This window comes from Burkholderia catarinensis (assembly GCF_001883705.2).
In the GTDB taxonomy this organism is placed as follows: domain Bacteria; phylum Pseudomonadota; class Gammaproteobacteria; order Burkholderiales; family Burkholderiaceae; genus Burkholderia; species Burkholderia catarinensis.
The window spans coordinates 338,426-453,768 of the sequence record NZ_MDEQ02000002.1; the positions used below are offsets into that span (position 1 = coordinate 338,426).

The following is a 115,343-nucleotide window of genomic DNA, read 5'->3' on the forward strand; positions in this document are numbered from 1 at the left end:
CAGCTTCGAGAATGCAGCGATACGCGCCCGACATGATGCGCGGCGCCTTCACCTGCGCACGCGGGCAGGTATCCATCACCGCGTCGGCCTGGCGGAAGTGCTCGAGCGCGCGCTCGACGAGCGTCGCGCATACGCGCGGCAGCGCCGGATCGCGTGCGATCGTCGCCGGATCGGTGATCGCGATGCCTTCGCGCGCGAGCAGCTCGCGCGGCAGGTAGCAACGGTTGATCGCCGCGTCATCGTCGATGTCGCGCAGGATGTTCGTCAGTTGCAGCGCGCGGCCGAGGTGGTGCGACAACTTGATCCCTTCGGCTTCCGGCATCCCGAAAATCCTCACCGACAGCCGGCCGGCCGCGCTCGCCACGCGATCGCAGAAGAGGTCGAGCGTCGGCTCGTCGGGCGCGCAGATATCCTCGACCGCGTCCATCGCCATCCCGTCGATCATCGCGTGGAAATCGTCGCGCTGCAGGTTGAACGCGCGGATCTCGCGGTCGAGCGCGGCCAGGTGGCGCGGCGGGCGGCCCGCGAAACACGCGTCGATGTCCGCGCGCCAGCGATCGAGGCCCGCGGTGCGCTCGGCGCGCGGCAGGTCGCTGTCGGCGATGTCGTCGACCGCGCGGCAAAACGCGTAGACCTGGAACATCGCGTCGCGCTGCACCGCCGGCAGGATGCGCATCGCAAGATAGAAAGAACTGCCCGATGTGACGGCAGCGGCGTCGGTTTCTGGTTCGTCCACGACGGAATGGGAAACGGCCAAGACGAGCTCCACGGAGACACCCACGCGGGGCGATTGAAGAAGCCATGCCCGGCTGGGATGGTCAGGGTGTCGATGCGTGCGAGATATGCGAACGATCGACGCAGACAGGCACAAATTACCGGCCGGAAGCCGGAATTGGGCGAAAGTATAGCAATCTTTGAAGTTCGATGGAGCACACGCGCTGCGCCCGGCGAGGCAGGCGGCGCGCGGCGCGGGCGGCGCGTCAGCCGTAGACGATGTCGCGCTGCAGGTCGAGCGCAATGAGCCCCATATCGCGGGTGAGCTGCATCATCGAGCGGCGTTCGAGGCGCGAGCCCATGAAGCTCGTCACGCGGCCGTCGGGCTCCGCGGTGAACTGGAATACCGCGCCGCCCGTGCCGAACCACGCGCCCGGCACGTCGGGCGATTCCTGCCAGTCGATCTGCTCGAACACGCGCGCGATGCCCGCGCGCACCAGGTCGCCCGGGCCGATCGGCGGCGCGATATCGCCCAGGTCGTCGAGCGAATAGGGGCCGGGTTTGTCCGGCTTCCGGTAGAAGAGATAGTCGACGTTCATGGGGCGCAATCGCGGGCAAAGCGACAAATTAGCGCGCTTCGGCTCAAATTCATATCGGATCCGAACGAAATGTGGCCAGCACGAGACAAGAGGGACGGGGCGCGGCCGGCCACGCAATCGCACCGCGCGTTCGCGTTCGGATGCGCGCGGGTTCGTCTAAGATGACATCTTTCTCGAAAAAAAACACGGACATCATGGAGACGAACGTAACCGCCACCCCGCAGTCCGGCCATCCCGTTTTCGTGCTCGTGCACGGCGCCTGGCACGGCGCGTGGTGCTACGCGCACGTCGCGGCCGCGCTGGCCGCGCGCGGCTACCTGTCGATTGCGCGCGACCTGCCCGCGCACGGCATCAATGCCCGCTTTCCTGCGTCCTACCTCGAACGGCCGCTGGACAAGGATGCCTTCGGCGCCGAACCGTCGCCGGTCGCGAACACGACGCTCGACGACTATGCGTCGCAGGTGATGCAGGCCGTCGACGACGCGTATGCGCTCGGCCGCGGCAAGGTCGTGCTCGTCGGGCACAGCATGGGCGGCCTCGCGATCACGGCGGCCGCCGAGCGCGCGCCGGAAAAGATCGCGAAGATCGTCTATCTCGCCGCATTCATGCCCGCGTCGGGCGTGCCGGGCCTCGACTACGTGCGTGCGCCGGAGAACCAGGGCGATCTGCTCGGGCCGCTGATGCTGGCGAGCCCGCGCGTCACCGGTGCGCTGCGCATCGATCCCCGCAGCGGCGACACCGCGTATCGCGAGATGGCAAAGCGCGCGCTGTATGACGACGTGCCGCAGGCCGACTTCGACGCCGTTGCGAACCTGATGACCTGCGACGTGCCGGCCGCGCCGTTCGCGACCGCGATCCCGACGACCGCCGCACGCTGGGGCGCGATCGACCGTCACTACATCAAGTGCCTGCAGGATCGCGTGATCCTGCCCGCGCTGCAGCAGCGCTTCATCGACGAAGCCGACGCATTCGCGCCCGGCAATCCGACCCACGTCCACCAGCTCGACAGCAGCCATTCGCCGTTCGTGTCGCAGCCGGCCGTGCTGGCCGGTGTACTGGCCGACATCGCGAAAAGCTGAGCACGGCACGCGCGGGGCGAACCCGCTCCGCGCGATGCGGGGCGCGCGCCTACGCGTATGCGACCGAGCGGTCGCGCCCGAGCCGCTTCGCGCGATAGAGCGCGGCGTCGGCCTCACTGACGAGCACGTCGGAGGTCGGCGCGCCCGCCTTCGCGCACGCGCCGCCGACGCTCGCCGTCACCGGCACGCTGACGCCCTCGGCATCGACCGGCATGCTGCCGATCGCGGCGCGCACCTTGTCGGCCACCAGCATCGCCTCGTCGAGATTCGTGCACGGCAGCAGCAGCGCGAATTCCTCGCCGCCAAAGCGGCCGAACGTATCCTGCGCGCGCACGATCGACGCGACGCGGCGCGCCGTCTCGCGCAGCACCGCGTCGCCGGCCGCATGCCCGAAGCGGTCGTTGATCGTCTTGAAGTGGTCGAGGTCGAACAGCAGCACCGACATGTCGCCGCCGTAGCGTTGCCAGCGCGAGAACTCGTCGCCGAGCCGCGCCTCGAAGAAGCGCCGGTTCGCGATGCCGGTCAGCCCGTCGAGATTCGCGTGTTCGCGCAGCTTCGCCACCGCTTCCTCGCGCTCGCGCTGCATCACGCTCACATGCGTGACGTCCGAGATCGTCACGCACACGGCCTCGACGTCGCGGCCGCGCGTCAGTGGCATGAACGTGCAGTCCTGCTGCATGTAGTCGACGCCGCCGGTGATCGGCCGGTCGTGCTCGAAGCGGAACAGGTAGGGCCGCTGCTCCCACGAACTGAACGCGAAGCTGCCGAGCTGGAACACGCTCTCGAGCTTGCGCGACAGCCACGCGTGCGGCAGGTCCGGAAAGCGGTCGAACAGGTTGCGGCCGATCACGTCGGCGGCCGGGATGCCGCTGTGGTCCTGCATGAAGCGGTTCCACATCAGCACGGTCATCGAACGGTCGAGCACGAACAGGCCGAAGCCCACCCGCTCGATCACGAGGTCGCTCAGCGACGGGGTGGCGGCCGTCATAGCGCGGACAGCAACGCGTCGAGCGCGTCGCCCATCAGCCGGAGCGAATCCTCGGCCATCAGCATCACGAAGTGAGCCCGGAACGTGTGGTCCTCGAGCCCGAAGTTCACCTCGAGGAGCAAGGCAACGTTCCATGCCAGCTCGGTCGGCTGGAATACGTCGTCGAACGACACGTTCGCGCCGAGCAGCCCCGGCGGAAAGAACACGGGCTTGCGGCCGAGCTCGTCGAGGATCGACGCGACGCAGGCGCCCATCAGCACGTTTGCAACGTCGAACACGACTTCGTCCGGCGTCGCCATCCCGCCGTATACGCCGTCGCCGAACGTGCGGTCGACGACCGACATGAGCCGCGCGACGCTCGCGGTGCGACACAGCACGATCGCCTCGCCCTTGATGTCGGAGCGGAAGCCCTGGCGCACGGCGGTCACGTTGTCGTGAATGCCCGTCATCTCGCGCAGCGCATCGCCCGCGTCGGCCGCTTTCACGACGCGCACGCGCGGCACCGACAACTCGATGAAGCGCCCGAGCAACAACGCAAGCCGCGCGGCGGCGCGGCCCATTGCAAGGTTGGCGATCTCCTGCAACGCGTCGCGTTGCTCCGCCGTGAACACCGATTCAGGCATACAACCCATACTCCTTGAGAATGGGCAGCAATGCCTCCGACGTCACGGGCTTGGCAACGAATGCGATCGCCCCCAATTCGCGCACGCGTGCTTGCGCCTGCGGCTGGATATCGGCGGATACCACGATCACGAACGTGTTCAGATCTTCGTGGCGCAGTGTCTCCAGGACCTGATATCCGCTCATGTCGGGCATCGTCAGGTCCAGAAACATCACGGAAGCTTTGCCGTCACGATAGAGCGCCAAGGCCTCGCGACCATTCGCTGCATACGCGACGTCAACGTCCCAACCTCCCGGCAGCGCCTTTGTCAGAAGTTTGCGAGCGAGCAGCGAATCGTCGGCAATTACAATCGGCAAAGGCATGGGGCGATGCGGTATACGGAATGGTCTCTCTCGCGTTAACGACCGCGCGGCGCGATTCTTTAGGCTGCCATGCGTTCGTGCGCGGGCAACCGCCTTGCGGCCGAGCGCGGGCGTCGCGAGCAGGTGCGCGACGCACCGTGCGGCGAACGCCGGCGGGCGCATATATCTGTCATAGGGAAAGCAAGGCGCGATTCTCTGAGTAAACCGGGGGCGATGCAACTCGCCATTTTCACCATTTCGAACAAAATTGGTCCGATCACGCGTCATTCCGAAAACAGGCGCAACCATTTCCGAGATAAGCACGCAAAATTTTTCCTTGTGTACGTTTGCGCTGCCGGATTCGTCGCGTTTTCAATCTGACAATTTCTCCTTGCCGGAATCGATACGATCGCGTGCGCGCGGGGCCGCGCGGCGGCCGTCGCAACTCGTTTATGATGGCAGGCACCTCCGCTTCACCCGCTGCTTCGATGACGTCCAACCGGCCTGCCGACTCCCACGCTCCCGCCCCCGCTCCCGCCGACGACTGGCAGGACGACGGCAGCTACGCGTCCGGCGCGCCCGAGCACGATTTCGCGGTCCGCCGCGTGACGCTGATCGTGCTGCTCGTCGCGGCAATCGTGCTGCCGTGCATCTACGTGATGGTGATGGCGTACAACGACCTGACGACGCGCGAGGCCGCCGCGAGCGACGTGACGATGCGCACGGTGCGCGTCGCCGAGGAGCACGCGCTCAAGGTGTTCGACCTGAGCGAAACGCTCGATGCGCGCATCGTCGACCTCGTGCAGGACATGGACGACGCGACCGTGCGCAGCAAGGAATCCGACATCCACGAAGCGCTGAACACGATCGGCGGCGGCTATCCGCAGGTGGCCGCCGTGTCGATCTTCGGCGCGAGCGGGATGCTGCTCGCCAACAGCCTCTACTATCCGGCGCCCTATGCGTCGATCGCGAACCGCGACGACTTCGCCGGCATCCGCGACGGCAGGGTCATCGAACACATCTCGCGGCTGATGATGGGGCCGCTCAAGCTCGAGAACATTCCCGTGTTCAACACGGGCGTCGCGCGGCGTCATAGCGACGGGTCGTTCGCCGGCATGGTGTCGATCGCGCTGAAGTCGTCGTATTTCAACGCGTTCTACCGCGACCTGCTCGGCGGCGCGAGCACGCCGATGACGATGGCGCTCGCGCGTTCGGACGGCGCGGTGATCGCGTCGTATCCGCCGCCGCCGTCGCTCGCGCACACCGATCGCTCGGCCACGTTCGGCGACGCGCGCAACGATCCGCGCGCCGGCATCGTGCGCGTGCGCCACGACGGCGCGAGCAGCGAGATCGTCGCGTTTCGCCAGGTCGGCAGCTATCCCGTCTACGTGACGTGCGCGTACCGCACGTCGGCGATCTGGCATGAATGGTACGAACACCTGAGCGTGCTGTTCATCTCGATGTTCGCGCCGTCGGTCGCGCTGTGGTCCGTGATCTGGCTGTCGCTCAAGCGGCTGAAGGCGGAAGAGGAGGCGTGGGACCGCTGGCAGGCCGAAGCGTCGATGCGTCGCTCGATCGAATCGGCGTACCGGCAGTCGCGCAAGATGCAGGCGCTCGGCAACCTCGTCGGCAGCGTCGCGCACGACTTCAACAACCTGCTGATGATCATCTCGAGCAACGTGCAGATCGCGCGGCGGCGCGGAGTCCTGCATCTCGACAAGGAGCTCGGCGCGATCGAACGCGCGCTGAAGAACGGGCAGTCGCTCACGCGCCAGCTCCTCGGCGTCGCGCGCAAGCAGCCGCTGCACAACGAGACGATCGACGTCGGGCAATGGGTCGGCACGTGCCGCGAACTGCTGAAGACGTCGCTCGGTTCGAAATCGTCGCTGGTCGTCGCGATCGAGCCCGGCGTCTGGCCGATCCGCGTCGACGTCGCGGAACTCGAGCTCGCGGTGATCAACCTCGCGGTCAACGCGCGCGACGCGATGCCCGTCGGCGGCCGCTTCACGGTCGGCGCGCGCAATGTGACGCTGCGCCGCGAGGACGGCTTTCCGCTGACCGGCGATTTCGTGCAGATCTCGCTCGACGACACGGGTTCGGGCATGGCGCCCGACGTGCTCGCGCGCGCGTTCGAACCGCTGTTCACGACGAAGTCGCAGGGGATGGGGACGGGGCTCGGCCTGCCCCAGGTGTTCGCGTTCTGCGAACGCTCGGGCGGCCTCGCGACGATCGACAGCGCGGTGGGCGCCGGCACGTCGGTGCGCCTCTACCTGCCGCGCGCGCGCGCCGAGGATGTCGTCGCGCGGCCGCCGGCCGTCGTGCACGACGCGGGCGCGCTCGGCGGCCTGCACGTGCTGCTCGTCGAGGACAACAGCGAAGTCGCGGCCGGCACGGAAGCGCTGCTGTCGCTGCTCGGGCACCGCGTGACCTATGCACCCACCGCCGACGACGCGTTGCGCCTGATCGAAGGGGCGGCCGCGAACGACGCGTTCGACCTCGTGATTTCGGATATCCACATGCCGGGCCGCCTGAACGGCATCGACCTCGCCGAAGCGGTCGAGAAGCGGCCGGGGAAGCTGCCCGTGATTCTCGTCACGGGTTACGCGGAGGAGCTCGACCGCACGCGCACCGTCAACGTCCGCGTGCTGTCGAAGCCGTTCGACATCGCGCTGCTCGACGAGATCCTGCTGGGCGTCCGCGAAGCGCGCGACGCGCGGCACGCCGGCACGTGACCCGCTGCGTGCGGGCCGGCGCCGGCTGCGTAAACGGGCGTGACGATCAGGCCGAAATCAGCAGGCGCACCCAGCCCGCGTAGCGATCGACGAAGCCCTGCAGGAACTTGCGGGTGTCCTCGCTGACGATCTGGCCCTGGTCGTCGATGCGCGCCGGGTCGTGCTTGATGAACATCTCGGGCTGCCCGAGCGTCTTCACGTCGAGGTACGCGAGCACGTTGCGCAGGTGCTGCTGCGCGAGCGCGGTGCCCGTGGCGCCCGGCGACGTGCCGAGCACCGCGCCCGGCTTGCCCGACCACGAGTTGGAACCCCACGGGCGCGAGCCCCAGTCGAGCGCATTCTTCAGCACGCCCGGAATCGACCGGTTGTACTCGGGCGTGACGAACAGCAACGCGTCGGCGGCCTCGATCGACTGCTTGAAGCGCTTCGCGACTTCCGGGAAATCCGCGTCATAGTCCTGGCTGTACAGCGGCAGTTCGCCGATCTCGACGAATTCGAACGAAAAATCGTTGGGGGCGAGCGAGATCACGGCGTGCGCGAGCGCGCGGTTCCACGAAGCGCGGCGCAGGCTGCCGACGACGACCGCAATACGATAGGACATGGCATTCTCCTTCCGGTGTGTGAGGAATCGGATCGATTGCTTCCGAACAGGCGACAAAGGTCTGTTTATAGGCAAGCCAGCCCGCGAACCGCCCCACGGGGCCGGCCGGCCGACTTTCCACAAGGTTTTCCACAGAAATTGTGGATAACTCGACCGTTATGTTCTGACGTTACAAATTGCCCGCCGCGCGTCGCCGCCGACGCGCGAGCCGGGTTTCGGCAAGCATAGCGCAGCGCGCCGGCCGGTTTCGTGAATTCGTGACGGAACATCGTTGCAGGCCGGCACCGCGCCCAGTAAGCTGCTGGCACCGCGACGCGCCCGCTCCGTGACGCCAAGCGCGATTGCTTCGAGACACCGCAACCCAGACATGCCGTCCACCTACGACGACCCCGCCTATCTCACGCAACTGCGGCGCGACCTGCTGCGCTTCGCGCGACTCCAGCTCCGCGATACCGACGCGGCCGAAGACGCCGTGCAGGAAGCGCTGGCCGCCGCATGGTCGCACTCGGGCGATTTCGCGGGGCTGTCGGCCCACAAGACCTGGGTGTTCGGCATCCTGCGCAACAAGCTGATCGATGTGCTGCGCGCGCGGCAGCGGACGGTGAGCCTGTCCGCGCTCGATGCGGAACTCGACGGCGAATCCGTGCTCGATCGCGAGCTGTTCAAGGAAAACGGGCACTGGGCCGCGCATGCGAAGCCGCGACCGTGGCCGCGGCCCGAGACGCTGTTGCAGCAGCAGCAATTTTGGACGCTGTTCCAGGCCTGCCTCGATCACCTCCCGGAACAGATCGGACGCGTATTCATGATGCGCGAATTCCTCGATGTCGAGATTTCGGACATCTGCAGCGAATTGACGCTGACGACGAATCATTGCAGTGTGCTGCTGTATCGGGCGCGCACGCGCCTGCGAACCTGCCTGAGCGAAAAAGGACTGACGACCGAAGATGCTGCCGGGGAAATGTACTGACGTGACGCGACTGCTGTCGGATGCGCTCGACCGGCATCTGACACTGCACGAGCGCCTGCAGGTGCGCGTGCACCTGCCGACCTGCAGCGGATGCAGAGCCTATCGCGGGCAGATTTCGCTGTTGCGGACGGCCGCGAAGGCGGCGGCGGGGCGGGTGCCGGACGATGACGGCGCTGCGCCCGGGGAAGGCTAGCCTCGGCTCGCGTTGCCGCTATCACCGCGGCGGTGAGTGATGTGCTGCCCGGCGAACGCGTCGACTTCGAATACCAATGCGTGCGCCGGGTTGATGCAATAAGAAAAATACGCGGGGCAATAATTATTCGAACAGCGCCTGCACCGATTCGGGCGGCCGACCGATGGCGGCCTTGCCGCGATACACGACGATCGGGCGCTGCAGCAGAACCGGATGAGCGGCAATCGCCGCATAGGCCTGCGCATCGGTCAGATCCCCACGGGCCAGATCCAGCGTCTTGTACGGTTCCTCGCCGTCGCGCAGCATGTCGCGAACCGGACGGCCGAGCTGCCGATGCAGCGTTTCCAATTCGTCGACCGTCGGCGGCGTCTTCAGGTACTCGACGACATTCAACGGCGTGCCAGCGGTATTCAGCGACTCGACCAACGCAAGCGTCTCGCGCGACTTCGAGCATCGGGGGTTGTGGTAGATCGTGATCATCATTCAGGCCTGGATAGTTGAGCCCTGTATTGTAGCCAGTCCGCATCGGGGGGTTCGGGCGCGGCGGTCGATGCGAGATCGGGTGCGAATCGATGCTTCGCAGTAGCAGGGGGATGAGGCTGAGAGGGGAGTGCCGTCGGAGATGCGCTTCAAGGAAGCGACGCGTTTATGCGCATAAAGTTGGAGAGGACTCTATCGCGGGAGGAGGAATCAGGCTCTCCGAGCCAAGGCATCACGACGGACGCCTTTGCGGCAAGAGACCCAGCCGATAGCGTGGCAAGTCGATTGGTTTATGCGCATAAAGCCTGCGATCGTTGGGGGAGGTGCCCCGGGATTCATGGCGCAGCGAGATGCCGACACGCGATGACAACATAACGCCGGGGCGATCGCTGCGTTGATATGCGCCGATATGCCACCTCGCCGGTGCATCACTGCGTACCGAATTCAGGCGAGGCCGGCACGTAATCCTCCACCGCTCGCCGCCCATCGTCCTCGGTTTATGCGCATAAACGTGGCGCCCGGACAGCCCGTTGCGCCGAGACACGCGGGTCCGGTCGCACACCTCGAAGTTGCGCATCTGTCCAGCGCATACAGATCACAACCCATGCTCGGAAATGCCCGGCTGTCTAGCCGTGCGGCGAACCTGCCTCGGTCTCCGCAGAGTTTATGCGCACAAACTCTGCGGCCTCGATGTACGATGGCGCCCAATCCAGCGAAAGGGCAGCGCATCGCGATATCGCAGCAGCCCCACGGCTCACACCGGCGATGCGGCTCGTGACGACACAACCATCAAGTCGCTCCTCGACATCACGCAGCAGGCATCCACCACACCATCAAGCCGCCGATCTCCACCGGCTCGTTTATGCGCATAAACCGATAGCCGAATGGCTAGCGCGTAGTTGTCGAACGACAATTTCATTGAAATATAAATATCGTCCTGTAGAATTCCAACGACCAAAATAGGAGTGAAAATTGGCCGCGGAAATCATTGCAGTCACTCAACAAAAAGGTGGCGTCGGCAAAAGCACGATTGCCATGCACCTCGGCGCCGCGTTCCACGAAAAAGGGAAGCGCATCCTCGTCATCGACGCCGACCGTCAAAACACGCTGGTTCACTGGTCGAGCGCATCCGGCGACAGCGACAACGGCATTCCGTTTCCGGTCGTCAATCTTGCTGAAGCCGACGGCCAGATCCATCGCGAGATCAAGAAATTCATCAACGACTACGACATCATCGTCGTGGACTGCCCGCCGTCGATCACCGAGAAGGTATCCGGCGTCGTCCTGCTGGCCGCATCGATTGCCGTGATCCCGACTTCATCGTCGCCGGCCGATTACTGGTCGAGCGTCGGGCTGGTCAAGCTGATCCAGCAGGCGCAGGTCATGAACGAAGACCTCCGCGCCGTCTTCCTGCTGAACAAGACCGAAGAGAAGCGCATGCTGACCCGCGAGCTCAAGCGCGCGCTCGAGGAACTCGGCTTCCCGTTGCTGAAAACGCAGATCCCGACCCGGGAAGCGTACAAGCAGGCGATGGCGCTCGGTCAGACCGTGCTGCAGATGAACGATCGTGGCGGCAAGCTGGCCGCTGCCGAAATTCGCGCATGCGCCGACGAAATCGTCGCCATGCTGCCCTGACTTTATGCGCACAAAGGAGTCACATGAAACCTTCCCAATTTGCCAAAGGATTCCAAGCGCGCCCGGATATCACGACGAGCGAGAAGCGCACCGCGCTGGATCGGCTCAATGCGATTGACGGCATCGTCAAGTCCGAGACACCCACCCCGGCGCCGACCAAATCCGCGAAGAAAGACATCGCGCCGCCGCCCGCACCGGAATTCACGCTCGATCCGTCGATCGACGAATCGCCGCAGTATCGCGCGTGGCGCCTCGAGAACCGCTATGCGCCGGGGCAGGTGATCGAGTTGTCGCTGAAGGCGATCAAGCACAGCCCGTTCAATCCGCGGCACTTCTATCTGAAGTCGTCGATTGCCGAGCTCGCGGTCAACCTCGCGAAGCAGGGGCAGCAGCAGGCGATCCACGTGATTCCCGATTACGACAACCCGGGCACGTATTTCGTGAGCGATGGTGGCCGCCGCGTGCGGGCGCTGAAGGAAGCGAACAAGGAAACGGTCAAGGCGATCGTGATCGACGTGCCGATCGGTATCCAGAGCTACAAGCTCGGCTACGACCTCAACGTCCAGCGCGATTCGCAGACGGTGTTCGACAATGCCGTCGTGTGGCGCCGCTTCCTTGACGACAAGCATTTCCAGAGCCAGAAGGAGCTCTCCGAACACCTCGGCCTCGACGAGTCGACGGTGGCCGTCGCACTGTCGATCGGCAAGCTGCCGGAAGCGATCATGCAGGAAATGGTCGTGCGTCCCGATCGCTTCGGTTCGAACATGGCGTATCAGGTCGGCCGCTATCACAATGCGCGCGGCACCGAGGCCACGCTGCGGCTGATCAACAAGATCGTGTCGGACGATCTCAGCACGCGCCAGGTATCGGACATCGTCAAGGGCCGCGTCGCGGCGCAGGAAACGCCAAAGGTCGCGGGCCGTCAGCGCTATGCGCAGCGTCTCGAGATCAAGCTCGGCGGCAAGTCGGTCGGCGACCTGAAGTCGTATGGCGAAGACCGCATCGAATTGCGTCTGCGCGGCCTCCCGAAGGACAAGCGCGACGCGATCCTCGAGCAGCTCGAGCGGATGCTGTTGTCGGAGTGATGGGAGCGGCCGGCAGGGCCTGGTGAGGACGCCGGGCCCGCCCGACTGAGGGGCGGGGGCCGGCGGCGGCCCGTCAGCGGGCCTGAGCGGGCCTCAGGCGGCCCGCGACTGGTTCAGCGTGAACGACAGCAGGTCGCCGTCCGTCGGCTCGCCCCAGGTCTTCTGGGCCAGCCAGTCGAAAAAGGCCGTCTCGGCCAGCTTGGAATCGAGGCCGCGCTTGCGCCAGTCGTCGCGCAGATGCGTGCCCATCGTCGGCAGTGCCTCCGACTCGAACGACTCGCGCGCCACATCGCGCTCTGCGTCGCCCTGCTCTTCGTACAGCACCTTCGCTTCCTTGCGGCGGAACGCCGCGAACTCGCTCAGCAGACGCGCCTTCAGATCGTCCGGCTGGGCTGCCGCAACCTTCGCGGACGGCGTGCCGGCAGGCAGCGCGTCGACCGACTCGACCGGGGGCGCATAACCCTTCTTCAGTGCATCCTTGAACAACGCCGGCGCACTGCGCACCGGCGGCAGCGTCGTGCTGCGCATCCGCTGCTCGGTCATCTGCAGCGCGGCACGAATCCGGTTCTCCTCGCTGTCCGCATAGAGCGTCTGCGCTTCCTTCAGCGGGATCCCGAGCTTCACCATCCGGTCGACCAGCGTGCTGTCGAACACGTTCGGGTGTTCGTCGAGCGCGAGCATCGGCTGCTTGCGCTCGGTCACGCGGAACTGGATCTCCGCGACCCGGCGCCCTTCACGGTGCTCGATCAGCTCGACGAAGATGTTGGTGACCGCGTTGACCTCCGCGATCGCGGGACGCAGATAGTCGCGCTTGAAGTACTTGTACTCGCGCTTCGCCTCGTCGCCGGCTTCCGTGTCGGGCGTGCCCGACAGGATCGGCCGCCACCATTCCCACGGCTCGCGCATCGTCAGGTGGCTCGGGTTCGTCAGATAGCGCACGCAGATTTCGTACAGCGCCAGACCGGCGCTGCTGCGCAACTGGCTCTGGAACTGCAGGCTCAGGCGCGCATACTGGACCGGGTCGAGCAGCTTCTTCTTGATCTTCGGCGCGAACGAGAATTCGACCCACACGCGGCGGGTTGTCGGATCCTCGAGAATTTCCGCGTCGGCGATCAGCGTCGAGATCCCCCACTTGCGGCCCGGCTTCTGGCTCGACGTCCCCGTGCTCCATTCGACCTGCACCGACACCATGCGGCGCAGGTGTTCCTTCACCAGCGCGGTGTCGTTCGAATCGAAGGCGGAGTTGGCGACGATATCCGACAGCAGCGCGCGATACGTATCGCCCGAGTCGTCGGCCTGCTGCGCCACGGCCAGCAGGACATTGAACAGCTTGCGAGTGAGGAGCGTGATCTTGCCGCTCTTCGGCTGAATTGCGATCGCCTCGACGGCCTTACGCAATTCGGCTGAACTGGCACTCACCACATCCACATCGGTTTTCTTGGCGCGCTTCGTCGTGGCCATACGTCGGGTCGGAGGAGAAGTTTTCCGGAAGGATAGCGCCTGCGGTGATGTGCGTCCAGAACGACATGCTCACCATAGCCGGTGAAGCGCGCGTGCAAAACGGTACTCACCCCAGCGGCTCCCGAAAACGCTCACCGGTCCGGAATTGCAGCGTTCCGGACTCTTCCAGACGTGCCGCGGGATGCGCCGATTCACAGAATTTCACCTGTGCATGACACGTGCGAAACTCGCTCCCGTATCGGCTCACCTTTCGATTTGTCGTAATTTTGCGACTGCGCAGCCGTGAGTCCGGCACAGGGTCGCGATCGCACCTCGCCGCGCCTCCCCCGTCGCCCCGCATCGGCCTGTATGCATGTACAGGCACGGCTCGCCGGGAGATCGCGATCGGGTCCGGTCTCAGGAAAGACACCTTCGAAACCGGCCTGCGTAACCCGATCGAGCCTGCTTTGCCAGCCCGGGCGCGCATTGTACAGCGCACAAACCGTGTCAGGTCCCGAAAATACTCACCTTGAGCACAGCTTGTTCATTCGTTCGAATGCCGAAGAATGCCCGACGCGCGCGGGATTGACTGCCAGCACCTCCCGAAAAACCTCACCTTATTGAAAAAAGGCGGCACAGCAACGGGCACGGGAATGGCTCCCGAAAAACCTCACCGTAACTGCCGCGGTATCAAAAATCTCAATGCCTTCCGATACTTACGTCCGGAAAGCATTTGGCTGTGCCCTGCAGGCTGCCCCCGAAAAACCTCACCTTTCGACGGGGATCCCTCATACGACGACCCTGTGTCAGCCCCCGAAAAATCTCACCTGTGCCAAAAAGGGGCACAGCAAAAACGAGTTTTCTTCCAGTCCTGGCGGGCTTTTCGGCGAATTCGGCCGCTCACAGGTCCCGAAAAGCCTCACCTTTGACTATTTCTTAAGCAAAGACCATTCCCGAAAACTCTCACCTGTGACCGGCATCACAGCCTGTGATCCATGCCCCGAAAAAGCTCACCTCAACGGGATCTGGGCAGGAAAACCCCGATTTCCCTCCCGAAAAGCCTCACCTTTGGGGCACCACAGGCCCCCGAGAGCACTTTTGCTGTGCAAAATGGCGTTCGTTTCCCGGAAAGCCTCACACCAAATTCCCTTGGAGTCCCGTGAAACCTCACCTTTCGCCCAAACTGCTTAAAAGATGGGCAGAATCGGGGCGCGAAGACGGTCCCGCAAATTCTCACCTATGTCTGCACAGGCAGAAAACTGTGCAGTCAGGCACTGCGCGGGTTCTGTGGCTGTGAGGCCCCGAAAAACCTCACCTTTGGGAAATCTCGTGTTTCACTGTGCTCCCGAATCCGCTCACGACCTTTCCTGCAACGGCTCACGCTGCTCCCTGAACCCCATCACGTCAGCTCCCGCAGAAGATCACCTTGGCTCCCGTAAAACTTCACCTTGTCGGCCGGAAAGCCTTGTTCCATAAGGCTGTGCCGTGGCGTTAACGTTTTTAACTAAGGGTTCAAGGGTGTTTACTTCTAATACTCTCAAGACATCGGTTGACGAGTTTTCCACAGACACCCCAAACCCTGAACACCCACAGGCAATCGGATCGTTTGGCATGTGAAACAAATGCCGGATTTCGGGACCTGCTGGAAAATGCTTGTACTACAAGGACTTGGCTGATTTTCTTCGCTTTGTTTCACGGAATCCCGGACCACCTTCGGCCGGATTGGCTCACAGCCCCGATTTCTGTGCAAAGCGACGTAAATTCACCACGCCTCTTCGAAATAGGTATCAAGAAATACGTATTTCGTTATGATTGCCACATTTCAATGCCTGTGAGCTCTGTCATGACCCTGGACGAAATGCGCCAAGTCATTCGGGATGAACTGGAATCGCTGCGTGCAAACGGTGCACGGCGCCAGGAATTGTCGCTGCATGCGTGCAAGCGCCTGTTCTTCGATCTCGGCATCCGGCCGTCGGCCGCCAACGTCCGCGATCTCACCCAAACCGGCAGCGCCAGCGACATCCCGAAAGACATCGACCACTTCTGGGAGCGCATCCGTTCCGCCTCCAAAGTCAGGCTCGACGGCGCGGCGATCCCGAAGGCCGTCGAGGAAAAGGCCGGTGCGTTGCTCGGTGCACTCTATGAAGAGGCGTTGAAAGCGGCGCGCGATAGTCTCGACGGCGACCGCGAGCAAGCTCGCGCCGGCATTGCCGACGCCGAACAACGGTTGCGCGACGCAATCGTCCGCCAGGAGACGCTCGAAGGCGCGCTCGCTCGCGGCGAAGCGAGAAACGAACAATTGCAGGCCCGCGTGACCGAGCTCGAGGTTCAGCTCGCGTCACAAACGACGCACGGTTCGGCAAGCGAAGCGACGTTGCTCACCACAGTCGCGCGACTGGAGAAGGAGCTGGCCGCGGCCGCCGGTCGCATCGACGCCGAACAGGCGCAGAACGCCACGCTGCGCGACCGCATCGACGCGCTGCAAGCCGAACTGCAGCAGCGCACCGAGCACTACGCGCAGCAGATCAAGGACGCGGTGGCCGAAGCCGAACGCCGCGTCAAGCCGATGCTGGTCGAGCTGGACTCGTTGCGGAGCATGGCGTCGACTTATCAAAGCGGTTTGCGCGACGTTCAGCGCAAGGAATTCGATTTCCTGCAGCAATTGAGTTCGTCCAAGGCTCGCGCCGACCGGCTCGAAGAACAGTTGCGTACCCAGAGCGATGAACTGGAACGTGCGACGCGCGACGTGAGTTCGCTGCGCGCGAGCCGCGGAATGAATCCGGAAATTGCCGAGCTGATCCGGCGCCTGGCCGATGCCGGGCAACTGGATGCGGAAGCGTTTTCCGCGATCGGTACCTCGCTGGATCACGAGACCCCGGTGCCGACTCAGTGCCCGCATTGCGATGGCGAGCCGGAACTGTCACACGATGAAGAGGGTTTTGAAGTGGTGTGCCCCGAGTGCGAGCATGCTTCGGGCGCATGGCCGTCCCGATTCGAAGCCGTCGCGCGCTTTGCGCACACGTGACCCAGGAATTGGCAGCACCGCACAGGTGAGACGATCCGGGGAGCTTGAGGTGAGGTTTTTCGGGAGCTGTGAAACGGTGAGGCTGCGCCACGCAAGGCCGCTCACGGATCGCTTCGCGTGAGCGGCCGCTTCAGGATCAGTGAGTTTCGTCACTGTCGGACGCGTCACCGTCGGCCAGGCCATCGCGCCAGTTTTTCCATGCGCGATGCAGGCGGTTCGACGAGATCGGCCGCATGAAGCCCAGCCATTTGCCGACCCGTTCGGGTGGCGCGTCGTGTTCGAACAGTTCGGCCGCGTAGGTATTGCGCAGCGTTTGCGGGCTCGCGCGCGCGGTGCGCGACGACGTGAGCCCGGCCGATTCGACGATCGCGTCGATGGCGCGCAGCATCGTCGCCTTGTGCATCGGCCGCCCGGCATGCGATGCCGGGAACACGAGCTCCCCCGGAATTTCCTGGCGCTTGCGCTCCGTGAGCCAGGCTTCGAGCAGCGCGATCGCGAACGATGCCAGATGGGTTTCGCGCGCGTAATCCGGATGCGTCGACTGAATCTGCAGCGACGTGCCGCTCGTGTTGATGCAACTAATCGTAAGCGCGCGTGCTTCACCGGTTTTAATGCCCGCACCCAGGAACGCGGCGACGAGCGCGCGGTCGCGCCGCTCTTTCCAGTACGCGGAACCCGATACGCCGATCGGCGAAAACAGATAGGCGAGCAACGTGGCGCGCTCGGCCGGCGTCAGGAAACCGGTCGGTTCGTTGTCGCGTGCCTTGCGCCAGTTCGCTTCGCCATCCTGAGCAATGAAACGGGCCGGGTTGGTCGATGCGTATTCGGTGCGCCGAATGTGGTCGAGCACGCGTTCGATCAGCCGCAGATAGCGCATTCGCTGGGTTTTCCGGATCGGTAACTCGCCGACGAAGTTCGCGATGGTTGCGGTATCGACCGTGGCCAGATTTTTCTGATGAGCACGCATCCACGTGAGAAACGCGCCCCATTGCGCACGATAGACGTCGGCCGACGAGCGGCGATAGTCCTGCATGGCGAGCCACGCGTCGAATGCGGCTTCGGGCGAGACGATCCAGTCGGATGCGCCGCGGTCGAACAGATCCTTTTCTTCCGGGCGCGCCGGGGTGTCGGGAAGGGACATGTTATTTATTCCGTTAGTTGCGTATATGGTAGCCCTTTCCGCAACGTCTCGGGCATCAAGAGGCTGGACGAGCCGCCATGTGCGGCGGCCAGGGCCGGCAGTCAGTCGCCCCACGCCTTGGACGGACGGTGAGCGCGCTCGCGAGGCGTCGTGTCATGCGACGTTGCCGCCGCTTCGTACGCGAGAACCGCGAACGAAAAGACGGCAGGCAGCGCATTCGAGCGCCCGAAGTCGATCGGATCGTCCGTTTCGGGAAACGTCATGTCCGACGGCCGTTCGAACAATAGACGCATGCCGGCCTCGTGCCGGCTGGCAAAGCCGAGATCGGCGAGTGCTTCGGCTTCGATCGCGTGCAGCAGGCGCCACGTCAGCGGGACGCGCTGACGGATGTAGCGCCCGGCAACATGGCGAACGATCAACTCGAGGTCGTGCGCGGCAGCCTTGAAGCTGAGCGCGGCCAAATCTTGTTCTTCTGTCATTGCAGGCTCCTGTCGACCGGAGCGGGCGCCTCGGTGCGCCCGCTCCGGCCCGTGCATGGCGGAATGTCCGTATACTGTACAAACATACAGTGTTTTCCGCAACTGGCCCCGCACCTGTCCGTTTGGCCGGCTATACGCGCCGTCAGCGGTGTATCACGATCAGCAGTGCCCGCGCCTCGGCCTTGCCGGGATTGCGGATTGCGTGCGGCTCGTCGGCCGGGTAGCGCGCGGTGTCGCCGGCCTTCAGGCGCCGGCTTGCCGCCGCGGCTTCGATCTCCATCGCACCGTGCAGCACGGTCAGGTGCTCGCGCGTGCCGGGTTCGTGCGCGTTCGAGACCAGTGCGCCGCCGCCCGGCAGCGTCAGCTCGTACCACTCGAACTTGCCGGCGAGGTCGATCGGGCCCCATACGCGCAACTGGTACCGGCCGTCGTGGCCGGCAAGCGTCGGAATGTCGTGCGGGCCGTCCACGCGGATCGTCTCGGGCGCCTTCGGCTGCGAGAACAGCTCGTCGAGCGTGATGCCGAGCGCGTTCGTCAGCCGCCACGCGACGGCGATCGTCGGGTTGGCCTTGTCGCGTTCGATCTCGGAGAGCATCGATTTCGATACGCCGGCCGCGCGCGACAGGTCGTCGAGCGTCAGCTTGCGCTCGTTGCGCAGCCGCTGGATTTGCTCGCCGACACGCGGCGGTGTCGCGGCCGGCGGTTGCGGTGCGGCGCCGGCAGCCGTGCGCCGCGATCCGGAGGAACTTGCCATTTGGATTCCGTTCGCTTAGAGTTGTTCGGTATTTCGAATTATAGTTCGGAATATCGGATAAATGCGGTCAACCGAACGACCGACTATAACAGTAGCAGGCCGTTGCGCCGCCGCCACGAGCGGGGCGCTGCGGAATGCGAATCCCTGTCAGGAGCTTTGCGATGCGTGATGCCTTTCTCGCCCAGGTGCGCGGGACGCTCGACCAGATCCGCGCGGACGGTTTTTACAAGACCGAGCGCGAGATCGCGAGTCCCCAGGCGGCGGCCGTGCGGCTCGCCGGCGGTGCCGGCGTGCTCAATTTCTGCGCGAACAACTATCTGGGTCTGGCGAACGATCCGCGCCTGATCGATGCGGCGAAGGCCGGCCTCGACCAGGATGGCTTCGGCATGGCATCGGTGCGTTTCATCTGCGGCACGCAAACCGTGCACAAGCAACTGGAAAGCGCGCTGGCCGCGTTTCTCGGCACCGAGGACAGCATTCTCTATTCGAGCTGCTTCGACGCGAACGGCGGGTTGTTCGAGACGCTGCTCGACGAGAACGACGCGGTGATCAGCGACGAACTGAACCACGCGAGCATCATCGACGGCATCCGCCTGTGCAAGGCGAAGCGCTTCCGCTACCGGAACAACGACCTGTCCGACCTCGAGGCGAAGCTCAAGGAAGCCGATGCGGCAGGCGCGCGCCACAAGCTGATCGCGACCGACGGCGTGTTTTCGATGGACGGCATCATCGCCGACCTGAAGGGCATCTGCGATCTCGCCGAGCGCTACGGCGCGCTCGTGATGGTCGACGATTCGCACGCGGTCGGCTTCATCGGCGCGCACGGCCGCGGCACGCCCGAGCACTGCGGCGTCGAAGGCCGCGTCGACATCATTACCGGCACGCTCGGCAAGGCACTCGGCGGCGCATCGGGCGGCTATGTCGCCGCGCGTCGCGAGGTGATCGAACTGCTGCGCCAGCGCTCGCGTCCGTATCTGTTTTCGAACACGCTCACGCCGAGCATCGCCGCGGCATCGCTGAAGGTGCTGGAATTGCTCGGCAGCGACGAAGGCGCGAAGCTGCGCGAGCGCGTGCGCGAGAACGGCGCGCGTTTCCGCGAGCAGATGACCGATGCCGGCTTCACGCTCGTGCCCGGCGCCCATCCGATCATCCCGGTGATGCTTGGCGACGCGCAGCTCGCGACGAACATGGCCGACCAGCTGCTCGGCGAAGGCGTGTACGTGATCGGTTTCTCGTTCCCCGTCGTGCCGCGCGGACGTGCGCGCATCCGCACGCAGATGAGCGCCGCACATACGCCAGAACAGATCGACCAGACGGTCGCCGCGTTCGTGCGCGTCGGCAAGTCGCTCGGCATCATCTGACGGAGGCGCGACCATGAAAGCACTGGCAAAGCTCGAACGCGGCCCCGGCCTCACGCTTACGCGCGTGAAGCGTCCCGAGGTCGGACACAACGACGTGCTGATCAAGATCCGCCGCACGGCGATCTGCGGCACCGACATCCATATCTGGAAGTGGGACGACTGGGCGCAGAAGACGATCCCCGTGCCGATGCACGTCGGTCACGAATATGTCGGCGAGATCGTCGAGATGGGGCAGGAAGTGCGCGGCTTCGCGATCGGCGATCGCGTGTCCGGCGAAGGTCACATCACGTGCGGTTTCTGCCGCAACTGTCGCGCGGGGCGCCGGCATCTGTGCCGCAACACGGTCGGCGTCGGCGTGAACCGCGAAGGCGCGTTCGCCGAGTATCTGGCGATTCCGGCGTTCAACGCGTTCAAGATTCCGCCCGAGATCTCCGACGATCTCGCGTCGATCTTCGATCCGTTCGGCAACGCGACGCACACGGCGCTGTCGTTCAACCTCGTCGGCGAAGACGTGCTGATCACCGGCGCGGGCCCGATCGGCATCATGGCCGTCGCGATCGCGAAGCACGTCGGCGCGCGCAATGTCGTCATCACCGACATCAACGACTACCGGCTGGAGCTCGCGCGCAAGATGGGCGCGACGCGCGCGGTCAACGTCGCACGCGAGTCGCTGCGCGACGTGATGGCCGACCTGCACATGACCGAAGGCTTCGACGTCGGTCTCGAGATGTCGGGTGTGCCGAGCGCGTTCACGAGCATGCTCGAGGCGATGAACCACGGCGGCAAGGTCGCGCTGCTCGGCATTCCGCCCGCGCAGACGGCGATCGACTGGAACCAGGTGATCTTCAAGGGGCTCGAGATCAAGGGCATCTACGGTCGCGAGATGTTCGAGACCTGGTACAAGATGGTCGCGATGCTGCAAAGCGGCCTCGACCTGTCGCCGATCATCACGCATCGCTTTGCGGCCGACGATTACGAGCAAGGCTTCGCCGCGATGCTGTCCGGCGAAAGCGGCAAGGTGATTCTCGACTGGACGGCCTGAGTGCCGCAGGGGCAGCGCGGCGTGTTCGCCGCCTGCCCCGCTTTCGCTTACCTCTGCGTTTTCGAGGCCGGAACGCGCGAATCCGGGCTTAAGGTGAGATTATTCGGGAGCTGTGTTTGCGCGCTCGATCGCGGCACGATCGCGCATCGGTGACTTGCAATCGCATGTTCGCTTCACCTGTCGGCAGCCGCGTCGCTTCCCCGCATCACGCCATTCGGCACCTGCTGTTCCCCTTCCATACACCTCCATGCTTCGCTTGCCGCGCGATCGTTCGCTGCACGCCGGATGCGATGCCGCGCCGAACCGGGACTTCAACCGTGAGTCCGCGAGCGTCGTTGCGACTCACTCATGCGCGATGCAATCGGCATCGACCGGTGCGCAGGCCGCTACTTGATTCGGTCACCGTTCAACCCTCGCGGTTCGAGCTGAAGACTCAACACGACGAGCCACCGTTTCGGGCACTGCGGCGCAACGTCGACCGCATCGCCGTGCGGGCCGGGAACCGTGACGAACCCGTGTTGCGCCGCGTACCGATATGCGCGTAACGCATCCGCCTGCAGCCAGAAGCTGACGAGCGCGCACGTCACGAAGCGGAACAGCAGCAACGTCGCCGCGTCCGGCGCGAAACCGGCCGCGACCAGCAGGCTTTCGAACGCGAACGTCAGTGCGTGCGCAACCGCGATCGTGATGAGCGTCAGCTTGATCACGCCGCGCAGCCGCAGCGCCGCACGCACGCGTGCATGCCGGACGTCGAGCCGTGCGCGATCGTCGCCGTCATCGCGCTTCGGCACCTCGTGTTTCATGACGCCGTACCGGCTTGCCGCGCGACGTCGATCTGCATCGTGTCGCAGACACGCATGCGGTCGTTCGCGAGGCTGACGGCTTTGCACAGGATCGTGCTGTCGTAGTTGTGTCCCGGAAAGCGCATCACGTCGACCGGCTGGAATCCTTCGCGGCGATAGAAGTCGACGAGCCGGACCGCCGTGTACGGCGCGTCGAGCGCGAGATGCGTCGCGCCGCGCGCGGCGGCCCGCCGTTGCGCGAACGCGAGCAGCGAGCGGCCGATGCCGCGATCCTGCCAGACAGGGTCGACGGCCAGTTGGCCGAGCGTCGCGACGCGCCGGCTGCGATACGGATCGCAGCGGGAATCGGGATCGTGCGACAGCATCGTCATCGTCGCGACCAGATGCGCGTTGCCGAGCGCGACGAAGCACTCGCTGGCGAGCACGCGTTCGCGCGTCGCCGATACCGGCTGATCGACGCACGGGCAGTTGAAGCCCAACGCGCCGAGCGGCGCGAACGCGCGATGCAGCAGCGCGGTCAGCGCGTCGTACGAATCGCTGCGCGGGTCGAAGCGCCGCACGACGACGCGGCCGTCGAGCCGCTTCGCATAAGCCGCATAGGCGCGCGCGGGGCGCGCGGATTCCGGTCGCTGCATGATGTCCTTTCGCCCAGACAGGGTGACCGAAGTGTAGTGAGCGTCGCGCATCCGCTTCAAGAAAAAATGTCGTAAACGCGGCGGGCCGCGTCGCGCGGCCAGGCCGCGATTCAGCCCTCTCGCCGGCAGGGCTTTTTCACGCGGGTGTTGACGATGGAGAACGATCGTTCTACCGTAAACCCATGAACACACATCACGACCCCTCCGGCGAACCTGGCGTTCGCGACCGGCTGCTCGATGCGGCCGAAGCGCTGATCTATTCGGGCGGCATCCATGCAACGGGCGTCGATGCGATCGTCAAGCGATCCGGCGCGGCACGGAAGAGCTTTTATTCGCATTTCGAATCGAAAGAGGCGCTGGTGGTAGCCGCGCTCGAACGTCGCGACGAGCGCTGGATGCGCTGGTTCGTCGACGCAACGCAGGCGCGCGGCAACGCGCCGCGCGTACAGTTGCTCGGCATGTTCGATGTGCTGCGCGACTGGTTCGGGCAGCCGGACTTTCACGGCTGCGCGTTCCTGAACGCGTCGGGCGAGATACCCGACGCCGACGATCCCGTGCGCGTCGTCGCGCGCATGCACAAGGCGCGCCTGCTGGCATTCGTGCGCGAGCGGCTCGACGCGTATGCCGCCGAAACGGGAATCGAGCGCCGCGGGCTCGCGCGCATCGCGCGTCAGTGGCTCGTGCTGATCGACGGCGCGATCGGCGTGGCGCTCGTCAGCGGCGATGCAAACGCCGCGCGCGATGCGCGCGCGACGGCCGAACTGCTGCTCGATACCGTATCGCGGTAGCCGACGCAGCGAATCCGAACCGGCTGCGTTCGTTCGCAGCCAGAACCCAGAAAGGAGCAACCCCATGTCCGCTTCCCCCGAAGTCCGCCCGCCCGTTCCGCCCTTTACGCTCGAGACGGCGCGCCAGAAGGTGCGCGCCGCCGAGGACGCGTGGAATACGCGCGACCCGCAACGCGTGTCGCTCGCCTATACGCCGCAAAGCCGATGGCGCAATCGCGCCGAATTCGTGACCGGCCGCGACGAGATCGTCGGGCTGCTGCAGCGGAAATGGACGCGCGAGCTCGACTATCGGCTGATCAAGGAGCTGTGGGCGTTCGGCGGCAATCGCATCGCGGTGCGCTTTGCGTACGAATGGCATGACGACGCCGGCAACTGGTTCCGTTCATACGGCAACGAAAACTGGGAGTTCGACGAGAACGGCCTGATGGCGCATCGTCACGCGTGCATCAATGATCTGCCGATTCACGAGAAAGATCGTCTCTATCACTGGCCGCTCGGCCGCCGTCCGGACGATCATCCCGAGCTGTCCGACCTCGGGCTGTGATGTCGCGTCCGTTCTGCGGATCGGCGAACGCATCAACCGGGTTCGACGGTGAGGAAATTCGGGAGCCGATGCGCTGAAGGTGAGATTTTTCGGGACGAGGTGAAATGTCGCGTCGGACTGTGTGCTTCGAGCAGATTGACGCGGCATCGCACCGGGTAAAGCGGACATGTCGCGCACATCGGCATCGCGTGATGCACGGATCGACGTGCAGCGGTGTGCTTCACCGCGCGATGCATCTCACCGATCGCACCGGTTCGACCGTGCGTTGACGATCGGTGTGCATGAACGTGATGTGCAACTCACCGATCGGATCGATTTCAACGAGAGACGGCGCAAACAGTGCGCGTTGCGATGTGTCGTTGCTCACCGCTCGACTTCACACGCATGCATCGGAACCTGCACGGGTGCGCAAACGCATCGCGTGTTGCTCACCGCCTGATGCTTCGTGAAGCGCTGCCCGGCGCGGACATCCGCGCCGGGCCTGATCGTCAGCCCGCAATCCGTGCGGCGATCGCCTCGCCCACTTCCTGCGTCCCCGCGTTGCCGCCGAGATCGCGCGTATGCGGCCCCGTGCGCAGCACGTTCTCGATCGCGGCGACGATCACGTCGTGCGCTTCGCGTTCGCGGCCCGCGCCGTTGCCGAGGAAGTCGAGCATCATCGCCGCCGACCAGATCATCGCGACCGGATTCGCGATGGACTGCCCCGCGATGTCGGGCGCGGAGCCGTGCACGGGTTCGAACAGCGACGGAAACGTGCGGTCGGGGTTCAGGTTCGCCGACGGCGCGATGCCGATCGTGCCCGTACAGGCCGGCCCGAGATCCGACAGGATGTCGCCGAACAGGTTCGACGCGACGACGACGTCGAAGCGATCCGGCTGCAGTACGAAGCGCGCGCACAGGATGTCGATGTGCTGCTTGTCGACGGCGATTTCGGGATAGCGTTCGGCCATCTCGGCCGCGCGCGCGTCCCACCACGGCATGCTGATCGCGATGCCGTTGCTCTTCGTCGCGACGGTAAGGCGCTTCGCGCGCCGCTGCGCGAGCTCGAACGCGAATTTCAGTACGCGCTCGGTGCCGTGACGCGTGAAGATCGACTGCTGCATCACGACTTCGCGCTCGGTGCCTTCGAACATCGTGCCGCCGACCGACGAATATTCGCCCTCGGTGTTCTCGCGCACGATCATGAAATCGATGTCGCCCGCGTGGCGGCCGGCGAGCGGCGACGGCACGCCGTCGAACAGGCGCGCGGGCCGCAGGTTGATGTACTGGTCGAACTCGCGGCGGAATTTCAGCAGCGAGCCCCACAGCGAAATGTGATCGGGCACCGTGGCGGGCCAGCCGACCGCGCCGAACAGGATCGCGTCCATGCCCGACAACTGCGCCTTCCAGTCGTCCGGCATCATCTTGCCGTGCTGCGCGTAGTAGTCGCAGCTCGCCCAGTCGATCCGGACGAAGTCGAAGCGGATGCCGAAGCGCGCGGTCACCGCGTCGAGCGCGCGCAGGCCCTCGGGCATCACTTCACGGCCGATGCCGTCGCCGGGGATCACGGCAATTCTGTAAGTCCTGTCGGTCATGCAAAGCTCCTTGGCTGGTCGACCGGCTGCCGGGGGAGGCAGCGGTCCGTCACGTCATTCTATTTATTTCCATATGGATTAAAATCACGCGAAAGGTTAATCGACTTTCCACGAATCGTGAACAAATCGCCGAACCTCGACGACCTGCGCGTGTTCAGCCTGGTCGTCCGTCTGACAAGCTTCAGCGCGGCCGCCGAGCAGCTCGCGGTGTCGCCCGCGTATGTCAGCAAGCGCATCGCGCTGCTCGAGGCGCAGCTCGGCACGCGCCTGCTGCATCGCTCGACGCGCCGCGTGACGGTCACGGAAGCCGGCGAACGCGTGTTCGCGCACGCCGAGAAGATTCTCGACGACGTCGATCATCTCGTCGAGGACGTGTCGACCACGCGCACGGTGCCGCGCGGCACGCTGCGCATTTCGAGCAGCTTCGGCTTCGGCCGGCATGTCGTCGCGCCGGCGCTGCTCGACTTCACCACGCGCTATCCGCAACTGAACGTGCGGCTCGATCTGTTCGACCGGCTCGTCGACGTCGCGGGCGAAGGCTACGACCTCGACGTGCGCATCGGCGACGAGATCGCCGATCGCCTGATCGCGCGCCGCCTCGCCGCCAACTACCGCGTGCTGTGCGCCTCGCCCGACTATCTCGCACGACGCGGCGCGCCGCGCTCGCTCGCGGATCTCGCGTCGCACGACTGTCTTGCCATCAAGGAGCGCGACCACCCGCTCGGCGTCTGGCGACTGAACGTGCGCGGCGAAACGGCGACGGTGAAGGTTGGCGGCGCGCTGTCGACGAACCACGGCGAGGTGGCCGTGCAATGGGCGCTGGCCGGGCGCGGGATCGTGTTGCGCTCGATCTGGGAAGCCGGGCCGCTGATCGAACGCGGCGCGCTGTGTCGCGTGCTGCCGGACGCGATCCAGCCCGCGAACATCTGGGCCGTTTATCCGGAACGCGTCGCGGCGTCGGCGAAGGTGCGCGTGTGCGTGGATTTCCTGGCGGAGACGCTGGCCGGTTTGAATGCGGCGGCGGGCGACGACACGGCCTGAGAACGGCTAAAGGTGAGGTTTTACGGGGGCATGTGCAGACACCGAAGTGTCGCCGGCCGCGACGTCGATTCGCGTGGCCGGCAGGCCTTCGACGGTGCCTGCGCACGACTCATGACTCATGCCGCGTTCGACGCACCGAGCATCAGGTCGAGATTCTGCACCGCTGCGCCGGATGCCCCTTTGCCGAGATTGTCGAACACGGCGGACAGGAGCACCTGACCGTGATCGGCATTGACGAACACGCCGAGCCGCAAGTCGTTGGTGCCGTTCAGCGCCTGCGGGTCGAGATGCGCGATCGCTTGCGTGTCCGCGAGCGGCGTGACGTCGACGTGGCGTGCGTCGGCGTAATGGTGCGCGAGACACGCATGCAGCCGCTCACCGGTCACGCCGGCCGGGAGAAGGCGCAACTCGATCGGCACGGTCAGCACGATGCCCTGGCGATAGGCGCCGTAAGCCGGCACGAACAACGGACGATGCGCGAGACCGGCATGCAGCTGGATCTCGGGCACATGCTTGTGCGCGAGCGCGAGGCCGTAGATCTGTAGGGGTTTCGCGTGCGACGCGCCGTTCGATTCGAATTCGTCGATGGCGGTCCGCCCGCCGCCCGAGTAACCGGAGACTGCGTGGATGCTCACCGGGTAGTCGCGCGGCAGCAGGCCGGCCTGTTGCAGTGGGCGCAGCAGGCCGATCGCGCCGGTCGGGTAGCAGCCCGGATTGGTGACGCGCCGCGCATGCGCGATTTTCCGCGCGTGCCCATCGGCCATCTCGGGAAAGCCGTAGACCCAATCCGGCTGCGTGCGATGGGCCGAACTCGCGTCGATCACGCGCACCGCCGGATTGCGGATGAAGCTGACCGCTTCGCGTGCGGGCGCATCGGGCAGGCACAGAATCGCGATATCGGCTGCGTTGATCGCCTCGGCGCGCCGCACGGGATCCTTGCGCTCGGCATCCGGCAGCGTGACGAGCCGCAAGTCGGTGCGATCGCGCAGGCGCTCGTGGATCTGCAATCCGGTCGTGCCTTGATCGCCGTCGATATAGACAGTCGGGTGGCTCATGATGGTCGCGTTCCTTGCGTTCGGTCGTCGGGAAAACCGTATCGTCCATCGAACGCCTAGAATAGGAAAAGTTGAATTTGCTGACTGCCAGATTCAGTTTTCTTGAACGAGGGGGAGAGGATGCGGGAGATCAGCCTGGACCGTCTGCGCACGCTGGTCGCAATCGCGGACCACGGGTCGTTTGTCGCGGCGGCGCAACTGCTTCATCTCGCGCCGCCGACCGTCAGTCTTCACATCGCCGAACTGGAAAGCCGCATCGGCGCGCCGTTGCTGTCCCGCACGCGCGGCAACGTGCGGCCGTCGAGCATCGGTGTAGTGCTGGTGGAGCGGGCGCGCCGTCTGCTGGCCGAGGTCGAATCCACGCTGGACGATGTGCAGCGGCAGGTGCAGGGACTGACCGGGCGCGTGCGCCTCGGCGCATCGACCGGGGCGATCGCGCACTTGTTGCCGCAGGCGGTGGCCCGGCTGCGCGAACAGCATCCCGAAATCGATGTGCAGATCGCGGTGCTCACGTCGCAAGACACGCTGGCGCGCATCGCGCAGGGCACGCTCGACGTCGGGCTGGTCGCGCTGCCGCAGACGGCGGTCGCGGGGCTTTCGATCCGCGCATGGCGGCGCGATCCGGTGATGGCCTTTCTGCCCGCGGACTGGCGGCTCCCGGCTCGCGTGACGCCGGCCTATCTGGCCGCCCGTCCGCTGATTCTCAACGATGCGACCACCCGCCTGTCACGGCTCACGACGGAATGGTTCGCGCTCGGCGGCCACCGGCCCGAGCCGCGGATCGAACTCAACTACAACGATGCGATCAAGAGCCTGGTCGCCGCGGGTTACGGCGCGACGCTGCTGCCGCACGAAGCGGGCGCGCCGCTGCCGGATGCGCGCGTCGTCATGCGCGCGCTGCGTCCGGCGTTGTGGCGGGAACTGGGGATTGCCCATCGGGCGGGGCCGGTCGAGCGTGCGACGCAGCACGTGCTCGATGCGTTGTGGGCGCTTGGGGCGCGATAGCGCGCCGGCTTGCGGGAGACTCGGCGGCGGTGCGTGCCGGACGCGCATGCGCATCCGCGGCACGTCTTTTCAGAGCCGGTTGTCCTTCGCGAGCATCAGCACGCGCACCCAGCGCTGCGCATCGCGCTTGTCCATCATCGGCAGCTTCCATTCGCCGCGCGCGGCGTCGCGCACGCGCACGACCAGATGCCAGCGGCCGCCGATCGGCGCGGCCTCGCAGCCGTCGAGCTGCGACAGCGTATAGCGGCCGTCCGCGCCGTCGTGCGACAGCCACAGCAGCCCTTGCGTCGCGGACACGCGCAGCTCGCCCCACGCGCGATGCACGATGTGGGTCCAGCCTTCTTCCTTCGTGTTCGGTGCGATGTCGCGGCGGCGCTTGATCCACCATGCGACCAGCGCGATCAGGATCGCGGCGGCGAGCACGGCGGCCGCGATCGCGACCGGCTGGCCGAACTGCGCGGCGATGACGTGAAACAGGTGAACCGCGCCCCATCCGGCGGCGATGAGCGCGAACAGTGCGATGAAAATCGGCATGTCGAATCGGAGAAGAGGACGGACCGGCGCATGTCGCGCACCGGCCCGTTGCACACGGTATTACCGGCGGCGGTGAATGTCGTGCGTGACGAAGCCCGCATCGTTGACGGGCAGCGCGAGGCCGTCCTTCACTGCGAGCGTCTTGCGGATGTCGTCGAGACCCGCGGACCAGTGGTCGCGCATCGTCGACAGACCGAACTGATAGTCCTTGTAGTGATGCTCGTACGCCTTCTGCTGGTAAATCAGGTGCTGGATGTTGTACTTCTTCCCGCTCGACATCGCGTCGGCCTCGACGCACCACGGGTCGTTCTTGCGCTGCTCTTCCGGCACCTGTTCGAGCACGTGGCGCAGCACGTTGCGGTAGCGCTGTTCGCGTTGCAGCGTGTCGGTGACGAAACGCGTGCGGCTCGAATACTGCACGTCCTTCGTGCGCTCGGCGACGTCGGCCATCGTGCGCGGCAGCGGCCCGCGCGCGCTCCACAGATCGACCTGGAACGCGAGCGTGTCGCGGCGCGGCCGTGCGCGGAGCACTTCCATCAGCGGCGTGTTCGACACGACACCGCCGTCCCAGTAATACTCGCCGTCGATCTCGACGGGCGGGAACGCGGGCGGCAGCGCACCGGACGCCATGAAATGCTCGGGCGCGAGACGGATGCGCGAGTTGTCGAAGTACACGAAGTTGCCGGTGCCGACGTTGACCGCGCCGACCGACACGCGGGTTTCGCCCGAATTGATGCGGTCGAAATCGCACAGCTTCAGCAGTGTCGTGCGCAGTTGCGACGTGTCGTACCAGCTGATCTTCTCCGGATGATCGGACACGCCCGGCATCGGCGGCGGGAAGCGCGGCACGAAGAAGCCCTGCTGGCCCTGCATCATCGCGCTCGCGGCCTGCGACGCGGTGAAGAACGTGCGGATCTGGTCGATGCTGTTGAACAGCGCGAATTCGAATGCGGCCGGAACCGTCGGGAAGAACGCCGGCTGGCAGATCGTTTCCCAGAACTCGCGCAGCCGCGCGACGCGATGCTCGGGCGCATTGCCCGCGATCAGCGCGGTGTTGAGCGCGCCGATCGAGATGCCCGCGATCCAGTCGAGCGGAACGCCCGCTTCGTGCAGCCCTTCGAACACGCCGGCCTGGTACGCGCCAAGCGCGCCGCCGCCCTGCAGGACGAGCGCGATGGTCTCGTACGGCAGCGTGCGCGCGGCGGCCGGCGCGCCGGCTTCGTGATGCAGGTCCGCCGCATCGACGGCCTGCTTTTCTGTTCGGGCGTGCGGTTTCATCAGTTGCTCCGAGAAATCCCGCCGTTGATGGCGGAGGCGAACGGAGTGACGTCGACAGACGGCACTCCATCTCGAGAATAATCGGTGGTGCGGGAATCGCCTCCCGTCAGGGAGGCGGGGAAGTTACTGCATGAACCAGCCGTGGCTGACGATGAACGATTGGCCCGTGAGCGCGGCGCTCGGGAACGCCGACAGGAACAGCACCGTCTGCGCGACGTCCTGCACCGTCGTGAACACGCCGTCGACCGTGTTGCCGAGCATCACCTTCTTGATCACTTCCTCTTCGCTGATCCCGAGCTCCTTCGCCTGCTCCGGAATCTGCTTGTCCACCAGCGGCGTGCGCACGAAGCCCGGACACACGACGTGCGAGCGCACGTTGTGCTTCGCACCTTCCTTCGCCAGCACGCGTGCCAAACCGAGCAGGCCGTGCTTGGCCGTCACGTACGCCGACTTCAGCGGCGACGCTTCGTGGGAGTGCACCGAACCCATGTAGATCACGACGCCGCCGCGATCGTCCTTGTACATGTGCTTGAGCGCGGCCTTGGTCGTCAGGAACGCCCCGTCGACGTGGATCGCCTGCATCTTCTTCCAGTCGGAGAACGAGTAGTTCTCGATCGGGTTGACGATCTGGATGCCCGCGTTCGACACGAGGATGTCGACCGAGCCGAACGCTTCGGCCACCTTGTCGATGCCGCTGTTCACGGCTTCCTCGTTCGTCACGTCCATCGCGACGCCGATCGCCTTGCCGCCTGCCTTGTTGATCTCGTCGGCGACCGCGTTCGCGCCGTCCTGGTTCAGGTCGGCGATCGCAACAGCCGCGCCCGCCTTGGCGAGCTCGAGTGCGATTTCCTTGCCGATGCCGCTCGCGGCGCCCGTGACGACTGCGGTCTTGCCATTCAGGTTGCTCATGTTCGAATTCCCGTGGTGAAAGGATTGACAGGGAGAAAGGACTGCGGACGTGTTACTGAGCCAGGTAATCGTAGACGACTTCGCCGAGGCCCAGCGTCAAATCCGCGACGATGTGACGGGCTTCGACGATTTCGAGCACGGGCAGGTCGGCCACCGGCGCGAGCGCGTGCGGCGCCAGCTCGAGCGATGCGGGGCCCGTCCACGCGCCCTTCATCTTGATGTCCTGCATGTAGTAGCGCACCAGTTCGCAGACGCGCGCGGTGCCGTCGACATGCGGAATGATCTTCAGCAGGAAATTGGGGCCGGCGAGACGCTTGGTCTGCTCGTCGATGTCGAGTTCCTTGTGCTTGTAGCCCATCGTGCCGGTGGCGACGCGCACCTTGCCGTAGTCGAGCGTGCCGAGGAGGTGGTCGGTGTTCACGTGCAGCGTGGGCGACGCGAGCTTCTTCGGGAAGCCCCACAGCTCGCGGCCGCCGGCGATCGGCGGGTGATCGTCGAGATACATCGCGAGCGTATAGCCGCCGGCCTGGCCGTTGTATTCGACCGGAATCACCTGGCCGCTCTCGGTGTAGTCGCCGAAGCCGGTGGAATCCGCCATGCGGATGAACTCGTAATGCACGAGCGGCTCGGTGATTTGCAGGGGTTCGGGAACGATTTCGCGCAGACGATCCGGATCGGTGCGGTAGGTGATGATCAGAAACTCACGATCGACGAAACGGTACGGGCCCATCGGGAAGGCAGGGCTGGTCAACGGCATCGCAAACGCTTTCGATCGGACATCGCTCGGTTTCATGCGGACTCCTTGTTGTTGATCGCTTCGTGGATGAGTGCTCTAAGCCCGTAATCCTATGCCTGTGCGTTGCCGTTGTGCGATGCCGCATATGGAATTAATTGTTGCCGATTTCGCACAATTTGCGGCGTGAATATTGAGACGAACGATGCAAACGGCCTGAATGGCACCCGGCGGCCCAATGGTCGCACACGTCGGTGACGCCATGATGTGAAAAAGGTGAGTCTTTACGGGAGGCGGGGTGAGCCTTTACGGGAGACAGTCGCGCGAGAGTATGACAATTGTGTGAACTTGCGTCGCGGCGCAGGTTCTAAGTGCGTTCGCCGCAGCGGGCTTCGTCCCGTGTGGCAGCCGCATTAAGCATCGCTTAAGCGGGTGCGCCCTAGCATCGTTCGTATCCGGCCGGGCAACCGGCCGACTTTTTACGCCCCACGCAACCGGATTCATGCAGAACCTCAATCTCACCCTCTTTTCCGCCCTCAACGCCGGGGTTGCACCGCAGCCGGGCGTGGCCCGCCTCGCGATCTTCGCCGCCGACTGGCTCGTCTATGCGCTGCCCGCAATGCTGCTGCTGACCTGGATCTTCGGCGCGCGCCCGACGCGGCGCCAGGCGATCGAAGCCGGCGTCGGCGTGTGCGTGGCGCTCGCGCTCGCACAGGTGCTCGGACATTTCTGGTTCTCGCCGCGCCCGTTCATGGCCGGCGTCGGCACGCAACTGATTCCGCATGCGCCGGACAGCTCGTTTCCGAGCGATCACATGACGTTCGCGTGGAGCATGGCCGTCGGGCTGATGCTCGGCGGCACGACCCGGCTCACCGGGGTCGTGACGGCCGCGATGGCCGTGGCGATTGCGTGGGGCCGTGTGTATGCGGGCGTGCACTGGCCGTTCGACATGGCGGGCGGCGTGCTGGTCGGCACGGCAGGCGCGCTGGCCGCGCACCTGTACGGGCAACGCGTGACCGCGCTGCTCGAACGGTTCGGCGATTCGGTGCACGCTGTCGTGATGGGGCGCCGGCACGCGCCGTAAGCGGAAGGAAACCGGGCAGGACGCCGTCAGCCGGGCGTCTTGGCCGATTCGGCCGATTCGGCCGATGCGGACGGGCCGCCGCCCGCATCGTGCAGTTCGGGCGTATCGGCCGGGCGCTGCGCGGCGTCGCGCTCAAGGGCGCTTTCCTTCAGGATCGCGCACATCGCGATGAACAGTGCGAGCCCCACTGCGGCGAGGCCGCAATAGCCGGCGATCTTCAGGTTGCGAAGGAAAGGCGAAGCGTGGCTTTCTTTTGTCATGACCGGGCGCTCCTGGGCGGGCTGCGGCGGCTGTCGCCCGACAGCGGCGTCGCAGACACAGATATATACCAGCCGCGATGCCGCTGCCAAGCCCGTCGGTGCGCCGGCGCCACGGTTGCGTCGCCCGTCGGTGAGCCGGGTGCTCGTATGCCGGGGGCCCGTATGCCGGATGCCCGTACGCGTCAGTCTTCCAGCGTTTCGTGAACGGCCGCCGCGCCGCGCTTCCAGTAAGCCGCCGCGCGGATGCGCGACTTGTCGACGCCGCGCTCGCCGGTCAGGTGCTGGCGTACCGCGCGCATCGACAGCGCTTCGCCGGCCGCCCACACGTAGCCGTCGCCGGACGGCGGTAGCGGCAGGTCGCGGACCGCGTTCAACAGCACATCGCCTTCAGCCGCGTCGGCTTCCGCGCGGAAGCGCCAGATTTCATGCACGTCGGCGCGCGTATCGAACGAGATCTGCGCGGTGCGATCCGCGACTTCGAGCACGACCGCCGCGCGCGCACCGGCCGGCAATTCCTCGAGACGCCGTGCGACGGCCGGCAGTGCCGTATCGTCGCCGATCAGCAGATGCCAGTCGAAACCGGTCGGGATGACGAACGAACCGCGCGGGCCGCCGATGCCGAGCCATTGGCCGACGCGAGCCTGTGCGGCCCACTGCGACGCGGGGCCCGGATGGTTCAGCACGAATTCCAGATCGAGCTCGCCGGCGGCGCGGTCGAAGCGGCGCGGCGTGAAGTCGCGCGCGACCGGCTTCGGTTCGCCTTCCGAAAACTCGGGGCCGTTTGCGCCGAGCGTCGGCATTGCTGGCCGTTCGGCGCCGGGTGGCGGGAAAAACACCTTTACGTGATCGTCGAACGACGCGGATTCGAAATCCGCGAGATCGGGGCCGCCGAGCGTGACGCGCAGCAGGTGCGGCGTCACGGCGTGCACGCGCAGGACCTGCAGCAGGCGGAACTTGAGGGTGTGGCGCACGCGGGTCACGGTGCGCTCGGATGTGTTCTGCATCAATCCGTTCTCCTTATGTTTAGACGGGACGGCGCGGATCACGCGCCGGCGCCGCCTTCGATTTCGGCCGTCGCGCGGCGCATGATGGCCGCGATGCGCCGCTGTTCGTCGGCATCGGCGGCGCTCTTGTGCAGCAGCGCCCGCTTGAGTGCCAGGCGCGCCTCGACGAACTCCGGCAGCCAGCCGGCCTGCGCTTCGTCCTGCGTTTCGTTGCCCGCCGATTCCCCGGCGAACGCGCGACGCATGAACTCCATCTTGCGCGCGAGGTGCGTGAGGCGGGCGAACAGCGTGTCGACGCGTTCGCGCTGCGCGTCGAGGTGTGCGCGGCCGGCGTCGGTCAGCGCATAGCGCTTGCGGTTGCCTTCCGCCTGCGATGCGACGAAGCCGACTTCCTCGAGATACGTGAGCGCCGGATACACCATGCCGGGGCTCGGGCTGTAGAAACCGTTCGAACGCGTGTCGAGTGCCTTGATCAGTTCGTAGCCGTGGCTCGGCTGCTCGGCGACCAGCGCGAGCAGCAGCAACTGGAGATCGTCGGAGCTGAACTGGCGGCCGCGCGGCATGCCGTCGTCGCCGAAATCGCCAAAGCCGCCGCGTCCGCCCCGGCCGCCGAACGGGCCGCCACCGCCAAACGGATCGTGGCCGCGCCGGTGGCGGCCGATCGCGTACCAGAGACCGGCAAACCAGTCAGGGCCGGCATGCGCACTAGGCCCGTCGCATCGGGCATGGCCGCGGAAGTGGTTGTGTCGCATGATCGTGTCCTATATATGTCGTAAAACATATCTAAAGATATATATCGAAAGATAGGTCGTCAAGGAGAATTATTGGGGGCGGGATGGGGGCGCGTGCTTGTGCTGGACTGTATTCCGGGGCGACGCCAAAGGCTTCGTGCGACCCGAAACGGCCGGTCAAGCTAGCGCGATCTCGACGGTCGCTTCCGAACTCAATCGGACACACTCTTGCGCCAACGTCGTCGCGGCCTCTCGGCCGTTACGGATGTTCGCTTGATCACAATTGCGCGTCCGCTTCCGGACTCTGGCCGTCTCCTGTTCAGACAGACCATGCGGCCTGCTTGAACGACACCATGCTCGGACAGATAGAACTTCTTCAGAAGCTGGCGCCATGTCCGGAAATTTGTTCACTGAAGCGACCGTGTGACGTATCGATCGTCGATGCTGGCCCTTTCGGCGATCTATACGCTGACCTTAGCGCCGGCTATTTTTTCCGCTCGAGCAAATTGGAGGGCGATTTTCGAGCGAAGGGAGACTTGGGGGTTTACGCGATATGGCGCGAAAAAAGAAAAAATTGGCATGAAAACTAAAATCGGTTTCCCGGGTTGCCATATAGTTTCCAGCAACGGCTCGACGCGCTTTCCATCGACCTTCGACAGTCGCGGATCGCGTGACTACATACCGCCGGGCCGCGTTCGAACACAACTCGCACCGAAGAGGAGCACGAGACATGCAATTCCTAGACGATTCCCTGTTGCCGGAAAACCAGGAAAAATTGGTCATCCAGGTGGCACCCTATGGGCCGCAATGGATTCCCGGCGATTCGGACGATATCCCTCTGACGATGGACGAGCAGGTTCAGAAAGCCGTCGACTGCTACAACGCCGGGGCGACCGTGTTGCACGTCCACGTGCGCGAAGCCGACGGCAAGGGTAGCAAGCGCCTGTCGATGTTCAACGAGATGCTTGTGCGGTTGCGCGAAGCGGTGCCGAAAATGGTGCTGCAGGTCGGCGGTTCGATCTCGTTCGCGCCGGAAAACGACGGTCAGGCTGCCAAGTGGCTCAGCGACGATACGCGGCACATGCTTGCCAATCTGGATCCGAAGCCGGACCAGGTGACGGTCGCGATCAACACCACGCAGATGAACCTGATGGAGTTGATGAGAGAAGAGGACTACGCAGGAACCTCACTTTCCGATCCGGCCATGCAGGCTGCGTATCGTGACATGATTGTTCCTTCCAATCCGTCGTGGCACGAAGAGCACATCCGGCGGCTGGTTGCCAACGGCATTCAGCCGCATTTCATGCTTGGTGGCATGGCGAGCCTGGAAACTGTCGAGCGCATGATTCGCTCGGGTGTCTACAAGGGGCCGCTGATTCTGAACTATGTGGCGATCGGTGGCGGTGCATCCGGCCTGCACCCGGCGGACATGCTCGAGTTCGTGCGCCGTACGCCGGATGGTGCCGTGTTGACGATCGAGTCGTTGAACCGCAACGTGGTGCCGATGACCACCATGGCCATCGCGCTTGGACTGCACGTTCGTGTCGGTATCGAGGACACGCTGAATGGTCCGGACGGCAAGCGTGCGACGTCGGTGCAGCAAATCGAGAAGATGGTTCGCATCGCTCGTGAATTGAACCGCGAAATTGCCACTGGCGAAGACGCTCACCGCATCTACCAGACCGGCAAGTTCTGGAGCAGCACGGACGAAACCTTGCGGAAGCTCGGCATGGCGCCTAATCGCGCCCCCGGCGTGAAAAGCGTGCCATTGCGCGCCGCATAAAGGTGTGGGGCGCGGCAAGCGCCCCGCCCGGAACGCGCTGCCGATCAGGCATGCACAGCTCGACAGTCGCTCTGAAGTAACCGAACAAAGAGGAGACACGGGGCGCCCCAAGGGGCAGCCCCGGCAGTCGTATCGACTGCATCGACGTATTGGCAAATATCAAAGAGGCATCGACTTGCGCGAATGTCCTTATGCCGGAGACATCAATGAGCTTGTATCCAACCGAACATCAGGCCGCGGATCGTGACGATTACCTCGTCAGCCGTCCTCGTGCGTGGTTCGCGTTCGCAATGACGTTCGCGCTGATGTTGTTTGATTACATCGACCGCCAGGTCGTCGTTTCTCTGTTCCCCCACTTGAAGCTGGCTTGGAATTTATCCGACAAACAGCTTGGTGCGCTCGTTTCGGTCATATCGATTGTCGTCGCGCTGGGCGGCTTACCTGTAGCGTTGCTGGCGGACCGCGTCAGCCGGGTCAAAAGCATTTTCCTGATGGCTTCGCTTTGGAGTCTCGCGTCGATTTCGTGCATGTTCGCGCGCAACTACGGTGAGATGTTCGCCGCACGCGCGCTCGTCGGCGTCGGCGAAACGGGCTACGGTTCGGTGGGGGGCGCGCTACTCGCCAGCCTGTTTCCCCGGCGCTTGCGCGCAACGCTTCAGGGCGGTCTGTTGGCCGCTGCGTCGCTGGGTTCCGTGCTTGGGGTGTTGTTGGGCGCGGAAGTCGCAAAGTACTGGGGATGGCGCGCGGCATTCGGCGTTGTGGGCGTGCCGGGTCTCGTACTTGCGCTGCTGTATCTGCTGGTCCCGGATTACAAGACCGTCGCGCTGACGCCTCATTCGGGCCAAGCACGTCCGGCGGCATTGGCCACCGTCCGTCAGGTCGCTGGAACGCTCCTCGGCTCGGCGACGATCTGGTGGACGTGTCTGGGTGCGGCTTTTCAATTGATCGTCGTGTCGACCATCTGGTCCTGGCTGCCGAGCTATTTCATGCGATTCCATTCGGCCGCGCCCGATCGGGCGGCACGGGAGGCCGCGCTGGTCGTGCTTTGCGGTGCAATCGGAGGGATTCTGTGGGGCAATCTTGCGGATCGCCTCGGTACTCGTGGGCATACCAGGAAGCTCGTCATGGTGGCGTCGCTTGCCGTGGTGACGTTCGTGGTCTTCCTGATTGCTTTCACGGTGGCGGCGTCGTCGCCGCATCAATTCCTGCTCGTCGCGTTCGGCGGATTTCTGATGACCTGCACGCTGGCGCCGTCGGCGGGCGTGATCTACGACGTCGTCCACCCGGGTGTTCGTGCGACCGGCGCGTCGATTCTGTCGCTGTTCCAGAATCTCTTCGGCCTTGCCGTCGGCCCGATTCTGGGCGGTTTGTTTTCCGATATGTGGGGCCTGCAGACCGCACTCGCGATCATGCCGGCGTTCGGCATTGTCGCAGCGTTGTGTTTCTTGCGAGCACGGCGCACCTACGAATCCGATATGGCTCGGGTCGTCGGGGTTCACCTGGATGCGGTCGCGCCCCCTGTATCGCCCACTGCGGTATCGGCTTGATCGATGCTCACGGGTTGACCAAACGTGTCGAATTTCGGCTTCCATTCTGGACTGGCGATGAATCACTTCAGCACTCAAATTCAGTCGGCTTCACCGAACGCTTTGACGACGGACCAGCCTGCCTGGCTGCCCTCCGCCGAGACGATCGATTCGGCGCGCATCACGGAGTTCATGCAATGGCTCTTCGTCGAGCGCAACTTGTCTTTCGGCAACTACGCCGAGCTTTGGCGCTGGTCGGTCGACCATGTCGACACGTTCTGGTCTGCCCTGTGGGATTGGGCGGACATCATTTCAGTCGAGCCGCGCGGCGACGCGTTGGTCGACACCGCAATGCCGGGCGCGAAGTGGTTCCCCGGTGTACGGATGAATTACGTCGAGCAAGTGTTTCGGCATGCTGATCAGACCTCGCCCGCGATTTCGTTTCGCAACGAGTCGGGTGATCAGCGCGACCTGAGCTGGGACGAGCTGGAGCAGCAAGTCGCTGCGCTTGCGGCTACCTTGAGGCGACTGGGCGTGGAGCGTGGCGATCGCGTTGCCGCTTTCATGCCCAATACGCCCGAGACGATCGTGGCGTTCCTTGCGACGGTCAGCGTTGGCGCGATCTGGTCGGCGTGCGCGCCAGACATGGGGCAGCTTGCCGTTCTGGACCGTTTCCGCCAGATTGAACCCAAGGTCATGATCGCGGTCGACGGCTATCGGTACGGCGGCAAGTCGTACGACCGGCGCGAATTGCTGCATGCATTGCTTGGCGAACTGCCGAGCGTGGAGCATGTCGTCCTGGTGCCGAATCTCGATCCGCATGCTCGCGCCGCTTCCTTCGTGCATGGCGTTGACTGGGCGGACGCAATCGCAGGTGATGCACCGCTACTGGCCGATGATGTTCCGTTCGATCATCCGCTCTGGATCGTTTATTCATCGGGCACGACGGGCTTGCCCAAACCGATCGTCCATTCGCATGGCGGGATTGTGCTCGAGCATGTGAAGCTGACGACGCTCCATCTCGACCTGCGTCCGGGTGATCGATTTCATTGGAATGCGAGCACCGGATGGATCATGTGGAACCTTCAGGTTGGTGGGCTGCTGGCCGGCGCGACCGCATGCCTTTATGACGGCAACCCCGGCTACCCCGATATGAACGCGCTGTGGCGTTTCGTCGGCGACGCACGGATCAACTTCTTCGGCGCCGGCGCCGCGTACTTCCAGAGCTGCGTCAAGGCTGGCGTGGAGCCGCGTGATGTCACCGATCTTTCGCATCTGCGCGCTGTGGGGTCCACCGGGTCTCCGTTGTCGCCGGAAGGCTACCGATGGATTCTCGATCATGTCGGAGACGTGTGGATCAACGCGATTTCCGGGGGCACCGACTTCGCCGGTTGTTTCGTTGCCGGCGTGCCGACGTTGCCGGTATACCTCGGTGAAATGCAGTGCCGCTGCCTGGGTGCCCGTGTAGAGGCTTTCGACGACACAGGCAAAGCACTGATCGACGAGGTCGGAGAATTGGTCTGCACCGCGCCGATGCCGTCCATGCCGCTTTATTTCTGGAACGACGAGGGTCATCGACGCTACCACGACAGCTACTTCGACACATACCCCGGCATCTGGCGTCACGGCGACTGGGTGCGCATCACGCCGCGTGGTGGCGCAATTATCTACGGCCGCTCCGATGCAACGATCAATCGATACGGTATCCGAATGGGGACGAGCGAGCTTTACCGCGCGGTAGAAGATTTGCCTGAGGTGCTGGACAGCATGGTCGTCGATCTCGAATACCTCGGGCGCGAGTCCTATATGCCTTTGTTTGTGGTGTTGCGCCCGGGCGTGGAACTGAGTCCGGAATTGACCGCGACGATCCGTGATCGGATCAAGGCAGCGCTATCCGCACGGCATGTACCGAACGAAGTGCTTCAGGTGCCCTCCATTCCTCGCACGATGTCCGGCAAGAAGATGGAGTTGCCGATCAAGAAGCTGCTGTTGGGGCATCCGATCGAGAAGGTAGCGAACCCCGACACGATGGCGAATCCGGAGAGCCTGGCCTGGTTCCGCGAGTTCGCGCCGGGCTGCGTAGAGCGATTCGGTGATGCTCACAAGCTCTCGTCACCCCAATAGTGCCCGCAATCGGTGAAGCGCCCCGTCGACTTCGATGGCGTTCGAAATTCTGCTGGAGACTGTAAGCCATGTCACGTTGTATCCCAATCGCACCTGTTGACGAACTGCGTCCAGGGCAGCGAAAGCTCGTCTTTGTCGATGGAGCCAGCATCGTCGTCTTCAACGTCGATGGAGAGGTCTTGGCGGTCGACAATTCGTGTCCGCACAACGGTGCGTCGCTGGCCAGCGGCCAACTGGAGGGGCTCGTGCTGCGCTGTCCTGCACACGGAATGCGCTTCGATTTGCGCGAGGGTATCGAGTCGAAAGCGTCGGGACTTTGTCCGAAGAAATTTCCTGTTCAGGAGCAGGACGGACAGTTCGTGATGCTCGTCGGCGAACCGTCTCGAACGGCTTGAAACACGATCCGGCCATTCGATAGCCAAGACATATCCCGCGCAAGGTGGAGACACACATGCAAGACAATCTGGTGGCCGCGACGCCGTCGGCCTACAACTACCCGCTTCTGATCAAGCAGTTGCTGCTCAATGCCCGAAGCCTCCATGGCGACCAGGAGATCACGTATCGTGGTGAATTGCGCTACCGCTTCCGCGACTTCGATCGTCGTCTTTGCCGGCTCGCGTCGGCACTGACGTCGCTCGACGTTCGACACGGGTCGACCGTCGCGGTCATGGACTGGGACAGTCATCGCTATCTCGAGAGTTATTTCGCGATTCCGATGATGGGAGCGACGCTCTTCACGGTGAACGTGCGGCTGTCGCCTCAACAAATCCTTTACACGTTGAACGATTCGGAAGCGGAAGTCGTGCTCGTTCATGCGGATTTTGTCGAGATGCTGTCCCGGATTTGGGGAGAGCTGCGGTTCGTACGCCGCGTGATTGTTCTGGCAGACGGCCAGCCGATGCCGAAGACCGACCTGCCGGTTGCAGGCGAATATGAGGCCTTGCTGGAGCGGGCGTCGCCGGAGTTCGTATTCGGGGAGTTCGACGAGAACACGAAGGCCGCGGTTTTTTATACGACGGGAACGACCGGGGATCCGAAAGGAGTCAGCTATAGCCACCGGAACATCGTCATGCATGCGATGTCGACCGCGATGAGCTTGTGCGCGCCGCGCGACGGGCAGCGGCTGCATCGCGAAGATGTCTACATGCCGATCACGCCGATGTTTCACGTCCTCGCATGGGGGATGCCATACATCGCGATCATGCTGGGGCTCAAGACCGTCCTGCCCGGCCGCTATGTACCGGAGGTGTTGCTCCGATTGCGCGAAACGGAGAAAGTCACATTCTCTCATTGCGTGCCGACGATCCTCCAGATGCTTCTGCAGGCCGCTCCGGAAGGCAACAGCGCACTGTCGGGGTGGAAGCTCATCATCGGCGGTTCTGCGCTGTCGCCCTCGCTTTGCGATGCGGCGATGGCGCGCGGCATCGACGTCTTCACCGGGTATGGCATGTCGGAAACAGGCCCGATCGTCGCGCTCGCGCAATTGCTGCCGGGGTTCGCATCGCGCAATCGGGACGACACGGCCGCCAATTACCACAAGGAATTGCAGATGCGCTGTTCGACCGGGCGCCCTGTTGCGATGGTCGACTTTCGCGTCGTCGACGAAAACATGAACGACGTGCCGCGCGACGGCAAGAGTCCTGGGGAGATCATTCTTCGCGCGCCTTTCCTGACGGGCGGCTACAACAACAAGCCGGATGCGTCAGAGGCGTTGTGGGCGGGGGGCTATCTCCACACGCAGGATATTGCGGTGATGCATCCGGATGGATTCGTGCAGATCGTGGACCGTATCAAGGACGTGATCAAGACCGGCGGCGAATGGGTGTCGTCGATCGACGTGGAGCGCTTGATTTCGCTCGTGCCGGGCGTCGTCGAGTGCGCGGTGATCGGTGTGCCCGACGTGAAATGGGGCGAGCGGCCGATGGCGCTCGTGGTAAGAGGAGCCGACCGCGAAGTGAGCGCGCCCGTCGTCCGCGAACACCTGATGAAGCACGTCGAGACGAATCGGATCAGTCGTTACGCTGTTCCGGAAGAGAGCCGCATCGTCTTTGTCGAAGAAATACCGAAAACGAGTGTGGGCAAGATCGACAAGAAGCGCTTGCGCCAGATGGCTGCGTAGCCGCCGCTTCTACGTGCAGTGCTCGTTTCGCCACGATTTCGGCGCCATGCCAAATCGCTTCGTGAACCATTGAGTGAAGGACGCGTGTCTCGTGTAGCCGAGCAGCGCGGCAACGCGTCCGATCGAATACCGCCGGTTGCTCATATAGCGAATCGCGAGATCATGCCGCACTTCTTCGATCAGATCGGAGAACGTCGTGTTCGTTTCGGCCAGGTGTCGCTGCAGAGAGCGCACGCTCATATGCAACTGGCGGGCGACGTGCTCGATGTCCGCCTGCTCGACGGGTAGCAGCAAATAGATCGTGTTGCGAACTTCCGCGTCGATGGTCGGAGAACCTTCCACGTCGACGGATTTCGCCAATCCCTCCGCATATCTGACCAGTTCCGGATCCGCCATCGGATTGGGTTGATCCAGATCGCTATCGAGGCAAATCAACCCGTTGAAGTCGCTGCCGAACATCACCGGGCAGCCGAAGTAATGCCGGTGATCGCGCAGGTCCGGCGGTGCCGGATGCGTGAAGTGGACACTGATCGGCTTCCAGTTCGGGCCGAGAATTGCCGCGCAGGTTCGTGTCAGCACACCGATCGCAAGCTCGACCGTTTGCCGTGGCCATTCACCCGTGTCGCACAGAATCTGCTCGCCGATCACAACCCTCGATCCGGTCGTTTCGAAGTAGAGCCCGAGCGCGTCATTCAGCAAGTGACGATATTGCAGCATCGCGAGGAGCACCTCGCGAAGCGTGCGCTTGTGCGCCAGCAGCAGACCGATGACCCCGAAATCGAATGCTGTGCGTGCCTTCGCCATCTGGATGCCGAAAGACAGGCAGCCGGACTCGGATGCGGAAGTCTCGAGCAGTTTGCAAACCGCCAGGAACGAGATGCGTTGTTCCCGGTTCATCAGCATCGCCGGATCGAGCCCGAACTTGCGCAACAGGTCGTGCGCGGGTAGCCCGTGTCGCAGCGCAACCTGGATGTAATGCGTCAACGCGGCTGCCCGGGCCTTGGGTTCATTTGCTGTCACTTCACTGCGCTGAGCGGTTGCCATCGCGGGGCCTCGGGGTTTATACGAACTGGCGCGAAAAATGAAGAAAACGGCGCCAAAACTAAAATCGACTTTACGGGTTGCCATATAGTAGCCAACAACAGTTCGTCGCGCATCCGCTCGGTAAATCAAGACCTTGAGCAAGGCGATCGGCCCAGGCAGGGCCACGATGCACGACCCCCACTACAGATGCCATTCATGGAGAAGTTCACATGCCACATGCAATCCGTCTTTACGAAATCGGCGGTCCGGAAGTCCTCAAGCTCGAAGAGGTCGAGGTCGGCGAACCGGGGCCGGGACAAGCCCGCGTCCGGCATAGCCACATCGCCGTCAACTTCATCGACATCTATCACCGCACGGGCTACTACCCGCTGCAGCTACCGAACGGTCTGGGTTCGGATGCAGTCGGTGTCGTCGAGGCGGTCGGACCCGACGTGACCGATATCAAGGTCGGTGATCGCGTCGGCTACCTGATGGGCCCGCAGGGCGCCTATTCCGACGTTCGCGTGATGCCTGCCGGGGTCTTGATTCCGCTGCCCGACGGCATCTCCGATCGAACCGCGGCGACGCTCATCATGAAGGGCATGACGGCTCAATACCTGTTTCGTCAGGTCTATCCGTTGAAGGGCGGCGAAACGATTCTGTATCACGCCGCTGCCGGCGGCGTTGGGCTGATCGCCTGCCAGTGGGCGCGTGCGCTCGGCGTAACGATGATCGGCACCGTCAGCAGCGATGAAAAGGCGGAGATTGCCAAGGAGAACGGCTGTACGCATACGATCGTCACGTCGCGCGAAAACATTGCCGAGCGTGTGCGCGAGCTGACGGACGGAAAGGGCGTGCCGGTCGTTTTCGACTCCATCGGAAAAGACACGCTACAGGCATCGCTCGACAGCCTGCAGGTGCGCGGCACGCTCGTCAGTAATGGCACGAGTTCCGGACCGGTCCATATCGATGCGTTGGCGCGCGCGCTGAAAGGTTCGATCTGGTTCACGCGTCCGGCGATGGTGCACTACGCGACTCCGCGGTCGCACATGCTGTCGATGGCAAAGGAACTGTTCGATCTCGTGCTCGAAGGAAAAATCAAGAGCGAGCCGAAACAGACCTTCGCGCTGGCGGATGCCGCCGACGCGCATCGCATGCTCGAGTCGCGGAAGACGACTGGCGCCACCGTGCTGGTGCCATGACTTCGGCATAGTTCCGCGCGAGTCCGAAGGGGCTTCTCATGCACGTCATTGCGAGACGTTGCAGCGGAGGCACCCTTGCAGCGCGACTGCACGACGATGGCGTTTGAAATTACAACGAGGAGCGCACGGCGCCGTGCTCCGAAGAAGATTCAGGAGACTTTGTGTTATGCATATCGAGCAACTGACCTATGCGTTGGGCGCTGAACTGACGGGCGTGAAGTTGGCAGATGCGATTCACGATGACGGTCTGTTCGGGGAGATTCGCGAGGCGCTGCTTAAGTATCGCGTGCTCTTTCTGAGAGACCAGGATCTCGCCAGCGCGGAGCATGTGGCCTTCGCGCAGCGATTCGGCGACCTCGAGGGCCATCCGGTCGCGGGTAGCGACCCCGAGCATCCGGGCCTTGTCCGAATCTACAAGACGCCGGATCAACGACCGGACCGCTACGAAAATGCATGGCATTCCGATGCCACGTGGCGGGAAGCGCCGCCCTTCGGCGCGGTGCTCAGGTGTGTCGAATGTCCCCCGATCGGTGGCGACACAATGTGGGCAAACATGGCGCTTGCCTACGAAAAGCTGCCTGACCCTATCAAGGACAAGATTGCGAATCTGCGTGCTCGTCACAGCATCGAGGCCACCTTCGGCGCGTCGATGCCGATGGAGAACCGTCTGGCGCTAAAGGCGCAGTATCCGGACGCCGAGCATCCGGTCGTGCGTACGCATCCGGAAACGGGCGAGAAGGTGTTGTACGTGAACGTATTCACCACGCACTTCACCAATTTCCACACCGCGGAGCATGTTCGATATGGGCAGGATGCGAACCCAGGAGGCGCGGATCTCCTTCGCTACCTGATCAGTCAGGCGTATATCCCGGAGTATCAGGTCCGGTGGCGGTGGAAGCCGAAAAGCGTTGCGATCTGGGATAACAGCGCGACGCAGCACTACGCGGTGATGGATTACCCGCCGTGCTATCGAAAGATGGATCGTGCCGGAATCATCGGCACCAAGCCCTATTGAATGCTCGCGGGCGCTTCGTGGAACCCGACTCTACGTTGCTGGCAAGCGCCCGTTTCGAATCAATTTTCGCCGATCGGCGAGCGCACCGAGAACCTGCCGGATGGAACCGACAATCGTCATCGTACCCGGGCTGCGTGATCATGTGACCGAACATTGGCAAACGCTGCTGGAAGCAAAGTTGAGCAATTCGATTTCGGTCGAACCGCTCGAGACCGACAAGCTCAGCTGCGCGGCGCGCGTCGCCGCGCTCGACGCGACACTCGCCCGCGTCGACGGCCCCGTCATTCTGGTTGCGCATAGCGCTGGCGTCATGATTACCGTGCATTGGGCGAACAAGCATCGACGGGAGATCCTTGGTGCGCTGCTTGCCACGCCGCCCGATCTCGAGACGCCACTGCCGCACGGGCATGTCTCGCGCGAGATTCTGGAGCAGAACGGTTGGCTGCCGATTCCGCGTAAAACGCTACCGTTTCCGAGCGTTATCGCCGCGAGCCGCAACGATCCACTGGCGACCTTCGATCGCGTCGCCGAGTTTGCCGTCGATTGGGGAAGCCGTCTGGTCGACCTCGGAAACGTCGGTCATTTGAATCCGGCGGCCGGATTCGGCGAATGGCCGATGGCGGAAGAGCTGATCCACGCATTGCGCTGATCCCTGCCACTTCAAGTAAGGAGACAATCGTGCAATTTCTCGATGATTCGCTGCTGCCTGAAAATCAGGAACCCTTAGTTATTCAGGTAGCGCCATATGGGCCGCAATTTCTTCCGGGCGATTCCGACGACATCCCCGTCAGCATGGACGAGCAGGTTCAGAAGGCGGTGGATTGCTACAACGCCGGGGCGACCGTGCTGCACGTACACGTGCGCGAAGCCGATGGAAAGGGAAGCAAGCGGCTGTCGATGTTCAACGAGCTGCTCACCCGGTTGCGCGACGCGGTACCCAAGATGATCCTGCAAGTCGGCGGCTCCATTTCGTTCGCACCGGAAGACTCCGGGCAGGCGGCGAAATGGCTGTCGGATGACGCGCGGCACATGTTGGCCGCGCTCGACCCCAAGCCGGACCAGGTGACGATCGTTGTCAACAACGCCACGATGAACGTCACCGAGCTTCATCCCAAGGAAGAATTCGCGGGAACCTCCCTCGCTGAGCCGGCCTACTTCGAGGCTTATCGCAACATGTCGTACGAGGCCGGACCGCTGTTCGTCGAGGAGCACCTCAAGCGGCTGCAGGCCGCACGCATTCAGCCGCACTTCATGATCGGCCAGATCGCCAAGCTGGAATCGATCGAGCGCCTGATCCGGCGGGGCATTTACAAGGGACCGCTGGTGGTGAACTGGGTGCAGCTCGGCGGCGGATCCGAGGGGCCGAATCCGCGGAACATGCTGGAAATGATCAATCGCCTGCCGGATAACGCGGTATTCACGGTCGAATCTTTCATGCGCTACGTTCATCCGTTGACGACGATGGCGATTGCGATGGGATTCCACGTGCGCTGCGGCATCGAAGACACGCTGTGGGGACGCAAGGGCGAAAGGATGACATCGGTGCAGCAGGTAGAACGCATGGCGAACATGTCGCGCAGCTTGTATCGCGAAGTAGCCGATGCGGACGAGGCACGGCGCATTTACCGGATCGGCGAATGGTACGAGTCCACCGACGAGACGCTCATGAAGGTCGGCTATCTCCCGAACCGGAAGAGCGGCGTGCTTGGGCAGCCGTCGTGGGTCGCATAGCAATCCGAAGCGTCGTGACTCTGGGTGACTCGATACGCCCGTAGTCTGACGCTGGTCGCTGAAAGGCCGCCGTCTTGCAATGGATGTACGAGCAATGAGTGTGTCGTCCGGGATCCGCGATCCCGGTTCGTTTGGAGGTCGGTCGATATCAGATCGGGGTAACCCGACAATCACAATAAGTAGCGGAGACGTCGATGAAACTGAAATGGAGCGGTGGGGCAGTTCTCGCGGTATTCGCGTGTGCGGCGCACGCGCAGTCGTCAGTTACGCTGTACGGTGTGATCGATTCCGGCTTGCTGTATCAAAGTACGTCAGCGGCGTCGTTCGCCCCGACTGCACGTAACAATGGACACGTGTTCGCGTTCAAGGATGCCGGTATCTATTCGAGCATCTGGGGCATGAAGGGTACGGAGGACATCGGCGGTGGCTACAAAGTGAACTTTCGGCTGCAGGGTGTGTTTAACAGCGGCACTGGAAAACTCGGACTCTCGGACACGACGGGCGGTACCTCCGTATTCAATCAGCAGACGACGATCGGTATCTCCGGCCCGTTCGGCTCGTTCGATGCCGGACGCCAGTTCACGCCAATGATCTATGCGATGGCCGAAACCGACGCGCGCAATGCGCAGTATTTCGGCAGCATCCTGACTGCGTGGCTTGGTATGAACCAGGTCGCCGGCTGGCCGGGCACGAACTCGAATGTGCCGATCGGTGCGCTGTATGACAGCAATGCACTCGTCTATCAATCGCCCAAGTTCTACGGCGCGTCAGTTGCGCTCGAATATGCGCCGGGCGGGGTTGCGGGGCAGATCCAGGGCGGCACACGAGAGTCGGCGGTGCTCAAGTATTCGAACTACGGGCTCAATCTCGCGGCGGTGTACTACAACGCCCACGACACGAACGCGGCAGCGGCGACTCCGACTGGCCTCGACAACAACCGCTTCTATTACCTGGGCGCGAAATACACGTTCCGCGGGTTGTCGGTGTCGGCGTCGTATGCGATCGGCAAGAATCCGTCAAACACCAAACTCGCGGACTACGAAATGATCTCGGGTGGTCTCGGCTGCCAGTTCACGCCGTACTTTCGGATCACATCCGGGTACTACTATCTGAAGGATCGCAACAACGGCGCGAACCATTCCAGCGAATACGCGGCGGGTGCCGAGTACAGCCTGTCGAAACGCACGATGGTGTATGCGCAGGTCGGTTACGTCGCGAACCGCGGCACGATGAACCAGACGATCACGTATGGCCAGCCAGTCGCGCCGGGTGTGTCGACGACGGCCGCGATGATCGGCATGCGGCATAGCTTCTGACGAAGCAAAGAGGAAATTTGAAGACGAAACGGAGAACGACGATGAAGACGATGAACGGCATCAGGGCGGTACTCTGCATCGTGATCGCGGCGGTGACGAGTGACGTGTCGGCGCAGGCGAGCGCGCCTGTCGAGGCATCGGCGAATACGTCGGGCGGCGCAGCGGTCGCCGCGTCCGGCGGAACATCGGCAAAAGCCTTGCGGCAGGCCAACCGCGCGCTGCGGCGCAAAGTATACGCGGCGCTCGCGCAGCACAAGGAGATCGACGCGGGCAGCATCAGCGTTACCGCGAAAGGCGGCGCAGTCACGCTGAACGGTACGGTGGCCGAAGCGTCACAGATTGAAACGGTCGGCAATGTCGCGAAGAGCGTCGCCGGCGTAACATCGGTGACTAATAAAGTTGCGATCCAGCGTCCGTTAGGGCAATAACAAGAATGTCAACGCGTGCCAATCTCAGCCGGGGTTAGTTGTACTGGCTTATTGGCTGCGAAGGGAATTGCAAGTTTGCTTGTTGTTTTTCTTGGGGCAACCCGCTTTGTGGGTTGCCCCGCCGTACTGTTCTTGAAGCGCCACATTTTCGAGCGAAACATGTCGCCGGCACCGGCAGAGGTCATCCTGATCAGACGACGGCAGATGGTCACGGGCAATATGATGGTGCGCCTGAAATCGTCATACTATTAATGTTCGAAATCCTTCTCCGGAGCTTTCTGCAATGTCATCGCGCATCGACGTTCACTTCTTCCGCATCCTTGCGGACAGCTACCACCGGCTGCTCGACAAGTCGCTCGTTCCTGCCGGGATGGGCACGTCCGAAGCTGCGACATGGCTGTACGAGGAAGCACCTTTCGGGATTCTCGCGCACGATGTAGCGGTAGATCCCGTGTTCGTCTACGGCAACAAGCGCGCGCAAGCCATTTTCGGATATGACTGGGATGACCTGACCGCACTGCCTTCACGGTTCTCGGCGGAGCCGATGGAGCGAAGTGAACGCCAGTTGTTTCTCGAGCAAGTCGCGCGAGACGGCTTCGTGTCGGGATATCGCGGAATACGTATCACCAAGTCCGGCACACGCTTCTGGATCGATCACGCGACGGTGTGGCAACTCACGGATCCGGCCGGGAATCACTGCGGTCAGGCAGCGATGATCCCGGAGGTGCGCGCCATTGGGTAGTTTCCGCAAACCTGACGCGTGCCCCGAAATCGGGACCAGATAACGAATTCGTAATCAACGGCTCACCTTCTGGAAAGTGCCCGCCCCCGAGAATGGAGTCGCACTCTTCATCGCACTGGATGGAGAGCGAAGCACCCAAACCTCTCCCGGATTCGGTCATATCCCTCCAACAGGTGAATATCATGAAGACTCTGATTCGTGCAGTACTGATCTCGTGCGCATTGAGCGCTCCCATCATTGCTTTTGCACAAACCGCCGGCGGTCCTCTCACGCGTGCAGACGTGCGTGCCGACCTCGTGCGTGTCGAAAGTGCCGGGTATCGTCCGGTCGGCAGCGATCCGTACTATCCGGATGACATCCAGGCGGCGGAGGCCAAGGTCGCCGCGCAAAAACCGGACGCGCGGCCTGCGCAGTCAAATGCGAGTGCGCACGCGTTCAACGGCCGCGGCGCATCGGTGTCGTTCGCGTCGAACGATGCAGCGGGCCTCTTTGAACACCATTGAACGGGCCGATGACACTGGAACGGACGGAACGCGTGGTGCGTTCCGTCAGACTGCGTAGTACTTCCATCGAAAGCCATTCTCTCGAGTTTCACCTGATCGGAACATCTTTCGCGAACTATCGCATGGTAACGCCGTGCTTTCTGAACATCGGTGGTTCCCGATCGAGCTGTTCTGCAGTCTTGTAGTCGAAGGCTGGCAACGGCTCATTGCTATACCAGAAGAGCGTGCTCTGCATGTTCCCGGAGATATCATTCGCCGCTCGGATGATCCGGAGCGCTTCCCGAAGGTACTTTTGCACACTTTCGGAACCGGCAAGGCGGCTCACCGTATTGCGATGAACATGGGCCAGCCGCGCGAGCGTTTGCATATCGATATGCAAGGCCGCTGCGAAGCGTCGTGCCGAAACGATAGGCGCCGCGCTCTCCGGATCCCTGAGGGACGCCATGAACTGTTCGAAACCGCTGGGTGGCGGGGAGTCGTAGGCGATGTCACCTTTTTTGCGAACCTACAACTGCTTGCGGCGAGAATTCCTGCCCGTGCGTTCCGTCAATGTCGGCGGCGGGTCGATCCCGGCGACCGGCCGGCCGGTGCCGGATCCGGTGTTGCGGTCATTCAATTGATTGATCGTGACGCACGGCTGTGCCGACACGCATGCGCTTGCCGACGATCTCGCGAAACATTCGCAGTGGCGCTGCAGGATTTCGGAATAAGTTAAGTAATGTCGATTTTAAAAACATCGGCGAACATTGTTCAAATTACAGAAACGATTTAATTTTAATTTTCGGCCGATCAAACAAAATTTCCGCGGCAGCAAAGGTCGTTGAGTCCACCCCGTCATTCAATGTCGTCATGCCCGGATAACGCATGTCGGGCGGTAGTTTGACGGCGATGAAGAATTTCGACCCTTTATTTGCGACCCGAAGATCCATCGAAAATGTAAAGCATTGCAATATAAAATCCCGGGCCGGGTATTCCGGTTGCGGTGCGTGATTTTATTTGGCAGGATTTTCATCAGGTTGTCCGATTTTAAAACAACAAAGCGCTCGACAATTCAATTTATCGAAATAACGCGCGGCGCCTGGGCAACGATTGGAAAGGAAGCTGACCAGAAAACAGGTAACGAGGCGGCGAACAGTCGGCACCGTTCGCGATCATTGAATCACTCGCTTGCCCGGCGGCGTCGATGCGCCGCTCGAGCGATCCGGGCGAATCCGACACGGGGCAGTCATGGCGATACTCAAGAACGATTCTTCCGGAGAAGCATGCCTGCTCCGCGCGTATCACGTGTTCGGCCGCGACGACGCGCGCTGCGACACGGTCATCCGGGATGGGTCGGTGTCCCGTGTCCATGCCCATATCCGCTGGGTCGGCGGGCTCTGGGAGCTCCACGATCACAGCAGCAACGGCACGTCGGTATCGGGCGTCGCGTTGCGCGACGGCGAGCACGCGGTGCTGCAGCAAGGCGACGTGATCCGGTTCGGCAGGGCGGGCATTGCGCCCTGGCGTGTCGAGACGCTCGACGATCCGGCCGATACGCTGTGGCCGATACGAGGCGCCGCGGCCCCGATCGTGCTCGCGCCGCGCCAGATCCTGCCTGCCCCTGCCGCGCAGCCGGTCACGATCGTTCGTTCGCCGGCCGGCGAATGGCTGTGCGACGACACGTTGCCGCCGCGCGCGCTCCATGACGGCGATGAAGTGTCGACCGGCGACTTCGCGTGGCGCCTCGCACTCGTGCGCAACGGCTCGACGGTGATGCTCGCCGCACCCGCCGATCCGGCCGCGCCGGCGCAATTGCTCGAATTCTTCGTCAGCCGGAACGAGGAGCACGTGCGCATGCTGCTGCATGTCCGCGGCGGCGTGGTCGACCTCGGCGAGCGGGCCCATCACTACAGCCTCGTCACGCTCGCCCGCGCACGCTCGGCCGACATGCAGGCCGGCTACGACGCCGCCACGCAAGGGTGGATCGAACTCGACCGGCTGGCGCGCATGCTCGGCATCGATACGTCCCATGTCAACGTGCAGATTCACCGCGCGCGGAGCCAGTTCGCGGCCCTGCCGGGGCTGGGCGCGAGCCAGCTCGTCGAGCGCCGGCGCGGCAGCGTCCGCTTCGGCGATTTTCCGTTCCGCATCATGCGCGGCGAGCACCTCGAATGCCAGTCGGTGCCGGCCGCCGGGCCGCGTATCGGCGTGCAGCGTGCGGCGCCGGGCCCGGCTGTCCATTGCTCGTGAACGCGCGAGAACCGGCCGTGTTGCCGACCGCATTGCGCGCGCCCGCCGGGCCGCACGCCGTTGAACCGCGGCAGCACGCCGTGCCTTTCGCCGAGCTTGCCGGCAAACGGCATTACCGGCTCGGCGCGCTGCTCGGCGAAGGCGGCAACGGCGTGGTGTTTCGCGCGACCTGCGACGAGACGGGGCAAGACGTCGCGATCAAGCTGATGCGGGACGATGCCGCGCTGAGCGCGGCGGAGCGCGTGCGCCGGCGTGCGCGCTTCCGGCGCGAGACGAGCCTGTGCGAGGCGCTGCGGCATCCGAATATCGTGGCGCTGCTGGATCAGGGGGAGGCGCCCGACGGGCGGCTGTTCGCCGTATTCGAACTGGTGCAGGGCCGGACCCTGCGCGACCGGCTCGCGGCGGAGGGGCCGCTGTCGGCCGTCGACACCGGGCGGCTGATGACGGAGGTGCTCGACGCGCTCGCGGCCGCCCATCGGCGCGGCATCGTGCATCGGGACCTGACGCCGCAGAACATCGTGATCACGATCGCCGATGACGGGCCGCACGCGAAGCTCCTCGATTTCGGCATCGGTGCGTTGCTGCCCGGTACCGAAGACATCGCGTGCCAGACCGCGACGCTGGCGACCGAGGTGCTCGGCTCGCCACCCTACTGCGCGCCGGAGCAATTGCGCAACGAGCCGCCGACGCCCGCAAGCGACCTGTATGCGTGGGGCCTGATCGTGATCGAATGCCTGACGGGCGATGTCGTCATGCAAGGCGCAAGCGTGGCCGACATCCTCTATCAGCAACTGAGTCCCGTCGATGTCGCGCTCCCGCCGTCGATCGCGTCGCATCCGCTCGGCGCGGTACTGCGGCACGCGCTGAACAAGAATCCGCAGCAGCGTGCCGCGTCGGCCGACGCGCTCGCGTCGCAGTTTCGTGCGCTCAACTTCGCCGCGCTCGTCGGCCAGTTCGATGCCGGTCGCGCGAGCCGGCAGACGCGTCAGCGCCCGCTTGCACCGCACGGCGAGACGATTGCCGCGGTCGGCGAGTACCGGCAGATCACCACGCTGTGCTGTTGCGTGACGATCGCCGGAGAGGGCCGGCAACGCCATGCCGGAACCGAGCACGGCAATGCGCTCGACGGCTACGAGGAGCAGTGGCTGACGAAGTGTGCCGATATCGCCGTCGGTTATGGCGCGCACGCAGGCGGGCGGCTCGGCGACACGCTGCTGTTCCATTTCGGCCTGCAAGGCGATATCGACCGGCCCGCGCGGCGCGCGGTGCGGGCGGCGCTCGACATGGTGCGGGAAGCCGGGCGCGCGCGGCTGCCGGTGCCGGCGGCGGCCGGCGCCCGCTTCGTCGGAGCAGGAGAAAGCTGGCGGGTCGAAGTGGCCGCCGCGATTCATGTCGGGCAGGTTCTCGCGCATGCGTCGCACATGTCGGGCGTATCGACGCCAGCCGCGGCGTCCCGGCTGCTGCGGCTGGCCGGGCCCGGACAGATTCTGATCAGCGACGATGCGCGGCTCGCGCTCGAACGGCATGCCGATTCCCGGCCGACCGCGTTGCGGCTGGCGCGGGCGGGCCTCATGCCGCAGCCGGTTCATGAATTGCTCGGCGAGCGGCACGCCGATACGCCGTTCGATTCGCTGGACGCCGGCATGCGCACGCCCATGGTCGGCCGCACGCGCGAACTCGACGCGCTGCTGCGCGCGTGGCGGGAAACGCAAGGGCGCCATCGTCGCGCGATGCGCGGCGAGCCTGCGCCGCACGGTGTGCCGCGGCTCGTCGTCGGCGACGCGGGGCTCGGCAAGTCGCGGCTCGTCCACGAGCTGTGCGAGGCCGTCCGGGCCCGGGGCCACGCCTTCGCGCATGGCGGGTGCCTGCCCGAGCGGGAGAACCACGCGCTGTTTCCGGTCCTGCGGTTCATCGGCGCGCATTGGCATATCGATGCCGATAGCCCGCCCGGCGTCGCGCTCGCGGCGATCGACGCGATGATCGCGCCGCTCGACTGCGATCATGCGGCAGCCCGTGTCGCGCTCGCGACCTGGCTGGGGCTGCCCTGCGATGCGAAGGGACTCCTGTGGTCGAGCGTGCGTGAGCAGCACGCGCTGTTCGACGTCCTCGAGCAACTGATCGTGTCGCTCGGCAACGGCGCTCCGGTGCTGCTCGTGATCGAGGACGTTCAGTGGATCGATCGCTCGACCGAGGACTTTCTCGCGTATCTGCAGCGCTCGCCGCGCGCAGCGGCACTGTGCATCGTGCTCACGTCGCGCCCCGACAAGCTCGCTCGCTGGCGCGGCGCGACCGACCGCGTGGTGCTGCGCCGCCTGCCGCGCGACGACGCGCAGCGCCTGATGTCGGCGCACCTGGGCCAGGGTGCGTTCGATCCGGCGTGGCTCGACCAGCTTGCCGATCGCACGGCGGGTATCCCGCTGTTTATCGAGGCCGTCGCGCGCGAGTTGACGATGAGCGGCGCGGACGGTTCGCACGCAGGGCCGTGGGCAACGGACCCTTATCCGCTTCCGCTCAGCCTCGGCGGCATGCTTGGTCTTGCGTTCGACCGGATCGACGGCGCGCGCGACACCGCGCAGCTCGCCGCGACCATCGGGCTCGAGGTGGATGCACAACTGCTCGCCGACGCATCGCCGCACGATCGGGCCACGCTCGACGCGCATCTGCGGCTGCTGCTCGAAGAGCGGATCGTGTATGCGCAATATCGGCGCGATCGCGTGTTCTATTCGTTCCGCCATGCGCTGATTCGCGACGCCGCGTATGAATCGATGCCGCCGGCCGTGCGGCGCGGCAACCATGCGCGCGTCGGCCGTGCGCTGGTCGCGCAAGCCGATCGCGGCGCCGGTGCGCATGCGTTCGGCGTCGCCGGGCACTTCGCGCGCGCAGGCGCTTGCGCGGACGCGATCGCCCACGGCATCGACGCGGCGCGGCGCGCACTCGAACGTTCCCGGTACGACGATGCGATCCGCTACGGGCAGGCCGTTTTCGACTGGCTCGGCACCGCCGACTATGCGCAGCGCGAGCACGACAGTGCGCGCATCCGCGCCACGTTGACGCACGCGACGATGGCGCGATTCGGCTGGGCGGATCCGCAGGTGCGCGAGCATGCGGAGCAACTGCTGCGGCAAATGCAGACGCTCGACGATCCGGAACTCGAGATCAGCGCGTTATGGACGTTGTCGACCTACTTTCACGTCGCAGGCGATCGTTCCACCGTGCGCGGGATCGGCCTGCGGCTCGACGCGCTCGCGACCGAGCGCGGCGATGCCGGCGTTCAGGTCGCGGCGGACGCGATGCGCGGCATGAGCCTGTGGGTCGACGGCCACTATGCGCGCGCCCGTGCCGAGTTCGACGCGGTGCTGGCCGGCTATGACGTGCGACGCGACGCGGGCCACCGGCGCATCCTGGGGCTCGATACGCGCGCATGGACGATGGCGTCGCTCGCGAGCGTGCGCTGGTGCATGGACGACGACCCGCAGGCCTCGCTCGCGATGGCGCGCGAAGCCGTGTATTGCGCGACGTGCCTCGACCATCTGCCGACGCTCGGCGTCACGATGATGTACCTCGCACGCATGTACCAGCTCGCGGGCGATCGCGACGCGGCGCGATCGTTGTCGGCAGCGATTCTCCGCCTGTCGGAGGCGCACCGGCTGCGCGCGGTCGGGCACTACGCCGCGATCATCCATGCGTGGACGCAAGGGGATCGCGCGGGCGTCGTCGCGCATCTCGACGCGCAGCGGCAGTCGGGCGGCCTGCTCGGGCTGACCTACTACGCGTCGCTGCTTGCCGAGCTGGATGCCGAGCGCGGCGACTACGACGCCGCGCTCGCGCAGATCCGGGAGTGTCTCGCATGGTGCGAGTCGACCGGGGAACGGTATTACGAAGCCCAGTTGTTGCTGAAGCAGTGCGAGTACCTGCGCCGGGCCGATCCGCGCTGCGGCGGCGTGGCCGCGCTGGACGCGTGCCGGCGCGCAGTCGAAATTGCAACGACGGCGGGCATGGGCCGGATCGCCAGGCTCGCCGAAGCGACGTTGCAGTCGTTGCCGTAAGTGGTTCCATTCGTCAATCAGGAGAGCATACCGATGAGCAAGGATCTTCGATTACCGACGTACGAACAGTTTCTCGAATACCGGGCAACCGTCATTCGGGCGATCGCCCTCGCGTGGCATTCCCCGGAGTTTCTCGACGAGCTCGAGGCCGATCCGGTCCACGCATTGCGCGAGCATTTCGACTATCACTTTCCATTCAAGCTCGACCTGAAGGTGCAGATCAAATCGTCGGCGTGGACGCCGACCGTCAACGGCGACTGGACGGCCGGCCAGAAAAACAAGCTCACGCTGTATTTGCCGCCCGCACCGGCGGACGAGAAGCAATTCGCGCAGGCGCTGGCCGCTTACAACGCAAACCACATCACCATCATGGAATGACCTCAGGGAAACCGACATGGCACAGGACAACGCTAATCCGACGCTCGAATCGATGCTGGAGTTTCAGAAGGTCTATCTGCGTGCGATCGCGCTTTCATGGCGGGACCCGGCGTTCAAGCGCGAACTGCTGGACAAGCCGCTGGATACGCTCGCGAAATACTTCGGTTACCAGTGTCCGTGGATCCTCGACATCGAGATCGCGAAGACGCACGGCGATCATGGCTGGACCAGCGACGGGAATGGCGGCGGGAGCTGGAACCTGCCGCGCAACGTGATGACGGTCGGCATACCGGAGCAGCCGACGAACCTGGACGAGGAGGCCGTTGCGCTCGCGGCCTACTGCGACGCAGGGCCGAGCTACCTGTTCACCTGCTGCTGACCTGGCGCGGCCGAGCCGCGCCCCATCGCGCGACCCGGGCCGGTTGCCCGGGTCGCGCGATGTCTGTTGATCCTCCGCACGGAATCCGACGATGCTTGATGACCTTTCGCGCGTGTTGCGCTTCAAACCGCATTTGCTCGTGCTCGATGCGGGGCCCGAGACCCTGTTCGTCGTCGACGAATTCAAGCGCGCGATGCTGTCCGGCGCGATCTTCGTGCGGATCGCCGCCTGCCTGCGGGCGCGGATGACGATCGCCGAGATCGTGACATCGCTTGCCGGCACGTTTGGAGAATGGGATGTGCTCGCGCGGCTCGATCACCTGGTGCGTCGCGGGTACGTGCGCGCCGACTCGCCGCACGACGACGATGCCGCGCGCGGCTTCTTCGAGCGCGCCGGGCTCGACGGTGACGCGGCTTGCGCGCGCGTCGTTCAACTGCGCGTCGCGGTCGAGGCGTTCGGCGCCGACGATGCGGCGCTCAGGCGCGCGCTCGACACGGCCGGCATCGATGTCGTGCCGGACGCCGAACTGACCGTCGCGATCGCCGATACGCACGACCGCGACGATCTCGCCGCGTGCGCCGCCCGCGTGGCGGCGCGCGGCGGGGCATTGCTCCTTGTGGCGGCCGGTGGCGTGCAGACGCTGATCGGGCCGTTGCTGGCCGGCGGCGGCGCGCTGGCCGACGCGCCGTGCATCGAATGTGTGCGCTACTGGATTCGCATCAACCGGCCTGTCGAGGCGCTGCTTGCGCGCCATCACGGCAGCGACGCGACGCGTCTGCCGCCGGCCACCTCGCGCGCCGGGGCAGCAGCGGCGGCGGCGCTCGTGGCGGCGACGGTCGAGCAGATCGCGGTCAACCGCACGGTAGCGGAACGGTCGCAAACGTATATCGTGGCGCAGCGCATCGACACGTTGGCCGCCGAACGGCACCGCGTGCTCAAGCGTCCGCAATGCCCGTGCTGCGGCAATCCCGCGTGGATGCGCGAGCAGGCGGCGCGGGCGCCGCGACTCGCCGGGCAGGTGCCGTTGGCGCGCGCCGACGGCGGCTACCGTACCGCCGATCCGCAACAGGTGTTCGAGCGTCACGCGCATCTGATATCGCCGGTCAGCGGCGCGGTCGCGTATCTGCACCCGATGCCGAAGCGACACGCGGGCCTGCGCAAGGTCTATGCGTCGGGCTTTCTCGTGTGCCCGGCCGCCGTACCGGGCAGCAACCGGTTCGACAGGATCTGCTCCGGCAAAGGCCGCACCGACGAGCAAGCCCGCGTGAGCGCGCTATGCGAAGCGCTCGAACGATACAGCAGCGTGTATCAGGGCGACGAGGCGACGTTGACCGGCAGCATGGAAAGCCTGCTCGCCGATCCGGCTTGCGATGCCGAGCCCATCCACGTGAACGATCTTCAGCAGTTCAGCGAACGGCAATTCGACGCACGCGATGCGATCAACGCGTTGACCCGCGATGTCCGCAAGCAGGTGCCGGCGCGCTTCACGTCGCGCGACGTCATCGACTGGACGCCTGCATGGTCGCTCGTGAGCGGCAGGCGCCGCCTCGTGCCGCTGAGCTACTGCTATGCGGAAACGCTCGACAGTGCGCAGGCGCCGGCCGCATGCGTGCACAACCCCAACGGCTGCGCGGCGGGTTCGAGTGTCGACGAGGCGATTTTGCAGGGCATGCTCGAATTGATCGAGCGCGATGCGGTCGCAATCTGGTGGTACAACCGGATTGCTCGCCCCGGCATCGATCTCGCGAGTTTCGACGATCCGTATTTCGATGCGCTCGTGCGTGAATACGCGACGTTCGGGTGGCGTGTGTGGGCGCTCGACATCACCACCGATCTCGGGGTGCCGACCGTGGCCGCGCTGGCGGAAAATCCGCAGGACGGGCGTTTCTCGATCGGCTTCGGCTGTCATCCGGACGGCCGGATCGCGGTGCAGCGGGCACTGACCGAAGTCAACCAGTTGCTCGATATCGCCGCGGATGCGCCGCATCCGTGGGACCGCGACAAGCTTTCGGCAACCGGATTCCTGTATCCGGCGGCGGGCGTGCGCGCAACGACGCGCTCGACGTGGCAGCCGGTCGATGCCGCGTCGTTGCCGGCGGCGCTCGCGCATTGCACCGGGCGCATCGCGGCGGCCGGCATGGACGTGCTCGTCGTCGACAAGACGCGGCCCGACATCGGCTTGTCCGTGGTGCAGGTCATCGCGCCGGGGCTGTGCCATTTCTGGCCGCGGTTTGGCGCGCGACGGTTGTATTCGGTTCCGGTTGAACGGGGTTGGCGTGCGCAGCCGTGCGACGAAACGGAGCTGAATCCGGCGCTGCTGTTTCTGTGACATGACCGCGGGCGCGTCCATGGCGGCTGAACGCGCCGGGCGGACCGATTCGACCCGCCCGGTACCACCGGGCCCCTCGTGCGGATCATGCCCCGGCCATGTCGAGGTGCCCGTTCGGGATCACTGGCTGGTGATGGTGAGGTACGCATCCCAGCTGACGTAGCCCTTCAGTTGCGCGTGCCGGTCGTAAATGGCGGCGACGAACGAATACGTTTCGTTGTTGCCAGGGCGGAGCACGGTCGCTTGCGCGTAGTAGTCCGCACGCGGTTCTTCCTTCACCTGGTTGTTGCCGGGCCAGCCGGGCGCCGGATAAGGCTCGGTGGTGTTGGCGGTGAGGTACGTAACGTTGCTCAGCAGATTGGCGGTCTTCGGAATGAAGTTATGCAGGAAGCACTTGTAGTCGGCCGTGTCGGTGAGCGACACGGTACGCCAGTGGATCACGTCGTCGACCTCGGCCTTGATCCGCAGATTGTTGCCTCCTTCGCCCTGGTTCGATCCCTGCGTCGTGCCCTGGCTGTAGCCGTACGCCGCATTCGCCAGCGTGGTGATCATGTAGACGGTATCGGGATTGTTCCCGAGCGACGTCGGCTGGCCCGAATTCTGGCTGAGCGAGTTGTTGTTCCTCTTCAGGATTTCAAAGACATCGAACGCGGTCAGCACATCGATGATTTTGAAGGTACTCAAGATATGAGACATGGCAGTTCCTTTCGGGTGAGAACGTAAAAAATGAATCGGGCAGCGGCGCGTGCGGTTGTCGAGCCGCTTGAGGAGTGCGTCCGCGCTCAGTTGAAAATCGTGATCGACGGGTCCCACTGGAAGTAGCCCACCAGCTCGCCGCGGTGCTGGTACACGGCGACGACGAACGTATAGGTCGCCGTTCCCGTGCGTCGCGCGGTGGCGTGCCAGTAGAAATCCGAGCCTGGCCGTTCCTTCACGCCGTTGGTCGGCCAGCCCGGCGCGGGATCGGGCTCGCTCGGGTAGGTATGCTCGAACTTCGGGGGGTACAGCGGCGGGTCATCCGCAGTCGTGGTGGCGATGATCTTGAACGTGTGAATGAAGCACTTGTAGTCCGCCACGTCGGTCAGCGAAATCGTGCGCCACCGGACGACGTCGTTGACCTCGGCGCGCATGCTCAAATTGCTGCCGGCCTGGCCGGAAATGACATTCCGGTCCGTGGTGATCATGTAGACCTCGTCGTAGCCGTTGAACGGCAACAGGGTCGGTGTGCTCGGATCCTTGCTGAGTTGATTGCCCGGCCTTTGATAGCCCAGGATTTTTTCCACGTCGAACGCGGTCAGGACGTCGACGATGTTGTAGCTACTCAAGATTTGAGACATTGCAACTCCTTTCACACTTTATCGTTGGCGAAACACGCTGCTGAGTGATGACGCTCGTGGCGCCTGCACCTCTCCCATCCTGCGAAGCAGTGCCCACGGAGAAATCGGGCGCGCGGAAGAGTATCGACAGCGTACGAAGGTTTGGTCTACGAATCGATTACACGTGGTTACAGTGCGCGTGTGACTCAGCGTGCGGTGCGTGACGGTGCCGATGCAGGACAACCGTGTCGCGGCCGTACGTCATCCGAGGTTTGACGATTCGGTGCACTGCCGCCAGAAATCCGCTGCCGGCCACCGCTGTTCGAGGCTGTAGAAGTGATGCCGCATCTGCAGGTAGTGCCGGTATTGCGCTTGCACCATCCGCGAGAACGCGTCCAGCGCATCAGGATCGCCGCCCATCCGTTTCCGGATCGCCTCCGCCGCCGCGACGCCATGCGATAGCGACTTGATGATGCCTTGAGCCGTGATGGGATCGTAGGCCGCCGCCGCATCGCCGATTGCCAGCCAGTGATCGCCGTACAGCCGGTCGAGATGATGGGACGGCGCGGGATACGATTTCAGGCGCAGATCCAGCAGATCCAGGCCCAGGTCGCACACGAGCTGCCAGGTGCGCCGTGCGGCCCGCAGCATGCGATGCCAGGGCTCCGGCTGATGCAGCCGCATCGTCCGGACTGCCTGCGCATGCGTGGCGAACATGACGACGACCGTATTGCCGGGCACGGACGCGAGATACCACCAGCCATGCTCGACCGCCTCGAGGTGGGTCAGCATCGAAGCAGGCGCGCCGGCGTCCGGCCGCGCAAGCCTTGCCGCAATGCAGATCAGCGGATTCGAATCGAGCCGTGTCGCGCCGCGCTGCCGGGCAAATACCGAGCGTGCGCCGCTGGCGTCCACGACGAAATCCGCCCGGACCCGCGACGCGACATGTGCCGCGCGTCCCAGGCTCAACGTGTACCCGGACGGGTCGCCCGGCCCGGATGCCAGAAGCGCGTGCCCGGTCAGCAATTCCGCACCCGCGGCGCGCGCTTGCGACGCGAGGAAGGCGTCGAACCTGCGCCGGTCGAGATGCCAGCCATGCCCGTGCGGGCTCAGCACGGAATCGTTATAGCCGCGCTTGTCGCTGCCCCAGTACGAGCAGCTGCCGTAGCAGGGCTCGTGCGCCTGCGCGACGAAGGCTTCGTCGATGCCGAGGCGCCGGAACAGTATCCGGCTCTCCGGCGGAATGCTCTCGCCGATCCGTGCGTCGGCATAGGAACCGGCTTCGACGACCAGGACGTCGGTGATGCCGGCCCTTGCCAACGCCAGCGCGCAACTGCTGCCCGCCGGCCCGCCGCCGATCACCGCGACCCGGTAGCGGGCCTGGCCGGGCGCGGGCGGATCCGGTCGTTCGACGGTCGGCATCTGCGTGACCCATTCGGCGCGCATCTCGCGACCTCAGCCGTTATCGGGCGGCAGGAGCGGGTCAGTCACGGTGTTGGGCCACGGTTGAACGAGGTTGCTGTAGTCCCGCTTGAAGAGGCTTTGCACTTCGAGATAGTAGTTCGGCGGGTAACTGCTGTCGTACCGGTCGATCGCCACCCCCTGGATGACGAAGCCGATCTTGTCCCAGTTGAGCAGGAAATCGGGGCGATTCTGATAGCGCCCGACATTCATGGGCGGCGAGTTGAATATCCGGGTCGAATCCTGCTGAATGGCGGCCGTGCCTTCCCCGCGTAACGAGTAACGCTGCACGGGCAACTCGCCGTGGTTCGCGACCAGGTCGTCGTAGGTGTAGACGGCCACCGGCCGCTGTGCGGGCCAGGACCAGTACAAGGTCGTGTTCACGCCGCTATAGACGTTGCTGCCGTCCGGCTTGATCTCGGCGCCCGGATTGGGCGAGGGCAGGTGCGTCGCACAGGAGTTGTAGTCGGTGTGCCACGGAATCGACATGAACTTGCACAGGTCGCCCGGCTCCACCTTGGCGTCGCGCCGCGGGAAATAACCGACACCGAGGAACGGCTGGTTTGCGCTGGCGGTCGTGTAGTCGAGCTTGCGCATGTTGATGCGGAAAGGGCCGACCACCGGGCCGACCGCGTGATCGGCCGACCAGCTCGGGTTGTACAGATTGGGATCGCGGACGATGAACGTCAGGTCGATGCCGGGGCTGAGACGCCCGCCGAGGCAGTTCGAGAGCACGATCCTGTCGAGCGCCTCGCCGGGGCCGTACGACGCCGGCGTGGCTTGCTCGGACATGCCGTTCGCCCATTGCTGGAGGAAAAAGTACTGTGAGTCGGTCAGGGTCAGGAAGCTGCTCTGGTTGTCGCCCAGCGCGAGCGGCATCAGCGGCGAGCCGACCGTCGACGACGGCGAATTCGGATGCGGACTCCGAATGAACGACATGATGTTGAAAGGCGGCTTGGCGGCCGTCAGCTTGTCGATATTCTCGTGGCTCTTCATTGCCTTGGCCGGCAAATTGGTATTCCACATCTGCAAGGACGCCGCGCGCAGGATCGGCAGGATGTGCTCGTCGAACGACGGCCGGAAGTCCTGCCGGTAAGCGAGGCGGTTGTGGATATCGGGGCGCAGCTGGAATGTCTCGATCCAGGTGGTCAGGATCTCGTCCCACAGCGTCACGACGTTTCTCGTCTGCGGCGCGTATGACGGATCGGTCGAGACCACCCACGCGCTGCTGTCTGCGGCGCGCACGGAGTCGTCGCTGAAAACGATCCACGCGGTCACCGGGCCGTCGCCGGTGTCGTCGAGCCAGTTGTCGTTGTCGACATCCTGCCCCAGGGCGGCGTCGGCGGTCGCGCGGCCGTTGGCGTCGAACCCGCACGCAAGGCCGAATGCGCCCAGCACGAGCAGGCGCCCGTTCGGCTCCGTGGTCATCGCGCCGAGCGTGGTGATCGGCGTGCTTCCCGATGTGGGCGGCAAGCTCACCACGTTCGACGCGGGAAACGAGATCGGATAACGCGGCACGTCGACCACGTCGCCGGAGGACGAGCCATAGCTCGCCCGCGTGTTCTTGTCGAACTCGACGGTTCCTCTCGCCGATGCCTTGATCGCGCGCGGCCCCGCATCGATGACGAGCTTTTGCAGTCGCGTCGTGTTCGAAGGATCGGACGACGACGCGAAACCCGCGTTGCGGATCGGCGGATGCTTGTCGTTCTCGTAGGCGGGCAGTCCCGCGGGCGTTGACTCCAGCACCCAGCAGTTGGCCTTCTTGTTGGCGAGGTGCACGGTCCACACGATGTCCTTCACGACCTTGCCGTCCACCGACGAGCCGATCACGACTTCGGTGCCCGACCCGGACGGATAGCGGGTCAACGCCGCGTCGTCGTACTGATAGATCCTGAAGCGCGCGGCTTGCCGCTTGAGGCGCCCCTGGGCATCGCGCAGGTCGCTGCTGGTGATGGGCGTATTTTCCGTGCCCGGCTTGATCGGCAGCCCTCCCGTGAGGGCTTGCCCAGCGATCGGCAGCCCGGCCGAGGTCTCCGGCGCAATGTAGTACTCCTGGCTGCTACCGACACGCGCGAATCCGATAGCGGGATGGATGCGTAACTTCGTGTTTGACATGACGGGCCTCTGGAAGCTCGATGGCGGTCGTGCAGGACGTCGCCGTCCTGCACGGATGGACTGAAGCGGAGCCGCGCCGGCGCTATCGCTGGATCTGCGGGTTGTTCATGTACTTGCGCAGCAGGATGTGACTGGTGCTAATGTCCTTGCCCGGCAGCGTCAGCGTCAGGTCGTTGGTGTCGGTGACGGCCATCGAGTTGTGGCAACTGAAGCATTGATGCTTCGAGACCTGGTTCTGCGTGAAGGTCTCGATGACCGAGTTCGACAGCATCTGCGTGCCGCGGACGGGGCCGGAATCGAAGTTCGGGCTCCAGTCGGGGTGGAACGGCTCAAGCGGATCCTTGATCCAGACCGCGCCGACTTCCCTGTAGTACTGCCAGATGGAATGGCGCTTCGCCAGGCGGGCCAGGATGTCGCTGTTGAGTTGCTCGATGTTGGGTTGGTTTGTGTCGACGTCTGCCCCGCCGTACTGGTATTGCCGGCACACCTGCGTGATCGGGCTCAGTATCTGGGTCTGCTCGTCGATCGTCACCCGAGACGCATTGTTGACGTTGCAATCCGAGGCCTTGGTGCCTGCCTTGTAGAACGTGAACGACTTGTCGGAGACGGGTTGGGAGGGTTGCTGGTCGGTTTTGAAGTCAGGCGCATTGTCGACGTGCTCGAACGTCGACCAGATTGCCTCCGGATGCCCCTTGACGACCCACGCGATATGGAATCCGACCAGCGCGACCTTCACGGTGGCGGTCGTGGGTTGCGGCGGGATGCCGACGGAATTGCCCACCTTCGAGAGCAGCTGGATCTTCGCGGTGGTCGTATAGAAGCGGCTCGTGTCTTCATTCGCACCGACGATTTTCCACGCTGCCTTGAGCGACAGCGCGCCGGTCGTGAATTCCAGCTTGGGCGGCGCGTTCTTCATGCCCGCACGCGTGTACAGCCGATTGGAGATCGCGAAGTTGCGATAAATGGAATTGATGTACATGTTCGTGTAGACCGCACGGCCGTTCTGGTCGACCACGATGCCGAGCGAATCCGCCTGTTGCACGCCGTCGAGCACGTGCTCGGTGGGCGCCGCCACGCCCGGGTCGATTGCCGCATCGGAATACAGGCTGGTGAAGCGCGGCGCGCCATTGAAATTGTCGGTGAGCCACAGGAACGCATGCCACGAGAATCGATGGAAGTTGCAGTTCTCGTTCTTCAGGTCCCCGGGATCCTGGAACTGGGGATTGAGGTAGTCCGGTTCGGTGATGCCGGAAGCCGCAAACCACGGGTCGAAGGCGGTGCATTTCGACTGTGCCGCCGCGGTCTGACTGAAACCGGTGCAGCAGCTCATCAAGGCGATCGCCACGCAAGTACCAAGGCTTTTCATTCGTTTCTCCGCTCGTTCAATGGTCTGTGAGGCAAGACACCGGATACGGTTCGACGCGTGGTGCTGTCGTACTGCGCGGCGTTGCACCGCGAATCGGCCGGTTCGCTGCATCGATGGTGGAAATGGCGTGCAGGCGCTTTGTTACGGATCGCGAATGCCACCGAGTCCGGGCGTTCCGCTTCATGGCGCATGCGTTGTTTCGCATGCGTTGCACCGCCTGCCGGGCTGCGCGGTGTCGCGGTCGTTCGAGCGGGCCGTTCCCGTTCGAATCCAAGGCTAGATGGACGAGGTTGTCGAATCAATTACACGTGATTACGCCGTCGCGTGATGCCGGCGGCGCGTGCATGTGAATCCTGCATCCGGTGCACGGATGTCCCAGCGTCGCCGGAACCCGCGTCCTACAGTTGGCCGGATATGCCGATCCTTCATGCCCCGGATCGGCCTTTGAATCTGGAGAAAGCGACATGACAGCCGACTACACCCTCAAACACCGGATCGCGGGCGAGCCATGCGATGCCGCGCGTGGCGAGTGGTTCGAGAAATTCGAACCGTGCACCGGACACCTGCTCGCGCGCGTGGCGGCCGGCACCGAAGCCGACGTCGACCGGGCCGTGCGCGCGGCGCGCGCGGAATTCGACGGCGGGCACTGGAGCCGGCTGCCTGGCGCCGCGCGCGCGAAGCTGCTGCACCGGCTGGCCGACCTGCTCGAGCACGACGCGGAGCACTTCGTCGAGCTGCTGGCGCGCGAACAGGGGCGTCCGGCCATGGAGGTGCGCATGATGGATCTGCCGATGTCGATCGACACGCTGCGCTATTTCGCCGGCTGGGCCGACAAGCTCGAAGGCCGGCAGATTCCGACCGGCGGCTTCATGGGACGCCCGACGGTCAACTACACGGTGCGCGAGGCCGTCGGCGTCGCCGGGCTGATCGTGCCGTGGAATGCACCGCTGATGATCGCGTGCTGGAAGCTGGCGCCTGCGCTCGCGGCCGGCTGCACGGTCGTGATCAAGCCATCGGAGGATGCGCCGCTCGCCGTCGGCGCGCTGGCGGATCTGGCCGCGCAAGCGGGCTTTCCGCCGGGCGTCGTGAATCTCGTGCACGGCATCGGCGCGTCGGTCGGCGCCGCGCTGGTCAATCATCCGGGCGTCGACAAGATCAGCTTCACCGGCAGCACCGAGGTCGGCCGGACGATCGCGCGTGAAGCCGGTGCGCAATTCAAGCGGCTGACGCTCGAACTCGGCGGCAAGGCGCCGCAGATCATCTTCGACGATGCGAACCTCGAACAGGCGGTCGCCGGCGTGGCGATGGGGCTGTTCGTCAACCAGGGGCAAACCTGTGCGGCCGGCACGCGCGTGCTCGTGCAGCGCCGTCATTACGACGACGTCGTCGGTGCGCTCGCGCATGCGGCACGCTCGGTCAAGCTCGGCACGCCGTTCGACCCGGCGACGCAGATGGGTGCGCTGATCAGCGCGCGCCACGCCGATCGCGTGAAAACGCATATTGCGACGGCGCTTCGCGACGGCGCGACGCGGGTCGCGGGCGACGAGCCGGTGCCGTCGCAAGGCTTCTTCGTGCGGCCGACGATATTCGCGAACGTCGATCCGGCGATGCGGATCGCGCGCGACGAAGTGTTCGGGCCGGTCGGTACGATCATTCCGTTCGATACGGAAGACGAGGCCGTCGCGCTCGCGAACGACACCGTCTACGCGCTGTCGGCGACGCTGTGGACGCGCGATCTCGCGGCCGCACACCGCACGGCTGCCCGTCTGCGGGTCGGCGCGGTCGCGGTGAACGCGTGGAGCCCGCTCGACGCGCGACTGCCGTGGGGCGGTTTCAAGGACAGCGGCATCGGGCGCGACCTGTCGCGGAGCGGGCTCGATGCGTACCTGGAGGAGAAGGTCGTCACGATCGCGATGTAACCGCACACGCACCGGCACGGCGATACCGCCGCAACAACGAGGCCACGGGCGTTGCATCGCTGGCCCGCTTACCCCTATCGACAGACACATGACTACTCAAGACCTGACCTTCGATTACGTCGTCATCGGCGCGGGTTCCGCCGGTTGCGTGGTGGCCGCGCGGTTGATCCAGCAGAACGCCGGCTCGGTATTGCTGCTGGAGGCCGGCACGCGCGACGACAATCCGTTTCACCGGATTCCGGGCGGCGTGATGATGGTGTTCCAGAAGAAATCCTGGCCCTACATGACCGAACCGCAGCCGAACGCGAACGGCCGCAGGATGATCATCGCGCAGGGCAAGGTGCTGGGCGGCGGCAGCTCGGTCAACGGCATGATCTACATCCGCGGGCAGCGCGAGGACTACGACGACTGGGCGACGCAGTGGGGCTGCACCGACTGGCGCTACGACGACGTGCTGCCGTACTTCATGAAGGCGGAAGCGAACGAGAGCCTGGGGCCCGCGTATCACGGCCAGACAGGGCCGCTGCCCGTCAGCGAGAACCGCTATCGCCATCCGCTGACGGCCGCGTTCATCCGCGCCGGGCAGGAAATGGGGCTGCCCTACGTCAACGATTTCAACGGCGAAGTGCAGCAGGGCATCGGCTATTACCAGACGACGACGCGCAACGGCGAACGCGCGAGCACGGCCCGCACGTATCTGGCGTCAGTACGCAACGACGCGAAGCTGAAGGTGGTGACGGGCGCGCTCGTGCACCGGGTCCGGACTGAGGTGGGGCGCGCGGTTGCGGTCGAATTCAGCGAGGGCGGCAATGCGCCGGTGTCGGTACGCGTGCGCAAGGAGGTCGTCGTGAGCGCCGGGGCGATCGGCAGTCCCAAGGTGCTGATGCTGTCCGGCATCGGGCCGGCGGAACAGCTCTCCGCGCTCGGGATCGATACGGTTGCCGCGTTGCCGGTCGGCAAGAACTTCCACGATCATCTGCACATGTCGGTGCAGGCGTCGATTCGCACGCCGGTCAGCCTCTACGGCGAGAACGCGGGGCTCAGGGCGATGCGCCATTTCCTGCAATGGAAATGCTTCCGGAGCGGGCTGCTGACCAGCAATATCCTCGAAGGCGGCGCATTCATCGATACGCTGGGCACCGGGCGGCCGGACGTCCAGTTCCATTTCCTGCCGCTGCTCGACAATTTCGACAATACGCCGGGAGAGAAGCCGCCGGCGAGCGAGCACGGCATGTCGGTCAAGGTCGGCCATCTGCAACCGAAGTCGCGCGGACAGGTGGGGTTGCGCAGCAAGGACCCGGCGGATCTGCCGAGGATCGACGCGAACTTCCTCGGCGACCCGGCCGACCTCGAAGGACAGATCCGTGCCGTCCGGGCCGGGCTCCGGATTCTGTCCGCGAAGGCGCTGCAGGCACACGTGAAGGAGATCGTCGCGCCTGCGCGGATCGATCCGGCCGATCTGTCGGCGATCGAGACGTTCGTCCGGCAGGACATCAAGACCGTCTATCACCCGGCCGGCACCTGCAGGATGGGCACGGACCCGCGAACATCGGTGGTGGATCAGAAGTCGCTGCGCGTGCACGGCTTCGCGAATCTGCGCGTGATCGACTGCTCGATCTGCCCGCAGGTGCCGAGCGGCAACACCAATGCGCCGGCGATCATGATCGGCGAACGCGGTGCCGATCTGCTGCTCGGCCGATGAAAGACGCGGCGCAGGGACGACCTGCGCCGCCGCCGCGCCGGCCGATGCCGACGCCGACGCCGACGCCGATCCGTTCCGGTCAGAGCGGAAACACGGCCTTGAGCCAGAATGCCGCGCCCTCGGGGCGGTTCCGCACGTCGGTTTCCATCTGGTATTTGGCGGTCACGAACCAGCCCTTCCCGCTGTCGTACTTGATCGACGGGCCGATCGCGAACGAACGGCCGCGATTGCCTGCGACGGTTTGCCCGGCCTGCGAATCGTCCGTCACCTGCCGGTAGACATAGCCGCCCGCACCGACCGTCAGCCCGTTGCCGAAACCCCAGCCCGCCGAATAGTCGACGATGAATTCCTGGCCGGACCGGTAATCCGTCGCGTGGTTGCGCTGGTTGAAGGTCCACATGAGCTTTGCGTCGAACACCGGCCCGGTACGGCCGCCGTACGAGATGCCGGCGATCGGCTGGATCGCCCAGTCGTTCCGGCCGATGTTGGCGAGGTCGTGCTGATCGTACCGGCCGGTCGGCGCGAAGAAATCGACGGCGAGCAGCGCGTGGAGCGTCGGCGTGACGTGCCAGCCGAGCGCCGGCCCGAACGTCATGTCGCCGACGCCGGTCCGTCGTTGCGATTGCCCGCCCGCGTGTACGTCGAGCGTGACGAGCGGGAGCAGCGCGTGCATGGCGAGCGACGCGCCGGCGAATGTATACGGCGTCACCCATACGATCCGTGGCGTGACCGCATAGGCCGTGATGCTGAAATCCGGCGGCGCGACATTGCGGCCGTCGTTGTCGCGCAGTTCGCCGGCGTGGTAGCGCTCGGCATAGATCAGCGTATAGAGCCCGGGCGGCGGCAGTGCGCAGCACAGGTAGCCTTCCGCGCCGGTCGGGTACACGGAGCCCCCGCCTTCGGTCGCATGGGCGCCGTGCGCGGCGGCAAGTGCGGAAAGAATCAGGGAAATGCGTAGCCGTTTCATCGTCTGTCTTCTCCTGCGGCGCACGAGCGGCCGCCGTTTGTTTCCGGGCGGTGTGCGTGATGGCGCGAGACGGTCGCGCGAAGCCCGAACGGAAGCGGTTTTCCGCCCGTCGGCAGGTTGCCGCGCCGTTTTGTCGGTCGCATGTGTTTGCGTGCGGAGCCGTCAGGAGTGCGGTGCATCTAGGTGAAATCTTTACCGCGTCAGGTAGCATCCCGGCCGGGCATGGGAGTTGTGCGAATGTTCTTTTGTGCGGACGCGTCGTACGCTTCGATCCGATCCCCTCGATGCATGACAGGCACGCGTCGCCGAACACGACCGGGAAGCCGGACGAGTCGATCACCGCGCCTGCGGTAGGTGCAGGCAGGCAACGGACGTACTTGAAAGCCGGATATTTCTGGAGGCGAACGTCATGATCGATTCGGGATCCCATCCGCCCCGGCGGGAAGGCGGCATTGCGTGCTGGTCGGAGCAGATCCGGCATCGATTCTTTCCGCTGGAGCTGAGCGCCGGTGCATCCGGCGAATTCGACGCGAGCGTCGACGTGTTCGATCATGCGCGTTGCCGCGTGGCGCGCATTTCGGCAAGCGCGCACAGCGTATCCATCGGGCGCGACGCATGCGGGATGCTGAAGCACCGCTACGTCAAGGTGATCTGGCAACTGAGCGGGGTCGCGACCCTCGAACAGCGCGCGTGCGAAGTGGTCGTGCCGCCCGGGCATTTCACGCTGTACGAGGCGAGCAGCCCGTACCGGATTCAAAGCGACACGCACGGCGAGTTCGTCACGATGCTGTGCGAAGTGGCCGATCACGACGCGCTGCTTGCCTTGGCCCGGCACGCGATCGGCCGTGCGATGCCGACAACGGGCGGCGCGGCCGTCGCGCTGGCCAGCCTGCAGGCGATGATCGCCGAGGGCCGGCGCATGAATCCGCGCAGCCGTTTCGGCGTGCTGGAGCTGGTGGCGACGCTGGTCGCCGAGGAAATCGATTTTGCGGACGGGACGGCGCCCGCTTCGCGGCGCAAGATCCGCGAGACGTTGCTGCGCGACGCGCAGCAATACATCCACCGGCACCTGGACGATGGCGAACTGTCGCCCGATCGCATCGCGGCGGCATTGAAGGTCTGCCGCCGCACGCTCTACCAGACGTTCGAATCGATCGGTGAAAGTCCGCAGGCGATGATCCAGCGTCTGCGGCTCGAGAAATGCCACGACGTGCTGTCGCAGACCGGGGCCGACGGGGCGAGCATTACGCGCCTCGCGTTGCAGTCGGGCTTCTCCGATCCCGCGTATTTCGCGCGGTTGTTCCGCCGGCGCTTCGGTGTCACGCCGTCGCAGTGTCGCGATGCGGCGATGCGGGACATGAGGGGAGCCGGGGTGCGGTAGTTGTCGTCGAGCGGGACGAAAGCAGCGACCCGAACCGGCGCCGCGCCTTCGTCGTCAGGCGATCCGGATGCCGGAACGCCGACAGGATGCCCCGGATCAGAACCGCGTACTGAACCCGATCCGCGCGATCGACTGCAGCGCGCCGCTCGACGCGCCGTTCGCGTCCATCACGCCGTTGATCTGCGCATTGCTGCCATGATTGGCGCGCTGATGAACGCCCGCGACATACACCATCGTGCGTTTCGACAGCCAGTACTGGACGGCGGCCAGGAACTGGTGCGCGTGCGCGTTGTCGAGCGTGTCGTTGCCCTTCATGTACGTGTAGCTCGCGCCGATCACCCATGCCGGCGACGGCCGCCATGCGGCGCCGGCTTCCGCCGACCACGCGCCCGCGCCGTTCTGCGCGTTGCGCACGGTCGTGAAGAGCGCCTTTGCCGTGACCGTGCCGAGCGTGTAGTGCGCGCCCGCGCCCCAGTTGCGCACGCTGGTGGGCGGCAGCCCGCCCGCCGCGCCGTATTTCTGGTTCGTATAGGCTGCGCCCGCGCCGAACGGGCCGTTGTCATAGCTCGCGCCGACACTGACCGTGTTGTTCGCGCCGACCGACCCCGCGACGTTCCCGAAGCCGTACAGCGCGCCGAAGGTCAGACCCGACAGCGACGGGCTCGTGTACTTGACCGAATTCGTGACGCGATTGCTGCCCGCGACGCGATCCCAGTCGAATGCGCCGGTCGGGTTGTTCGGCAGGTTCAGCCTGTCGAACGGCCCGTTGCGAAAGCCGTACAGGCCGACGAGATCCTGCGCGATCTCGTTGCCGCTGCCGGCCAGCGAATCGACCATGAACTCGTACTGGTTGCCGAGCGTCAGCGTGCCGTACCGGTCGTTCTGCAATCCGACATAGGCCGTGCGCGCGAACAGCCCGCCGCCGATGATCGAGCCGTTGCCGAGCGAATACTGGTTGACGAGCCGGAAGATCGCGCGCGTGCCCGCGCCGAGATCCTCCTTGCCTTCGAAGCCGAGCAGGTTCGGAAAGAAGATGTTGTCGTCGAATTTCGGATTGCCGTGGCCGCCTTCGTTGCTGACATAGCTGATGCCGGCATCCATCAGCCCGAACATCGTCACGCTGCTCTGCGCGAACGACGCGGCCGGAATCGCGCACGCCGCGAGCGCCATAAGGGTCTTTTTCGTCATCTCCAATGTGCTCCTCACATGTTTCCGGTCGAGCCGGATATTTTTTGATGGGACTACTGATTGATATGAATAAACCTGAGCCGGGTGAATCTGCGATTCACCGGCAACCGAAGGAAACTGCGGTGCGCAACGGGCATCGGCAGGTATCGCCTGCCCGCCGATGCCCGATGCCCGATGCGCGGCGCGCTAGACCGTCGAATATCCCCCGTCCACCGGCACGACCGCGCCGGTCACGAACGACGCGCCGGGCGAGCACAGGAACAGGATCGCTTCCGCGACTTCGTCGGCCGTGCCCCAGCGCCCGAGCGGCGTGCGATCGAGGATGCGCCGCGACGCCTGCGCGTCGGACATCAAAGCGCTGCTGAGCGGCGTGTCGATCCAGCCGGGCGCGACAGCGTTCACGCGGATGCCGCGATCGGCCCACGCCTGCGCGAGCGAGCGCGTGAGCTGTGCGATGCCGCCCTTGCTCGCGCTATACGCGGGCCGGTCCTTGCTGCCGAAGTACGTGTACATCGACGCGATGTTGACGATGCTGCCGCCGTTTGCCGACAGCGCCGGCCGCGCGGCATCGGAGGCGCGCATCACCGACGTCAGGTTCACGTTCAGCACGAGCTCGAACTGGTCCATCCGGTATTCGTCCGCGTGCCGGCTGATGCCGACGCCGTTGACGAGCGCATCGAGCCGCGGCAGCGCGGCGATCGTGCGCGTCAGCGCGTCGCTGTCGGTCACGTCGAGCTCCACGCACCGGACGCCCGCATGCACGGGCGCATGCGGGCCGGCGGCATCCAGCCCGAGCGCGACGACCGACGCGCCGGCTTCCGCGAACCGCATCGCGGCGCGCGCGCCGATGCCGGACGTGCCGCCCGTCACGATGACGGACTTGCCCTCAAACTCCCACTGACGACTCATGCTCGACGCTCCCGATGGTGTGTGCGCGACGGGCCGGCCGTTGCGCGGGTGAAACGAGGATCTTGATTTGCGCGCGGTCGGCGAGCAGCGCGTCGAAGCCGTCGGCGACGGCATCTTCCAGCGACACGGTGCGCGTGACGATCGACGCAAGATCGAGCGCGCCCGACGCGACGATGCGCAGCAGGTCTTCGTACGCATGCCGGTAGCCGACGCTCGCGGTGAAGGTCAGCTCGTCGTTGACCGCGCGGAACGCATCGAAGCCCGCATGCGGCATCAGGCCGACCATCACGACACGGCCGCCCTTGCGCAGCGCCTGCATTGCCGATTCGAACGTGGCCGGCAGCCCGGCCGCCTCGAAGCTCGTATCGACGCCGAGCCCGCCCGTGGCCGCGCGGATCGCGTCCTGCAGTTCGGCCGCGCCGAGCGCACGGGCATCGAACGCGTGGGTCGCGCCGAGGCGCGTGGCCGCTCCGAGCCGCTCGGGCGCCACGTCGACGGCGACGATCGTGGTCACGCCCTGCAGCTTCGCGAGCATGATCAGCAGCAGGCCGATCGGCCCGAGCCCGAACACCGCGCAGGTCTCGCCGAGCCGCAGTTCACCGCGCCGCAGCGCATGCAGCGCGACGGCGGCGGGCTCCATCACCGCGGCCTGTTCGAGGCTCACGCCGTCGGGCAGGCGATGCAGCATGTAGGCCGGCACGACCGCGAAGTCGGCCATCCCGCCGTCGCCCATCAGCCCGGCGAAGCCCATCGACACGCACAGGTTGTACGACCCCGAACGGCAGTACGCGCACTGGCTGCAGCGATACTCGGGCTCGACCGCGACGCGGTCGCCCGCGCGCAGCGCCGTCACGCCGTTACCGACTTCGACGACGGTCCCGCAAAACTCGTGGCCGAGCGTCAGCGGCGCGGTGCGGCGCGACAGCGGATGCGGCGCATCGACCGGAATCGCGTGCGGGCCGTCCGCATATTCATGCAGGTCGCTGCCGCAGATCCCGCAATACGCGACCGCGATGCGCACGTCGCCGGGGCCGACGCGCGGCGTGTCGATTTCCACGAGACGGACGTCGCGCGGGCCATGCCATTGAAGTGCCCGCATGTCAGCGTCCTCCGAGGTTCTGCGTATCGAGGCGGCCGGCAGCGGCGCCGGCGAGTGCGCGCTTGCGCAGCACGGCCGGTGCGGTTTCGACGAGGCCGAACGACAGCACGCACGCGAGGATCGCGCCGGTGGTCGACGTCCACATCGTGAACTGCAGGCCGTACTTGTCCGCCGCGAAGCCGGCGACGGTCGGCGCGACGAAGCCGCCGATCAGCTCGCCCGCGCCCATGATCAGCCCGAGCGCGCTGGCGATCGCGCGCGGCGGCACCGTCTCGGCCGGGATCGTCGCCATGAACAGCGTGAAGCAGCCGAGGCCCGTGTACGTGACGAACACGAGCGCGCCGAGCGCCCAGACCGAGCTCGCATGGATCATCACGACCGGGCATGCGGCCGCGATCAGCGCGAACGCGATCATCGTCGGCTTGCGGCCGATCCGGTCGGAGATCGCCGGCACCGCGAAGCCCCAGAACACCCATGCCGCGCCGAGGCAGGTCATTACGACGCCCATGTCGGACGCGGACAGGTGGCGGCTGCTGACCAGGAAGGTCGGCGCGAACGAGATGATCACGACGAACCACGTGAGGAAGAAGCAGCTGATCAGCATGCAGAGCAGGATGTTGCGCTCCTTCAGCAGCGCCCAGCGGCTGACCGCCGCGCCGCTGGAAGGATGCGCGGCGACGCCATCGGCCTGCGCGTGCCGCACGCCGCCGGGCGGCGCTTCGCGCACCCAGCGCCAGATGCAGAACGCGATCAGGAAGCCCGGAATGCACGACACGTAGAACGCCTCGCGCCAGCCGTACGCGGTCGCGATGCCGATCACGACCGGCGGCCCGATCATCGCGCCGAGCAGGCCGGCGGCCGAGCCTTGCAGCAGGCCCATGTTCAGCCCGCGGCGGCTCGGCGTCGAACTCTCGACCATCAGCGATTGCGACAGCGGCAGCACGGGGCCTTCGGCGATGCCCATCAGCGCGCGAAACGCGATCAGGCTCGCGAAGCCGCCGACGAGCCCCGACAGCGCCGAGCACACGGAAAAGCCGAGCACGGCCGCGATCAGCAGCGGCTTGCGGGTGCCGCGCGCGTCGGACCACGCGCCCGTCGCGGCGCCCGACAGCGCCCACGTGAGCGCGAGCGCGGACGACACCATGCCGAGCTGCGTGTTCGTCAGGTGCAGCTCGGCCGACATGAACGGGAACAGGAACGACAGCGCGAGGCGGTCGAAGAACACGAAGCCGAACGTCATGAACAGGATCAGCAGCAGCCTGTTCTCGTACGTCCATGCGGGTTTGGGGGAGGGATGGGATGTCATGGCAGGCCTCGTCGCGCGTCAGCGGAACAGCTTCTCGATCGCTTGCGCGCCGAGGCCGACCTTCTCGTAGTGCGCCTTGCACATCGCGATGTACGAATGCACGTCGAAGTAGCCGTCGGGGTTGCCTGCGTCGTCGAGCCAGATCAGCGGCCCCTTGACGATGAAGAACGCGCGCATCGGCTCGGGGTGATCGAACGCGACGAGCGTATGGCCTTCGCCCGGCGTCTCGTACACGAAATCGCCGCGCGTTGCGGTCCATTCGTGCTCCAGGTAGCCCCATTTGCCGGACAGCGTGTACGCGAACACCTCGTGCGGGTGATAGTGCCGGTTCACGAGCCCGGCTTCCTTCGCCATCAGGATGTCGCACCATTTGTTCTGCGACGGCGAGATCCACAGCGGCCGCGACGAAACCGTTTCGGTGAACGGAACGTAATAGCGCTCGTCGTCGGTGGCCGCGTTCGGGATGTAGGCGTCGGGCAGCGCATCGGGCTTGAACGGATTGGCAATCGGCGGGATGTTTTGCCAGAATTCGGATACGGCTTGGTCGACCACGGTTTGTCTCCTTGTGTATGGGTGTCGTGGGCTCGACTTTAGCCAGCCGGTGCGCGCCGCTCTTGACTGGGCTGGACGAATTGCTTGACCGCGCCGGACATTGCATCGCACCAGAATGCAGACGAACCATCCCCCAATCCGTGCCGCTCCGCACGACAGGCGCCAGCAGGAGGCGACGTGACGAATTTGACCGTTTTTTCACGCACGCGAGGCTCGACGGCCGACGTGCCGGTGCGCGACCGGATGGCGTACTGGGATGCGTTCAATGCGGCGACGCTGGTCGGCCTGCGCTGCTCGTCGCTGTCGCCGTCCGGGCTCGAGGTCGAGAAGACCGACATCGCGCTGCCGGGCCTCGGCATCGCCGACATCAGCGGCCAGGATCACGTGATCGAGCGCAGCCCCGCGCTGGTGCGCCAGTTGCCGAAGGAGTCGCTGTTCGCGTGCCAGATCCTGAGCGGACGCGCGTATTTCATCCAGCGCGACCGGTGCCTGCTTGCGGACGCCGGCGATATCGTCGTCTACGACACGCGCGTGCCCTATCTGTTCGGATTCCTGACGCCGATGCGGCAGTTGCTGATCGATATCCCGATCGCGACGTTCGACGGCCGTCTCGATGCGGAACTGGCGGCGCTGCCGCTGCGGATCGCGCCGAAACCGGGCGCCGGCGCGATGCTCGGCGCGACGTTGCGCGCGAGCGTCGGGCGGTTCATGAAGGATCCCGTCGAGCGCGATGCCGCGCGGTTCGCCGAGCACACGCGCATGCTGATCGCGGAACTCATCGACGCGGAAGTGAACGGCACGGGCGCATCGCGCGCGTCGCTGTCGTACCTGCTGACCGCGAAGCAGTACATCGCGACGCATCTCGGTGAGCCGGAACTCGGGCCGCAGGCCGTGGCCGACGCGGTCGGGCTGTCGCTGCGCCATCTGGGCCGCCTCTTTGCGGCCGAGGGCGAGTCGATCACGCAGCACATCTGGTCGGAACGGCTGTCGCACGCGCATCGCGAGCTGATGGATGCGCGGCTGCGCAAGACGAGCGTCGGCGAGATCGCGTTTCGCTGGGGATTCTCGAGCCAGGCGCACTTCAGCCGCGCGATTCGCGAGCGCTATGGCGCGTCGCCGATGGCGCTGCGCGATGCGGCGCGCGCGGACGAGTGCTGACGCGGGTTGACGCCGGTTGACTGCAGTTGCGGCGGCGCGTGTTTCACGCGCCGTTTTTTTCAGTGCATTGCACTGCCGCGACACACGCGCCGCGTCACTCCGCCAGCATGAATTCGGCGCAGCGCTCCGCGATCATGATCGTCGGCGCGTTCGTGTTGCCGGGCACGATGCGCGGCATCACCGACGCATCGCACACCCTCAATCCGTCGACGCCTTGCACCGCGAGGCGCGGCGTCACGACCGCGTGCTCGTCGTTGCCCATGCGGCAGGTGCCCGCCGGGTGATAGACGGTTTTCGCGCGGCGCCGCACGTAGTCGGCGAGCGCCTCGTCGGTGAGCGTCTCGGCTTCGCGAACGATGCGCGCGAGCGACGGCGCGCGGATGATCTGCCGGGCGAGCGCGACGCCGCGCACGAGGCCGTCGACGTCGGCCGGGTCGGACAGCGCGCCGCTGTCGAACCGGATCGGCGCGGCCGGATCGTTGCCGCGCAACTGCACGGAGCCGCGCGAGCGCGGCCTGAGCAGGCACGGGTTGATCGACAGGCCATGGCCGGGCAGCGGCTCGCGATCGACGTCGCCGACGAGCGTCGGCAGCACGTGGAACTGGATGTCCGGACGGCCGCTGCCGGTCGTGTCGACGAACGCGCCGGATTCGACGACGTTCGACGTCAGCAGGCCCGTGCGGCACAGCATCCACTGCAGCCCGTGCCGCAATGCCTTCAGCCCGCGATCCTCGCCCAGCAGGCTGACCGGTGCGTGGCTGCGGCCGTAGATCGAGACTTCGAGGTGGTCCTGGTAGTTCGCGCCGACGTCGCGGCTGTCGTGCAGCACGTCGATGCCGTGCGCGCGCAGGTGCGCGCCGGGCCCGATGCCCGACAGCATCAGCAGCTTCGGCGTGCTCAGCGCGCCGGCCGCGAGCACGACGTCGGCGCGCGCGGCGGCCGAACCCGTCGCACCGTTTTCCGCTCGCCATTCGACGCCGGTCGCGCGCCGGCCGTCGAACCGGATGCGCGTCACGCGGCAGCCGGTCAGCACGCGCAGGTTCGGGTGGCCGATCGCGTCGGCGAGATAGGTGGCCGCGGTGCTGCCGCGCTGCCCGTCGAAGATCGTCGTGTGATAGAAGCCGGCGCCATGCTGAGCGGCGCCGTTGAAGTCGTCGTTGTACGCGATGCCGGCTTCCTGCGCGGCCTTTACGAACGCGAGGCTCAGCGGATGCCGGAAGCGCGTGTCGCCGACCTTCAACGGCCCGTCGGTGCCGTGGAACGGCTCGGAGAGCCGCAGGTGCGATTCGGCGCGCTTGAACACGGGCAGCACGTCGTCCCATCCCCAGCCCGTGCAGCCGAGCGCGGCCCAGTCGTCGTAGTCGTTGCGCGTGCCGCGCACGTACAGCATCGCATTGACCGAGCTGCCGCCGCCGAGCGTGCGGCCCTGCGGCACGTAGGTCTTGCGTCCCGCCGCGCCGGGCTGCGGCTCGCTCTCGAACGTGACCGTGCGCCGCGTGCCGAGCACACGGATGAACGTCGCCGGAATCCGGATGAACAGGCTGTCGTCCTTCGGGCCGTCCTCGAGCAGCAGCACGCGCCTGCCGGCCTTCACCAGCCGGTGCGCGACCGTGCAGCCGGCCGAACCGCCGCCGACGACGATATGGTCGTACGTCTCCATCCCGCTTCTTCTCCTTGCTGTCGGGCGGCGGAACGAGTGCCGCCGCGCAAGAAGCCAGCTTAGCGAGCGGGTTGCGGTCCCATTTGACCGGGACGGACGCCGTGCTTGCCTCGCAGGGACACGGCGGCGGGTGGCGGGTCTAGTGGCATCCGGCTAGCTCGCGTCGGCCGGCGCGCGGGTGTCGCTCGGCGTCTCGCCGAAGCGCGCGCGATAGCTGCGGCTGAAGTGCGCGCTGTTGTTGAAGCCCCAGCGGAACGCGATTTCGCTGACGGTCAGGTGCTTCAGCGAACGGTCGCGCAGGTCGGCGCGGCAGCGTTCGAGCCGCCGCGCGAGGATGTAGCGCGTGAGCGGCATTCCTTCGATCTCGAACACGCGCGCGAGCTGACGCGGCGACAGGTTGATCGCGCGGCTCACCGACTGGCTGTCGAGGTCGTCGTCGGCGAGATGGCTGTCGATGAAGGCTTTCGCGCGCGACAGCGTGTGGACGGTCGACTTCGTCGGCGATGCGTCGCCGTCGCGCAGCCGCAGCATCGACTGCACGAGGTCGAGGATCGCGGCGGCGCGCCGCTCGCGCGCGTCGGGCGCAGGCTCCTGCGGCGCGGCGAGCAGCGCATACACCTGCCGCACGGCCCACGACGCGACGCCGTCGCCGCGGTCGATCTTGACGAGGCTGCGGTAGCGCCACGGGCCGACGCGCGCCTCGAACACGTCGCGCCGCACGTCGAGCACGGTCATCGCCATGTCGGCGGGAAAGCCGTGGCCGTACGGCATCGACGTGTCGTAGAGGACGAGATCGCCGGGCCCGTGCTGCATGCAGTCGACGTCCTGGAACGTATAGCCTTGCCCTGCGTGCATCAGGCAGATGAACACGGCGTCGCGCTGGTCCGCATGGATGTTGTGCGACGTGCGCACGACCGCGTGCCGGTTCGCGACGATGTCGCATGCGCTGAACAGCCCGAGATCGCGCTTGCGCAGCGTCGCGTCGATGCCTTCCGACGATTTTCCGCTGCATTCGATCCGCACGAGCGTGCGGGCGACATGGTCGACCCAGAAGTCGACGCGCTCGGCGCCGCGTACGGCGCGCGTCGAGATCGTGACGATCCCCGTGCTGGTGTCCGGCATGACGCTCTCCCAATGACCGCCCGAGCGGCGCAGTCTCGGGCATGTCGAATGCCGCGGTCAATCCGTGAAAGACCCGGGGCGAAGGCGTGACGCGCTTGCAGCGAGGCGTTGCGGCTGCGCGCGTGATCGATGTCCGGCTGAGTCAACACAAGCGGCCGTGCCGGTCAAAACGCGATGGCAGTTTTCGTCTATATGGCTTGTGGCGATACCGGAGCGCACATGACACAGGCCGGTCGCGGAACTGCGCGGACTGCGCGATCTGATCGACCGGCCTGCTGCCGACGACTTCAGGCCGCGCTGGCCTCGTCGATCTGCCGAATATCGTCCTGATCGAGCGTGACGCGAATCGCTTCCCCAAGCAATTCGAGCTGCGCGAGCGACGTCGCGCTCGCGATCGGCGCGGTGATCGTCGGGCGCGCGATCTGCCATGCGAGCGCGATCGCGGCCGGCTGCGTGCCGTGCTTCGCCGACACGGCGTCGAGCGCCGCGAGGATGCGCAGGCCGCGTTCGTCGAGATAGCCGGCGACGCGATCGCCGCGCACGCTCTTCTTCAGGTCGGCCTCGCTGCGGTACTTGCCTGACAGGAAGCCGCTCGCGAGCGCGTAGTAGTTGACGACGCCGAGCTTCAGGTCGCGCACGACCGGCTCGAGATCCCGTTCGTATTCGGCGCGGTCGATCAGGTTGTATTCGGGCTGGATGACCTGGTACGCGGGCAGCCCGTCGCGTCGGCTGATGTCGGCGGCTTCGCGCAGGCGCGCGCCGCTGTAGTTCGATGCGCCGATGATGCGTACCTTGCCCGCGTCGATCAGCGTTTGATACGCGCCGAGCGTTTCTTCGAGCGGGGCCGTATCGGCGAGGTCGCGGTGCGAGAAATACAGGTCGATGTAGTCGGTCTGCAGGCGGCGCAGCGAATCGTCGGCGGCTTTCAGGATGTTCGCCTTCGTCAGCCCCGCGCGCGCCGAAAGCATGCCGACCTTGGTCGCGATCACGACCTGTTCGCGCTTGCCGGAACGCTTGAGCCACTTGCCGATGATCGTTTCCGATTCGCCGCCGCTGTTGCCGGGGGCCCAGGCCGAATAGACGTCGGCCGTGTCGATGAAGTTGATGCCGGTGTCGGCGAGCGCGTCGAGCAGCGCAAACGATGCGTTCTCGTCGACGGTCCAGCCGAAGACGTTGCCGCCGAAGGCGAGCGGCGAAACCTGGATGTTGGACGTGCCGAGAGTGCGGTGTGCCATGTTCTGCTCCGATAACTGCGGGTAACGGGATTGAACTGCGGGATGGGCAAAAACGATCGCGGCGAGACGGCGGGGTGCGGTTCCGCCGTGGTCGCGGGACACCGGACATTCTCGCCGATCGCTCCGATTCGTGCAGGCGGCGCGCCGCCGCGATAATGGACGGTTTGCGGCGGATGGTGGATATCGCGTCCGTTACACGAGCGTTTCGTGCGGCTGCGTTCGATCGGGAGCGAATTTTTGCGGCGGTTTGCGCGACGGGAAGCGGGCAGGAGGGGAAGGAGGGGCAGGAGGGTGGGTTGCCCCGCGTTGCGCCGGAGCGGAGGGGAAGACGGGCGGCAAGCAGCCGCCCGTTCGTTGCCGATTCGGTCAGCGCAACTGCACGGCCGCGAGAAACAGCACCATGCTGCCGATCGCACCGTCCAGCACGCGCCACGCAACGGCCTTGCGGAACCACGGCGCCAGCAGTCGCGCACCGTAGCCGAGCCCGAGGAACCACACGACGCTGACCGTCATCGCGCCGATCGCGAACGCGAGCCGCGCGCCTTCCGGCTCGCGCGCGCCGGCCGTGCCGATCAGCAGGAACGTGTCGAGATAGACGTGCGGGTTGAGCCACGTGAACGCGAGCGTCATCAGCACGACCGCCATCGCGTTCTGCGGCGGCGGCGCGACCGCGTCGCCGCGCACGTCGAGCGTTTCATGGCCCGGCTTGAACGCGCGGCGCAACGCGTTGATGCCGAACCACGCGAGATACGCGAGGCCGACATACAGCACCGCGTGAACGAAGGTCGGATAGCGTTCGACGAGCACCGATGCGCCGCCGACGCCCGCGCCGATCAGGATCATGTCGGACAGCGCGCACAGCAGCACGATCTTGCCGACATGCGAGCGCATGATGCCTTGCCGGAGCACGAACGCGTTCTGCGCGCCGATGGTGACGATGAGCGATGCGCACAGCGCGACGCCGTGGGAAAAAGCGAGCCAGTTCATGATGGGTGACAGCAGTGGAAGCAGTAGACGGATGAATCGGGTAGCGCTAGTCTGCGGTCAGCATGAAAATAAGAGAAGCTAAATCACCTAATGTAGATTAAGGAAATCTAATGCTCGACTACGCGTTGCTCGATGCCCTCGCGGCCGTGATCCGGCACGGCTCGTTCGAGCGTGCGGCCAAGGAGCTGAATGTCACGCCGTCGGCGGTGTCGCAGCGTGTGAAGCTGCTGGAGGAGCGGGTCGGCAGCGTGCTCGTCAAGCGCGGGCAGCCGTGCGTCGCGACGACGTCGGGCGCGCTGCTGTGCCGGCATACCGAGCGCGTGCAGTTGCTCGAGGCCGAGCTGGGCGGCCGGATGCCGGCGCTGCCGGGTCAGATCGCGAGCGCGTGGCCGACGTTGCGCGTGGCCGTCAACGACGACAGCGTCGCGACATGGTTCATCGACGCGGTCGGGCCGTTCTGCACGGAGCGCGAGACGCTGCTCGACCTCGTGATCGACGACCAGGACTACACGGCGTCGCGCATTCGCGACGGGAGCGTGCAGGGCGCCGTGACCGCGCAGGCCGAGCCGATCCAGGGATGCCGGTCGGAGCGGCTCGGGCGCATCCGCTATCGCGCGGTGTGCTCGCCGGCGTTTTATGAACGCTACTTCGGTGCGGGCATCACGCGCGATGCGCTGCGCCGCGCGCCATGCGTGATGTTCAATCCGAAGGACGGGCTGCAGGCGCGTTTCATCCGGCGCGTGACGCGCGCGGATCTCGATCCGCCGCAGCACTGGATACCGCACGTCGCGGGCTATCTGCGCGCATGCGAAACGGGGCTGGGATGGGGAATGTGTCCGGACCGGATGGTCGACCGCCAGTTGGCGGCGGGCGAACTGGTCGACATGTCGCGCGGGCGCACCATCGACATCGATCTTTACTGGCAGAGCTGGCGCTTGTCGATCGGCTGGCTCGACGATTTCAGCGCGGCGCTGAAGGCGCGCGCCGCGCTGTTTCTCGATTGATCGATGACGTAATGCAGGCGGCGCGCGACAGGCGCGCGCCGTCAGGCATCAGACCTGATGCAGGCCGTCGAAGTCGACGATCTGCACGTGGCGGCCCTGCATTTCGATCAGGCCGCGCTTCTGGAATTTGGACAGCGTGCGGCTGACCGTTTCGAGCGTCATGCCGAGGTAGCTGCCGATGTCTTCGCGCGTCATTCGCAGGTTGAATTCCGACGGCGAGTAACCGCGCTTCAGGTAGCGCGACGATACGTCGAGCAGGAAAGCGGCGACGCGCTCTTCGGCATTCAGCGAACCGAGCAGCATCGTTTGCGACGTTTCGCGCACGATCTGTTCGCTCATCAGCTTGTGCATGCGCAACTGCATCGAGCCGGCTTCCGAGCACAGCGTCTTGAGTGCGCTGTACGGAATCACGCAGACTGAGCTGTCTTCCAGCGCGACCGCGGTGCGCGGATGCGCGTCGTCGCAGATCCCGTCGAGGCCGAGCGCTTCGCCCGCGAGATGCAGGCCCGTGACCTGTTCGCGGCCGTCATGGCGCGTCGCGACGGTTTTCAGCGAGCCCGAGCGCACCGCGTACAGGTTGTCGAATGCGTCGCCTTCGCGGAACAGCGCTTCGCCGCGCTTGACGGGGCGAGCCGCGCAGATGACCGACTCGAGGCGACTGAGCGCTTCGGGCGCCAGGCCCTGCGGCATGCACAGGTGCCGCATCGCGCACGACGAGCAGTGCGCGGCCTGACGAGGAGCCCAACTGCCGGCATGAGGCGTGGCGGCGGGACGTGTGGCGACGGGCGTCAGCATGATCGTTTACTCCGGCGTTGGATCGACGGAATCATTGTCCCACCGCAAGTTGCCGCTGTCGGGTGACAAAACGTCGCGACCGGCCGCGCATGCCGGACGCCGTTCAGGCGGCCTGCTCGTCCGCGTTGGCGGCCGCCGGAATCAGCAGCACGGGCAGCGTCGCATGCCGCACGCATTGTTCGGCGATGCTGCCGAGCACGAGACGGCGGAACCCGCGGCGGCCGTGCGTCCCGAGCACGAGCAGATCGGCGCCGAACGACTTCGCGCCGTCGAGGATCAGCGACGATACGTCGTTGAGCGACGTCGCTTCGTTCAGCCGCGTCTCGCCTTTCACGCCCGCTGCCTGCATCAGCTTCGCGAAATCCTTCGCGAGCGCGTCGCCCTGCGCGACGAGCTGATCGCGCAGCACGGACGGATCGTAGCCGGGCACGTTGAAGTAGATCGCGGCGTTCTCGACGACGTAGAACGGTTGCAGCTCGGCGCCGTGCGCTTTCGCGAGCGCCAGTGCGGCATCGAACGCATGGCGGGACGTGTCGCTGCCGTCGACGGCAACCAGAATACGTTTGTACATAGTGTCTCCGAGTGGCGGGTTGAAACGAAGTCGGCCGGATGGCCGGTCAGGCTGGGCAACGCTGCGAGGCAGAGTAAACCAACGGCGGGGAGTTTGCAGTGCGGTACCCGTCGTGCCGCGCGGCCGCACCGCTGCCGACCCTGCGCGCGATGCATGCTGTACCGCGCGACACGTGTCGCATGGCTGCGTCGCATCCGCCGTTCACGTGGCCGCCGGGCGGCTCGCGACAGCCGGCTGCGCGGTGACGACAAGTGAAGATCGCAGCGTCGCCGGCAACGGATGCGTACGCATCGGGGGAGGACACCGCGAGCGCGCAGGCGGTGCGACACTCGCGTCGCGCACCGACACATCGCGGCAACCGCCATGACGAACCGCACGTATCGGTATTGAAGCGCAACCGTGCCGCCATGACGTGACTTCGATCAACGCATGTGCGTCGGGCTGGTTCGCAGCGCGCATGAAGCAGGCGATGCCGATGCGCGGAATCGTCCGCTTGCGCGCCGCATGGCTACCCACGCACTGTCGTTGCGCAACGCGCAACAGTCGCGCACGCTGCTCCGCAGCCCGCAGCCCGCAGCCCGCAGCCCGCAGCCCGCAGCCCTCGGCCCTCGGCCGTCGACCGGTGCCGGTCCGCACACGATCGATTCCAAACGCCGCGCCGGCTACCTCGGCACGGTCGTCAGCTCGATGACGCGTTCCGGCCGCCGTCCGTGGCCGGGCCAGTACGCGCTGCCGTACATCCGGTGGACGGGGCCGAACTGCGCATCGCCCGCGAGCGATGGCGCGGCGAAGCCTTTCTCGATCACCACGTAGCCCGCGCGCAGCGCGAACGCCGGATGGTTGCCGCCGGGGCGGCTGTCGAAACCGGCGAAGCCGTCGCCGGCTTCCGGCACCGCATTGACGAGCGACGCGTTGCTGTGCGTGATCTGGTCGAGCGAAATCGTCCCGCCCGCCACGCGCGACGCCTCGCGGTTCTTGCCGTCGGTGTCGACCGTGCTGTCGTGCGTGTCGTCGTTGCGGAGCTCGATGCTGCGCGGATGCGAACGACCTGTTTGAGCGGATGATTCCATCGCGGCTCTCCTGGCGGCGAAACGCTCCGGATCGAAGCAAATCCCGTTCCGGTTACGACGGGAAAAGGCGCGCGGGCGATCGCCGCGGTCGCGCGACGCGCACTGATTTGTCATGATTTATTTCAGCTAGAAGACCCGTTTTCTACAGAGTATGATTCTTTTCCTGCGAAGCGGCGACAGAGGATGCAGTCGCGCCGCCTCTGCCCGCGCCGGGGCGCCGCAGCACCCTTAAAGACGGGTAGCGAACAACAAAGCAAGGGACTAGAGGTGGCGGATTCATGCAAGCGACTACTGCCTTCACGCATCGCGGTTATCTGTTGAACTGCGCGCCCGCGCGCGCCAGCGACGGTTCGTTCAAGCCCTACGTCGTGATCTCCCGATCGAGCGACGGGGAACTCGTTGCGAACCGTTTTTTCCCGATCGAGCTCCAGTTCAACGACGAAGGCGACGCGATCGCGCACGCGCGCGACTGGGCCGTGCGCTGGATCGACGCGAGCAGCGTCACGATGTGACGCCGCCGCGCGTCGGCAGCGTCGGCCGTCCGGCCGATCCCCGGCGCGCCGCTCCCGGACAAAAAACGCGGTAATCTTGTGGAACCCGTCACTTTATTAGCGGCCGTGCGACCTCGCGCGGCCGCCTGCATTGGCATATGTCGACATCACCCGTCCGTCAGTGGGGCCTCGAAGAAATCGTCGCCGGCTTGCGCGAGTCGCGCGAGGAACTCCATCGCACCCGCCATCCGCGCGGCATCCGTGAACTGCCGTCGCGCGACGCAATCTGCAAGATTGTGACCGGCCTGCGCGCGTCGATGTTTCCGACGCATTACGGCGCGCCGGATCTGACCGACGAAAGCGTCGACTACTACGTCGGCCACACGCTCGAAAGCACGCTGCGCGTCCTGTACGAGCAGGTCCGCCGTGCGTTGCCGTTCCTGCCCGAGCATGCGGACACGCCGTTCGCGGCGCTCGACGAGCGCGCGTTCGAGATCGCGCGCGAATTCGGCCGGCAGTTGCCGGCGGTGCGCGCGCTGCTCGTCAGCGACATCCAGGCCGCGTATGCGGGCGATCCGGCCGCGCAGCACATCACCGAGATCCTGCTGTGCTATCCCGGCGTGCTGGCGATGATGCACCATCGGCTCGCACACGCGCTGCACCAACTTGGCGTGCCGCTGCTCGCGCGGTTCATCAATGAAATCGCCCACTCGGCCACCGGCATCGACATCCACCCCGGCGCGCAGATCGGCCCGAGCTTCTTCATCGACCATGGCACGGGCGTCGTGATCGGCGAGACGGCGATCATCGGCGAGCGCGTGCGCTTGTACCAGGCCGTCACGCTCGGCGCGAAGAGCTTTCCGGCCGATGGCGACGGCGCGCTGGTCAAGGGCAACGCACGGCACCCGATCGTCGAGGACGACGTGGTGATCTACGCGGGTGCGACGATTCTCGGCCGCGTGACGATCGGGCGCGGCTCGGTGATCGGCGGCAACGTGTGGCTCACGCACAGCGTGCCGCCCGGCACGAGCGTCGCGCAGGGCAAGGTGCGCGAAGGCGGGAGCGCCGAGAAGCCGTAACGCGGCGCGCGCTCGATCTGCGTGAGCGTGCGCCGCGTGCGTCAGTGCTTGCCGTCGGGCGAGCGGTGCTTGTACAGCACGTCCTGATCGACGCGGATCAGGTTCTGCCCCGCATCGACGACGAAATCCACGCCGTTGTACGCGTTGCCCGTCAGCAGCAGGATCGCGCTCGCGACGTCGTCGGGGCCCGCGATGCGCGCGAGCGGCGTCGATGCGCGGCTCGCGTGTTCGAAGTCGGCCTGCGTCTGGTCGTCGCTCGGCAGCATCAGCCCCGGGAATACCGCGTTCACGCGCAGCACGGGCGCCGACGACAGCGCGAGCATCTGCGTGAGGTTGCCGAGCGCGGCCTTCGCGACCGTGTAGCTGAAATGGTCGCGGTGAAAGTTTTCCTTGATCTTCTGGTCGACCACATTCACGACGACGCCCTGCGTGCCGGCCGCACGGGCCCGTTCGTAGAACGCACGCGTGAGCAGGATCGGCGCGCGGCAGTTGACGGCCCACGCCTGGTCGAACGCCGCGAGGTCGAAGCTCGGGAAATGGTCCTGCCAGAACACCGACGCGTTGTTGACGAGCACGTCGAGGCGCCCGAGGCGCGCATACACCTGATCGATCAGCGCGGTGATCTGCGCGGCATCCGACAGGTCGGCCTGCAGCGCAACCGAATCGTGCCCGCGTTCGGCGATCGCGCGGGCGGCCGCCTGCGCGGCATCGGCCGAACGGTCGTAGTGCACCGCGGTGCGATAGCCGTGCGCGGCGAAATACTCGGCGAACGCGCGCCCGGCCCGGCGTGCGGCGCCGGTCACGAGCACGACGGGCGCATGCGCCGTTTGCTTCGTCTGCTCCATTACGTATTCGTCAGGTTGACTGAAGAAGGATTCGCGACGATAGACAGGAATTCGCGCCGCGTCGACGGATCGGTGCGGAACGTGCCGAGCATGCGCGACGTGACCATCTCGACGCCCGGCTTGTGCACGCCGCGCGTGGAGATGCACTGGTGCGCGGCTTCGAGGATCACGCCGACGCCCTTCGGCTGCAGCACGTCGAACAGCGTATCGGCGATCTGCACGGTCATCTTTTCCTGGATCTGCAGGCGCTTCGCGAACGCGTCGACGAGGCGCGCGAGCTTCGAGATGCCGACCACGCGATGGTTCGGCAGATACGCGACGTGCGCGCGGCCGATGATCGGCACCATGTGGTGCTCGCAGTAGCTCTCGAAGCGGATGTCCTTCAGCACGATCATCTCGTCGTAGCCGTCGACTTCGCTGAACGTGCGAGCGAGGATGTCGCGCGGCTCCAGCGCATAGCCGGCGAAGAACTGTTCGTATGCGCGCACGACGCGCGCGGGCGTGTCGCGCAGGCCTTCGCGTGCGGGATCGTCGCCGGCCCAGCGCAACAGCACGCGGACGGCGTCTTCTGCTTCGTCACGGCTCGGCCGGGATGCGGCCGGCTCGGGTTGCGCGGATTTCTTACCCTTACCCATGTAGTGGCTCCATCGAAGACCGCCTGCGGCGGCCGGTATCCGGCAATTGTTTCATGCTTTCGCGGGTCGTGCGTGCGGCCTGCCGCTCACCTTTACTTCGGCCATTCGTCCTGCTCGTCGTTGAACAGCGACGCGACGACGCCGCGCAGCCACGCGGTGCGCGGATCGTTGTGGTACTTGCGATGCCAGTGCTGCTTCAGGTCGAAGCGCGGCAGTGCGAGCGGCGGCTCGACCGGCACGATGAACGCGTGCTCGGCCGCATACGCATAACCGATCGCATGCGGCACCGTCGCGATCAGGTCGGTGCGGCTCAGGATGAACGGCAGGCTCATGAAGTGCGGCGTCTCGAGCACCGCGCGGCGCTGCATGCGCTGCTTCGCGAGATATTTCTCGAGCACCTCCTGGCTGCGCCCTTCGGCGCGCACCACCGCGTGCCCGCACGCGAGGAACTGCTCGACCGTGAACGGCGGCGCCTGCTCGAACGGATGGCCGCGCCGCATCAGGCACACGAACCGGTGCGTGAACAACCGCTGCTGGAAGAAGTTGTTGCCGTCGAGATCGGGGAAGTAGCCGACCGCGAGATCGATCGACCCGGCTTCGAGGCCGCGTCCGACTTCGTCGTGCGCGGGCGAGACCGAACGCAGGTTCGCATGCGGCGCGTGCGCCGCGAACGCCTGCAGCAGCTTCGGCAGGAACACGATCTCGCCGACGTCCGACAGCGCGATCGAGAACGTATGCGTGCTCGCGGCCGGGTCGAAGTCGTGCGGTGCGACGAGGCCGCGCTCGATCTGCGCGAGCGCGTCGCGGGCGGCCGGCAGCAGCGCGAGGGCGCGCGGCGTCGGCTCCATCCCGCGCGACGTGCGCACGAACAGCGGATCGCCGAAATACTCGCGCAGGCGGCCGAGCGCCGTGCTTACGCGCGGCTGGCTCACGCCGAGCAGATCGCCCGCGCGGCTCACGTTGCGGGTGTCGTCGAGCGCGACGAGGTAGGGAATCAGGTTCAGATCGAGCGTATCCATCACCGGGCCAATATCTTCAAAACGTATACAACATATCTCCTGAATCGCGTTGCCGAATAGTCGGGAAAGCGCTCAAATGTATTCCATTACTCGAACCAAAGTTCTGGAGACGAACAATGCGCACCCAAGTCGCGATCATCGGCGCCGGCCCGTCCGGCCTTCTGCTTTCCCATCTGCTGCGCCTGCAAGGCGTCGATTCCATCCTCGTCGAAGCGCGTTCGCGCGAGTACTGCGAGAACCGGATCCGCGCCGGCGTGCTGGAGCAGGGCACGGTCGACACGCTGAACGAAGCCGGCCTCGGCGACCGGATGCGCCGCGAAGGGCTCGAACATCACGGCATCGAGCTGCTGTTCGACGGCCGGCGCCATCGCATCGACCTGTCCGCGCTGACCGGCGGGCGCGCGATCACCGTCTACAGCCAGCACGAAGTCGTGCGCGACCTGATCGCGGCGGGCGTCGAGCACGGCCACCAGATGCACTTCGAAGTCAGCGACGTCGCGCTGCACGACGTCGAAGGCGAGCACCCGTTCGTCACGTTCAAGCACGCAGACGGCCGCGCGGACCGCATCGACTGCGACTACGTCGCCGGCTGCGACGGCTTCCACGGCATCGCGCGCCAGACGATTCCCGCCGAGCGGCTGAACACGTTCGAGCGTGTCTACCCGTTCGCGTGGCTCGGTATCCTTGCCGACGCGGCGCCGTCGCTCGACGAACTCGTCTACGCGCATCACGACAACGGCTTCGCGCTGTTCTCGATGCGCTCGCCGACGGTCACGCGCCTGTACCTGCAGTGCAAGCCCGACGAAAACCTCGCCGAATGGTCCGACGCGCGGATCTGGGACGAATTGCACACGCGCTTCTCGAACGACACGGGCTGGACGCCGACCGAGGGCCTGATCACGCAGAAAAGCGTGACGCCGATGCGCAGCTTCGTGTCGGAGACGATGCAGCACGGGCGCCTCTTCCTCGCCGGCGACGCCGCGCACATCGTGCCGCCGACCGGTGCGAAGGGGATGAACCTCGCGGTGGCCGACGTCCGCGCGCTGTCCCGCGCGCTCGGCGCGCGCTACCGGACGGGCGACGCGACGCTGCTCGACACGTATTCGGCAACCTGTCTCGAACGCGTGTGGCGCGCCGAGCATTTCTCGTACTTCATGACGAACATGCTGCACTCGTCCCCGGAAGACTCGCCGTTCGTCAATCGCCTGAAGTTTGCCGAACTGAAATACGTGACGCGCTCGCGGGCCGCCGCGCAGTCGCTCGCCGAAAACTACGTCGGATTGCCATTCGACGACGTGGCAGCCCCCGAGGCAACCCGCCTTGACAACGCGCTGTGCGCGACTCTATGATCGACCCCGACGTTCGCTAATCGAATCGATGTTCGAATAACGAACAAAACCGGGGTCCGGCACCAGGCCCCCGGCGCGGCACGCGGCACGCGCGTGTCCCCTCGACAGGCCGCGCATCGTGCCGCGGGTTCGTATCAGGAAGAGACATGGTCAACAAGATTTTCGAATCGCTTCAGTCGGCGGTTGCCGACGTCCACGATGGCGCGACAATCATGATCGGCGGCTTCGGCACGGCCGGCATGCCGTCCGAGCTGATCGACGCGCTGATCGAGCAGGGCGCGCGCGACCTGACGATCGTCAACAACAACGCGGGCAACGGCGAGACGGGTCTCGCGGCGCTGCTCAAGGCGAAGCAGGTGCGCAAGATCATCTGCTCGTTCCCGCGCCAGAGCGACTCGCAGGTATTCGACGCGCTGTACCGCGCGGGCGAGATCGAGCTGGAGCTCGTGCCGCAGGGCAACCTCGCGGAGCGCATCCGCGCGGCGGGCGCCGGCATCGGCGGCTTCTTCACGCCGACGGGTTATGGCACCAAGCTCGCCGAAGGCAAGGAAACGCGCGTGATCGACGGCAAGCCGTATGTGTTCGAGACGCCGATCCACGCCGATTTCGCGCTCGTGAAGGCATACAAGGGCGATCGCTGGGGCAATCTCGTGTTTCGCAAGACCGCGCGCAACTTCGGGCCGATCATGGCCAGCGCCGCGAAGGTCGCGATCGTGCAGGTGTCGGAAGTCGTGCCGCTCGGCGCGCTGAACCCGGAACACATTGTGACGCCGGGCATTTTCGTTCAGCGCGTGGTCGAAGTGCCGCAGGCCGCGCACGCGGCCGAGCTGGCCGCCGAACGTGCCGCATCCCAAGCCGCCTGACTGCCCTGAACTTTGTATGGGACCGGAGTAAGCGCTGAAGCGCCAACTCCGGTCGACAGGAAATCAAAATGAAACGACTGACCCGCGATGAAATGGCGAAGCGCGTCGCCCAGGACATCCCCGAAGGCGCGTACGTGAACCTCGGCATCGGCGTGCCGACGCTGGTGGCGAACCACCTTGACCCGAGCAAGGAAATCTTCCTGCACAGCGAGAACGGGCTGCTCGGCATGGGCCCCGCACCCGCGCCCGGCGAGGAAGACGACGAACTGATCAACGCCGGCAAGCAGCACGTGACGCTGCTCACCGGCGGCGCGTATTTCCACCATTCGGATTCGTTCGCGATGATGCGCGGCGGCCACCTCGACTACTGCGTGCTCGGCGCGTTCCAGGTGTCCGCGCACGGCGACCTCGCGAACTGGCATACGGGCGCGCCCGATGCGATTCCGGCCGTCGGCGGCGCGATGGATCTCGCGATCGGCGCGAAGCAGGTGTTCGTGATGATGGAGCACCTGACGAAGCAGGGCGAGAGCAAGATCGTCGCGCAGTGCTCGTATCCGGTCACCGGCGTGCAATGCGTGAGCCGCATCTATACGGATCTCGCCGTGCTCGACGTGACGGCCGACGGCCTCGCGGTGACCGAGATCTTCACCGACCTGTCGTTCGACGAACTGCAGAAGCTGACCGGCGTGCCGCTGATCGACGCGACGCCCAAGGCCGCCGCCTGAACCGCAGGCGTGCCGGCGCGCGCGGTCGTGCGCACGCCGGCACGCTTGGGTGGACAATAGGCGTACGCCGTTTCCCCAATCTGATGCCATGCTCGAAGACAGCGCCCGCCTGACCTCCCTCATCTGCGGCACCGAGCCGCTCAACCGGATCTGGTCGCCCCGCGCGACGATCCAGCGGATGCTCGACGTCGAGGCCGCGCTTGCGCGTGCGCTCGCCGCGCAGCAGGTGATTCCCGCTGCCGCGGTCGCGCCGATCGAACGCGCGTGCGATGCCGGCCGGCTCGACGCCGATGCGCTCGCGCACGGCGCGGCGCTCGGCGGCAATCTCGCGATTCCGCTCGTCAAGCAGCTCACCGCGCAGGTGAAGGCCGACGACCCCGAGGCCGCGAAGTTCGTGCACTGGGGCGCGACGAGCCAGGACATCATCGATACCGCGACCGTGCTGCAACTGCGCGACACGCTCGACGTGCTCGAGCCGATGCTCGACGAAGCGTGCGCATCGCTCGCGGCGCTCGCGCGCACGCATCGCGCGACGCCGATGATCGGCCGCACGTGGCTGCAGCAGGCGCTGCCGATCACGCTCGGCCTGAAATTCGCCCAGTGGCTCGATGCGCTGCTGCGTCATCGCGCGCGCTTCGCCGAATTGCGTGCGCGCGTGCTGGTGCTGCAGTTCGGCGGCGCGGCCGGCACGCTCGCGAGCCTGCGCGAGCACGCGGGCGGCGTGACGGCCGCGCTCGCGGCCGACCTGCAACTCGCGGTGCCCGCCGTGCCGTGGCATACACAGCGCGACCGCATCGCGGAAGCCGCGTCTTGCTTCGGGATGCTGACGGGCACGCTCGGCAAGATCGCGCGCGACGTGTCGCTGCAGATGCAGACCGAAGTCGGCGAGCTCGGCGAACCGGCCGCTGCAGGCAAGGGCGGCTCGTCGACGATGCCGCACAAGCGCAACCCGGTCGGCTGCGCGGCCGTGCTGACGGCCGCCGTGCGTGCGCCGGGCCTCGTCGCGACCGTGTTCGCGGGGATGGTGCAGGAGCACGAGCGCGCGCTCGGCGGCTGGCAGGCCGAATGGGATGCGTTGCCCGACCTCGCGCGCCTGACGGGCGGCGCGCTCGCGCAGATCGCGCAGATCGTCGCGGGCCTCGACGTCAATACCGAACGCCTGGCCGCGAACCTCGACCTGACGCACGGGCTGATCCTCGGCGAAGCCGTGATGCTGGCGCTCGGCGACCGGATCGGCCGGCTCGATGCGCATCACGTCGTCGAGCACGCGTCGAAGGAAGCCGTGCGCACGGGCGCGACGCTGTTCGACGTGCTCGCCGCCGATGCGACCGTGGCGGCCCACCTGTCGCGCGACGCGCTCGCGCGGCTGCTCGATCCCGCACATTATGTCGGCGAGGCGCAGGCCTATGTCGACGCCGTGCTCGCGCTGCACGCGGGCACGATCCAACCAGGAGAACATTGATGCCTTTCGCCACTGTCAACGGCGTGAAACTGCATTACCGGATCGACCGTGCCGCGCGCGACGACGCGCCGTGGCTCGTCTTCTCGAACTCGCTCGGCGCCGACCTGCAGATGTGGGCGCCGCAGATCCGTCCGCTCACGCAGCACTTCAACATCCTGCGCTACGACACGCGCGGCCACGGCCATTCCGATGCGCCGGCCGGTTCGTACACGGTCGAGCAACTCGCCGGCGACGTGATCGGCCTGCTCGACCACGTCGGCATCGAACGCGCGCATTTCTGCGGGATCTCGATGGGCGGGCTGACGGGCGCCGCGCTGGCCGCGCGCTACCCGTCGCGCATCGTGCGCGCGGTGCTGTCGAATACCGCCGCGAAGATCGGCTCGCCGGAAGTATGGGCGCCGCGTGCGCAGAAGGCGCGCGCCGAAGGGATGGCCGCGCTCGCCGACGCCGTGCTGCCGCGCTGGTTCACCGACGCATTCGTCGAACGCGAGCCGCGCCTGTTCGATGCGATCCGCGACACCTTCGTGCATACCGACAAGGATGGTTACGCGGCGAACTGCGACGCGCTGAACGCGGCCGACCTGCGCGAGGAAGTGAAAGGCATCGCGCTGCCGGTGCTCGTCGTGACCGGCGCGAAGGACATGTCGACGCCGCCCGACCAGGGTCGTGCGCTGGCTGCCGCGATTCCCGGCGCGCGTCACGTCGAATTCGACGCCGCGCACATTTCCAACATCGAGTGCACCGACGGTTTCAACCGCGCGCTGCTCGAATTCCTGACCGCGTGAGGCACCGACGATGGACGACCAGCAACGTTATGAAGCAGGGATGAAGGTGCGTCGCGCGGTGCTCGGCGATGCGCACGTCGACCGTTCGATCGAGAACCGCACCGAGGTGACCGACGAATTCCAGAACCTGATCACGCGCTATGCATGGGGCGAGATCTGGACGCGCGACGGCCTGCCGCGCCATACGCGCAGCCTGCTGACCGTCGCGATGATGGTGGCGCTGAACCGCGGCGAGGAACTGGCGCTGCACCTGCGCGCCGCGCGCAACAACGGCGTGACGCGCGACGAGATCAAGGAAGTGCTGCTGCAGACCGCGATCTATTGCGGCGTGCCGGCCGCGAATTCCGCGTTCCATCTCGCGGACAGGATTTTCAAGGAACAGGATGGGGCCGCGGCCGGTTAAGCGCCGGCAGTGACCCGATCACGCGGCCCGCTGACGTTGACGGGCCGTCGACGAAGCAATCACGCGCCGGCAGAGCATCGGCGCGCGGCGCACCGGATGACCGGTGCGCGAACAATGGCAAGACGCGGTTCCGAGGCCGCGTCGCTTAAAACTATCAGCTTTGCATGGGACCAGAGTAGGCGCTGAAGCGCTAACTCTGGTCGACAAAGGAGACTCGCGATGAATCGCGCACCCGTGGTCGATGTCCAGACCTTCATCAACGAGCAGCCGTTCGGCGGCTTTCAATGGCTCGTGTTCGTCATGTGTTTCGTGATCGTGCTGCTCGACGGCTTCGATACGGCCGCGATCGGCTTTATCGCGCCGTCGCTGCTGGGCGAATGGAACCTCACCAAGCCCGATCTCGCGCCCGTGCTGAGCGCCGCGCTGTTCGGCCTCGCGTGCGGCGCGCTCGTGTCGGGCCCGCTGTCCGACCGGCTCGGGCGGCGCGTACTGCTGATCGGCTCCGTATTCCTGTTCGGTGTCGCGTGCCTCTTTTCCGCGTTCTCGACGACCATCGGGCACCTGACGATCCTGCGTTTCATCACCGGCGTCGGGCTGGGCGCGGCGATGCCGAATGCCGTCACGATGATGGGCGAGTTCTGCCCGGACAAGCGCCGCGCGACCGTGATCAACCTGATGTTCTGCGGCTTCCCGCTCGGCGCCGCGTTCGGCGGTTTCCTGGCCGCCTGGATGATTCCGCATTTCGGCTGGCGCAGCGTGCTGATGCTCGGCGGCGTGACGCCGCTGCTGCTCGGCGTGCTGTTGCTGCTGAAGATGCCGGAATCGGTGCGCTTCATGGTCGCGAGCGGCCAGGCCGTCGACCGGATCCGCGCGACGCTCGCGCGCCTCTCGCGCGACGCGCTGAACGCCGACTCGTTCGCGATGACCGAAGCCGCGCCGCAGACGGGCAGCAAGGGGCTCGGCGTCGTGCTGTCGCGTTCTTACATCGTCGGCTCCGTGATGCTGTGGATCGCCTACTTCATGGGCCTCGTGATCTTCTACGCATCGATCAACTGGATGCCGATCCTGCTGAAGGATGCCGGCCTGACGCCGAAGAGCGCGACGCTTATTTCGGCGCTGTTCCCGCTCGGCGGCGTGGGCGCCGTGCTGTGCGGCGTGCTGATGGATCGCTTCAACGCGAACCGCGTGATCGCCGTGTGCTATGCGCTGACGGCTGTCAGCGTCTATGCGATCGGGCAGGCGGCCGGCAACGTCGGGCTGCTCGTGCTGGTCGTGTTCGTGGCCGGCGTGCTGATGAACACCGCGCAATCGTCGATGCCGGCGCTCGCCGCCGCGTTCTATCCGACCGAGGGGCGCGGCACGGGGGTTGCATGGATGCTCGGCGTCGGCCGCTTCGGCGGGATCGCGGGGTCGTTCCTCGTCGCCGAACTGACGCGCCGGCACTTCTCGTTCGCGGGCGTGTTCGCGACGATCGCCGTCGCGGGCTTGCTGGCGTGCATCGCGTTGTTGATCAAGCAGATGGCGCGGCCGCATGGCGTCGCGCAGCCTGCAGGCAAGATCGAGTCGCTCGGGCATTGAGCGAAGTGCGGGCCGGTGCGTTGCGCCGGCCCTGGGTGAGCGGCACCGTTCGGGCCGCTATTCTTCCGCGTCGTGTTGCTTGACGAAGTTGCGCAGATACGCGAGCAGCGCGGCCTCCCGGCTGCGGTGATCGGCGAGGTTCGCGGCGCCCATGTCTTCCTCTTCACCGAACATCGTCGGCGGTGCGCAGTAGGTGCCGATCTCGATGTCTTCGCGCAGTACGCGGATCTCGTGCGTCAGCGGATGGTACTCGGCGATCCAGTGCATCCCCTCGATGTGTTCGCCCGTCCTCAGCAGTGGCTTCATCGGCAATCTCCCGGCAGCAGCGGCGCAACCGGCGAAGCGGTTGCGCGCGCCCGTACCAAAAGGGTACGCCTGCCTCGCGTGAATCTCAACGGGCGCGTTGTGAGCGCTCACTGCGGCAGCAGGTGTGCGACCAGCGGATACAGCGACAGGATCAGCAGCACGGCCATCGTCACGTTGAAGATGCGCAGCGCGCGGGGATTCGACAGGAAGCGGCGCAGGCCGAGGCCGAACGCGGCCCACAGGCAGATGCACGGGAAACCGATCAGGATGAACACGACGGCCATCCATGCGGCGTTCATCCCGTAGTCGGCGGACAGGCGGATCGTCGTCGCGGCGGTCAGCACCATCATCCAGGCCTTCGGATTGATCCACTGGAATGCGGCGGCTTCGATGAGCGTCATCGGCCGCGGCTTGCCGCCGTGCGCTTTCACTTCGCCTGACGTGCCGATGCGCCACGCGAGGTACAGCAGGTACGCGACGCTCGCGGCTTCGAGGATCGTGTACAGCAGCGGCAGGCGCCTGAACGCTTCGCCGAGGCCGAAGCCGACGCAGAGCATCAGGATCGCGACGCCGAGGCTGATGCCGAACAGGTGCGGCATCGTGCGGCGGAAACCGAAATTCACGCCGGACGCGAGCAGCATCGTGTTGTTCGGGCCGGGCGTGATCGACGTGACGAGCGCGAACAGCATGCCGGCGGGCAGTGCGCTCAGGGTGAGGAATTCCATCGCGGGTTCTCCATTCGGTTCGAGGCTGGGATGGAGATCAGTTTAGCGACGGTTTTCGGTACAGTACCGGTACAGTTGGTTTGACGATTGCCGGTACGGGGAGGTGGGGAGGGCAGGGGCTAGATCGGATTCATGGGCTTTCGTGATCAGATGCGCTCGGGCAATCGGTCGCCCGTAACATTCGATAGCAATCTGTGGTGAAGACCCAGCGTGCCGCGCCGTGAGTCAGGAGGAAATACTGGCCAGCTGGGGTGATACTCATTGACCCGCTCGCCAGAATGCCCGGCATACACTTGCCGGCGGTGTGGGGACGGTCGGGGTCTACAGAAGAACTAGACGATGACGCTCTCTACGTCACGATCTAAGTGTTCGAGACCCGGTAAGAGGTCTCGAACGAGGAGAAACTACTTCGCAATCACCCGTGTACGGAGCAACTGTTCGATGACCCGTCGCTGGAACGACGTTGTAGGTGTGGAATTCGGGAAGCGCACAAGATTCGCAGCGCTCGGTTGCGGCGGCTGCTTCGGCATGCGAGTTGACTCAGGCACATCAAGCTTCAAAGAGAGCTGCCTGCTCTCCGGACGTTGCGTCTCTTTCATGTTGCGCATACTCCGCGATAACGTACTTCTCATGGGTCGGGAAGTCATCCAACGAGACAGCGACCAACGGGGATGCAGTGCGCCTGTCAAACGAGCGTAGTTTTCCACTGGCGTCTTTCCGTGTCAACTTCGCGTTGAACAATGCGAGCATGTCCTTCGGTGCCACGCCGGAGTATTGCAGAAATACTACTTTTTCGGCGGCGTCCTTGCCGTCCTCTGAGACTGCGTCGCGGTGGAGGTCCAACGCGAGACTCTTCGGATACGGTTCGATATATAGAACTTTCGCGATGCCGCTGGCGACAATGTGTCGCGCACAGGAGTGGCATGGAAACGTTGTTGCGTACAGTGTGCCCCCTAGAAGCCCAGGTTTGTTTGCCCTGGCCACGGAGACGATTGCATCCATCTCGGCGTGGACGGCCCGCGAATATTCGATTAATTGCTTTACGTCTGTTTCCTTTAGCGCAGAGATGACCGCGTCCTTGAGAGCCGAGTCTACGATCAGATTTTCTTCGATCAACTTGCGTGCGATCTGATCATATAGTTTTTCCTTCTTCCGATCGTTATGGCAGCAATGCCCAGACCATTTGAAGCATCGGTGGTCGTTCCCTTCATTCTCTTCGCTGTAAAGGCCTCCGCCGAATCTAGGCACGTCATTTCTTCCAAGTCCAATTACATGGCCGGAAGAGTCGGTAATTGCAGCCCCTACTTGTCTAGACATACAGGCGGATTTTGCTGCTTCTGCATGCGCAGCATACATCGATGATTCGTCGGTCGTTGGAGTGTGGATCGGATAGCCAAATAGGATGTCGATATATCGATTCAGGGAATTTTTTAGGTCGATTTCAGTCGACTGGTCGTTTCTGACAAAGAAGTCGGCCTCATGAAACACGTCTCGGACACTTTGGCCATGTCCGCGCTTTTCGACCTCATCGTAATCTGTTTTTATTATCTCGTTTAGCTTGTCGGATTCCAATCCTTGTACATGCTGTAAGCGATCTTTGCGGACTGCTTCGGGGGCGAATACGCCGAACACCCAAAACATTTGTCCATAAGTGTCGCGAAGAAGCTTCAGTTCCTCAGGATTTTTCAGTGAGTCGATAATGTGAATTCGTCTCTGGCTAATAGGAACTTCATTTCCCTCGGCTGTTTTTTGTGTGCCAAATTTCTCTCGAACTTCGGCAATTTTTTCGATTGCTTTTGCGGCAAGATAGCCGTGTCCGAAGCTTTTTCGCAGAGTATCCCCGACCTTTTGGAGATGTTTGACGCGAGCAGCACCTGTCATGGTCGTCGCGTTTTTTTCATGGACCAAGTGAGCATAATCGCTAATTAGATCGCTGAGCTTATATTTTTCGATTGCATATCCGTAAGAGTGTTCTAAAATTTCGCCGATTTCATTTCCCACTGTTGTGCAACCCGATCCTACTGGGCCAACGAGTGCAATAATTAATTCTTCGGTTATACGGTCCTTTAATTTCGGAATCGCATTGTTGGCAGTTGAAGCCGTGGTTGCTGGTGTGGGTGGGCCGATTTGAGCGTCGGCCGGAAGACCCGCAGATACAGCCTTAATTGGAATATGCATTTTTCGAATCCCCTGTTGCAACATCGCACGGCTTCCTTGGCCTGGCGGTGAGCTTGGTCACGAATTGACTTGCTGATTTTTTAACAATCATGCCATCTCAGTTTGAATGCATCAACGCGAAAATACCCTTGGTAGAAGAAAATTTTTCCGAAGATGTTCTTGCGTTTCGCTGACGGTCATCGAACGAATTGAAGCGTGGCTCGCCGTTCGCAAAGTAATTGAATTGTTTGCCGCGATATCGTCGGCCGGTGGCTGGAGCGAAACTATGGACAACTGGCGAGAGCTGCACGTGTGGTGTGCGCGCCGTAGTGCCGCGCGTTGTGAACGGCTTTCACTATGTCCAGACATGTTTGCGCGTCTCGGGTTATTCGGCCGACGCGTTCAAGGTTGCATCAGCACGCAAACGGTTAAACGTGATCTAGAGTTGAGACACATTCAAGCTATACCTCAGGATCTGGTCTAGGCATTTTGAGCTCCTCTCAAGTATTTGCTACGAGAACGTGGCAAAGTAGTGCCTGTTGAAAAAATCAAATAGGTGTGCCAGGACCGCTACCAGAGCCGACGGCACGCAGAACCTTGAGAGAGACCGTGGCTTTAACTCTAACAATTCTTGTCATCTTCGTCGCCTTGTTGCTGTGGCGATACTCCGTGGCCACACAGGCATTGTCAGCGATCAAGAAGGAGGCTGCCGACCTCGATACGCGCTTCGAAGCATTGCGAACAGCGAAGGAGGAAAACGATGCTACTAACGCGCGCGACATTGCTGACTTGCGAGAGCAACTGGCGACAGCGACGGCGGACAGAGACTCGCTCTCCAAGTTTGTCGGCATACGCAACACTGTGGCCGAGGCTGACCGCATTAGGTTCGAAGCTGCTCAAATTCTGAACTTCGCTGAGAGCAAGTCTGCGGCGTCGGTTGCGGCTGCCATGGAAGAGGCGACACGTTTGCTGGTAGAAGCGACGGCTGAAACCAAGCAGAGGCGCGGCGAGGCGGAGCAGATGATTTCGCGCGCGAGCTTGCAAGCAGCAAAGGTTATCGAGGACGCTCGTGCGCGAGCGGAGGAAATCGGTGGCGATGCTCTCCGTGCGCTGGAGGATGCTGATCGCCTGACCGCGACTGTGGCGGCCATGAAGAACGTCATTGACGGTTACGGGGATTCGTACATGATTCCCAGCCATAGTTTGCTCGATGACCTGGCCGAAACCTATTCGCATACGGAGGCCGGAAAGCAACTTAAAGTTGCGCGCGACTACTCGAAATTAATGGCAACACAGAAACGGGCTGCCGAGTGCGATTACGTGGAGAAAATCCGCCGTGATACTGCTATCAGGTTTGTAGTTGACGCTTTTAACGGGAAGGTAGATTCCATCCTCTCGCGCTCTAAAGTAGACAACTTCGGCGCGCTGCAACAGGAAGTCAAGGACGCCGCGGCACTGGTGAACCACAACGGCACCGCGTTCCGGAATGCACGGATTTTGAAGGAGTACGTCGAGGCACGCATTGACGAGCTGATCTGGGCGGTACGGACGTACGAGCTTCGCGAGCGCGAGAAGGAGGAGCAGCGGCAGATCCGTGAGCAGATGCGTGAGGAGGAGAAGGCTCGCCGAGAGTATGAGCGTGCGATGCGTGACGCTGCGAAGGAGCAAGATCTCATTCGCCATGCGATGGAGAAGGCGCAAAGTCAGATTGCTCGAGCAACGGAAGAGCAGAAAGCGCAGTTCCAGGCTCAGCTTGCCGAGCTAGAAGAAAAGTTGCGGCAAGCCGAAGAGAAGAACCAGCGTGCGCTTTCGATGGCGCAGCAAACGAAAGCTGGTCACGTCTACATCATTTCCAACATCGGCTCGTTCGGCGAGCATGTTTACAAGGTTGGCCTAACGCGCCGTCTTGAACCGTTGGACCGCGTTCGAGAGCTGGGAGATGCGAGCGTGCCGTTCTCGTTTGATGTACATGCGATGATTTGGTCGGAGGATGCTCCGGAGCTCGAGCGGACGTTGCATCGCAAGTTCTTCGAGGCGCAGGTTAACAAGGTGAATCCGCGCAAGGAGTTCTTCCGTGTGGGCCTCGCGGATCTGCGGGCAACCGTCGAGGACATGGGGCTGAACGTGTCATGGACGATGACGGCTGCTGCTGCGCAGTATCGCGAGAGTCTTGCGATTGCGCGTCAGATCGAGTCGGACCCGGAACTGCGCGATAAGTGGTTCAGGCAGCAAATCGCTTATGAGGCAGCCTTAGAGGGAGATGAGGCTAGTGCGGCGGAGTCTCCGGCCATAGTTTGATGCCATCGTCGACCTCGATGCCGAGATAGCGAACTGTGCTTTCCAGCTTCGTATGTCCGCGCAGCAACTGCACGGCGCGAAGGTTCTTCGTTTGCGGGTAGATCAGTGAAATCTTTGTGCGGCGCATCGTGTGGGTTCTGTATGCGGTAAGCGACCTAATGCCATCACGACCGTGAAGTGCCGCTGTTTGCGCTGAACCGCCGCTGGAATGAGCGTGCGTCGACGATGGTGAACGGCTGAAATGGGGAGCGACGACGGCGTGGTCAGCAACAAGGCCGTGTATCTGGCGCTGGGCATCCAGGCCGACGGCCAACGCGACGTGCTGGGCCTCTGGATCGAGCAGACCGAGGGCGCCAAATTCTGGCTCAAGGTGTTCAACGAACTGAAGACGCGCGGCTGTCAGGACATCCTGATCGCCGTGGTCGACGGCCTGAAGGGGCTGGCCGAGGCGATCGGCGCCGCCTACCCCCGGACAACCGTCCAGACCTGCATCGTGCATCTGATCCGCAACAGTCTGGAATATGCCGGCTGGAAGGACCGCAAGTCGGTTGCGCAGGCACTGCGCCCGATCTACGCGGCCGCCAGCGAAGACGCGGCAAGACAGGCGCTGCAAGACTTCGCTGACAGCCCTTGGGGTGAGAAATACCCGACCATCGTGCAATCGTGGCAGCGCGCTTGGGAGCATGTCGTCCCGTTCCTGGTGTTTCCGCCAGAAATCCGGCGGGTCGTTTATACGACAAACGCGATCGAAAGCTTGAACATGCAGTTGCGCAAGATCATCAAGACGCGCGGCCACTTCCCGAATGACGAGGCGGCCATCAAGCTGCTCTGGCTGGCGCTACGCAACGTGCTGGCCAAGACCGTGCGCGCCACCTTCGACTGGAAAGCAGCCATGAATCAGTTTGCTATCCTGTTCGGCGAGCGATTTACGCAGGCACGCAGATAACGTGTTGTTCAACCGCCTCGCCCACAAAAATGCGGACAGGTTCTGAAATGGCGACGGAAGTTCGAACGGACACTGGTAAACTCCACCACCAAGATGACTTACGACCGTTACCTGACAACAGCATCGGCCACACATGGGAATTTATATCGAGCGCCATTCACCAGTGATGCAGCAGTAGCAGTAACACCATCTCGTGGGTCAAAATTCGCTGAAAACTACAGACCTAGGTGGGTCAATTCCGGGTGAACGTCAACATTGCCTAACAACTCGTAACTCGTGATAGTTGACTCCCCATTACTGCAACCGATAGGTGCGGCTCTTGCTGACGCGAACGCCAGACGCAGACCACGAGGTTTTGCGAGGTGCGCAAGCAGTTCTGCCTTGGTGCGATCGAGATAAACGCTACCGATCGAAGACACACGATCAATGTGGACGCCTGGCAACGCTCGGAACTGAGCGAGCAGATAGTCAGGAAGTGGACCCGGAAGACCCGCGCACAACAGGCAGAACTTTGTCATCTACTTCTCCCGTGGGCATTATGCTCATACTGAGAGATGGCTACGACAACGAAAATCCGGCAAAGCTGTTACAAGCTTTCGAGACCCCGGCGACACATCGATATCAAAAATCCCTGAAACTTTCTAATACATTACTGTTTGCGCGAAAAACGCTCAACAATTCCTCGTTTTGTCTCTGGATCAAACATCAACCATTGTTAGAAGCCGGATCTCAGAGACCGTGTCATCCAATTTTGGATAGAATCGCGCGAGCGACTCTTCGTCGCATTGGCTGACCGTCGCCGGCGTTGCGTCTTTGGCGGTCGAACCTGAGAGACAAGGAACAAAAATGGTTCTTCCACCCGTCGATCCCGCGGGATCGCAGGCAACCACGCTCTACGAGTCGATACATCGGGGCTTGATGCAGCACGAGCGACTGCTCATGTTCCGTTCCCAATTGGGGGCGCAGACCCTCATCCCCGTGCGAGCGAAGGGGTGGTCTAGAGTCGGGCGGGGCTATCGCTGGGTGGTCGACGTCGTATCGCTGCGCGACGATATCGACAATCTGGAGCTCGAGCATCAGCCAGTCACGCTGTTTGTCCAGCAGACCTCAACGCCTTTTGCCGAATCAACTTATCGGCCGATTCATGGCTTCGTACATAAATTCCATACGCTAGGGCAAGATGGAAATCTGACCGTTTACCAAGTTGAATTCGAGTCAGCGCTGTTCTTTCTTGGCAAGGCGAGCAAGAACGACCAATGGTTCAACAAAAGCGCGCAGGACATTCTCTCCGAATTACTGAGTGCTTACCCGCAACTTGCAGGGCGAGTGCGCTTCGCCCTGGCGGATGAGCCACGCGTCCGATCGTACACACGCCAGAGTGAATCGGATCTGAACTTCTTCCATCGGATTCTCGAGGACGAGGGGTGGTACTTCTATTTCGAACATGCACCCGTCCAGTATGAAAACGATCCGCGTGTGTCGACACTTGTTGTTGTCGACCGGCTTTCCGCCTTACCTGAAGCGAAGCCGATCGAATTTCGCAACGCTGCAATTGGCAACGAGGTAGACGGCCTTACGCAATGGGCTGTGACGCAAACCGCACAAAGCCTCGCCTACGCGACAACCTCCTTCAATTACAAGAATCCGCAACAGAATTATTCCGTGCGCAGCGACCTTGGCGACAGCGCAATCACCTACATGACGGAAGAAAGACGTCAGCAAGTGAAGCGCGAAGTCCCGTATGCGCCGATGATCGTGCGCGAAGCACTGTCGTATGCCTATCCGACCTCGGACGACGGGCGACGACGCGCTTCCAATCGCACTCAGGCTTGGACTTCTGCAGCTCGCCGATACATCGGCCTCGGGGGGGTGCGATGGCTCGATGCTGGTTCGCGTTTCACCCTCGAACACCATACGCGGCACATGACGGTCGATCCGAGCCTTCGGGAGTTCATGGCCGTCGAGGTTGAATGGTTCATTGAGAACAATGTGCCGCTATCCAATCACGCCGCGACGTATCCACTGAGTTTACAGAGCACATTGTCGGACTTGCACCGGGACCACGGCAGTCAGTTTGACTCACGGGCCAATTCCGTCGACGGCCTAGCCGGCGTCTACCTGGTGAAAGTGGAATCGCAGCGCACCAACATCGAGTACCGCAGTCCGTTCGAGCACAAGAAGCCGCCGATGCATGCCGAGCACGCGCTCGTGAGCGGCCCGGATAACGAAGAGGCATGGGCAGACGAGCGCAATCGTATCTTCGTGGTCTATCCGTGGGACCAGCGCAGCGGAACTGACGTCACGCAAACATCACCGCCGCTGCTGGTGATGCAGGCGGACACCGGATATGGATACGGTGGCGTGCATGTGCCACGCAAAAACGAGTGGGTGCTGGTCGACTATTTTCAGGGCGATTGCGATCGACCCTATGTACTAGGACGTCTGCCGTCCCAGACAACGCCGCCCCAGTGGCATAGCAACGTCCTGCTATCTGGCCTCATGTCGAGTGGCTTCGGCAAAAGCGGCGCATACAATGCGTTCGTGCACGACGATTCGACGCATCAAGGTGCTACGCGACTGATCACCTACACGGGTAAGGTCGGAAACAGCTACAGCCTGTATCACCAAGGGGTCCTGATCGACCATGCGGGCAATAACAACACGCGGGGCCGCTACCTGGGCAAGGGAGCATTGCTGCATACCGATGATTATCTCGGTATGCGGGCGAATCGCGGTGCATATATCGGAACGCATCCGAAGGCGCACAACGATGATCAGCTCGACGTCAAGGAAGCGCAGGGCCAATTGATCGGCGCGGAGAGCATTGTTGATACGCTTTCGAACGTCGGCGTCCAGCACCACGCAGACAGCCTGAAAGAGAGCCACGATTCGCTCAAGCTGTTCACTGATGCCACCCAGCTGTCTGAGACACCGGAAGCTGGGGGCGGCCGCACGGCAGGGGGCGGGACAGGTAGCGCGAATGCGTTCAAGAAGGCGATTTTACTGCTCGCCAGCCCGTTCGGCGTCGGCACGTCTACGCAAGACTCGCTGCACATGACGGCAGATCGCCATATCAATTTGGTCAGCGGCCTGAACACGCATATCGGATCAGCAGGAGCATTCATCGTCAATGCCGCCAAGGCGATTGGCATGTTCTCGCAGACGGCGATCAGGCTGTTCACCAAGGGACCCGTGCAGATCCAGTCCCATGACGCAAATGTCGAGGTGATCGCCAAAGCAGTGCTCAAACTGTTAGCGCAAGGCGACATCGAGATCGCGGCGGGTGGAAAGCTGGTGCTCACAGCGGGTGGCGCTTCGATCACGCTTGAAGGCGGCAACATCCGCGGGCATGCCCCCGGGATCGTCGAGTTCAAGGGTGCGCAGCATTCGTTCAGTGGGCCGGCCAGCATGCGCTATTCCATCCCACCACTTCCAGTGAGTACGCTGCCGCAGAACCTTACCCACGAATATACGCAGAGTTTCGACGTATCATCGGTCATCGCAAATCTCGGTGTCGGGGAAGCGCTGCACGCGCAGACTTATCGCATTTATCTGCCTGACGGAACGCTGCAGCAGCAGGGTGGGCTACTCGATGGTGAAACAGCGACCGTCCGCACGCCGACGTCAACAAAAGTGAAGTGTGAGATCGGTGGTGGCGACTGGCATGCGGTTGAAGATGCTTACGACCATGAAGAGCAGGACGACGATGCGAGCGACGACCCGGTCGATGAGCAACAGGAAACTTGACCGATTGAACCTCTGACATCACCGAAATCGATAGGGAGAATAAGTGTCGAACGCACAACCCGCCGACGCCCCGGCCCCGAAGGCAAAGGCCCAACCCACTGCATCCGTGGCAGTGACCGTAGTTTTCCGCGACGTACTTCGAAAGCCCATCGAAGGCCTGTCCGTCCAGTTGAAGGCTGGCAAAAACTCCCCTCCTTCCCCCGTGTGGCAAACCGGTCCCGACCCGACGACCGTCCAAGAGGCACCGCCCGTTCAAAACAGTGTGCCACCGGTGTCGCCGGCATCTGGTGCTGCGGCTGCCCCGCCAGCCTCTGCGTCCGCAGCAACAGCGTCACCACCTCAGGCAGCTGCGCCGGCGGCAGCATCCAGCTCATCGGGGTCGCCTACACAAGCGCCATCCGGTAGCAAAGTCGAGCCGGCGGCTCCGCCCTCACCTCCTGTTTCGGACAACAAGACGGAAGCAACTACCGACAAGGATGGCTTTGCGGTGACTATCACCAATGCCGCTCGCAACCAGCCGATCGATGTGTTCGTCAAGAATGGGCGAGGAGAGTACGCCTGGAAAGCCACGATTGTCCCGAAGAAGGATATCAGCGCATTCACGATTGTCAGTCCGGAATATCACCTGGAGGCAACCACGCAGCTCACACCGAAGGACGAGTTCGAGCAGAATCTCAGTCTTCCCGTTGTGAATGAGGGGGAGGTCATGACCATCGAGAGGTTGGTCCATGATTTCGGCCCATATATCGGGTGGACTCAGAAGGTCACGGAGCAAGGTCGGGTTAACAAAGATTTTCCCAAGAAGAATAAAGAAGTTTCTGTGGACCCCAAGACTCACAAGAAAAAAACCAAAACCACAATTGAACACCACTACAAGGTGGTTGACACCGGAAAGCCAAACACCGTTGCATTAAGTGTATTTGGCTCCAAATTAAACTACCCCAAACCGGAAGTGTTTTCAGATGCGCAGATGCAGCATATGGCTACCGAGCTCAATGTTGAGATCGCAGCCATTAGGGCAATCGTCCAGCAGGAATCTAAGGGACATCCCTATTTGGAAAATGGATTGCCTCCGATCTTATACGAGCGCACACATTTCTATGACCTTTCGGTTCAGAAAATAGCCGATGCAGCGGCTGCGGCCGAGAAAGCCGAGAAAAAAGATAAAAAAGCCAAGGGAAAGAAAAAGAAGGCGGTCGAAATTACAAACCCCTATCCTGCCTATCCAGACCTGTGCTGGCCAAAAAGCGGACCTTACGGTGCAGACGGCCTTGGTCAGTATGAGAGGCTTGTGCGTGCGAGCGCTCTTGACTTTGAGATTGCGTTGAAAGCCACTTCCTGGGGTGGATTCCAAATTCTTGGCGAAAACTTCAATGCGATCGGATATGCGACCGTCTTCGAATTTGTCAACGAATTTATGTCGGGAACAGACGGTCAGGTTAAGATTTTTATCGCGTTTATGAAGAAAGTGAAGCCGCAAGCTCTTGAGGGACTTCGCGAACACGACTGGGTAAAAGTTGCCAAAGGCTACAATGGGAAATATTGGGAAACGACCAATCCGGAGTATGCCAAAAATCTTGGAAAATTCTATGATTCATTTAAGTAAGAAGTTGCTATTCGCCACGACGTTATTAGTGTCCAGCGCTGCATTTGCCGGGAGCGCCGTACTTTTTCAGCAACCCTACTTACTGGCGTTCGTAAGCTCCAATCATGTAAGTGGAATTTACTCCCGAATTGGCGAAAATGGTTCATGCTACTTTTTGTTTTATGGCGATCTTGACAAAAAATATCCGGACCGAGCCAACTACTCCACTTTCAAGATCAACACATTTCTTAGCGGGGACAAGCTTCTTGATTTTTCAAACCGAGACAAGGATTACGACATAGACGGCTATTTGTACAAGAAAGATGAGGGTTGGGTTATTAGAACTGTGAGCCCGCAGGCAGGCTGCAGCAGTGCGCAGGGCATTTTCTCTGCAGACCCGCCAGATATTGCAGCGAAGGAATTTTTCACTTCAAATGAAATTCCGGCCGTAGGCATCCGGCTGGTCACCAACAAGTCCTCCTTTTACGCACTAAAAGGCAGCGAATTTATCGCGAAAAATTCTTACCTTGTGAATGGTGATGCCGTTGTTGTACTGAAAGTGCGTGGCGAATTCTCATATATCCGTTACGTCGATACGGGACCGAAGTTTGATGGCCGAGTAACTTTCGGGTGGCTGCGATCAAAGGACTTGGTTGACCCATTTCCGCACCGAGCGGAATGAAAGCGACGCTGGCGACTGTCCCTGAACCGGAAGTAGTCCCGGTCGGAAGTAGAGATTTCCGGCTTGGTTGAGTTGCCAGGCGAGGCGGTTTCCCTTGCCTGACGGGCGAATTCGGCGGGTGTCATCCACTGCAATGCAGAGTGGGGACGAACCTCGTTATAGTACGTGCGCCAGTCGTCAATTTTGCTCTGCGCGTCTGCCAATGACAAGAACCAATGCGCATTCAGGCATTCCTGCCGGAAGCGTCCATTGAAGCTTTCGACCTTGGCGTTGTCCGTGGGCGTGCCCGGTCGGCTGAAATCCAGTTCAACGCCATGTTCGTACGCCCAGCGATCCATTGCCTTCGAGATGAACTTGCTCCCATTGTCGACCTTGATGGTGGCAGGGTGTCCGCGCATGGCGGTAATACGCATCAACGCTTCGACCACGTGTTCACCCTTCAGACTTTGGCCGACCTCGATGGCCAGGCATTCCCGTGTGTAGTTGTCGACGACGGTCAGTGTCCGAAGACGCCTTCCATCGAACAGTGCATCGGCAACGAAATGGGTGCAGGAGCGCAAGATGCTTGACGAAGTGCGCAAACGATTCGAAGCGCAACTCGGGCCGCTGACCGCCCTGCCCGAGGCTCGGGCGAGCGACAAATGCGTGCGGCTCCGGAATTTCCTGCATCGATTCCACAAACCCGTCTCCCAACCTGAACGTGAAGGTCTGGCGGCAGCCGTCTGGACGATCGGTTTCAATCCACACCTCGTTGACGCTCCACACGTGACTGTGCCGGCCTTGTCGATACAGGCGGAAGCGAGGCGGCACGTCATCCTCGAACACTTCGAGACGCACGACACCATGCCCCATATCGATCAGCTTGGCCTCGTCATCGTGATCGTCAACCAACTGTGCCGAGCCGTTTCTCGTATTCGAGTATCACGCATCATTCCCGAACTCGTCGCGCCCCAACAATCAACCCTTGGATACCTTACTTGATCTTGACGACGACCTTGCCCTTAGCGCGTCCTTGGGCCAGGTATTCAAGCGCTTCCTTTGCCTGTTCAAACGGAAATACCTTGTCAATCACAGGATGGACACGTTCTGACTTGAGCAGTTTGCCAATCTCGGCGAGTTGAGCACCGTCGGGGCGTACGAAGAGAAATGAGTAGGTGACGTCCCGCTTTCTCGCAAGACGCATGATCTTGCGGCTCATTAGGCCGAACACAAACTTCAGGACGAAGTTCAGCCCGCGAGCGCGGGCGAACGCTGCGTCCAGCGGCCCGATAAGAGAGACGATCTTCCCTCCCGGCCTCAGGATTCCTACCGATTTTTCAACCGCGTCACCCCTGATCGTGCCAAGCACCACATCGTAGTCACGCAGCACCTTCTCGAACGCTTGCTTCTTGTAGTCGATTGCTTCGTCCGCGCCCAAGCTTGTCACCAACGGGATATTACCCGTGCTGGTATTGGTTCCCACCTTAGCGCCAAAATATTTGGCCAGTTGGATCGCAAATGTTCCAATACCGCCGGACCCCGCAGGAATGAATACCTTCTGACCCGGCTGAAGATTGGCACGCTCCTTCAGTGCTTGCCATGAAGTGAGCCCGACCATTGGAACTGAGGCGGCCTGCACGAAGTCCAGATTAACCGGCTTCGGGGCTGCAGCGCTCTCCGGTACCACTGCATACTCGGCGATAGATCCTCTTCCAAGGTCGAACAGATTTGCAAAGATGGCGTCGCCTTTCTTGAAGCGAGTGACGCGGCTACCAACATCGATCACAATGCCAGCCAGATCGCTACCCATGATGGCGGGCAGTTGGAACTTCAAGACGGGTTTGAACATTCCCGTTGGAATCATGTTGTCGATCGGGTTCACCCCCGCGGCGTGAACCTCAACCAGCAGTTCGTCGGGCTTTAGCGTGGGGCGCGGAACTTCGGCGAACCCAATCTCGGGTGATTTGCCATAGCGTTTGAATGTGAGTGCTTTCATGTTGCTCTTGCTCCGATGTTGCGTTGTATTGTGAAGGCGCTGAACTGAGCCGCGCTCACGCCCACGCGACGAATTTTGGTCGAGCATCATGCGTGCTCTGCTGGGGTTCTCGAGAAACTTCATACGCCACTGGTCCACAAAGTATTCATTGCGATAGAAACTCCAGTGCCGTGGGTACGAAGTTGATGTAATGCTGGAAGATTCCACCGTGGCCAGCGTCCTGATAAATGACGAGTTGCGCCTGGGGGATGCGGCGGGCCATATCGTGGCTGAGCGCGGTGGGTACCATGATGTCGTTATCCCCATTGGCGATCAGGACAGGCATGGGCAGACTGGCGAGGTCCTGTGGCGCCTGCCGGCCCCAAGCCTTGATCGCCTTGAGTTGACGAAGGAAGGCGCGAGGTGTCGGCCCCTTGTCGCGGCCAGCCTTGCGTTCCTTCAACCGCTTCAAGAAGGCGCTTGCCGCCCGCCGGCCATTGGTTGTGGAGGTGAAGAACAGATAGGCCTTCGGATCGCGTAGCGTGAGCAGGCCTTTGAGCATGAGTGGCCAGGACACGACACCAACACGATCGATACCGTGACCGCCGGCGGGACCCGTGCCCGTGAGGATGAGCTTGCGCACCAGGCCTGGCGCCTTGAGAGCCACGTCCTGCGCCACGAAGCCGCCAAGCGAGAAGCCGAGCAGATCGACTTGATCGAAACCCATTGCGCGAATCAGTGCGATGGTGTCGCGCGCCATCTCGTCCACGGTCACCGGCGCGATGCCACCGGATAAGCCAATTCCTCGATAGTCGATGGCGATAACGCGATGCTTGTGAGCCAAGCCATCGACGATGCGCGGGTCGAAGTTGTCCAGCACGGCACCCCAATGGTTTAGTAAGACTAAAGGAATGCCACCGTACGGACCCGGTTCACGGTAGGCGAAGGTGGTTCCAGCCGCCTTGACGAACTTGTTCGGTGCCCGTGCATACGACGTTGCCGATTGGGTGTCTGGGTTGATGCTCTTCATCATCGACTCCTTGGGTGCTACTTTCATATGTCGAGCATCATGCTGACGGGTAAAAAAAAGCGGTCGGACTTCAATCCGCGCCGCAAGCAAGATGCTCGAGTGCTGCTTCGAGCATCGATTCGGACAACGGCTCTTCGTCGACTGCGCGCGCCAGAATCACGGCCCCAATCATCGTTGCTGCGGTCGCCAGGGCACGCTTGTGCGCATCGGGCTCGCCCCAATCGGCCGATTGGCGAGAGACGACTTCGATCATTTCTTTGATGCGGCGCGTAATTGCGCGTCGTACCGCCGGCGCCTGACGCGGCATTTCCGTGCCGAGGGCGGCGATTGGGCAACCGGCCTCCGGGTTCTTCACGTGCTCCTTGGACAGATAAGCTCGCAGGAGCGCCCGCAGGGAATGCTCGGCGGGCACGGCTGCCGCACAGCGCAAAAAGGTGGCGATGGCATCGGCACCGGCACGATCCGCCAACTCGACCAGCATGGCCTCTCTCGAGGCGAAATGCCCATAAAACCCGCCGTGGGTGAGGCCCGCGTGCTTCATGATGTCGGCAATGGCGACGCCGTCATACCCGCTGCGGCGGATCACGCGCGCGCCCGCGTCGACGATGCGCTCGTGCGTGGCTTCCTTGGATCGGGTGGTGGATCGTTTCATATGACGTTCATCAGCGATGAGTTTCTGATCGCAAGCCCTCGGCACTCAATTGCGCGCCCGCAGACGCCGCGTGCGAAACGTTCCCCAGCCGCTGCTGAAAGCAGACTTCAAGAATGCTGCAAGCCCGCCCTCGTCGGGGCGCGGCTTTCTACCCCTCGCAATGCGCTTGAGCTGGCGCGTGTACCACAGCACCTCCATGATTCCGAGGCGATCGACAGCCTTGAGGCCGGTACTGATCGGGTGCACCTGCTGCAGGCTATCGCGCCCTTGAAGCAAGGCGGCGGGGGCATCGGGATCGATCGCGAGCAGCCGCGCCAAGCCCACCATATCCAGCGCGCTGGAGTGCAGCGCCGCGTTCATCCCGGCAGCGGTGCGGAAACCACCGGTCACCATGAGTGGCACTTTGACTGCTGCGCGCACCTTCTGGGCAAAATCAAGGAAGTAGGCTTCGCGGGCCGCGGTGGATTCCTTCTTCGGTTCTTGCATCGCCCCGCTCATGGCAGGCGCCTCATAGGTACCGCCGGAAATCTCGATCAGGTCGATCCCCGCATCGCTCAACGCGCGGATTGTCTCGATCGATTCCTCTTCCGTAAAACCACCGCGCTGGAAGTCGGCCGAATTGAGCTTGATTCCCACCGGGAAGTCCGGGCCGACCTGCCGGCGGATTTCCGCATATACGGCCAGTACGAAGCGGCGCCGCTTCTCGGGACTGCCGCCCCATTCGTCGCTGCGGCGGTTGTGGTGCGGAGAAAGAAATTGGCTGATCAGATAACCGTGTGCTCCATGGATCTCTACGCCACTGAACCCGGCCTTCTTGCAAATAGCCGCGCTGCGCCCGAAGCGTTCGATGATGTCTTGAATCTCGGACGTGGTCGCTTCGCGCGGTGTCTCGAAGAATGCCGCCATGTCCTCGCGGAAAGGAACCGCAGAGGGCGCCAGGTTGAAGGCATTCAAACCCTTGGTCGATTGCTTTCCAGGATGGTTAAGCTGCACCCAGATCGACGCCCCTTGCGCG

At 64.1% G+C, this 115,343-nt stretch carries 102 protein-coding genes and 3 pseudogenes (2 of these 105 running past the window's edge); 51 read left to right on the forward strand and 54 right to left on the reverse strand.

Annotation, left to right across the window (positions count from 1 at the left end):
* Both hpnD and BFF94_RS04705 read right to left on the reverse strand, forming a co-directional pair.
* Positions 1-757, reverse strand: the 5' portion of a protein-coding gene (hpnD, locus tag BFF94_RS04700) for a presqualene diphosphate synthase HpnD (protein WP_219139047.1). Its footprint begins 92 nt before the window's first position; the window shows 757 of its 849 coding nt (coding positions 1-757); it begins with the start codon at positions 755-757; its stop codon lies off the left edge, out of view.
* 223 nt (positions 758-980) lie between these two features.
* Positions 981-1,313, reverse strand: coding sequence for a hypothetical protein (locus BFF94_RS04705; RefSeq protein ID WP_128841402.1), 333 nt, complete (start codon positions 1,311-1,313; stop codon positions 981-983).
* A 194-nt stretch (positions 1,314-1,507) separates the two neighbouring features.
* Between BFF94_RS04705 and BFF94_RS04710 the strand changes: the two genes are divergently transcribed.
* Positions 1,508-2,392: an alpha/beta fold hydrolase gene (locus BFF94_RS04710; RefSeq protein WP_128841401.1), complete on the forward strand. Its 885-nt coding sequence runs from the start codon at positions 1,508-1,510 to the stop codon at positions 2,390-2,392.
* 49 nt (positions 2,393-2,441) lie between these two features.
* Here BFF94_RS04710 and BFF94_RS04715 read toward each other — a convergent pair whose 3' ends face one another.
* Genes BFF94_RS04715 through BFF94_RS04725 form a run of 3 tightly spaced genes read right to left on the reverse strand, consistent with a single transcriptional unit; the run spans position 2,442 to position 4,364 of the window.
* Positions 2,442-3,380: a GGDEF domain-containing protein gene (locus BFF94_RS04715; RefSeq protein WP_128841400.1), complete on the reverse strand. Its 939-nt coding sequence runs from the start codon at positions 3,378-3,380 to the stop codon at positions 2,442-2,444.
* Positions 3,377-4,003 (reverse strand): chemotaxis protein CheC, encoded by a 627-nt coding sequence (locus BFF94_RS04720; protein ID WP_128841399.1) that lies wholly within the window; start codon positions 4,001-4,003, stop codon positions 3,377-3,379. Before BFF94_RS04720 ends, BFF94_RS04715 begins: the two co-directional genes overlap by 4 nt.
* Entirely contained in the window at positions 3,996-4,364 is a 369-nt protein-coding gene (locus tag BFF94_RS04725) for a response regulator (protein WP_021161390.1), read from the reverse strand. Before BFF94_RS04725 ends, BFF94_RS04720 begins: the two co-directional genes overlap by 8 nt.
* A 467-nt stretch (positions 4,365-4,831) precedes the next feature.
* Between BFF94_RS04725 and BFF94_RS04730 the strand changes: the two genes are divergently transcribed.
* Entirely contained in the window at positions 4,832-7,075 is a 2,244-nt protein-coding gene (locus BFF94_RS04730; protein WP_219139048.1) for a hybrid sensor histidine kinase/response regulator family protein, read from the forward strand.
* Positions 7,076-7,121: 46 nt separating this feature from the next.
* Here BFF94_RS04730 and BFF94_RS04735 read toward each other — a convergent pair whose 3' ends face one another.
* Positions 7,122-7,676, reverse strand: a complete 555-nt coding sequence (locus BFF94_RS04735; protein WP_128841397.1) for an NADPH-dependent FMN reductase — start codon at positions 7,674-7,676, stop codon at positions 7,122-7,124.
* Positions 7,677-8,043: 367 nt separating this feature from the next.
* Here BFF94_RS04735 and BFF94_RS04740 point away from each other — a divergent pair, with 367 nt between their 5' ends.
* Together BFF94_RS04740 and BFF94_RS04745 are read left to right on the forward strand one after the other, a co-directional pair.
* Positions 8,044-8,643, forward strand: coding sequence for an RNA polymerase factor sigma-70 (locus BFF94_RS04740; RefSeq protein ID WP_128841396.1), 600 nt, complete (start codon positions 8,044-8,046; stop codon positions 8,641-8,643).
* Entirely contained in the window at positions 8,621-8,836 is a 216-nt protein-coding gene (locus tag BFF94_RS04745) for a zf-HC2 domain-containing protein (protein WP_128841395.1), read from the forward strand. Before BFF94_RS04740 ends, BFF94_RS04745 begins: the two co-directional genes overlap by 23 nt.
* Positions 8,837-8,959: 123 nt before the next feature.
* Here BFF94_RS04745 and arsC read toward each other — a convergent pair whose 3' ends face one another.
* Entirely contained in the window at positions 8,960-9,316 is a 357-nt protein-coding gene (gene arsC, locus BFF94_RS04750; protein WP_128841394.1) for an arsenate reductase (glutaredoxin), read from the reverse strand.
* 972 nt (positions 9,317-10,288) lie between these two features.
* Here arsC and parA point away from each other — a divergent pair.
* Entirely contained in the window at positions 10,289-10,951 is a 663-nt protein-coding gene (gene parA, locus BFF94_RS04755; protein WP_122948363.1) for a ParA family partition ATPase, read from the forward strand.
* Positions 10,952-10,974: 23 nt separating this feature from the next.
* Positions 10,975-12,036, forward strand: a complete 1,062-nt coding sequence (locus BFF94_RS04760) for a ParB/RepB/Spo0J family partition protein (RefSeq protein ID WP_128841393.1) — start codon at positions 10,975-10,977, stop codon at positions 12,034-12,036.
* 93 nt (positions 12,037-12,129) lie between these two features.
* On the opposite strand, the gene BFF94_RS04765 is transcribed toward BFF94_RS04760, so the two are convergent.
* Entirely contained in the window at positions 12,130-13,497 is a 1,368-nt protein-coding gene (locus tag BFF94_RS04765) for a replication initiation protein (protein WP_128841392.1), read from the reverse strand.
* Between the two features lie 1,822 nt (positions 13,498-15,319).
* Here BFF94_RS04765 and BFF94_RS04770 point away from each other — a divergent pair.
* Positions 15,320-16,501, forward strand: coding sequence for a DNA-binding protein (locus tag BFF94_RS04770; protein ID WP_128841391.1), 1,182 nt, complete (start codon positions 15,320-15,322; stop codon positions 16,499-16,501).
* 136 nt (positions 16,502-16,637) lie between these two features.
* Here the strand turns inward: BFF94_RS04770 and BFF94_RS04775 are convergent, their stop codons facing one another.
* The 3 genes from BFF94_RS04775 to BFF94_RS04785 all read right to left on the reverse strand — a co-directional run bounded on the left by BFF94_RS04775 (position 16,638) and on the right by BFF94_RS04785 (position 18,875).
* Positions 16,638-17,642: a tyrosine-type recombinase/integrase gene (locus BFF94_RS04775; RefSeq protein WP_128841422.1), complete on the reverse strand. Its 1,005-nt coding sequence runs from the start codon at positions 17,640-17,642 to the stop codon at positions 16,638-16,640.
* Between the two features lie 101 nt (positions 17,643-17,743).
* Positions 17,744-18,121, reverse strand: a complete 378-nt coding sequence (locus tag BFF94_RS04780; RefSeq protein ID WP_162285525.1) for a DUF2471 family protein — start codon at positions 18,119-18,121, stop codon at positions 17,744-17,746.
* A gap of 142 nt (positions 18,122-18,263) precedes the next feature.
* The gene (locus BFF94_RS04785) at positions 18,264-18,875 is read right to left on the reverse strand and encodes a helix-turn-helix domain-containing protein (protein ID WP_128841390.1); all 612 of its coding nucleotides are present in this window, start codon (positions 18,873-18,875) and stop codon (positions 18,264-18,266) included.
* Between the two features lie 161 nt (positions 18,876-19,036).
* Here BFF94_RS04785 and BFF94_RS04790 point away from each other — a divergent pair, with 161 nt between their 5' ends.
* Positions 19,037-20,236, forward strand: a complete 1,200-nt coding sequence (locus BFF94_RS04790; RefSeq protein WP_128841389.1) for a glycine C-acetyltransferase — start codon at positions 19,037-19,039, stop codon at positions 20,234-20,236.
* Between the two features lie 13 nt (positions 20,237-20,249).
* Positions 20,250-21,278 carry an L-threonine 3-dehydrogenase gene (gene tdh / locus BFF94_RS04795; protein ID WP_034187547.1) on the forward strand — a complete coding sequence of 343 codons (1,029 nt, stop codon included), beginning with the start codon at positions 20,250-20,252 and terminating at the stop codon, positions 21,276-21,278.
* A 386-nt stretch (positions 21,279-21,664) separates the two neighbouring features.
* Here tdh and BFF94_RS04800 read toward each other — a convergent pair whose 3' ends face one another.
* Positions 21,665-22,081 (reverse strand): hypothetical protein, encoded by a 417-nt coding sequence (locus BFF94_RS04800; protein WP_128841388.1) that lies wholly within the window; start codon positions 22,079-22,081, stop codon positions 21,665-21,667.
* Positions 22,078-22,716, reverse strand: coding sequence for a GNAT family N-acetyltransferase (locus tag BFF94_RS04805; RefSeq protein WP_128841387.1), 639 nt, complete (start codon positions 22,714-22,716; stop codon positions 22,078-22,080). The genes BFF94_RS04800 and BFF94_RS04805 overlap by 4 nt, the downstream gene beginning before the upstream one ends.
* Before the next feature lie 182 nt (positions 22,717-22,898).
* Between BFF94_RS04805 and BFF94_RS04810 the strand changes: the two genes are divergently transcribed.
* Together BFF94_RS04810 and BFF94_RS04815 are read left to right on the forward strand one after the other, a co-directional pair.
* Positions 22,899-23,504, forward strand: a complete 606-nt coding sequence (locus BFF94_RS04810) for a TetR/AcrR family transcriptional regulator (protein WP_128841386.1) — start codon at positions 22,899-22,901, stop codon at positions 23,502-23,504.
* Positions 23,505-23,568: 64 nt separating this feature from the next.
* Positions 23,569-24,048, forward strand: a complete 480-nt coding sequence (locus BFF94_RS04815; protein ID WP_128841385.1) for a nuclear transport factor 2 family protein — start codon at positions 23,569-23,571, stop codon at positions 24,046-24,048.
* 488 nt (positions 24,049-24,536) lie between these two features.
* Here the strand turns inward: BFF94_RS04815 and BFF94_RS04820 are convergent, their stop codons facing one another.
* Positions 24,537-25,622, reverse strand: a complete 1,086-nt coding sequence (locus BFF94_RS04820; protein ID WP_128841384.1) for a tartrate dehydrogenase — start codon at positions 25,620-25,622, stop codon at positions 24,537-24,539.
* 117 nt (positions 25,623-25,739) lie between these two features.
* Between BFF94_RS04820 and BFF94_RS04825 the strand changes: the two genes are divergently transcribed.
* Entirely contained in the window at positions 25,740-26,663 is a 924-nt protein-coding gene (locus BFF94_RS04825) for a LysR substrate-binding domain-containing protein (RefSeq protein WP_128841383.1), read from the forward strand.
* A gap of 116 nt (positions 26,664-26,779) precedes the next feature.
* On the opposite strand, the gene argC is transcribed toward BFF94_RS04825, so the two are convergent.
* Positions 26,780-27,718, reverse strand: coding sequence for an N-acetyl-gamma-glutamyl-phosphate reductase (gene argC / locus BFF94_RS04830; protein WP_128841382.1), 939 nt, complete (start codon positions 27,716-27,718; stop codon positions 26,780-26,782).
* Positions 27,719-27,838: 120 nt separating this feature from the next.
* On the opposite strand from argC, the gene BFF94_RS04835 reads away from it, so the two are divergent.
* Entirely contained in the window at positions 27,839-28,723 is an 885-nt protein-coding gene (locus BFF94_RS04835; RefSeq protein WP_219139049.1) for a LysR family transcriptional regulator, read from the forward strand.
* A gap of 69 nt (positions 28,724-28,792) precedes the next feature.
* Here BFF94_RS04835 and BFF94_RS04840 read toward each other — a convergent pair whose 3' ends face one another.
* The 4 genes from BFF94_RS04840 to BFF94_RS04855 all read right to left on the reverse strand — a co-directional run bounded on the left by BFF94_RS04840 (position 28,793) and on the right by BFF94_RS04855 (position 32,237).
* Positions 28,793-29,257, reverse strand: a complete 465-nt coding sequence (locus BFF94_RS04840) for a hypothetical protein (RefSeq protein WP_128841381.1) — start codon at positions 29,255-29,257, stop codon at positions 28,793-28,795.
* Between the two features lie 60 nt (positions 29,258-29,317).
* Complete coding sequence (locus tag BFF94_RS04845; RefSeq protein WP_162285524.1) at positions 29,318-30,535, reverse strand: patatin-like phospholipase family protein; 1,218 nt, start codon at positions 30,533-30,535, stop codon at positions 29,318-29,320.
* A gap of 123 nt (positions 30,536-30,658) precedes the next feature.
* On the reverse strand, positions 30,659-31,444 hold the full coding sequence (locus BFF94_RS04850) for a 3-hydroxybutyrate dehydrogenase (protein WP_174433619.1): 786 nt from the start codon (positions 31,442-31,444) through the stop codon (positions 30,659-30,661).
* Positions 31,445-31,496: 52 nt separating this feature from the next.
* Entirely contained in the window at positions 31,497-32,237 is a 741-nt protein-coding gene (locus BFF94_RS04855) for an acetoacetate decarboxylase (RefSeq protein ID WP_121862696.1), read from the reverse strand.
* Positions 32,238-32,679: 442 nt separating this feature from the next.
* Between BFF94_RS04855 and BFF94_RS04860 the strand changes: the two genes are divergently transcribed.
* A complete protein-coding gene (locus tag BFF94_RS04860; RefSeq protein ID WP_128850730.1) occupies positions 32,680-33,261 on the forward strand; it encodes a phosphatase PAP2 family protein in 582 nt (193 codons plus the stop codon).
* A gap of 26 nt (positions 33,262-33,287) precedes the next feature.
* Here BFF94_RS04860 and BFF94_RS04865 read toward each other — a convergent pair whose 3' ends face one another.
* From BFF94_RS04865 to BFF94_RS04875, 3 genes are all read right to left on the reverse strand, one after another.
* Complete coding sequence (locus BFF94_RS04865) at positions 33,288-33,521, reverse strand: hypothetical protein (protein WP_128850727.1); 234 nt, start codon at positions 33,519-33,521, stop codon at positions 33,288-33,290.
* A gap of 182 nt (positions 33,522-33,703) precedes the next feature.
* Entirely contained in the window at positions 33,704-34,525 is an 822-nt protein-coding gene (locus BFF94_RS04870; protein ID WP_128850725.1) for a siderophore-interacting protein, read from the reverse strand.
* Positions 34,526-34,563: 38 nt separating this feature from the next.
* Positions 34,564-35,277: a PadR family transcriptional regulator gene (locus tag BFF94_RS04875; protein WP_128850723.1), complete on the reverse strand. Its 714-nt coding sequence runs from the start codon at positions 35,275-35,277 to the stop codon at positions 34,564-34,566.
* A 709-nt stretch (positions 35,278-35,986) separates the two neighbouring features.
* Here BFF94_RS04875 and BFF94_RS04880 point away from each other — a divergent pair.
* From BFF94_RS04880 to BFF94_RS04900, 5 genes are all read left to right on the forward strand, one after another.
* Positions 35,987-37,039, forward strand: coding sequence for a beta-keto acid cleavage family enzyme (locus BFF94_RS04880; protein WP_128850720.1), 1,053 nt, complete (start codon positions 35,987-35,989; stop codon positions 37,037-37,039).
* Positions 37,040-37,245: 206 nt separating this feature from the next.
* Positions 37,246-38,586, forward strand: a complete 1,341-nt coding sequence (locus tag BFF94_RS04885; RefSeq protein ID WP_128850717.1) for an MFS transporter — start codon at positions 37,246-37,248, stop codon at positions 38,584-38,586.
* A gap of 57 nt (positions 38,587-38,643) precedes the next feature.
* Positions 38,644-40,689, forward strand: coding sequence for an acetoacetate--CoA ligase (locus tag BFF94_RS04890; protein WP_128850715.1), 2,046 nt, complete (start codon positions 38,644-38,646; stop codon positions 40,687-40,689).
* Positions 40,690-40,757: 68 nt separating this feature from the next.
* Entirely contained in the window at positions 40,758-41,084 is a 327-nt protein-coding gene (locus tag BFF94_RS04895) for a Rieske (2Fe-2S) protein (protein ID WP_128850712.1), read from the forward strand.
* Positions 41,085-41,140: 56 nt separating this feature from the next.
* Positions 41,141-42,808 carry a fatty acid--CoA ligase gene (locus tag BFF94_RS04900; protein WP_128850709.1) on the forward strand — a complete coding sequence of 556 codons (1,668 nt, stop codon included), beginning with the start codon at positions 41,141-41,143 and terminating at the stop codon, positions 42,806-42,808.
* 9 nt (positions 42,809-42,817) lie between these two features.
* Here BFF94_RS04900 and BFF94_RS04905 read toward each other — a convergent pair whose 3' ends face one another.
* On the reverse strand, positions 42,818-43,852 hold the full coding sequence (locus tag BFF94_RS04905) for an AraC family transcriptional regulator (RefSeq protein ID WP_128850735.1): 1,035 nt from the start codon (positions 43,850-43,852) through the stop codon (positions 42,818-42,820).
* 209 nt (positions 43,853-44,061) lie between these two features.
* Between BFF94_RS04905 and BFF94_RS04910 the strand changes: the two genes are divergently transcribed.
* The 8 genes from BFF94_RS04910 to BFF94_RS04945 all read left to right on the forward strand — a co-directional run bounded on the left by BFF94_RS04910 (position 44,062) and on the right by BFF94_RS04945 (position 50,768).
* Positions 44,062-45,033 carry a quinone oxidoreductase family protein gene (locus BFF94_RS04910; protein ID WP_128850706.1) on the forward strand — a complete coding sequence of 324 codons (972 nt, stop codon included), beginning with the start codon at positions 44,062-44,064 and terminating at the stop codon, positions 45,031-45,033.
* 166 nt (positions 45,034-45,199) lie between these two features.
* On the forward strand, positions 45,200-46,048 hold the full coding sequence (locus BFF94_RS04915; RefSeq protein WP_128850703.1) for a TauD/TfdA dioxygenase family protein: 849 nt from the start codon (positions 45,200-45,202) through the stop codon (positions 46,046-46,048).
* A 100-nt stretch (positions 46,049-46,148) separates the two neighbouring features.
* Positions 46,149-46,697: an RBBP9/YdeN family alpha/beta hydrolase gene (locus BFF94_RS04920; protein WP_128850700.1), complete on the forward strand. Its 549-nt coding sequence runs from the start codon at positions 46,149-46,151 to the stop codon at positions 46,695-46,697.
* Between the two features lie 29 nt (positions 46,698-46,726).
* On the forward strand, positions 46,727-47,779 hold the full coding sequence (locus tag BFF94_RS04925) for a beta-keto acid cleavage family enzyme (protein WP_128850697.1): 1,053 nt from the start codon (positions 46,727-46,729) through the stop codon (positions 47,777-47,779).
* Positions 47,780-47,973: 194 nt separating this feature from the next.
* Positions 47,974-49,095 carry a porin gene (locus BFF94_RS04930; protein ID WP_128850695.1) on the forward strand — a complete coding sequence of 374 codons (1,122 nt, stop codon included), beginning with the start codon at positions 47,974-47,976 and terminating at the stop codon, positions 49,093-49,095.
* 41 nt (positions 49,096-49,136) lie between these two features.
* The gene (locus tag BFF94_RS04935) at positions 49,137-49,523 is read left to right on the forward strand and encodes a BON domain-containing protein (RefSeq protein ID WP_128850692.1); all 387 of its coding nucleotides are present in this window, start codon (positions 49,137-49,139) and stop codon (positions 49,521-49,523) included.
* Positions 49,524-49,806: 283 nt separating this feature from the next.
* A complete protein-coding gene (locus tag BFF94_RS04940; RefSeq protein ID WP_128850688.1) occupies positions 49,807-50,265 on the forward strand; it encodes an MEKHLA domain-containing protein in 459 nt (152 codons plus the stop codon).
* Positions 50,266-50,447: 182 nt separating this feature from the next.
* Complete coding sequence (locus BFF94_RS04945; protein WP_128850733.1) at positions 50,448-50,768, forward strand: DUF4148 domain-containing protein; 321 nt, start codon at positions 50,448-50,450, stop codon at positions 50,766-50,768.
* A gap of 115 nt (positions 50,769-50,883) precedes the next feature.
* On the opposite strand, the gene BFF94_RS04950 is transcribed toward BFF94_RS04945, so the two are convergent.
* Positions 50,884-51,213 (reverse strand): DUF2384 domain-containing protein, encoded by a 330-nt coding sequence (locus BFF94_RS04950; RefSeq protein WP_128850685.1) that lies wholly within the window; start codon positions 51,211-51,213, stop codon positions 50,884-50,886.
* 782 nt (positions 51,214-51,995) lie between these two features.
* Here BFF94_RS04950 and BFF94_RS04955 point away from each other — a divergent pair.
* From BFF94_RS04955 to BFF94_RS04975, 5 genes are all read left to right on the forward strand, one after another.
* Complete coding sequence (locus BFF94_RS04955; protein WP_128850683.1) at positions 51,996-52,997, forward strand: FHA domain-containing protein; 1,002 nt, start codon at positions 51,996-51,998, stop codon at positions 52,995-52,997.
* Positions 52,994-57,043, forward strand: coding sequence for a TOMM system kinase/cyclase fusion protein (locus tag BFF94_RS04960; protein WP_219139050.1), 4,050 nt, complete (start codon positions 52,994-52,996; stop codon positions 57,041-57,043). The genes BFF94_RS04955 and BFF94_RS04960 overlap by 4 nt, the downstream gene beginning before the upstream one ends.
* A gap of 33 nt (positions 57,044-57,076) precedes the next feature.
* Positions 57,077-57,421, forward strand: coding sequence for a BMA_0021/BMA_0022 family TOMM bacteriocin (locus BFF94_RS04965; RefSeq protein ID WP_128842996.1), 345 nt, complete (start codon positions 57,077-57,079; stop codon positions 57,419-57,421).
* 16 nt (positions 57,422-57,437) lie between these two features.
* Positions 57,438-57,800: a BMA_0021/BMA_0022 family TOMM bacteriocin gene (locus tag BFF94_RS04970; RefSeq protein ID WP_128842997.1), complete on the forward strand. Its 363-nt coding sequence runs from the start codon at positions 57,438-57,440 to the stop codon at positions 57,798-57,800.
* 91 nt (positions 57,801-57,891) lie between these two features.
* The gene (locus tag BFF94_RS04975; protein ID WP_219139051.1) at positions 57,892-60,129 is read left to right on the forward strand and encodes a TOMM precursor leader peptide-binding protein; all 2,238 of its coding nucleotides are present in this window, start codon (positions 57,892-57,894) and stop codon (positions 60,127-60,129) included.
* A gap of 120 nt (positions 60,130-60,249) precedes the next feature.
* Here BFF94_RS04975 and BFF94_RS04980 read toward each other — a convergent pair whose 3' ends face one another.
* The 5 genes from BFF94_RS04980 to BFF94_RS05000 form a co-directional block, all read right to left on the reverse strand.
* A complete protein-coding gene (locus tag BFF94_RS04980; RefSeq protein ID WP_128842998.1) occupies positions 60,250-60,825 on the reverse strand; it encodes an AidA/PixA family protein in 576 nt (191 codons plus the stop codon).
* Between the two features lie 86 nt (positions 60,826-60,911).
* The gene (locus tag BFF94_RS04985; RefSeq protein ID WP_128842999.1) at positions 60,912-61,466 is read right to left on the reverse strand and encodes an AidA/PixA family protein; all 555 of its coding nucleotides are present in this window, start codon (positions 61,464-61,466) and stop codon (positions 60,912-60,914) included.
* Positions 61,467-61,706: 240 nt separating this feature from the next.
* Complete coding sequence (locus BFF94_RS04990) at positions 61,707-62,891, reverse strand: NAD(P)/FAD-dependent oxidoreductase (RefSeq protein WP_128843000.1); 1,185 nt, start codon at positions 62,889-62,891, stop codon at positions 61,707-61,709.
* A gap of 9 nt (positions 62,892-62,900) precedes the next feature.
* Positions 62,901-65,021, reverse strand: a complete 2,121-nt coding sequence (locus tag BFF94_RS04995; RefSeq protein WP_128843001.1) for a LodA/GoxA family CTQ-dependent oxidase — start codon at positions 65,019-65,021, stop codon at positions 62,901-62,903.
* 82 nt (positions 65,022-65,103) lie between these two features.
* A complete protein-coding gene (locus tag BFF94_RS05000; RefSeq protein WP_219139052.1) occupies positions 65,104-66,474 on the reverse strand; it encodes a hypothetical protein in 1,371 nt (456 codons plus the stop codon).
* Between the two features lie 377 nt (positions 66,475-66,851).
* Between BFF94_RS05000 and BFF94_RS05005 the strand changes: the two genes are divergently transcribed.
* On the forward strand, positions 66,852-68,306 hold the full coding sequence (locus BFF94_RS05005; protein WP_219139053.1) for an aldehyde dehydrogenase family protein: 1,455 nt from the start codon (positions 66,852-66,854) through the stop codon (positions 68,304-68,306).
* Between the two features lie 88 nt (positions 68,307-68,394).
* Complete coding sequence (locus BFF94_RS05010) at positions 68,395-70,008, forward strand: GMC family oxidoreductase (protein ID WP_128849153.1); 1,614 nt, start codon at positions 68,395-68,397, stop codon at positions 70,006-70,008.
* 79 nt (positions 70,009-70,087) lie between these two features.
* On the opposite strand, the gene BFF94_RS05015 is transcribed toward BFF94_RS05010, so the two are convergent.
* A complete protein-coding gene (locus tag BFF94_RS05015) occupies positions 70,088-70,975 on the reverse strand; it encodes a SphA family protein (RefSeq protein WP_128849156.1) in 888 nt (295 codons plus the stop codon).
* A gap of 409 nt (positions 70,976-71,384) precedes the next feature.
* Here BFF94_RS05015 and BFF94_RS05020 point away from each other — a divergent pair, with 409 nt between their 5' ends.
* Positions 71,385-72,356 carry a helix-turn-helix domain-containing protein gene (locus tag BFF94_RS05020; RefSeq protein WP_128849159.1) on the forward strand — a complete coding sequence of 324 codons (972 nt, stop codon included), beginning with the start codon at positions 71,385-71,387 and terminating at the stop codon, positions 72,354-72,356.
* A 96-nt stretch (positions 72,357-72,452) separates the two neighbouring features.
* On the opposite strand, the gene BFF94_RS05025 is transcribed toward BFF94_RS05020, so the two are convergent.
* The 5 genes from BFF94_RS05025 to BFF94_RS05045 form a co-directional block, all read right to left on the reverse strand.
* Entirely contained in the window at positions 72,453-73,544 is a 1,092-nt protein-coding gene (locus BFF94_RS05025; RefSeq protein ID WP_128849161.1) for a porin, read from the reverse strand.
* Between the two features lie 186 nt (positions 73,545-73,730).
* On the reverse strand, positions 73,731-74,453 hold the full coding sequence (locus BFF94_RS05030) for an SDR family NAD(P)-dependent oxidoreductase (protein WP_128849163.1): 723 nt from the start codon (positions 74,451-74,453) through the stop codon (positions 73,731-73,733).
* Positions 74,431-75,552 carry a 2,3-butanediol dehydrogenase gene (locus BFF94_RS05035; protein WP_219139054.1) on the reverse strand — a complete coding sequence of 374 codons (1,122 nt, stop codon included), beginning with the start codon at positions 75,550-75,552 and terminating at the stop codon, positions 74,431-74,433. The genes BFF94_RS05030 and BFF94_RS05035 overlap by 23 nt, the downstream gene beginning before the upstream one ends.
* 1 nt (position 75,553) lies before the next feature.
* On the reverse strand, positions 75,554-76,858 hold the full coding sequence (locus BFF94_RS05040) for an MFS transporter (RefSeq protein WP_219139055.1): 1,305 nt from the start codon (positions 76,856-76,858) through the stop codon (positions 75,554-75,556).
* Between the two features lie 18 nt (positions 76,859-76,876).
* On the reverse strand, positions 76,877-77,410 hold the full coding sequence (locus tag BFF94_RS05045) for a 2,4'-dihydroxyacetophenone dioxygenase family protein (protein ID WP_128849166.1): 534 nt from the start codon (positions 77,408-77,410) through the stop codon (positions 76,877-76,879).
* A gap of 177 nt (positions 77,411-77,587) precedes the next feature.
* On the opposite strand from BFF94_RS05045, the gene BFF94_RS05050 reads away from it, so the two are divergent.
* Positions 77,588-78,568: a helix-turn-helix domain-containing protein gene (locus tag BFF94_RS05050; RefSeq protein WP_128849168.1), complete on the forward strand. Its 981-nt coding sequence runs from the start codon at positions 77,588-77,590 to the stop codon at positions 78,566-78,568.
* A gap of 94 nt (positions 78,569-78,662) precedes the next feature.
* Here BFF94_RS05050 and BFF94_RS05055 read toward each other — a convergent pair whose 3' ends face one another.
* The 4 genes from BFF94_RS05055 to BFF94_RS05070 form a co-directional block, all read right to left on the reverse strand.
* Positions 78,663-80,228 carry a GMC family oxidoreductase gene (locus tag BFF94_RS05055; RefSeq protein ID WP_219139056.1) on the reverse strand — a complete coding sequence of 522 codons (1,566 nt, stop codon included), beginning with the start codon at positions 80,226-80,228 and terminating at the stop codon, positions 78,663-78,665.
* A 153-nt stretch (positions 80,229-80,381) separates the two neighbouring features.
* Positions 80,382-81,350: a helix-turn-helix domain-containing protein gene (locus tag BFF94_RS05060; protein ID WP_128849171.1), complete on the reverse strand. Its 969-nt coding sequence runs from the start codon at positions 81,348-81,350 to the stop codon at positions 80,382-80,384.
* Positions 81,351-81,637: 287 nt separating this feature from the next.
* A complete protein-coding gene (locus tag BFF94_RS05065; protein WP_128849173.1) occupies positions 81,638-82,585 on the reverse strand; it encodes an aldo/keto reductase in 948 nt (315 codons plus the stop codon).
* A gap of 366 nt (positions 82,586-82,951) precedes the next feature.
* On the reverse strand, positions 82,952-83,572 hold the full coding sequence (locus BFF94_RS05070; protein ID WP_128849175.1) for a LysE/ArgO family amino acid transporter: 621 nt from the start codon (positions 83,570-83,572) through the stop codon (positions 82,952-82,954).
* A gap of 110 nt (positions 83,573-83,682) precedes the next feature.
* Here BFF94_RS05070 and BFF94_RS05075 point away from each other — a divergent pair, with 110 nt between their 5' ends.
* Entirely contained in the window at positions 83,683-84,576 is an 894-nt protein-coding gene (locus BFF94_RS05075) for a LysR family transcriptional regulator ArgP (RefSeq protein WP_039344521.1), read from the forward strand.
* A 48-nt stretch (positions 84,577-84,624) separates the two neighbouring features.
* Here the strand turns inward: BFF94_RS05075 and fnr are convergent, their stop codons facing one another.
* The 3 genes from fnr to BFF94_RS05090 form a co-directional block, all read right to left on the reverse strand.
* A complete protein-coding gene (gene fnr, locus BFF94_RS05080) occupies positions 84,625-85,371 on the reverse strand; it encodes a fumarate/nitrate reduction transcriptional regulator Fnr (RefSeq protein ID WP_059238191.1) in 747 nt (248 codons plus the stop codon).
* Positions 85,372-85,474: 103 nt separating this feature from the next.
* The gene (locus tag BFF94_RS05085) at positions 85,475-85,942 is read right to left on the reverse strand and encodes a universal stress protein (protein WP_128849178.1); all 468 of its coding nucleotides are present in this window, start codon (positions 85,940-85,942) and stop codon (positions 85,475-85,477) included.
* 662 nt (positions 85,943-86,604) lie between these two features.
* Complete coding sequence (locus tag BFF94_RS05090; protein WP_128849180.1) at positions 86,605-87,012, reverse strand: DUF3005 domain-containing protein; 408 nt, start codon at positions 87,010-87,012, stop codon at positions 86,605-86,607.
* A gap of 278 nt (positions 87,013-87,290) precedes the next feature.
* Between BFF94_RS05090 and BFF94_RS05095 the strand changes: the two genes are divergently transcribed.
* Both BFF94_RS05095 and epsC read left to right on the forward strand, forming a co-directional pair.
* Positions 87,291-87,524 (forward strand): hypothetical protein, encoded by a 234-nt coding sequence (locus tag BFF94_RS05095; RefSeq protein WP_034189753.1) that lies wholly within the window; start codon positions 87,291-87,293, stop codon positions 87,522-87,524.
* Between the two features lie 137 nt (positions 87,525-87,661).
* Positions 87,662-88,582 carry a serine O-acetyltransferase EpsC gene (epsC, locus tag BFF94_RS05100; RefSeq protein ID WP_128849183.1) on the forward strand — a complete coding sequence of 307 codons (921 nt, stop codon included), beginning with the start codon at positions 87,662-87,664 and terminating at the stop codon, positions 88,580-88,582.
* A gap of 41 nt (positions 88,583-88,623) precedes the next feature.
* On the opposite strand, the gene BFF94_RS05105 is transcribed toward epsC, so the two are convergent.
* The 3 genes from BFF94_RS05105 to BFF94_RS05115 form a co-directional block, all read right to left on the reverse strand.
* Positions 88,624-89,427 carry an SDR family oxidoreductase gene (locus BFF94_RS05105; RefSeq protein ID WP_128849185.1) on the reverse strand — a complete coding sequence of 268 codons (804 nt, stop codon included), beginning with the start codon at positions 89,425-89,427 and terminating at the stop codon, positions 88,624-88,626.
* Positions 89,427-90,062 carry a GTP cyclohydrolase I FolE gene (gene folE, locus BFF94_RS05110; RefSeq protein WP_128849188.1) on the reverse strand — a complete coding sequence of 212 codons (636 nt, stop codon included), beginning with the start codon at positions 90,060-90,062 and terminating at the stop codon, positions 89,427-89,429. The genes BFF94_RS05105 and folE overlap by 1 nt, the downstream gene beginning before the upstream one ends.
* Positions 90,063-90,154: 92 nt before the next feature.
* On the reverse strand, positions 90,155-91,081 hold the full coding sequence (locus BFF94_RS05115) for a LysR family transcriptional regulator (RefSeq protein ID WP_219139057.1): 927 nt from the start codon (positions 91,079-91,081) through the stop codon (positions 90,155-90,157).
* A 116-nt stretch (positions 91,082-91,197) separates the two neighbouring features.
* Here BFF94_RS05115 and pobA point away from each other — a divergent pair, with 116 nt between their 5' ends.
* The 7 genes from pobA to BFF94_RS05150 all read left to right on the forward strand — a co-directional run bounded on the left by pobA (position 91,198) and on the right by BFF94_RS05150 (position 98,246).
* The gene (gene pobA, locus BFF94_RS05120; protein WP_128849190.1) at positions 91,198-92,430 is read left to right on the forward strand and encodes a 4-hydroxybenzoate 3-monooxygenase; all 1,233 of its coding nucleotides are present in this window, start codon (positions 91,198-91,200) and stop codon (positions 92,428-92,430) included.
* Positions 92,431-92,576: 146 nt separating this feature from the next.
* The gene (locus tag BFF94_RS05125; protein WP_128849193.1) at positions 92,577-93,293 is read left to right on the forward strand and encodes a 3-oxoacid CoA-transferase subunit A; all 717 of its coding nucleotides are present in this window, start codon (positions 92,577-92,579) and stop codon (positions 93,291-93,293) included.
* Between the two features lie 68 nt (positions 93,294-93,361).
* Positions 93,362-94,018, forward strand: coding sequence for a CoA transferase subunit B (locus BFF94_RS05130; protein ID WP_128849196.1), 657 nt, complete (start codon positions 93,362-93,364; stop codon positions 94,016-94,018).
* Positions 94,019-94,106: 88 nt separating this feature from the next.
* Positions 94,107-95,480: a 3-carboxy-cis,cis-muconate cycloisomerase gene (locus tag BFF94_RS05135; protein ID WP_219139058.1), complete on the forward strand. Its 1,374-nt coding sequence runs from the start codon at positions 94,107-94,109 to the stop codon at positions 95,478-95,480.
* Positions 95,480-96,265, forward strand: a complete 786-nt coding sequence (gene pcaD / locus BFF94_RS05140; RefSeq protein WP_128841555.1) for a 3-oxoadipate enol-lactonase — start codon at positions 95,480-95,482, stop codon at positions 96,263-96,265. Before BFF94_RS05135 ends, pcaD begins: the two co-directional genes overlap by 1 nt.
* Positions 96,266-96,275: 10 nt before the next feature.
* On the forward strand, positions 96,276-96,668 hold the full coding sequence (gene pcaC, locus BFF94_RS05145; protein ID WP_128841556.1) for a 4-carboxymuconolactone decarboxylase: 393 nt from the start codon (positions 96,276-96,278) through the stop codon (positions 96,666-96,668).
* A gap of 219 nt (positions 96,669-96,887) precedes the next feature.
* Complete coding sequence (locus BFF94_RS05150) at positions 96,888-98,246, forward strand: MFS transporter (RefSeq protein ID WP_128841557.1); 1,359 nt, start codon at positions 96,888-96,890, stop codon at positions 98,244-98,246.
* 57 nt (positions 98,247-98,303) lie between these two features.
* Here BFF94_RS05150 and BFF94_RS05155 read toward each other — a convergent pair whose 3' ends face one another.
* From BFF94_RS05155 to BFF94_RS05165, 3 genes are all read right to left on the reverse strand, one after another.
* A complete protein-coding gene (locus BFF94_RS05155) occupies positions 98,304-98,552 on the reverse strand; it encodes a hypothetical protein (protein ID WP_128841558.1) in 249 nt (82 codons plus the stop codon).
* A 107-nt stretch (positions 98,553-98,659) separates the two neighbouring features.
* Positions 98,660-99,277 (reverse strand): LysE family translocator, encoded by a 618-nt coding sequence (locus tag BFF94_RS05160; RefSeq protein ID WP_128841559.1) that lies wholly within the window; start codon positions 99,275-99,277, stop codon positions 98,660-98,662.
* Positions 99,278-99,826: 549 nt separating this feature from the next.
* The gene (locus tag BFF94_RS05165; RefSeq protein ID WP_128841560.1) at positions 99,827-101,479 is read right to left on the reverse strand and encodes an anti-phage dCTP deaminase; all 1,653 of its coding nucleotides are present in this window, start codon (positions 101,477-101,479) and stop codon (positions 99,827-99,829) included.
* A gap of 624 nt (positions 101,480-102,103) precedes the next feature.
* Between BFF94_RS05165 and BFF94_RS05170 the strand changes: the two genes are divergently transcribed.
* Positions 102,104-103,732 carry an SNIPE associated domain-containing protein gene (locus BFF94_RS05170; RefSeq protein WP_246637227.1) on the forward strand — a complete coding sequence of 543 codons (1,629 nt, stop codon included), beginning with the start codon at positions 102,104-102,106 and terminating at the stop codon, positions 103,730-103,732.
* On the opposite strand, the pseudogene BFF94_RS37755 reads toward BFF94_RS05170, so the two are convergent.
* A pseudogene (locus BFF94_RS37755) lies at positions 103,701-103,880 on the reverse strand (integrase); the annotation flags it as partial. The gene BFF94_RS05170 and the pseudogene BFF94_RS37755 overlap by 32 nt on opposite strands.
* Before the next feature lie 102 nt (positions 103,881-103,982).
* Here BFF94_RS37755 and BFF94_RS05175 point away from each other — a divergent pair.
* The 4 genes and pseudogenes from BFF94_RS05175 to BFF94_RS05190 form a co-directional block, all read left to right on the forward strand.
* Positions 103,983-104,678: pseudogene (locus BFF94_RS05175) on the forward strand (IS256 family transposase); the annotation flags it as partial.
* An 846-nt stretch (positions 104,679-105,524) separates the two neighbouring features.
* Positions 105,525-108,425 (forward strand): type VI secretion system Vgr family protein, encoded by a 2,901-nt coding sequence (locus tag BFF94_RS05180; protein ID WP_128841562.1) that lies wholly within the window; start codon positions 105,525-105,527, stop codon positions 108,423-108,425.
* Between the two features lie 43 nt (positions 108,426-108,468).
* Positions 108,469-110,031, forward strand: coding sequence for an N-acetylmuramidase family protein (locus BFF94_RS05185; protein WP_246637228.1), 1,563 nt, complete (start codon positions 108,469-108,471; stop codon positions 110,029-110,031).
* The gene (locus BFF94_RS05190) at positions 110,015-110,692 is read left to right on the forward strand and encodes a hypothetical protein (RefSeq protein ID WP_128841563.1); all 678 of its coding nucleotides are present in this window, start codon (positions 110,015-110,017) and stop codon (positions 110,690-110,692) included. Before BFF94_RS05185 ends, BFF94_RS05190 begins: the two co-directional genes overlap by 17 nt.
* Positions 110,693-110,742: 50 nt before the next feature.
* Here the strand turns inward: BFF94_RS05190 and BFF94_RS05195 are convergent.
* The 5 genes and pseudogenes from BFF94_RS05195 to BFF94_RS05220 all read right to left on the reverse strand — a co-directional run.
* Positions 110,743-111,393, reverse strand: a pseudogene (locus BFF94_RS05195) (IS3 family transposase); the annotation flags it as partial.
* A 272-nt stretch (positions 111,394-111,665) separates the two neighbouring features.
* Complete coding sequence (locus BFF94_RS05205) at positions 111,666-112,667, reverse strand: NADP-dependent oxidoreductase (protein WP_128841564.1); 1,002 nt, start codon at positions 112,665-112,667, stop codon at positions 111,666-111,668.
* Positions 112,668-112,812: 145 nt separating this feature from the next.
* On the reverse strand, positions 112,813-113,676 hold the full coding sequence (locus BFF94_RS05210) for an alpha/beta fold hydrolase (protein ID WP_128841565.1): 864 nt from the start codon (positions 113,674-113,676) through the stop codon (positions 112,813-112,815).
* 70 nt (positions 113,677-113,746) lie between these two features.
* A complete protein-coding gene (locus tag BFF94_RS05215; RefSeq protein ID WP_128841566.1) occupies positions 113,747-114,328 on the reverse strand; it encodes a TetR/AcrR family transcriptional regulator in 582 nt (193 codons plus the stop codon).
* Between the two features lie 45 nt (positions 114,329-114,373).
* A protein-coding gene (locus BFF94_RS05220) for an NADH:flavin oxidoreductase/NADH oxidase family protein (RefSeq protein ID WP_128841567.1) crosses the window boundary here: on the reverse strand, positions 114,374-115,343 show its 3' portion. Its footprint extends 281 nt past the window's final position; the window shows 970 of its 1,251 coding nt (coding positions 282-1,251); its start codon lies beyond the right edge, outside the window; it ends in the stop codon at positions 114,374-114,376.

Coding starts and splice junctions, on each gene's coding strand:
- BFF94_RS04705 (WP_128841402.1), bottom strand. CDS start 1,313: ATGAACGTCGACTATCTCTTCTACCGGAAGCCGGACAAACCCGGCCCC.
- BFF94_RS04710 (WP_128841401.1), top strand. CDS start 1,508: ATGGAGACGAACGTAACCGCCACCCCGCAGTCCGGCCATCCCGTTTTC.
- BFF94_RS04715 (WP_128841400.1), bottom strand. CDS start 3,380: ATGACGGCCGCCACCCCGTCGCTGAGCGACCTCGTGATCGAGCGGGTG.
- BFF94_RS04720 (WP_128841399.1), bottom strand. CDS start 4,003: ATGCCTGAATCGGTGTTCACGGCGGAGCAACGCGACGCGTTGCAGGAG.
- BFF94_RS04725 (WP_021161390.1), bottom strand. CDS start 4,364: ATGCCTTTGCCGATTGTAATTGCCGACGATTCGCTGCTCGCTCGCAAA.
- BFF94_RS04730 (WP_219139048.1), top strand. CDS start 4,832: ATGACGTCCAACCGGCCTGCCGACTCCCACGCTCCCGCCCCCGCTCCC.
- BFF94_RS04735 (WP_128841397.1), bottom strand. CDS start 7,676: ATGTCCTATCGTATTGCGGTCGTCGTCGGCAGCCTGCGCCGCGCTTCG.
- BFF94_RS04740 (WP_128841396.1), top strand. CDS start 8,044: ATGCCGTCCACCTACGACGACCCCGCCTATCTCACGCAACTGCGGCGC.
- BFF94_RS04745 (WP_128841395.1), top strand. CDS start 8,621: ATGCTGCCGGGGAAATGTACTGACGTGACGCGACTGCTGTCGGATGCG.
- arsC (WP_128841394.1), bottom strand. CDS start 9,316: ATGATCACGATCTACCACAACCCCCGATGCTCGAAGTCGCGCGAGACG.
- BFF94_RS04760 (WP_128841393.1), top strand. CDS start 10,975: ATGAAACCTTCCCAATTTGCCAAAGGATTCCAAGCGCGCCCGGATATC.
- BFF94_RS04765 (WP_128841392.1), bottom strand. CDS start 13,497: ATGGCCACGACGAAGCGCGCCAAGAAAACCGATGTGGATGTGGTGAGT.
- BFF94_RS04770 (WP_128841391.1), top strand. CDS start 15,320: ATGACCCTGGACGAAATGCGCCAAGTCATTCGGGATGAACTGGAATCG.
- BFF94_RS04775 (WP_128841422.1), bottom strand. CDS start 17,642: ATGTCCCTTCCCGACACCCCGGCGCGCCCGGAAGAAAAGGATCTGTTC.
- BFF94_RS04780 (WP_162285525.1), bottom strand. CDS start 18,121: ATGACAGAAGAACAAGATTTGGCCGCGCTCAGCTTCAAGGCTGCCGCG.
- BFF94_RS04785 (WP_128841390.1), bottom strand. CDS start 18,875: ATGGCAAGTTCCTCCGGATCGCGGCGCACGGCTGCCGGCGCCGCACCG.
- BFF94_RS04790 (WP_128841389.1), top strand. CDS start 19,037: ATGCGTGATGCCTTTCTCGCCCAGGTGCGCGGGACGCTCGACCAGATC.
- tdh (WP_034187547.1), top strand. CDS start 20,250: ATGAAAGCACTGGCAAAGCTCGAACGCGGCCCCGGCCTCACGCTTACG.
- BFF94_RS04800 (WP_128841388.1), bottom strand. CDS start 22,081: ATGAAACACGAGGTGCCGAAGCGCGATGACGGCGACGATCGCGCACGG.
- BFF94_RS04805 (WP_128841387.1), bottom strand. CDS start 22,716: ATGCAGCGACCGGAATCCGCGCGCCCCGCGCGCGCCTATGCGGCTTAT.
- BFF94_RS04810 (WP_128841386.1), top strand. CDS start 22,899: ATGAACACACATCACGACCCCTCCGGCGAACCTGGCGTTCGCGACCGG.
- BFF94_RS04815 (WP_128841385.1), top strand. CDS start 23,569: ATGTCCGCTTCCCCCGAAGTCCGCCCGCCCGTTCCGCCCTTTACGCTC.
- BFF94_RS04820 (WP_128841384.1), bottom strand. CDS start 25,622: ATGACCGACAGGACTTACAGAATTGCCGTGATCCCCGGCGACGGCATC.
- argC (WP_128841382.1), bottom strand. CDS start 27,718: ATGAGCCACCCGACTGTCTATATCGACGGCGATCAAGGCACGACCGGA.
- BFF94_RS04835 (WP_219139049.1), top strand. CDS start 27,839: ATGCGGGAGATCAGCCTGGACCGTCTGCGCACGCTGGTCGCAATCGCG.
- BFF94_RS04840 (WP_128841381.1), bottom strand. CDS start 29,257: ATGCCGATTTTCATCGCACTGTTCGCGCTCATCGCCGCCGGATGGGGC.
- BFF94_RS04845 (WP_162285524.1), bottom strand. CDS start 30,535: ATGAAACCGCACGCCCGAACAGAAAAGCAGGCCGTCGATGCGGCGGAC.
- BFF94_RS04850 (WP_174433619.1), bottom strand. CDS start 31,444: ATGAGCAACCTGAATGGCAAGACCGCAGTCGTCACGGGCGCCGCGAGC.
- BFF94_RS04855 (WP_121862696.1), bottom strand. CDS start 32,237: ATGAAACCGAGCGATGTCCGATCGAAAGCGTTTGCGATGCCGTTGACC.
- BFF94_RS04860 (WP_128850730.1), top strand. CDS start 32,680: ATGCAGAACCTCAATCTCACCCTCTTTTCCGCCCTCAACGCCGGGGTT.
- BFF94_RS04865 (WP_128850727.1), bottom strand. CDS start 33,521: ATGACAAAAGAAAGCCACGCTTCGCCTTTCCTTCGCAACCTGAAGATC.
- BFF94_RS04870 (WP_128850725.1), bottom strand. CDS start 34,525: ATGCAGAACACATCCGAGCGCACCGTGACCCGCGTGCGCCACACCCTC.
- BFF94_RS04875 (WP_128850723.1), bottom strand. CDS start 35,277: ATGCGACACAACCACTTCCGCGGCCATGCCCGATGCGACGGGCCTAGT.
- BFF94_RS04880 (WP_128850720.1), top strand. CDS start 35,987: ATGCAATTCCTAGACGATTCCCTGTTGCCGGAAAACCAGGAAAAATTG.
- BFF94_RS04885 (WP_128850717.1), top strand. CDS start 37,246: ATGAGCTTGTATCCAACCGAACATCAGGCCGCGGATCGTGACGATTAC.
- BFF94_RS04890 (WP_128850715.1), top strand. CDS start 38,644: ATGAATCACTTCAGCACTCAAATTCAGTCGGCTTCACCGAACGCTTTG.
- BFF94_RS04895 (WP_128850712.1), top strand. CDS start 40,758: ATGTCACGTTGTATCCCAATCGCACCTGTTGACGAACTGCGTCCAGGG.
- BFF94_RS04900 (WP_128850709.1), top strand. CDS start 41,141: ATGCAAGACAATCTGGTGGCCGCGACGCCGTCGGCCTACAACTACCCG.
- BFF94_RS04905 (WP_128850735.1), bottom strand. CDS start 43,852: ATGGCAACCGCTCAGCGCAGTGAAGTGACAGCAAATGAACCCAAGGCC.
- BFF94_RS04910 (WP_128850706.1), top strand. CDS start 44,062: ATGCCACATGCAATCCGTCTTTACGAAATCGGCGGTCCGGAAGTCCTC.
- BFF94_RS04915 (WP_128850703.1), top strand. CDS start 45,200: ATGCATATCGAGCAACTGACCTATGCGTTGGGCGCTGAACTGACGGGC.
- BFF94_RS04920 (WP_128850700.1), top strand. CDS start 46,149: ATGGAACCGACAATCGTCATCGTACCCGGGCTGCGTGATCATGTGACC.
- BFF94_RS04930 (WP_128850695.1), top strand. CDS start 47,974: ATGAAACTGAAATGGAGCGGTGGGGCAGTTCTCGCGGTATTCGCGTGT.
- BFF94_RS04935 (WP_128850692.1), top strand. CDS start 49,137: ATGAAGACGATGAACGGCATCAGGGCGGTACTCTGCATCGTGATCGCG.
- BFF94_RS04940 (WP_128850688.1), top strand. CDS start 49,807: ATGTCATCGCGCATCGACGTTCACTTCTTCCGCATCCTTGCGGACAGC.
- BFF94_RS04945 (WP_128850733.1), top strand. CDS start 50,448: ATGAAGACTCTGATTCGTGCAGTACTGATCTCGTGCGCATTGAGCGCT.
- BFF94_RS04950 (WP_128850685.1), bottom strand. CDS start 51,213: ATGGCGTCCCTCAGGGATCCGGAGAGCGCGGCGCCTATCGTTTCGGCA.
- BFF94_RS04955 (WP_128850683.1), top strand. CDS start 51,996: ATGGCGATACTCAAGAACGATTCTTCCGGAGAAGCATGCCTGCTCCGC.
- BFF94_RS04965 (WP_128842996.1), top strand. CDS start 57,077: ATGAGCAAGGATCTTCGATTACCGACGTACGAACAGTTTCTCGAATAC.
- BFF94_RS04970 (WP_128842997.1), top strand. CDS start 57,438: ATGGCACAGGACAACGCTAATCCGACGCTCGAATCGATGCTGGAGTTT.
- BFF94_RS04975 (WP_219139051.1), top strand. CDS start 57,892: ATGCTTGATGACCTTTCGCGCGTGTTGCGCTTCAAACCGCATTTGCTC.
- BFF94_RS04980 (WP_128842998.1), bottom strand. CDS start 60,825: ATGTCTCATATCTTGAGTACCTTCAAAATCATCGATGTGCTGACCGCG.
- BFF94_RS04985 (WP_128842999.1), bottom strand. CDS start 61,466: ATGTCTCAAATCTTGAGTAGCTACAACATCGTCGACGTCCTGACCGCG.
- BFF94_RS04990 (WP_128843000.1), bottom strand. CDS start 62,891: ATGCGCGCCGAATGGGTCACGCAGATGCCGACCGTCGAACGACCGGAT.
- BFF94_RS04995 (WP_128843001.1), bottom strand. CDS start 65,021: ATGTCAAACACGAAGTTACGCATCCATCCCGCTATCGGATTCGCGCGT.
- BFF94_RS05005 (WP_219139053.1), top strand. CDS start 66,852: ATGACAGCCGACTACACCCTCAAACACCGGATCGCGGGCGAGCCATGC.
- BFF94_RS05010 (WP_128849153.1), top strand. CDS start 68,395: ATGACTACTCAAGACCTGACCTTCGATTACGTCGTCATCGGCGCGGGT.
- BFF94_RS05015 (WP_128849156.1), bottom strand. CDS start 70,975: ATGAAACGGCTACGCATTTCCCTGATTCTTTCCGCACTTGCCGCCGCG.
- BFF94_RS05020 (WP_128849159.1), top strand. CDS start 71,385: ATGATCGATTCGGGATCCCATCCGCCCCGGCGGGAAGGCGGCATTGCG.
- BFF94_RS05025 (WP_128849161.1), bottom strand. CDS start 73,544: ATGACGAAAAAGACCCTTATGGCGCTCGCGGCGTGCGCGATTCCGGCC.
- BFF94_RS05030 (WP_128849163.1), bottom strand. CDS start 74,453: ATGAGTCGTCAGTGGGAGTTTGAGGGCAAGTCCGTCATCGTGACGGGC.
- BFF94_RS05035 (WP_219139054.1), bottom strand. CDS start 75,552: ATGCGGGCACTTCAATGGCATGGCCCGCGCGACGTCCGTCTCGTGGAA.
- BFF94_RS05040 (WP_219139055.1), bottom strand. CDS start 76,858: ATGACATCCCATCCCTCCCCCAAACCCGCATGGACGTACGAGAACAGG.
- BFF94_RS05055 (WP_219139056.1), bottom strand. CDS start 80,228: ATGGAGACGTACGACCATATCGTCGTCGGCGGCGGTTCGGCCGGCTGC.
- BFF94_RS05060 (WP_128849171.1), bottom strand. CDS start 81,350: ATGCCGGACACCAGCACGGGGATCGTCACGATCTCGACGCGCGCCGTA.
- BFF94_RS05065 (WP_128849173.1), bottom strand. CDS start 82,585: ATGGCACACCGCACTCTCGGCACGTCCAACATCCAGGTTTCGCCGCTC.
- BFF94_RS05070 (WP_128849175.1), bottom strand. CDS start 83,572: ATGAACTGGCTCGCTTTTTCCCACGGCGTCGCGCTGTGCGCATCGCTC.
- BFF94_RS05075 (WP_039344521.1), top strand. CDS start 83,683: ATGCTCGACTACGCGTTGCTCGATGCCCTCGCGGCCGTGATCCGGCAC.
- fnr (WP_059238191.1), bottom strand. CDS start 85,371: ATGCTGACGCCCGTCGCCACACGTCCCGCCGCCACGCCTCATGCCGGC.
- BFF94_RS05085 (WP_128849178.1), bottom strand. CDS start 85,942: ATGTACAAACGTATTCTGGTTGCCGTCGACGGCAGCGACACGTCCCGC.
- BFF94_RS05090 (WP_128849180.1), bottom strand. CDS start 87,012: ATGGAATCATCCGCTCAAACAGGTCGTTCGCATCCGCGCAGCATCGAG.
- BFF94_RS05095 (WP_034189753.1), top strand. CDS start 87,291: ATGCAAGCGACTACTGCCTTCACGCATCGCGGTTATCTGTTGAACTGC.
- epsC (WP_128849183.1), top strand. CDS start 87,662: ATGTCGACATCACCCGTCCGTCAGTGGGGCCTCGAAGAAATCGTCGCC.
- BFF94_RS05105 (WP_128849185.1), bottom strand. CDS start 89,427: ATGGAGCAGACGAAGCAAACGGCGCATGCGCCCGTCGTGCTCGTGACC.
- folE (WP_128849188.1), bottom strand. CDS start 90,062: ATGGGTAAGGGTAAGAAATCCGCGCAACCCGAGCCGGCCGCATCCCGG.
- BFF94_RS05115 (WP_219139057.1), bottom strand. CDS start 91,081: ATGGATACGCTCGATCTGAACCTGATTCCCTACCTCGTCGCGCTCGAC.
- pobA (WP_128849190.1), top strand. CDS start 91,198: ATGCGCACCCAAGTCGCGATCATCGGCGCCGGCCCGTCCGGCCTTCTG.
- BFF94_RS05125 (WP_128849193.1), top strand. CDS start 92,577: ATGGTCAACAAGATTTTCGAATCGCTTCAGTCGGCGGTTGCCGACGTC.
- BFF94_RS05130 (WP_128849196.1), top strand. CDS start 93,362: ATGAAACGACTGACCCGCGATGAAATGGCGAAGCGCGTCGCCCAGGAC.
- BFF94_RS05135 (WP_219139058.1), top strand. CDS start 94,107: ATGCTCGAAGACAGCGCCCGCCTGACCTCCCTCATCTGCGGCACCGAG.
- pcaD (WP_128841555.1), top strand. CDS start 95,480: ATGCCTTTCGCCACTGTCAACGGCGTGAAACTGCATTACCGGATCGAC.
- pcaC (WP_128841556.1), top strand. CDS start 96,276: ATGGACGACCAGCAACGTTATGAAGCAGGGATGAAGGTGCGTCGCGCG.
- BFF94_RS05150 (WP_128841557.1), top strand. CDS start 96,888: ATGAATCGCGCACCCGTGGTCGATGTCCAGACCTTCATCAACGAGCAG.
- BFF94_RS05155 (WP_128841558.1), bottom strand. CDS start 98,552: ATGAAGCCACTGCTGAGGACGGGCGAACACATCGAGGGGATGCACTGG.
- BFF94_RS05160 (WP_128841559.1), bottom strand. CDS start 99,277: ATGGAATTCCTCACCCTGAGCGCACTGCCCGCCGGCATGCTGTTCGCG.
- BFF94_RS05165 (WP_128841560.1), bottom strand. CDS start 101,479: ATGTTGCAACAGGGGATTCGAAAAATGCATATTCCAATTAAGGCTGTA.
- BFF94_RS05180 (WP_128841562.1), top strand. CDS start 105,525: ATGGTTCTTCCACCCGTCGATCCCGCGGGATCGCAGGCAACCACGCTC.
- BFF94_RS05190 (WP_128841563.1), top strand. CDS start 110,015: ATGATTCATTTAAGTAAGAAGTTGCTATTCGCCACGACGTTATTAGTG.
- BFF94_RS05205 (WP_128841564.1), bottom strand. CDS start 112,667: ATGAAAGCACTCACATTCAAACGCTATGGCAAATCACCCGAGATTGGG.
- BFF94_RS05210 (WP_128841565.1), bottom strand. CDS start 113,676: ATGAAGAGCATCAACCCAGACACCCAATCGGCAACGTCGTATGCACGG.
- BFF94_RS05215 (WP_128841566.1), bottom strand. CDS start 114,328: ATGAAACGATCCACCACCCGATCCAAGGAAGCCACGCACGAGCGCATC.